111 protein-coding genes, 2 tRNA genes, 1 other RNA gene and 1 pseudogene (2 of these 115 only partly in view) are annotated in these 115,004 nt (G+C 45.9%); 34 read left to right on the forward strand and 81 right to left on the reverse strand.

The window, feature by feature from the left end; all coding sequences use genetic code 11:
- Positions 1–104: the 3' portion of a hypothetical protein gene (locus ICN26_RS09625; RefSeq protein WP_215354283.1), read on the forward strand. Its footprint begins 163 nt before the window's first position; only the last 104 of its 267 coding nucleotides appear in the window; the start codon falls outside the window, past its left edge; it ends in the stop codon at positions 102–104.
- Positions 105–199: 95 nt separating this feature from the next.
- Here the strand turns inward: ICN26_RS09625 and dnaB are convergent, their stop codons facing one another.
- The 6 genes from dnaB to ICN26_RS09655 all read right to left on the reverse strand — a co-directional run bounded on the left by dnaB (position 200) and on the right by ICN26_RS09655 (position 5,409).
- A complete protein-coding gene (dnaB, locus tag ICN26_RS09630) occupies positions 200–2,695 on the reverse strand; it encodes a replicative DNA helicase (RefSeq protein ID WP_369411826.1) in 2,496 nt (831 codons plus the stop codon).
- A 24-nt stretch (positions 2,696–2,719) separates the two neighbouring features.
- A complete protein-coding gene (rplI, locus tag ICN26_RS09635; protein WP_216268187.1) occupies positions 2,720–3,172 on the reverse strand; it encodes a 50S ribosomal protein L9 in 453 nt (150 codons plus the stop codon).
- Positions 3,173–3,185: 13 nt separating this feature from the next.
- Complete coding sequence (gene rpsR / locus ICN26_RS09640; RefSeq protein ID WP_011902267.1) at positions 3,186–3,458, reverse strand: 30S ribosomal protein S18; 273 nt, start codon at positions 3,456–3,458, stop codon at positions 3,186–3,188.
- A gap of 13 nt (positions 3,459–3,471) precedes the next feature.
- Positions 3,472–3,765, reverse strand: coding sequence for a primosomal replication protein N (gene priB / locus ICN26_RS09645; RefSeq protein ID WP_215354284.1), 294 nt, complete (start codon positions 3,763–3,765; stop codon positions 3,472–3,474).
- Between the two features lie 59 nt (positions 3,766–3,824).
- Complete coding sequence (gene rpsF, locus ICN26_RS09650; protein WP_046330543.1) at positions 3,825–4,199, reverse strand: 30S ribosomal protein S6; 375 nt, start codon at positions 4,197–4,199, stop codon at positions 3,825–3,827.
- 133 nt (positions 4,200–4,332) lie between these two features.
- Positions 4,333–5,409: an asparaginase gene (locus tag ICN26_RS09655; protein ID WP_216268188.1), complete on the reverse strand. Its 1,077-nt coding sequence runs from the start codon at positions 5,407–5,409 to the stop codon at positions 4,333–4,335.
- Between the two features lie 61 nt (positions 5,410–5,470).
- Here ICN26_RS09655 and lexA point away from each other — a divergent pair, with 61 nt between their 5' ends.
- Entirely contained in the window at positions 5,471–6,190 is a 720-nt protein-coding gene (gene lexA / locus ICN26_RS09660) for a transcriptional repressor LexA (RefSeq protein ID WP_216268189.1), read from the forward strand.
- A gap of 68 nt (positions 6,191–6,258) precedes the next feature.
- Here the strand turns inward: lexA and ICN26_RS09665 are convergent, their stop codons facing one another.
- The 5 genes from ICN26_RS09665 to uvrC form a co-directional block, all read right to left on the reverse strand.
- Positions 6,259–6,717 carry a hypothetical protein gene (locus ICN26_RS09665; RefSeq protein ID WP_216268190.1) on the reverse strand — a complete coding sequence of 153 codons (459 nt, stop codon included), beginning with the start codon at positions 6,715–6,717 and terminating at the stop codon, positions 6,259–6,261.
- A gap of 94 nt (positions 6,718–6,811) precedes the next feature.
- Positions 6,812–6,885, reverse strand: a tRNA-Cys gene (locus ICN26_RS09670).
- 50 nt (positions 6,886–6,935) lie between these two features.
- A tRNA-Gly gene (locus ICN26_RS09675) sits at positions 6,936–7,011 on the reverse strand.
- Positions 7,012–7,128: 117 nt separating this feature from the next.
- Positions 7,129–7,704, reverse strand: a complete 576-nt coding sequence (gene pgsA, locus ICN26_RS09680) for a CDP-diacylglycerol--glycerol-3-phosphate 3-phosphatidyltransferase (protein ID WP_216268191.1) — start codon at positions 7,702–7,704, stop codon at positions 7,129–7,131.
- Positions 7,705–7,740: 36 nt separating this feature from the next.
- Complete coding sequence (gene uvrC, locus ICN26_RS09685; RefSeq protein WP_216268192.1) at positions 7,741–9,681, reverse strand: excinuclease ABC subunit UvrC; 1,941 nt, start codon at positions 9,679–9,681, stop codon at positions 7,741–7,743.
- Between uvrC and earP the strand changes: the two genes are divergently transcribed.
- Together earP and efp are read left to right on the forward strand one after the other, a co-directional pair.
- Positions 9,680–10,759 carry an elongation factor P maturation arginine rhamnosyltransferase EarP gene (gene earP, locus ICN26_RS09690; protein ID WP_216268193.1) on the forward strand — a complete coding sequence of 360 codons (1,080 nt, stop codon included), beginning with the start codon at positions 9,680–9,682 and terminating at the stop codon, positions 10,757–10,759. The two genes, uvrC and earP, sit on opposite strands and share 2 nt — an antisense overlap.
- A gap of 87 nt (positions 10,760–10,846) precedes the next feature.
- Complete coding sequence (efp, locus tag ICN26_RS09695) at positions 10,847–11,407, forward strand: elongation factor P (protein ID WP_046330550.1); 561 nt, start codon at positions 10,847–10,849, stop codon at positions 11,405–11,407.
- A 49-nt stretch (positions 11,408–11,456) separates the two neighbouring features.
- Here the strand turns inward: efp and nagZ are convergent, their stop codons facing one another.
- The 17 genes from nagZ to ICN26_RS09780 all read right to left on the reverse strand — a co-directional run bounded on the left by nagZ (position 11,457) and on the right by ICN26_RS09780 (position 26,827).
- Positions 11,457–12,533, reverse strand: a complete 1,077-nt coding sequence (nagZ, locus tag ICN26_RS09700) for a beta-N-acetylhexosaminidase (RefSeq protein ID WP_216268194.1) — start codon at positions 12,531–12,533, stop codon at positions 11,457–11,459.
- 45 nt (positions 12,534–12,578) lie between these two features.
- On the reverse strand, positions 12,579–12,971 hold the full coding sequence (acpS, locus tag ICN26_RS09705) for a holo-ACP synthase (RefSeq protein WP_216268195.1): 393 nt from the start codon (positions 12,969–12,971) through the stop codon (positions 12,579–12,581).
- Between the two features lie 15 nt (positions 12,972–12,986).
- The gene (pdxJ, locus tag ICN26_RS09710) at positions 12,987–13,730 is read right to left on the reverse strand and encodes a pyridoxine 5'-phosphate synthase (RefSeq protein ID WP_216268196.1); all 744 of its coding nucleotides are present in this window, start codon (positions 13,728–13,730) and stop codon (positions 12,987–12,989) included.
- Positions 13,731–13,742: 12 nt separating this feature from the next.
- The gene (gene recO / locus ICN26_RS09715; protein WP_216268197.1) at positions 13,743–14,477 is read right to left on the reverse strand and encodes a DNA repair protein RecO; all 735 of its coding nucleotides are present in this window, start codon (positions 14,475–14,477) and stop codon (positions 13,743–13,745) included.
- Positions 14,478–14,483: 6 nt separating this feature from the next.
- Complete coding sequence (gene era, locus ICN26_RS09720; RefSeq protein ID WP_216860424.1) at positions 14,484–15,377, reverse strand: GTPase Era; 894 nt, start codon at positions 15,375–15,377, stop codon at positions 14,484–14,486.
- 44 nt (positions 15,378–15,421) lie between these two features.
- Entirely contained in the window at positions 15,422–16,213 is a 792-nt protein-coding gene (rnc, locus tag ICN26_RS09725) for a ribonuclease III (protein ID WP_216268199.1), read from the reverse strand.
- Between the two features lie 4 nt (positions 16,214–16,217).
- Entirely contained in the window at positions 16,218–17,024 is an 807-nt protein-coding gene (gene lepB, locus ICN26_RS09730; RefSeq protein WP_216268200.1) for a signal peptidase I, read from the reverse strand.
- Complete coding sequence (lepA, locus tag ICN26_RS09735) at positions 17,024–18,829, reverse strand: translation elongation factor 4 (RefSeq protein WP_216268463.1); 1,806 nt, start codon at positions 18,827–18,829, stop codon at positions 17,024–17,026. The genes lepB and lepA overlap by 1 nt, the downstream gene beginning before the upstream one ends.
- A 143-nt stretch (positions 18,830–18,972) precedes the next feature.
- Positions 18,973–20,421 (reverse strand): DegQ family serine endoprotease, encoded by a 1,449-nt coding sequence (locus tag ICN26_RS09740; protein WP_216268201.1) that lies wholly within the window; start codon positions 20,419–20,421, stop codon positions 18,973–18,975.
- Between the two features lie 71 nt (positions 20,422–20,492).
- Positions 20,493–21,740: a beta-ketoacyl-ACP synthase II gene (gene fabF, locus ICN26_RS09745; protein WP_216268202.1), complete on the reverse strand. Its 1,248-nt coding sequence runs from the start codon at positions 21,738–21,740 to the stop codon at positions 20,493–20,495.
- Positions 21,741–21,768: 28 nt separating this feature from the next.
- A complete protein-coding gene (gene acpP, locus ICN26_RS09750; protein WP_046330561.1) occupies positions 21,769–22,008 on the reverse strand; it encodes an acyl carrier protein in 240 nt (79 codons plus the stop codon).
- A gap of 102 nt (positions 22,009–22,110) precedes the next feature.
- Positions 22,111–22,854 carry a 3-oxoacyl-ACP reductase FabG gene (fabG, locus tag ICN26_RS09755; protein WP_216268203.1) on the reverse strand — a complete coding sequence of 248 codons (744 nt, stop codon included), beginning with the start codon at positions 22,852–22,854 and terminating at the stop codon, positions 22,111–22,113.
- Positions 22,855–22,905: 51 nt separating this feature from the next.
- Positions 22,906–23,841, reverse strand: a complete 936-nt coding sequence (fabD, locus tag ICN26_RS09760) for an ACP S-malonyltransferase (RefSeq protein ID WP_216268204.1) — start codon at positions 23,839–23,841, stop codon at positions 22,906–22,908.
- 39 nt (positions 23,842–23,880) lie between these two features.
- Positions 23,881–24,867, reverse strand: coding sequence for a beta-ketoacyl-ACP synthase III (locus ICN26_RS09765; RefSeq protein ID WP_216268205.1), 987 nt, complete (start codon positions 24,865–24,867; stop codon positions 23,881–23,883).
- A 2-nt stretch (positions 24,868–24,869) separates the two neighbouring features.
- The gene (plsX, locus tag ICN26_RS09770; RefSeq protein ID WP_216268206.1) at positions 24,870–25,880 is read right to left on the reverse strand and encodes a phosphate acyltransferase PlsX; all 1,011 of its coding nucleotides are present in this window, start codon (positions 25,878–25,880) and stop codon (positions 24,870–24,872) included.
- A gap of 83 nt (positions 25,881–25,963) precedes the next feature.
- Positions 25,964–26,143, reverse strand: coding sequence for a 50S ribosomal protein L32 (gene rpmF / locus ICN26_RS09775; RefSeq protein ID WP_011902241.1), 180 nt, complete (start codon positions 26,141–26,143; stop codon positions 25,964–25,966).
- 105 nt (positions 26,144–26,248) lie between these two features.
- Positions 26,249–26,827, reverse strand: a complete 579-nt coding sequence (locus tag ICN26_RS09780; RefSeq protein WP_216268207.1) for a YceD family protein — start codon at positions 26,825–26,827, stop codon at positions 26,249–26,251.
- A 43-nt stretch (positions 26,828–26,870) separates the two neighbouring features.
- On the opposite strand from ICN26_RS09780, the gene ICN26_RS09785 reads away from it, so the two are divergent.
- The gene (locus ICN26_RS09785) at positions 26,871–27,464 is read left to right on the forward strand and encodes a Maf family nucleotide pyrophosphatase (RefSeq protein ID WP_216268208.1); all 594 of its coding nucleotides are present in this window, start codon (positions 26,871–26,873) and stop codon (positions 27,462–27,464) included.
- Entirely contained in the window at positions 27,464–28,237 is a 774-nt protein-coding gene (locus ICN26_RS09790) for an SAM-dependent methyltransferase (protein WP_216268209.1), read from the forward strand. The genes ICN26_RS09785 and ICN26_RS09790 overlap by 1 nt, the downstream gene beginning before the upstream one ends.
- A 32-nt stretch (positions 28,238–28,269) precedes the next feature.
- Here ICN26_RS09790 and ICN26_RS09795 read toward each other — a convergent pair whose 3' ends face one another.
- From ICN26_RS09795 to ICN26_RS09805, 3 genes are read right to left on the reverse strand one after another with little or no spacing between them, the layout of a single operon-like run.
- Positions 28,270–29,229 carry a S49 family peptidase gene (locus tag ICN26_RS09795; RefSeq protein ID WP_216268210.1) on the reverse strand — a complete coding sequence of 320 codons (960 nt, stop codon included), beginning with the start codon at positions 29,227–29,229 and terminating at the stop codon, positions 28,270–28,272.
- Between the two features lie 22 nt (positions 29,230–29,251).
- A complete protein-coding gene (locus tag ICN26_RS09800) occupies positions 29,252–29,938 on the reverse strand; it encodes an HAD-IIIA family hydrolase (RefSeq protein ID WP_216268211.1) in 687 nt (228 codons plus the stop codon).
- On the reverse strand, positions 29,931–30,950 hold the full coding sequence (locus tag ICN26_RS09805; protein WP_216268212.1) for an RluA family pseudouridine synthase: 1,020 nt from the start codon (positions 30,948–30,950) through the stop codon (positions 29,931–29,933). Before ICN26_RS09805 ends, ICN26_RS09800 begins: the two co-directional genes overlap by 8 nt.
- A 460-nt stretch (positions 30,951–31,410) precedes the next feature.
- Between ICN26_RS09805 and ICN26_RS09810 the strand changes: the two genes are divergently transcribed.
- The 5 genes from ICN26_RS09810 to ICN26_RS09830 all read left to right on the forward strand — a co-directional run bounded on the left by ICN26_RS09810 (position 31,411) and on the right by ICN26_RS09830 (position 37,477).
- The gene (locus ICN26_RS09810; RefSeq protein WP_216268213.1) at positions 31,411–34,053 is read left to right on the forward strand and encodes an Rne/Rng family ribonuclease; all 2,643 of its coding nucleotides are present in this window, start codon (positions 31,411–31,413) and stop codon (positions 34,051–34,053) included.
- A gap of 82 nt (positions 34,054–34,135) precedes the next feature.
- Positions 34,136–35,248, forward strand: coding sequence for a GTP 3',8-cyclase MoaA (gene moaA / locus ICN26_RS09815; RefSeq protein WP_216268214.1), 1,113 nt, complete (start codon positions 34,136–34,138; stop codon positions 35,246–35,248).
- Positions 35,248–35,853: a molybdenum cofactor guanylyltransferase MobA gene (gene mobA, locus ICN26_RS09820; RefSeq protein WP_216268215.1), complete on the forward strand. Its 606-nt coding sequence runs from the start codon at positions 35,248–35,250 to the stop codon at positions 35,851–35,853. The genes moaA and mobA overlap by 1 nt, the downstream gene beginning before the upstream one ends.
- On the forward strand, positions 35,850–37,172 hold the full coding sequence (gene moeA, locus ICN26_RS09825) for a molybdopterin molybdotransferase MoeA (RefSeq protein WP_216268216.1): 1,323 nt from the start codon (positions 35,850–35,852) through the stop codon (positions 37,170–37,172). Before mobA ends, moeA begins: the two co-directional genes overlap by 4 nt.
- An 11-nt stretch (positions 37,173–37,183) precedes the next feature.
- On the forward strand, positions 37,184–37,477 hold the full coding sequence (locus ICN26_RS09830) for a hypothetical protein (RefSeq protein WP_015421612.1): 294 nt from the start codon (positions 37,184–37,186) through the stop codon (positions 37,475–37,477).
- A gap of 8 nt (positions 37,478–37,485) precedes the next feature.
- Here the strand turns inward: ICN26_RS09830 and ICN26_RS09835 are convergent, their stop codons facing one another.
- Complete coding sequence (locus ICN26_RS09835) at positions 37,486–38,472, reverse strand: 2-hydroxyacid dehydrogenase (RefSeq protein ID WP_216268217.1); 987 nt, start codon at positions 38,470–38,472, stop codon at positions 37,486–37,488.
- A gap of 244 nt (positions 38,473–38,716) precedes the next feature.
- Here ICN26_RS09835 and ICN26_RS09840 point away from each other — a divergent pair, with 244 nt between their 5' ends.
- The 3 genes from ICN26_RS09840 (at position 38,717) to ICN26_RS09850 (ending at position 42,481) form a co-directional block, all read left to right on the forward strand.
- The gene (locus ICN26_RS09840) at positions 38,717–39,832 is read left to right on the forward strand and encodes a TRAP transporter substrate-binding protein (protein ID WP_046330575.1); all 1,116 of its coding nucleotides are present in this window, start codon (positions 38,717–38,719) and stop codon (positions 39,830–39,832) included.
- A gap of 113 nt (positions 39,833–39,945) precedes the next feature.
- Positions 39,946–40,614 (forward strand): TRAP transporter small permease subunit, encoded by a 669-nt coding sequence (locus ICN26_RS09845; protein ID WP_046330576.1) that lies wholly within the window; start codon positions 39,946–39,948, stop codon positions 40,612–40,614.
- Positions 40,607–42,481, forward strand: a complete 1,875-nt coding sequence (locus ICN26_RS09850) for a TRAP transporter large permease (protein ID WP_216268218.1) — start codon at positions 40,607–40,609, stop codon at positions 42,479–42,481. The genes ICN26_RS09845 and ICN26_RS09850 overlap by 8 nt, the downstream gene beginning before the upstream one ends.
- A gap of 75 nt (positions 42,482–42,556) precedes the next feature.
- On the opposite strand, the gene ICN26_RS09855 is transcribed toward ICN26_RS09850, so the two are convergent.
- Both ICN26_RS09855 and ICN26_RS09860 read right to left on the reverse strand, forming a co-directional pair.
- Positions 42,557–43,180, reverse strand: a complete 624-nt coding sequence (locus tag ICN26_RS09855) for a hypothetical protein (RefSeq protein ID WP_216268219.1) — start codon at positions 43,178–43,180, stop codon at positions 42,557–42,559.
- A 15-nt stretch (positions 43,181–43,195) separates the two neighbouring features.
- The gene (locus ICN26_RS09860) at positions 43,196–44,110 is read right to left on the reverse strand and encodes a ketopantoate reductase family protein (RefSeq protein WP_216268220.1); all 915 of its coding nucleotides are present in this window, start codon (positions 44,108–44,110) and stop codon (positions 43,196–43,198) included.
- A 179-nt stretch (positions 44,111–44,289) separates the two neighbouring features.
- Here ICN26_RS09860 and fdxA point away from each other — a divergent pair, with 179 nt between their 5' ends.
- The 5 genes from fdxA to ICN26_RS09885 all read left to right on the forward strand — a co-directional run bounded on the left by fdxA (position 44,290) and on the right by ICN26_RS09885 (position 48,797).
- Complete coding sequence (fdxA, locus tag ICN26_RS09865) at positions 44,290–44,613, forward strand: ferredoxin FdxA (RefSeq protein ID WP_216268221.1); 324 nt, start codon at positions 44,290–44,292, stop codon at positions 44,611–44,613.
- A gap of 1 nt (position 44,614) precedes the next feature.
- Positions 44,615–45,658 (forward strand): NAD(P)/FAD-dependent oxidoreductase, encoded by a 1,044-nt coding sequence (locus ICN26_RS09870; protein WP_216268222.1) that lies wholly within the window; start codon positions 44,615–44,617, stop codon positions 45,656–45,658.
- 38 nt (positions 45,659–45,696) lie between these two features.
- On the forward strand, positions 45,697–46,491 hold the full coding sequence (locus ICN26_RS09875) for a thymidylate synthase (RefSeq protein ID WP_216268223.1): 795 nt from the start codon (positions 45,697–45,699) through the stop codon (positions 46,489–46,491).
- A 14-nt stretch (positions 46,492–46,505) separates the two neighbouring features.
- Positions 46,506–47,003, forward strand: coding sequence for a dihydrofolate reductase (locus ICN26_RS09880; protein WP_216268224.1), 498 nt, complete (start codon positions 46,506–46,508; stop codon positions 47,001–47,003).
- A gap of 87 nt (positions 47,004–47,090) precedes the next feature.
- Positions 47,091–48,797 (forward strand): amidohydrolase, encoded by a 1,707-nt coding sequence (locus ICN26_RS09885; protein WP_216268225.1) that lies wholly within the window; start codon positions 47,091–47,093, stop codon positions 48,795–48,797.
- 84 nt (positions 48,798–48,881) lie between these two features.
- On the opposite strand, the gene ICN26_RS09890 is transcribed toward ICN26_RS09885, so the two are convergent.
- The gene (locus ICN26_RS09890; RefSeq protein ID WP_216268226.1) at positions 48,882–49,964 is read right to left on the reverse strand and encodes a TRAP transporter substrate-binding protein; all 1,083 of its coding nucleotides are present in this window, start codon (positions 49,962–49,964) and stop codon (positions 48,882–48,884) included.
- A 68-nt stretch (positions 49,965–50,032) separates the two neighbouring features.
- The gene (gene pmbA, locus ICN26_RS09895) at positions 50,033–51,379 is read right to left on the reverse strand and encodes a metalloprotease PmbA (RefSeq protein ID WP_216268227.1); all 1,347 of its coding nucleotides are present in this window, start codon (positions 51,377–51,379) and stop codon (positions 50,033–50,035) included.
- Between the two features lie 26 nt (positions 51,380–51,405).
- On the opposite strand from pmbA, the gene mog reads away from it, so the two are divergent.
- Positions 51,406–52,029, forward strand: a complete 624-nt coding sequence (gene mog, locus ICN26_RS09900; protein WP_216268228.1) for a molybdopterin adenylyltransferase — start codon at positions 51,406–51,408, stop codon at positions 52,027–52,029.
- Between the two features lie 76 nt (positions 52,030–52,105).
- On the opposite strand, the gene orn is transcribed toward mog, so the two are convergent.
- Positions 52,106–52,693 (reverse strand): oligoribonuclease, encoded by a 588-nt coding sequence (gene orn / locus ICN26_RS09905; protein ID WP_216268229.1) that lies wholly within the window; start codon positions 52,691–52,693, stop codon positions 52,106–52,108.
- Between the two features lie 15 nt (positions 52,694–52,708).
- Here orn and ICN26_RS09910 point away from each other — a divergent pair, with 15 nt between their 5' ends.
- Together ICN26_RS09910 and rsgA are read left to right on the forward strand one after the other, a co-directional pair.
- Complete coding sequence (locus ICN26_RS09910; RefSeq protein ID WP_216268230.1) at positions 52,709–53,959, forward strand: M48 family metallopeptidase; 1,251 nt, start codon at positions 52,709–52,711, stop codon at positions 53,957–53,959.
- Positions 53,960–53,981: 22 nt separating this feature from the next.
- Positions 53,982–54,995: a ribosome small subunit-dependent GTPase A gene (rsgA, locus tag ICN26_RS09915; RefSeq protein ID WP_216268231.1), complete on the forward strand. Its 1,014-nt coding sequence runs from the start codon at positions 53,982–53,984 to the stop codon at positions 54,993–54,995.
- Here rsgA and ICN26_RS09920 read toward each other — a convergent pair.
- From ICN26_RS09920 to rpsP, 6 genes are all read right to left on the reverse strand, one after another.
- A complete protein-coding gene (locus ICN26_RS09920; protein ID WP_216268232.1) occupies positions 54,940–55,899 on the reverse strand; it encodes a CobD/CbiB family protein in 960 nt (319 codons plus the stop codon). The two genes, rsgA and ICN26_RS09920, sit on opposite strands and share 56 nt — an antisense overlap.
- Entirely contained in the window at positions 55,896–56,633 is a 738-nt protein-coding gene (locus tag ICN26_RS09925; RefSeq protein WP_216268233.1) for a CoA pyrophosphatase, read from the reverse strand. Before ICN26_RS09925 ends, ICN26_RS09920 begins: the two co-directional genes overlap by 4 nt.
- 66 nt (positions 56,634–56,699) lie before the next feature.
- Positions 56,700–57,098 (reverse strand): 50S ribosomal protein L19, encoded by a 399-nt coding sequence (gene rplS / locus ICN26_RS09930; RefSeq protein WP_216268234.1) that lies wholly within the window; start codon positions 57,096–57,098, stop codon positions 56,700–56,702.
- 126 nt (positions 57,099–57,224) lie between these two features.
- Positions 57,225–57,971, reverse strand: coding sequence for a tRNA (guanosine(37)-N1)-methyltransferase TrmD (gene trmD, locus ICN26_RS09935; RefSeq protein WP_216268464.1), 747 nt, complete (start codon positions 57,969–57,971; stop codon positions 57,225–57,227).
- A gap of 24 nt (positions 57,972–57,995) precedes the next feature.
- The gene (gene rimM / locus ICN26_RS09940) at positions 57,996–58,559 is read right to left on the reverse strand and encodes a ribosome maturation factor RimM (protein WP_216268235.1); all 564 of its coding nucleotides are present in this window, start codon (positions 58,557–58,559) and stop codon (positions 57,996–57,998) included.
- 93 nt (positions 58,560–58,652) lie between these two features.
- Positions 58,653–58,898 carry a 30S ribosomal protein S16 gene (gene rpsP / locus ICN26_RS09945; protein WP_011902362.1) on the reverse strand — a complete coding sequence of 82 codons (246 nt, stop codon included), beginning with the start codon at positions 58,896–58,898 and terminating at the stop codon, positions 58,653–58,655.
- Between the two features lie 252 nt (positions 58,899–59,150).
- On the opposite strand from rpsP, the gene ICN26_RS09950 reads away from it, so the two are divergent.
- Together ICN26_RS09950 and ICN26_RS09955 are read left to right on the forward strand one after the other, a co-directional pair.
- Positions 59,151–59,675: an META domain-containing protein gene (locus ICN26_RS09950; RefSeq protein ID WP_216860408.1), complete on the forward strand. Its 525-nt coding sequence runs from the start codon at positions 59,151–59,153 to the stop codon at positions 59,673–59,675.
- Positions 59,676–59,717: 42 nt separating this feature from the next.
- Positions 59,718–60,164 (forward strand): hypothetical protein, encoded by a 447-nt coding sequence (locus ICN26_RS09955; RefSeq protein WP_216268236.1) that lies wholly within the window; start codon positions 59,718–59,720, stop codon positions 60,162–60,164.
- Between the two features lie 55 nt (positions 60,165–60,219).
- Here ICN26_RS09955 and ICN26_RS09960 read toward each other — a convergent pair whose 3' ends face one another.
- The 5 genes from ICN26_RS09960 to ICN26_RS09980 are packed head-to-tail and all read right to left on the reverse strand — an operon-like array spanning position 60,220 to position 66,400.
- Positions 60,220–62,007: an acyl-CoA dehydrogenase gene (locus ICN26_RS09960; protein ID WP_216268237.1), complete on the reverse strand. Its 1,788-nt coding sequence runs from the start codon at positions 62,005–62,007 to the stop codon at positions 60,220–60,222.
- Positions 62,008–62,059: 52 nt separating this feature from the next.
- Positions 62,060–62,995 carry an electron transfer flavoprotein subunit alpha/FixB family protein gene (locus tag ICN26_RS09965; protein ID WP_216268238.1) on the reverse strand — a complete coding sequence of 312 codons (936 nt, stop codon included), beginning with the start codon at positions 62,993–62,995 and terminating at the stop codon, positions 62,060–62,062.
- A complete protein-coding gene (locus ICN26_RS09970; protein WP_216268239.1) occupies positions 62,996–63,745 on the reverse strand; it encodes an electron transfer flavoprotein subunit beta/FixA family protein in 750 nt (249 codons plus the stop codon). It lies immediately after the preceding gene.
- Between the two features lie 57 nt (positions 63,746–63,802).
- Positions 63,803–65,455 (reverse strand): acyl-CoA synthetase, encoded by a 1,653-nt coding sequence (locus ICN26_RS09975; protein WP_216268240.1) that lies wholly within the window; start codon positions 65,453–65,455, stop codon positions 63,803–63,805.
- 24 nt (positions 65,456–65,479) lie between these two features.
- Entirely contained in the window at positions 65,480–66,400 is a 921-nt protein-coding gene (locus tag ICN26_RS09980) for a histone deacetylase family protein (protein WP_216268241.1), read from the reverse strand.
- Positions 66,401–66,483: 83 nt separating this feature from the next.
- On the opposite strand from ICN26_RS09980, the gene ICN26_RS09985 reads away from it, so the two are divergent.
- Entirely contained in the window at positions 66,484–67,752 is a 1,269-nt protein-coding gene (locus ICN26_RS09985) for a lytic murein transglycosylase (RefSeq protein WP_216268242.1), read from the forward strand.
- 18 nt (positions 67,753–67,770) lie between these two features.
- On the opposite strand, the gene cysM is transcribed toward ICN26_RS09985, so the two are convergent.
- The 18 genes and pseudogenes from cysM to gyrA form a co-directional block, all read right to left on the reverse strand.
- Positions 67,771–68,682, reverse strand: coding sequence for a cysteine synthase CysM (cysM, locus tag ICN26_RS09990; protein ID WP_216268243.1), 912 nt, complete (start codon positions 68,680–68,682; stop codon positions 67,771–67,773).
- A 41-nt stretch (positions 68,683–68,723) separates the two neighbouring features.
- Positions 68,724–69,119 carry a ComEA family DNA-binding protein gene (locus tag ICN26_RS09995; protein ID WP_216268244.1) on the reverse strand — a complete coding sequence of 132 codons (396 nt, stop codon included), beginning with the start codon at positions 69,117–69,119 and terminating at the stop codon, positions 68,724–68,726.
- A 123-nt stretch (positions 69,120–69,242) separates the two neighbouring features.
- Positions 69,243–70,034, reverse strand: a complete 792-nt coding sequence (locus tag ICN26_RS10000; RefSeq protein ID WP_216268245.1) for a hypothetical protein — start codon at positions 70,032–70,034, stop codon at positions 69,243–69,245.
- Entirely contained in the window at positions 70,031–70,465 is a 435-nt protein-coding gene (locus ICN26_RS10005) for a hypothetical protein (RefSeq protein ID WP_216268246.1), read from the reverse strand. Before ICN26_RS10005 ends, ICN26_RS10000 begins: the two co-directional genes overlap by 4 nt.
- 51 nt (positions 70,466–70,516) lie before the next feature.
- Positions 70,517–73,687, reverse strand: a complete 3,171-nt coding sequence (locus ICN26_RS10010; RefSeq protein WP_216268247.1) for a CHAT domain-containing protein — start codon at positions 73,685–73,687, stop codon at positions 70,517–70,519.
- Between the two features lie 114 nt (positions 73,688–73,801).
- Complete coding sequence (gene rfaD, locus ICN26_RS10015) at positions 73,802–74,830, reverse strand: ADP-glyceromanno-heptose 6-epimerase (protein WP_216268248.1); 1,029 nt, start codon at positions 74,828–74,830, stop codon at positions 73,802–73,804.
- Complete coding sequence (gene rfaE1 / locus ICN26_RS10020; RefSeq protein WP_216268249.1) at positions 74,827–75,756, reverse strand: D-glycero-beta-D-manno-heptose-7-phosphate kinase; 930 nt, start codon at positions 75,754–75,756, stop codon at positions 74,827–74,829. The genes rfaD and rfaE1 overlap by 4 nt, the downstream gene beginning before the upstream one ends.
- Positions 75,757–75,795: 39 nt before the next feature.
- Positions 75,796–77,160, reverse strand: coding sequence for a UDP-glucose dehydrogenase family protein (locus ICN26_RS10025; RefSeq protein WP_216268250.1), 1,365 nt, complete (start codon positions 77,158–77,160; stop codon positions 75,796–75,798).
- A 46-nt stretch (positions 77,161–77,206) separates the two neighbouring features.
- Positions 77,207–78,418, reverse strand: a complete 1,212-nt coding sequence (gene lapB / locus ICN26_RS10030) for a lipopolysaccharide assembly protein LapB (RefSeq protein ID WP_216268251.1) — start codon at positions 78,416–78,418, stop codon at positions 77,207–77,209.
- 108 nt (positions 78,419–78,526) lie between these two features.
- Positions 78,527–78,823 (reverse strand): annotated as a pseudogene (locus tag ICN26_RS10035) (integration host factor subunit beta); the annotation flags it as partial.
- Between the two features lie 51 nt (positions 78,824–78,874).
- Positions 78,875–80,548 carry a 30S ribosomal protein S1 gene (gene rpsA / locus ICN26_RS10040; RefSeq protein WP_216268253.1) on the reverse strand — a complete coding sequence of 558 codons (1,674 nt, stop codon included), beginning with the start codon at positions 80,546–80,548 and terminating at the stop codon, positions 78,875–78,877.
- A 143-nt stretch (positions 80,549–80,691) separates the two neighbouring features.
- Positions 80,692–81,354, reverse strand: a complete 663-nt coding sequence (gene cmk, locus ICN26_RS10045) for a (d)CMP kinase (RefSeq protein ID WP_216268254.1) — start codon at positions 81,352–81,354, stop codon at positions 80,692–80,694.
- A 12-nt stretch (positions 81,355–81,366) separates the two neighbouring features.
- On the reverse strand, positions 81,367–82,695 hold the full coding sequence (aroA, locus tag ICN26_RS10050; RefSeq protein ID WP_439650733.1) for a 3-phosphoshikimate 1-carboxyvinyltransferase: 1,329 nt from the start codon (positions 82,693–82,695) through the stop codon (positions 81,367–81,369).
- A complete protein-coding gene (locus tag ICN26_RS10055; RefSeq protein ID WP_216268255.1) occupies positions 82,695–83,576 on the reverse strand; it encodes a prephenate dehydrogenase in 882 nt (293 codons plus the stop codon). Before ICN26_RS10055 ends, aroA begins: the two co-directional genes overlap by 1 nt.
- A gap of 32 nt (positions 83,577–83,608) precedes the next feature.
- Positions 83,609–84,739, reverse strand: a complete 1,131-nt coding sequence (gene hisC, locus ICN26_RS10060; RefSeq protein WP_216268256.1) for a histidinol-phosphate transaminase — start codon at positions 84,737–84,739, stop codon at positions 83,609–83,611.
- Positions 84,736–85,830 (reverse strand): prephenate dehydratase, encoded by a 1,095-nt coding sequence (gene pheA / locus ICN26_RS10065; RefSeq protein WP_216268257.1) that lies wholly within the window; start codon positions 85,828–85,830, stop codon positions 84,736–84,738. Before pheA ends, hisC begins: the two co-directional genes overlap by 4 nt.
- Positions 85,830–86,927 (reverse strand): 3-phosphoserine/phosphohydroxythreonine transaminase, encoded by a 1,098-nt coding sequence (serC, locus tag ICN26_RS10070; RefSeq protein ID WP_216268258.1) that lies wholly within the window; start codon positions 86,925–86,927, stop codon positions 85,830–85,832. The genes pheA and serC overlap by 1 nt, the downstream gene beginning before the upstream one ends.
- Positions 86,928–86,958: 31 nt before the next feature.
- Positions 86,959–89,661: a DNA gyrase subunit A gene (gene gyrA / locus ICN26_RS10075; protein ID WP_216268259.1), complete on the reverse strand. Its 2,703-nt coding sequence runs from the start codon at positions 89,659–89,661 to the stop codon at positions 86,959–86,961.
- Positions 89,662–89,820: 159 nt separating this feature from the next.
- On the opposite strand from gyrA, the gene ompA reads away from it, so the two are divergent.
- The 5 genes from ompA (at position 89,821) to ICN26_RS10100 (ending at position 93,712) form a co-directional block, all read left to right on the forward strand.
- Complete coding sequence (gene ompA, locus ICN26_RS10080; RefSeq protein WP_216268260.1) at positions 89,821–90,405, forward strand: outer membrane protein OmpA; 585 nt, start codon at positions 89,821–89,823, stop codon at positions 90,403–90,405.
- 100 nt (positions 90,406–90,505) lie between these two features.
- A complete protein-coding gene (ubiG, locus tag ICN26_RS10085) occupies positions 90,506–91,195 on the forward strand; it encodes a bifunctional 2-polyprenyl-6-hydroxyphenol methylase/3-demethylubiquinol 3-O-methyltransferase UbiG (protein ID WP_216268261.1) in 690 nt (229 codons plus the stop codon).
- Positions 91,192–91,869: an HAD family hydrolase gene (locus ICN26_RS10090; RefSeq protein ID WP_216268262.1), complete on the forward strand. Its 678-nt coding sequence runs from the start codon at positions 91,192–91,194 to the stop codon at positions 91,867–91,869. The genes ubiG and ICN26_RS10090 overlap by 4 nt, the downstream gene beginning before the upstream one ends.
- Before the next feature lie 69 nt (positions 91,870–91,938).
- Positions 91,939–92,297, forward strand: a transfer-messenger RNA (tmRNA) gene (gene ssrA, locus ICN26_RS10095).
- Between the two features lie 77 nt (positions 92,298–92,374).
- On the forward strand, positions 92,375–93,712 hold the full coding sequence (locus ICN26_RS10100) for a tyrosine-type recombinase/integrase (RefSeq protein WP_216268263.1): 1,338 nt from the start codon (positions 92,375–92,377) through the stop codon (positions 93,710–93,712).
- Positions 93,713–93,716: 4 nt separating this feature from the next.
- Here the strand turns inward: ICN26_RS10100 and ICN26_RS10105 are convergent, their stop codons facing one another.
- From ICN26_RS10105 to ICN26_RS10130, 6 genes are all read right to left on the reverse strand, one after another.
- A complete protein-coding gene (locus ICN26_RS10105; protein WP_216268264.1) occupies positions 93,717–94,520 on the reverse strand; it encodes a DUF5677 domain-containing protein in 804 nt (267 codons plus the stop codon).
- On the reverse strand, positions 94,520–95,239 hold the full coding sequence (locus ICN26_RS10110; RefSeq protein ID WP_216268265.1) for a hypothetical protein: 720 nt from the start codon (positions 95,237–95,239) through the stop codon (positions 94,520–94,522). Before ICN26_RS10110 ends, ICN26_RS10105 begins: the two co-directional genes overlap by 1 nt.
- A gap of 51 nt (positions 95,240–95,290) precedes the next feature.
- On the reverse strand, positions 95,291–95,632 hold the full coding sequence (locus ICN26_RS10115) for a M15 family metallopeptidase (protein ID WP_216268266.1): 342 nt from the start codon (positions 95,630–95,632) through the stop codon (positions 95,291–95,293).
- Between the two features lie 2 nt (positions 95,633–95,634).
- Positions 95,635–96,165 (reverse strand): hypothetical protein, encoded by a 531-nt coding sequence (locus ICN26_RS10120; RefSeq protein WP_216268267.1) that lies wholly within the window; start codon positions 96,163–96,165, stop codon positions 95,635–95,637.
- A 173-nt stretch (positions 96,166–96,338) separates the two neighbouring features.
- The gene (locus ICN26_RS10125; RefSeq protein ID WP_216268268.1) at positions 96,339–96,740 is read right to left on the reverse strand and encodes a hypothetical protein; all 402 of its coding nucleotides are present in this window, start codon (positions 96,738–96,740) and stop codon (positions 96,339–96,341) included.
- Positions 96,741–96,750: 10 nt separating this feature from the next.
- Positions 96,751–97,797, reverse strand: a complete 1,047-nt coding sequence (locus ICN26_RS10130) for a phage major capsid protein (protein ID WP_216268269.1) — start codon at positions 97,795–97,797, stop codon at positions 96,751–96,753.
- A 451-nt stretch (positions 97,798–98,248) separates the two neighbouring features.
- Between ICN26_RS10130 and ICN26_RS10135 the strand changes: the two genes are divergently transcribed.
- Both ICN26_RS10135 and ICN26_RS10140 read left to right on the forward strand, forming a co-directional pair.
- Positions 98,249–98,707 carry a mobile mystery protein A gene (locus tag ICN26_RS10135; RefSeq protein WP_216268270.1) on the forward strand — a complete coding sequence of 153 codons (459 nt, stop codon included), beginning with the start codon at positions 98,249–98,251 and terminating at the stop codon, positions 98,705–98,707.
- Positions 98,701–99,291 (forward strand): mobile mystery protein B, encoded by a 591-nt coding sequence (locus ICN26_RS10140; protein WP_216268271.1) that lies wholly within the window; start codon positions 98,701–98,703, stop codon positions 99,289–99,291. The genes ICN26_RS10135 and ICN26_RS10140 overlap by 7 nt, the downstream gene beginning before the upstream one ends.
- 2 nt (positions 99,292–99,293) lie before the next feature.
- On the opposite strand, the gene ICN26_RS10145 is transcribed toward ICN26_RS10140, so the two are convergent.
- The 6 genes from ICN26_RS10145 to ICN26_RS10170 are packed head-to-tail and all read right to left on the reverse strand — an operon-like array spanning position 99,294 to position 105,377.
- The gene (locus ICN26_RS10145) at positions 99,294–100,577 is read right to left on the reverse strand and encodes a hypothetical protein (protein ID WP_216268272.1); all 1,284 of its coding nucleotides are present in this window, start codon (positions 100,575–100,577) and stop codon (positions 99,294–99,296) included.
- Positions 100,552–102,498: a hypothetical protein gene (locus tag ICN26_RS10150; RefSeq protein WP_216268273.1), complete on the reverse strand. Its 1,947-nt coding sequence runs from the start codon at positions 102,496–102,498 to the stop codon at positions 100,552–100,554. The genes ICN26_RS10145 and ICN26_RS10150 overlap by 26 nt, the downstream gene beginning before the upstream one ends.
- Before the next feature lie 48 nt (positions 102,499–102,546).
- Positions 102,547–103,854, reverse strand: a complete 1,308-nt coding sequence (locus tag ICN26_RS10155; RefSeq protein WP_216268274.1) for a terminase large subunit domain-containing protein — start codon at positions 103,852–103,854, stop codon at positions 102,547–102,549.
- Between the two features lie 17 nt (positions 103,855–103,871).
- Complete coding sequence (locus ICN26_RS10160; RefSeq protein WP_216268275.1) at positions 103,872–104,276, reverse strand: hypothetical protein; 405 nt, start codon at positions 104,274–104,276, stop codon at positions 103,872–103,874.
- Positions 104,273–104,503, reverse strand: coding sequence for a hypothetical protein (locus tag ICN26_RS10165; RefSeq protein WP_216268276.1), 231 nt, complete (start codon positions 104,501–104,503; stop codon positions 104,273–104,275). Before ICN26_RS10165 ends, ICN26_RS10160 begins: the two co-directional genes overlap by 4 nt.
- Entirely contained in the window at positions 104,493–105,377 is an 885-nt protein-coding gene (locus ICN26_RS10170; protein ID WP_216268277.1) for a YdaU family protein, read from the reverse strand. The genes ICN26_RS10165 and ICN26_RS10170 overlap by 11 nt, the downstream gene beginning before the upstream one ends.
- A gap of 548 nt (positions 105,378–105,925) precedes the next feature.
- On the opposite strand from ICN26_RS10170, the gene ICN26_RS10175 reads away from it, so the two are divergent.
- Positions 105,926–106,126 carry a helix-turn-helix transcriptional regulator gene (locus ICN26_RS10175; RefSeq protein WP_216268278.1) on the forward strand — a complete coding sequence of 67 codons (201 nt, stop codon included), beginning with the start codon at positions 105,926–105,928 and terminating at the stop codon, positions 106,124–106,126.
- Positions 106,127–106,175: 49 nt separating this feature from the next.
- Here the strand turns inward: ICN26_RS10175 and ICN26_RS10180 are convergent, their stop codons facing one another.
- The 3 genes from ICN26_RS10180 to ICN26_RS10190 are packed head-to-tail and all read right to left on the reverse strand — an operon-like array spanning position 106,176 to position 114,342.
- On the reverse strand, positions 106,176–111,227 hold the full coding sequence (locus ICN26_RS10180; RefSeq protein WP_216268279.1) for an FtsK/SpoIIIE domain-containing protein: 5,052 nt from the start codon (positions 111,225–111,227) through the stop codon (positions 106,176–106,178).
- Positions 111,224–112,504, reverse strand: a complete 1,281-nt coding sequence (locus tag ICN26_RS10185) for a hypothetical protein (RefSeq protein WP_216268280.1) — start codon at positions 112,502–112,504, stop codon at positions 111,224–111,226. Before ICN26_RS10185 ends, ICN26_RS10180 begins: the two co-directional genes overlap by 4 nt.
- On the reverse strand, positions 112,504–114,342 hold the full coding sequence (locus ICN26_RS10190; RefSeq protein ID WP_216268281.1) for an ATP-binding protein: 1,839 nt from the start codon (positions 114,340–114,342) through the stop codon (positions 112,504–112,506). The genes ICN26_RS10185 and ICN26_RS10190 overlap by 1 nt, the downstream gene beginning before the upstream one ends.
- A gap of 257 nt (positions 114,343–114,599) precedes the next feature.
- Here ICN26_RS10190 and ICN26_RS10195 point away from each other — a divergent pair, with 257 nt between their 5' ends.
- On the forward strand, positions 114,600–115,004 hold the 5' portion of the coding sequence (locus ICN26_RS10195; protein WP_215297081.1) for a hypothetical protein. Its footprint extends 399 nt past the window's final position; only the first 405 of its 804 coding nucleotides appear in the window; it begins with the start codon at positions 114,600–114,602; its stop codon lies off the right edge, out of view.

Consider the following 115,004-nt stretch of genomic DNA (forward strand, 5'->3'; position numbering starts at 1 on the left):
CCAAACCCAATGATTGCGAAGCTAAAGCAGTCAGTAAGGATGGCAAGCCGCTTTATGGGGCTGCTAAAGCTGCATCTATTAAGAAGTGTGAAGGCGGAAACTGAATATCTGTCGCATCAAGTTAAAAAGCCTCGCATTGCGAGGCTTTTTTTATTCTGAGTTACTGTTTATATATCGCTACTTATTATTTTTATTTGAATTAGAACGGCTCGTACCCACCAGAGGAGTAGCCAACTGATCCCATCGCCAAGTTGTCGAACTTGGTATACGGACCTTGCCAGCTTAAACGCACAGTACCAATTGGTCCATTACGCTGCTTACCAATAATGATCTCTGCCATGCCTTTGTCTTGGGTTGTATCTGGGTGATACACCTCATCACGATAGATGAACATAATTAAGTCAGCATCCTGCTCGATCGCGCCTGACTCCCGCAAATCAGACATGATTGGGCGCTTGTTAGGACGTTGCTCAAGGCCACGATTTAACTGTGACAAGGCAACTACTGGGCACTGTAACTCTTTTGCTAGTGATTTAAGAGAGCGTGAGATTTCGGAGATCTCCGTTGCACGGTTCTCAGAACCAGAGCCACTCATCAACTGCAAGTAATCAATTACAACAAGGCCAAGTGTTCCGCCAAAGTTACGAGCAATACGTCGTGCACGCGCACGCAACTCTAAACTGGAAAGAGCGCCAGTCTCATCAATCAAAATTTGGGTATTACTCAAACGGGCAATGGCATCAGTAACACGTGGCCACTCGTCATCTTGCAGCTTTCCTGTACGCATCCGGCTTTGATCAACACGTCCCACAGAACCCAGTAAACGAGCTGCCAATTGCTCACCCGACATCTCCATTGAGAAAATAACGACTGGTAAACCTTCAGCCAATGCGACGTTCTCGGCGATATTGAGCGCAAATGCAGTATTGTGGGTCACCACGTAATCATTGGTTACATAGGTTCTATCTGGATGGCTAACTGAGATGCATTGGGCCGCAGCAACTCTAGATGGCTCAATACTCTTAAATGACAGTCTGCGTTGGCGATCCCAGCTCGCTCTGAGCCTTTCTTTCTTTTCAGGCAAAGTAAATGCTTGAAATCCAGGGCCAAAACTCATATTCAAAACATAAGCTAAACGACCCTGCTTTTTTTCACCCTTGTAGGTGTAGCTAGACTGTTTTTCTGCGATTGAACAAAAGCCGCCCAATGATCTAGCCAAAGTGGCAACGTCTTCTGATAATTGCTTGCTTGCAGTACAAAAACGAATGGAGCCCCACTTCTCAATCCAACCATCAGTATCCATCAAGCCCTGAAATAGGGCGAGACGGGAAGTCTTGTTGGCTTCAAGATAGGTAGCAGGAATATTTTTATCAAAACTTCTGCAGCCGAGAACGCCTAAATCTTGCAAGGCAGAGCGGAAGTAATTTGTTGGCACAGACTGACGTTGGCCATTAGCAGCGATTCTGGCTTTGGAGATCAATCTCCAGTCATATGCGTTGGCATGAACCAGCTCCATCTCATAGCCAGCTAGAGCATTCATGCGTTCAATAAGCTCGGGAGACTTAGTCGAGAACATCACGCAACCGTGAGATAAAGCCAAAGTCCCATCACCGAGTAATGCGCCCAAAACCCATGGGTTAATTGGTAATATATTTGAATGACCAAAATCACCTGAAACAGGATCTATCCACAGACGATTCTTGTATCGAACACAAGAAAGCATTTCTATTAAACGCGCAGTATTAATGACTTTGGGCGCATCCCAATCGCGATACATGACGCGCCATAGATGTTCATCGCAGCACTCAGCTTCACGACCATCTGAGAAAGTGACTTTGTAAATCTGCTTAATGCCTTGCGGATAGATGCCAGTCACCATGGAATGCTGACCATCCACAGAGGCAAGGCGATCGCCAAAACGTAAATCACCCATCAACTTCCAGCCATCAACTGTTTTTACTTTGGCATCAAGTGGCTGCGCTTTACCCATCGAAGGTCTACCAGCAACAATCACTAAGTCGCCTTTTTGCAAGCCGCTGGTTTGTTTATCTAGATCGATAAATCCAGTTGCAATACCAGTGATGTCACTACCACCTTGACGGTTATAGAGTTCATCAATACGCGCAACAACGGTTTTAAGTAATGGTTCGATCTCGAGATAGTCGGCTTTGCGACTACCCTCTTCACCAATTTGCAGAATGCGTGATTCCGCTTCATCCAAAAGTGTTCTTACTGAACGACCCTCTGGAACAAATGCGGAGTTAACGATGTTATCAGACACTTCGATGAGGCGACGTAGAATGCTGCGATCACGAACAATGTCGGCATAGCCTTTTATGTTCGCTGCACTTGGTGTGCTCTGCGCTAATGAATTGAGGTAATCAATACCAACTAAGTCGCCACCCTGCTCAGACTTAACAGCCTCATGAACAGTAATGACGTCAGCAGGATGATTGTCGCCAACTAAACGCTGAATGACCTTATAGATCAGAGCATGTTCAGGACGATAGAAATCTTTATCAGTTAGCACCCCGCCCAGGCGATCCCAGGCCGTGTTATCGATCAGTAGACCGCCGAGCAAAGATTGCTCGGCTTCTACAGAATGCGGCGGTACTTTTAAAGCCTGCAAAGCTGCATCCCCAGAACCCATCATGCCAGGATTTGACATAAGAGAGCGTGAGCGGGATTCAGCCATGAGGCTAGATTACAGATCTAAAACTTACGCTTGCTCGCCAACTACACGGATAGTAATGTCAGCCACTACATCGGTATGAACAGCTACCGCTACAGGGTGATCACCAACCATCTTTAACGGGCCAGTAGGCATACGTACAGAAGCTTTTTCGATTGCAAAGCCTTTGGCTTTCAAAGCATCAGCGATGTCATGGTTAGTTACAGAACCAAACAAACGACCGTCAACACCCGCTTTTTGACCGATTTCAAGAACCAAGTCCTTGAGCTTAGTGCCAACCGCTTGGGCAGCAGCCAATTTCTCAGCAGCCAATTTTTCCAACTCAGCGCGACGTACTGCAAAGTCAGCGATAGCTGTTTCAGTTGCACGACGAGCTTTGCGTTGTGGGATTAGGAAATTACGAGCGTAACCGTCTTTAACACGAACGATGTCACCGAGGTTGCCCAGGTTAATTACTTTTTCTAAAAGAATGATTTGCATTGAGGGCTCCCAATTATTTCTTGTGTTGATCGGAGAATGGCAACAAAGCCAAGTAACGAGCACGCTTGATAGCAGTGTCTAACTGACGCTGATATTTAGCTTTTGTGCCTGTCAAACGTGCAGGAGTAATCTTGGCGTTTTCGCCAATGAAGTCCTTCAAGGTATCTACGTCTTTATAGTCAATCTGCTCTACGCCAGCAACAGTGAAACGGCAATAACGCTTACGCTTGAACAATGGGTTCTGAGCTGGTTTCTTTTTGAAATCGGGTTTCTTTCCAAACGCCATGATGATTTCCTCTTTAATTTTTCAATTGAATATGGGTGATATGGAAAACAAGTCTTTGATTACGCAGAGTCTTGGGTGCTAAGAATCCTTCAAACACTGCCTTGGCTCCTAAATCCATTTGCTCTAAGCCCTTTTGTATGGGGCCGATTGCTATGGCTTCAACACTCATCTGAATTTTCCTAGCCACTCCTACCTCGTTTACTTCGCCGCTGTGTTCTAGCTGGCAATGCATCACCGGTATTCCTGCTGGTGTAAATCGAATTGCGTCTTTAGATACCAAGAATGCAGTTAGGGTGAAATGATTCAACGCCGCTCCGTCACTCTGATACGTTTTCTAGTCTGTGTATTCCTCTTCAAATTTCTAACTTAAACCGCTGCTACAGGAGCGTCGGATTGAGCTGATTTGCGCGCTTCTTCACGTTGCACTTCTTTCATCATGATGGAAGGCTCTGTTTCAGCTTTCTTCGTCTTGATGATGAGGTGACGCAAAACAGCATCGTTAAATTTGAATGCGTGCTCGAGCTCGTCCAGAGTTTTCTGGTCGCACTCAATATTCATACAAACGTAATGGGCTTTTGCAAGTTTGTCGATCATGTAAGCCATCTGACGACGACCCCAATCTTCCATGCGGTGAATTTTGCCGCCTGCAGCAGCTAATGTCGCTTTGTAGCGATCGATCATCGCAGGTACTTGCTCGCTTTGGTCCGGGTGGACGATAAAGACGATTTCATAATGACGCATCTAACACTCCTTAAGGATAAAATCACCTGAGCATCTTGCTAACTTCCGATGGTTTTAAAGTTAGCGCCAGTGTGACAAGGTAGTAACAAATTGTAGGTAAAACTAACTACACATATTTACAGCTTTTAAGTCCTCACCGAATTTCAGGTAAGTCCGCTATTCTAGCAAAAAAATCCTGCCAAGTCAGGGGTTTACCGGCTTTATTTGCCTGCTTTGCTGCATTAAGAGCCAATTGAAGTGCAATTCTGGCCCTAGGGGCAGTTAATGAGCCTGAAGCACGGCATCCAGGGGCATCTAACTCGGGAATGTTTGGCAAGGTAGAACCAGCACCTGTTCTAGTAGTTCTCACCAAAGCAATACCCTGGACCATCGCCCGGTCCAAAGGCTCGATCCAATCATCATGAAAGCCACCGTGCCCAGAACCAGCGAGAACAAATCCCTGAACGGAGCTACTTAGCCAATGGGTGATGGTTTCAGGGCGAGCACCCGCATGACTAGTCAAGATCTCAACCCAAGGCCACTCCCCCTCCTGGGGGATAGGCAAATCTTCGCTCCAAGCAGCTTGTACAGCTTTAACCCCAGATAACCAAGATGGGTTAATTAAGCCTACGGAACTGGATGGGGCATTTTGTAATGGCGCATTCAAAGCCGTAGCGTGGCGCTTCGCCAAATCCATTGCCATACATCCACGCCCGTCCATCACCGCATAAATGCCACCAGGACAGTTATCAATGGGTGTAGAAGCCCAGCGCAAGGCATCCAATAAATTGGAGGGTCCATCAGCTCCAGGTGCATTACTTGGGAGCATGGCCCCCGTCAGAATAACCCTCTTAGACTGAGTCTGCGCTAACTTTCCACACGTTATCTGCAGAAATAAGCCTGTCTCCTCAATCGTATCGGTGCCGTGGGTAATCACAACCCCTCTCACAGCAGAGTCCAGCAAAGCTTGACCTACAGCAAGTCCTAGACTAGTAAGGTGAGCATCAGTCAGATTGCGACTATTGACATTCGCTATCTGACGAGAAACCAGCTTAACCCCCTTAGGCACCACTGACTGAACCTGCGCCACTAAAGCATCAACCCCGACTTGACCAGCTTCATATTGAAGGGGGCTTGTTTCCGGATTGGGGGCAAGGCCTGCAATAGTGCCACCCATACCAAAAACCAGAATATGGGATGTATTTTCAGAAATATTGGGATTTAAACTCATGCCTCCATTATCCGCCTCCAAATTACTTGAATATTCAAATAGTGCTGTATACAATCCCAGTATGGATATAAATACAGTCGATTTTCTAGAGGAGCTGACTGCCCTCCCCAAACTCACCTCACGGCAAAGTGAGATTTTGGAATTGATTACCAAGGCCATCGAGGAAAGTGGTTCACCTCCTACTCGTGCTGAAATTGCAGCGCAACTGGGCTTCGCTTCTGCCAACGCTGCTGAAGAGCACTTACGCGCATTGGCAAAAAAAGGATACATCGAGCTAACGCCGGGAACATCCCGAGGCATTCGTATTCCGCAACGATTTAATCAGACACACAATCCTAATAAATACCGTCAGATGTCATTGCCCTCTGGCGCGCTTCAGCAACTCACACTGCCACTCATTGGTCGTGTTGCTGCAGGTTCTCCGATCATGGCTGTTGAGCACATTGAAAAACAAGTGCCAATTGATCCAAGCTTGTTTAGCAAAGGTGCTGATTACTTACTGAAGGTGGTTGGTATGAGTATGCGCGATGCTGGCATTCTGGATGGTGACTATCTTGCAATACGAAAAACTTCCGAGGTTCGTAACGGCGATATCGTAGTTGCGCGCTTAGATGATGAGGTCACAGTAAAACGTTGGAACCAAAAGAAAACTGCGGATGGTATGGTGATTGAATTACAAGCCGAGAATCCAGACTTCAAAAATATTTTGGTAGACAGGCGTCAACCCAACTTTGCAGTTGAAGGCCAAGCTGTTGGCCTCATTAGGGCTGGCGGACTATAAGCCCTGCCCTGTTAAGCCAAAAGCCTCGTTTAGAGGCCTTTTTCTATTGCTGATCGATGTAACTATTTTTATCTCTTAGTTGGCGCGACTACGTTTGCATTCTTTGGTGATGCGGTAATAGTGATGATCGTTTTTGGCCCAGTAAATGGACCTTCATTTAACTCTACGGTTGAGGTGCGATCACCCTTAGTGAAAACCAAAATACTGGTTTTTGATTTCACTGCACTCACGGTAGTCCAACCCGCTTTAGGGTATTCAGCTTGGAAGAATGCGTAAATATCCGTTGGGGTTTGCGCACCAGATAAAACTACGCGCCCAACCCAGTTATCACCACGACCAATGATTAAAGAATCTGAACCGATGATTTTGGATGCCGCAGGCAATGGCATATCACCTAAGAGTTGTGTCTGAATTTCTTGAACTTCACTAGGCGTACCTGTTGGAGAATCACCAGAAGATGCACATCCACCCAGCAGAGTGGATAAGACTAAGCAAAGCACACTAAGTTTTAGAGTTTGAAATGTCATTGTTTACCTTGATAGCCCAAAGTGATTAACGCATAAGAGCTTACAACATTTGTAAGCATCTTAGGCTACACGATTCATTCGTCAACTCAAATTCTGGAGGCGCGTGAGGGAATCGAACCCCCGTACGAAGCTTTGCAGGCTCCTGCCTAACCACTCGGCCAACGCGCCATACGCTTGAATCAAAAATGGGAAGCTTTTTTAGGGCTTCCCATCGAACTTGGAGCGGGAAAGGAGGTTCGAACTCCCGACCTATACCTTGGCAAGGTATCGCTCTACCAGCTGAGCTATTCCCGCATAACAGGGCAACAGTTTAGCAAACAATTTGAGAGAGCGCATTATTCACGAACCAGGCTATGTAGTAGCGAGGGTAACGTTTACACCAAGCCCTTATCAGCCATGGGTTTGTGGACATTACTTGGCTTTTTCAACTAGCTGAGGCAAAGCCTTTTTCATGTAATAGAACATTGACCAAAGTGTCAAAAAGGATGCAATCCAGATTAACCAAGTGCCCACTTGTGCGCAATTGAGCCAACCAAATATGGTGTCGTTCAACAATAAAAATGGGATCGCTATCAGTTGGGCTGTAGTCTTTAGCTTGCCGACCATATGCACAGCAACACTTTTCCCAGCACCTAAGAGCGCCATCCACTCCCTCAAGGCGGAGATGGTAATTTCACGGCCAATAATGATGAGGGCAACCCAAACCTGAACACGGTCCATGTTGAGGAGAACCAACAATGCAGCAGCAACAATTAATTTATCAGCTACTGGATCTAAGAATTGACCAAATGCCGACTCTTGTTTCATTTTGCGAGCGAGGAACCCATCCAACCAATCAGTCAGCGCAGCAAAAATAAAAATTACTGTAGCCGTGAGATTTTTTTCAAAGGGAGTAAGCCAGCCATTAGGTAAATAGAACACTGCGACGACAAGCGGGATTGCGGCAACGCGCAACCAGGTCAGGGCAATGGGTAAATTAAACGGCATAGCCTAAGCATAAACCAATGCGAGTGAGCTGGGTAATCAATGGAGTTGCTTATAGATTTGCTCGGCCAATGCCGTAGAAATTCCCTCAACACTGGAAAGCTCTTCGATGGTGGCATTAGAGACACCACGCAAACCTCCAAAACGGGCAAGTAATTTTTGACGACGTTTCGCTCCGATACCCTCAATCTCCTCTAGTTGCGAAACTGTTCTGGCTTTTGCTCGTTTGGAACGCATGCCAGTAATCGCAAAGCGGTGTGCCTCATCCCGGATTTGCGCTACCAATAACAAAGCCGCGCTATCAATGCCGAGTTCGAGCGATTTACGTCCATCCGCAAAAATAAGCGTCTCAAGACCTACCTTACGGCCTTCTCCTTTAGCAACACCAACAATCAACCCAAAATCCATACCAAATTCAGAAAGAACTTGTCTTGCCATCTCAACTTGACCCTTGCCACCGTCAATCAAAATGACTTGTGGCATCTTCTCGACAGGGAGTTCTTGGAAATTTGCATAACGGCGCTGTAGGACCTGACGCATTGCAGCGTAGTCATCACCCGGTGTAATGTCGTTAATATTAAAACGACGGTATTCACTAGACTGCATCGCATTTTTGGAATACACCACACAAGAAGCTTGTGTGGCCTCACCAGAAGTGTGGCTAATGTCAAAACACTCAATACGCAACTGCTCGAGACTTTCCAATTCCAAAGCCAAAACATCAGCTAGCGCTCGCGCTCTCGCTAGTTGTCCACCAGTCTCGACCAAACGCTTCGCTATCGCAATCTTGGCATTACCTTCAGCCATAGCCAGCCAATGTCGTCTCTGGCCTTGTGGCTGATGCAGGAAAGTAATGCGCTTACCGGCTTGTGCATTGAGTAAATCATGCAAGCCTTCTGGGGCTGATTGCTCGGAAATATCCTCAGTACTTTCTTCCGGCGCCGCAATATCATCCACCAACTTTCTCAATGGATGATTCAGAATCAATACAGGTGGAATTAAATTGGTAGTCGCCTCACCATCACCTGACTTCTCGTCTAGGTAATGCTGAGCGATAAAGGCTTCTAAAATTTCTGCGGGGGGTGGCAGCTCACCAGAGCTTGAACGTAAGCCCTTAGGGAAATATGCTCGATCACCCAAGTGGCGGCCACCGCGAATCATTGCCAAATTGACGCAAACCACGCCTTCCATTTGAGCTACAGCGATGACGTCAACATCACCCTCACCATCGGCAACAGTATCCATGGACTGCTGTTGCAAGACGCTAGAGAGATCTGTAATTCGATCTCTTAGTACTGCAGCCATTTCAAATTCCATGGAATCGCTATAGGCATGCATCTTTTTTTCAAGCTCAGAAAGCACACGACTGTGGTCGCCCTCTAAAAAACGAGTTGCCTGTGCTACGTCCTGCCCATACTGCTCGACACTCAGACGACCAACACAAGGTGCACTACAGCGATGAATTTGATGCAGTAAACAAGGGCGGCTACGGTTTTTGAATACAGAGTCTTCACAAGTTCTCAGACGAAAGACTTTTTGCAAAATCTGCACGCTATTGCGAACCGCCCATGAATTTGGAAACGGTCCAAAGTAATGATTGCGCTTATCCGTTTTTCCTCGATAGGATGCTAGGCGTGGAAACTGGTGCCCCGTCAACATCACATAGGGATAGGACTTATCATCTCGGAAGAGAATATTGAATGGAGGAGCTAACTCCTTAATCAAATTGTTCTCTAGAATTAAGGCTTCAGTTTCTGAGCGTGTTACTGTAGTTTCGTAGCGGGCAATTTTTCCCACCATCAGCTCTATCCGTGGTGAGAGCTGAGTTCGCTGGAAGTAACTAGATACCCGCTTTTTGAGATTGCGTGCTTTTCCGACATACAGAATATGCCCCGCCTCATCAAAGAAGCGATACACCCCCGGCAATCCGGGTAGCCGTTTAACATCCTGCTGAAGGGTTTCAAAAAGCGAATTACTCATGCGTTGGGATATTTTCTGTCAAATCGTAGACAACTATGGTGATGCCGGTGTTTGCTGGCGCCTAGCAAGAAGCTTAACAAGTCTTCACGGCCAAGACGTGCGCATTTTCTGTGACGATCTGCCAACCCTTAATTTACTCGCTTCTGGGGTTGCCCCAGAAAACAAGCGTCGTATCGATATCCAACCCTGGGAAGCAAGTTATAACAATTGCCGTCATCCAGTTGAGGCACCGGATGTGGTGATTGAGGCATTTGGTTGTGATCTACCAGAGCGTTACCTAGCGGGTTTACTGATTGCCCCCAAAAAACCCATCATCATTAATCTGGAGTATTTAACTGCAGAGCCCTGGATTGTGGACTTTCATCAGAAAGCATCCCCGCAGGCGCATGGTATTCCAAAATACTTTTTCTTTCCTGGATTCCAAACTAATGCAGGTGGTATTTTAATAGATCCAGTGCCTCAGGAATCATCACTAACCGAGCAATTCGTTCCTGAGAGTCTCAGGGCAAGCTGGAAGCTCTTGCGACCTAATGCAAAACGCATCAGCATCTTTTGCTATCCAGGTGTACCGCTCCTGAAATGGTTAGAGGATCTAGTAACATTAGATGAGAACTTCGACATTGTGTTGACTCACGGCCAACTTGAGCAATTGCAGTTCAGCTCTGGCCACCCTACCAAGGCGCTTGTCCTACCCAGCTCGATTCAGCTCATCTCAATTCCTTTTGTGTCTCAGGATGAATACGATTGGACACTCTCTCAATGCGACTTCAATATTGTTCGAGGTGAGGATTCTTTTGTCAGAGCGCAATTAGCGGGCAAACCTTTCATCTGGCATATTTACCCACAAGAAGATCGCGCGCACGAAACCAAGTTGGCTGCATTTTTAGATCTCTATCTTGCAGACGCATCACAAGAGCTTAAACACGCCGTCACTGCAGCAATGACTTGGGCAATGCCTAACAAGTGGCATCACTCCATTGATGACTGGAACACCCATTCCAAGGCCTGGCGAGCAGATTTATTAGAAAAACAAGCCGATGGTGGCCTAGCTGCCCGTCTAATGAGCTTTGTAGGCTGATCTTGGGCTAAAGATGCCTGCGGGCGGTTACAATCTTGTTTTTGATAAAAACCGCAGAAAAACAACTCTGCACCCAGGAATAGCAAGATGAAAACAGCACAAGAACTCCGCGTTGGTAACGTAGTCATGATTGGCACTGATGCCATGGTCGTTTTAAAAGCAGAATACAGCCGCTCAGGCCGCAACTCCTCTGTTGTAAAAATGAAATTCAAGAACTTGTTAACTGGTGCGCCTAACGAAGGCGTATTCAAAGCAGATGACAAGTTCGATGTGGTGATCCTGGATAAGAAAGATTGCACCTACTCTTACTTCGCAGACCCAATGTATGTATTTATGGATACTGAGTACAACCAATATGAAGTAGAAGCCGAATTCATGGGTGATGCATTGCATTACCTAGAAGAAAGTATGCCTTGCGAAGTAGTTTTCTACGAAGGTAAAGCACTCTCTGTAGCAATGCCAAACTCTTTGGTTCGTGAAATCATTTACACAGAGCCAGCAGTTAAAGGTGATACCAGCTCAGGCAAAGTGTTGAAGACTGCAAAATTGGCTACCGGCTATGAATTACAAGTGCCATTATTCTGTAACACCGGCGACAAGATCGAGATCGATACTCGTACTGGTGAATATCGTAGCCGCGCTAACTAATTAGATTGCTCGATCAGTAAAAGCCCGGTACGCCGGGCTTTTTTATTACCTAGGCAATGAGCTTGAACTGTCGGAGTAAGCCTTTAGCATGCTTGTATTGCGCTTCGCTTTGCAATTCATCCCAGGTAGGAGCTGCAGCGGTTGGCATTAAGCGATTTAATCGAGTTGCAGATTCAGCTTGTTTTGTTTTGGAAACTTTTAGCTGACTCAGCAATTGATCTGCGAGATCGGGGCGATTACATATCAACACTGCATCACATCCTGCCTCAAGCGCCATATCTGCACCCTTCACCACAGAGCCAGCAACACTGGCGCCCTCCATAGAAAGGTCATCGCTAAAGATCACACCTTGAAATCCCAATTCTTGACGCAAAATAGAATGTAACCAGACCTTAGAAAATCCTGCCGGGTTTTTATCTACTTGTGGGTAAATCACGTGAGCCGGCATTACCGCAGTCAAACTCAAATCCAACCACTCATAAGGCTTAGCATCATCATTCAGAATGTTCTGTAATGGACGCTCATCTACTGGAATGGCCACATGAGAATCTGCCTCTGCCCAGCCATGACCTGGAAAATGCTTTCCGCAATTCGCCATACCCGCAAGTCTTAAGCCTTCGTTCAAACTCTTAGCCAATGCAAACGTGATTTGTGGATCACGACTAAATGCACGATCGCCGATTACACCGCTGCGACCAAAGTCCAAATCCAGAACAGGAGTAAAACTAAAGTCTATACCGCAAGCCCTTAACTCGGCAGCCAGGATATATCCACAGGCAGTTGTAGCTGCCATAGCGATGGCAGCAGATTGAGCGCTATGGGTCGATTTATTTTCAGCTCCCCAGAGTTCGCCAAGCTTACGCATAGCAGGTAAATGGGTGAAGCCATCTGTTCTGCAGCGCTGTACACGTCCACCTTCATGATCAATCGAGATCAACACATCGGAACGGAGTTTTTTAATTTCCGAAGTCAGCTTTGTGAGTTGCTTGCGATTGGCAAAGTTTCTGCCAAATAAAATCACACCACCAGTGAGTGGGTGCAAGATACGGCGACGATCCTCCCCGTTTAACTCAAGACCAACAATATCTAAAGTAACGGGGCCTGGCTTCATAGTCGACTTAGTCATGTATTCCTCGAAATTTTTTAGTTTTATATACTTTTGAGAGTTGTTTTATTTTTGAACTACGATGACATGGGCAATGGCCATATCCTGCTCATCACTAACGGTGACCTGAGCTTCCCAGTTTTTTTCCTGCATAAATTGCGCAAGTGCTCCTAGGTACGAGATTACTGGTTTGCCGCTAGGCTCGTTCAATGTTTGGAGTGAACGCCAAGTCATTGGCATTCTCATACCCAAGCCAATGGCTTTGGAGAATGCTTCTTTTGCAGCAAAGCGCGTTGCCAAGAAAGCAATGCCCCGTTTGTGGTTTCTGGCTAAGCGATGTTTAAAAACCAACATCTCATCTGGCCCCAGGATCTTTTCTGCAAGGCGACCATTCGTACGATCGTAAGCAGCTTGTAGCCGCTTGATCTGCAAAATGTCTGTACCTATGCCAATGATCATTTGATATTAAATCTTTTAAGCTTTAGCCCTGCCCTGAACCATCAAAGCCTTCATATCCACGATTGCTTTTTGCCAACCCTTAAAGAGCGCTTCAGCAACAATGGCGTGCCCGATATTCAGCTCAGATAGCTCGGCAATGGCGGCAACTGGCATCACGTTGCCCTCATGTAAACCATGGCCTGCATTGACTCGTAAGCCAATGCTTTTTCCAAACTGGGCTGCCGTCCTGATGCGCTCGAGCTCTTGCTTCTGTTGATCACCAGCCAGATCTGCATAACGACCAGTATGTAATTCAACTACTGTGGCACCTACATCTTTAGCAGCTTGAATTTGCCGTTCTTCGGGATCAATGAAAAGTGAAACTCGTATGCCAGCAGCTTTTAATTGTGTAGTGGCTGCCTTTACTGCATCAAAGTGACCCACGACATCTAAGCCGCCTTCAGTAGTGACCTCTTCACGCTTTTCAGGAACAAGGCAAACATCCTGCGGCTGAACCTGACAGGCGATATCAATCATCTCAGGAGTAACAGCGCACTCAAGGTTCATACGCGTCTGAATCAAAGGGCGAAGCGCTATTAAATCTGCATCTTTAATATGGCGGCGATCTTCACGTAAATGCAAGGTAATTAAATCAGCGCCAGCCTCTTCGGCCAAGCGGGCAGCTTTTAGTGGGTCGGGGTAGACCGTACCACGTGCATTGCGTAGAGTAGCGACGTGATCGACATTAATGCCAAGTTCAAGGATATTGGAATTGCTCATATTTATAGATTACTAGATTTTCTTGAGATCAATCAAAATCTGGCGGGTAGTGAGTACTTGATCTTGAAGATGAAGCCCCAATAAGAAACGCATCAGCTGTTTACTCTCAGAAAGCGTTTCTTGATCAGAAAAGTCTCCCACTGCGATGGCAAGGAGGGATTTGCCACTCAAGACTGGCCAATGGCCTGGATCATCCACTTGTACAGGCCTGACACCACGCTCCGGCTGATAGACGTACTGTTCTTGTGAGACTGGAGCGCTGTGGGTTTCAACGCAGTAATCCAATGCTGCTGCATATCCGGTCTCTTGCAAGAGTGTTAACTCAAAGGGACGCAAAATTTCCTCTAAGCCCTTAGATTGAAACTCAAGATTAGATAAGGCAGAGATCGTATCAGTGTAATGGTCGTAGAGTATTTCATAGTCGTCTTCACGAGCCAGAAACTTGACTAACAACTCATTGAGATAGAAGCCGCAGAGTAATGCATCACCCACCAAAGAGGGTGTTCCACCAACCCACTCTGACTTCGTTAAAGTACGCAACTCAGACTGGCCACTCCAAGAAACCAATAGGGGTTGAAAACGCTGCAAGACTGGACGCAATACCGAATGTGGACGCTTAGCGCCTTTAGCGATCAGTGCCATGCGACCATACTGCCGAGTAAACACATCTAGAATTAAGCTAGTTTCCTTATAAGGAATGCTGTGCAATACAAAAGCGGGTTCGTCAGCAACACGAATGGAGGCCATGAATAATTACTCTAGTCCCTGCGCCCGTAATTCAGCACGATCATCTGCCCAACCACGCTTGACCTTAACCCAAGTTTCCAAAAAGACCTTGCCGTCAAAGAGTTTTTCCATATCAATACGGGCGTCGGTAGATATCTTCTTTAATCGCTCACCCTTGGCGCCAATAATCATCGCCTTGTGGCTATCGCGATCAACCAAAATCGTTGCCGCAATCCGGCGCATCTTGCCATCCATCTTGAACTGATCAATGACTACTGTGCTGGTGTAAGGCAACTCTTCACCAGTGAAGCGGAAAACTTTCTCACGCAGGATCTCAGCAGCCAAGAAGCGCTCACTGCGATCAGTGATGGTGTCGCCATCGTAGACTGCCGGCGCTTCAGGTAAATAACCTTCAAGTACATCCAATAATCTTTCAATATCGCCAGGACTTTTAGCGCTCATGGGTACGATTTCAGAGAACTCACACTTCTGGTCTTCATGACCACCTAATTCACACCAAGGCTGGCTCATTTCTTTCATGAAATTTAGTAAGGCCTGATCACGCTCAGAGGGAGTCTGAAAGCGGCTATTAAATAGGTCCAATTTGTTTAACACCAAGACAACCGGTAAGTCATCTGGCAGTAACTTCAAAACCTTTTTATCATCCTCGCCAAAGTAACCAGCCTCAACTACAAAGCAAGCCACATTCACATCTTGCAAAGCCGTCGTTACCGTACGATTTAGCGCCTTATTGAGGGTATTCATCAGACGAGTCTGAAAGCCCGGTGTATCGATAAAAATGAATTGCGCTTCTTCACGATTCTGAATACCTAAAATACGATGACGCGTAGTTTGCGCCTTACGCGAGGTAATGCTGATCTTCTGCCCAACCAACGCATTCAAGAGGGTCGATTTGCCCATATTGGGACGGCCAACAATGGCGATGGTGCCGCATCTAAACACGATTAGCCCTTCAGCTTAAGATTTAACTGTTCCTCAGTTACCACTTTTTTTGCTGCCTTCTTTTTGGCAGACCGAGTCTTTTTGGGCTTACCCAAGGCCTGCGGCAAAACCTTCAGTGCTGAGATGAGTGCTAGCTTTGCTGCCGCTTGCTCTGCCGCGCGTCGAGAAGCGCCTTCACCCTTCACGGCGACCTTAATGTTTGGTATTAAACACTCCACTTCAAACTGCTGATTGTGGGCTGCGCCACTAGTACCAGTGACGTTATAGGTAGGCAATGGCAATTGATAGCTTTGCAAACACTCCTGCAATAAAGTCTTATCGTCTTTACCCAATGTCTTAGGGTCAACGTTGGCTAGAATGATTGAGTAGAGTTTACGCAAACAAGTCTTGGCAGCATCAAACCCACCATCTAGAAATATGGCACCAGTCACCGCCTCAAGCGTGTCAGCCAGAATAGATGGGCGACGGAAACCGCCGCTCTTTAATTCTCCTTCACCTAAGCGCAGGTAGTCTGATAGAGATAGTGTTTGAGCAATCTCATAGAGCGCTTGTTGCTTGACCAAGTTAGCCCGTACACGAGAAAGATCACCTTCATCTAAATCTGAATAGCGCTCGTAAAGCATTTCGGCAACAACGCAATTGAGAATCGAGTCGCCAAGGAACTCAAGACGCTCATTATTTTTCTTGCTGTGGCTACGGTGTGTTAAAGCTTGATTAAGCAGCTCTAATTTTTTAAACGTGTAACCTAGTTGCGCTTGCAGCGGTGCAGTTTCAATGGCGGCGCGGGCGTTCATGATCTTATTCGAAGCCGCCAATACGACCCAGATTTCCGAGATTCAACCAAACAAAGAATGCTCTACCAACAATATTCTTATCTGGTACAAATCCCCAGTAACGAGAATCAGCACTGTTATCGCGGTTATCACCCATTGCAAAGTAATGTCCCGCAGGTACTTTGCAAGTGAGACCAGCATTGATATATTGGCAGTTTTCAAAGCCAGGAAAACGCTCTGCAGGGAACATACCGGCAGGGCGATCAGGATCATTCAAAATCTCATGCTTATTACCGCCTAAGTCTGCAGGGAAAGATTCTGCAAACCGCTTGGCGTAACGCATGTTTTCGGGATCTAGGTAATTCTCACCACCGCTGTATTGCAATGGCTGACCATTTACTGTTATGCGCTTGTCTTGATAAGTAATGGTGTCGCCTGGCAAAGCCACGACACGCTTGATGTAGTCAATAGATTCATCTCGGGGATAGCGAAATACGACGACATCTCCACGTTTCGGGGAGCCTAGCTCGACGACCTTCTGATTAATCACTGGCAGACGAATGCCGTAGGTAAATTTATTCACCAGAATAAAGTCGCCAATCTGCAGAGTCGGAATCATGGAGCCCGAAGGGATTTTGAAGGGTTCCACAATGAAAGAGCGCAATACAAATACTGCACAAATTACCGGAAAGAACCCAGCCGTGTATTCCAACCACAGTGGCATGCGATCGATGCCGGCCTCACGTCTTTGCGGAGCAAAGTAATAACGATCAGCAATCCAAGCAATGCCAGAGACCACTACCAAGATAAAGAGGATGAGGGCAAAGTTCATTAGTCGTCTACCTGCAAAATAGCTAAGAAGGCTTCTTGTGGAATCTCCACATTACCAACCTGCTTCATACGTTTCTTACCTTCTTTTTGCTTCTCTAATAATTTACGCTTACGAGAGATATCACCGCCATAGCATTTAGCCAATACGTTCTTACGAAGCGCCTTGACGTTTTCACGGGCAACGATGTTGCTACCAATTGCTGCCTGAATAGCTACATCAAACATTTGACGCGGAATAATGCCGCGCATCTTGGCAACCACTTCACGACCACGGTGCTGACTGTTGCTGCGGTGAACGATCACCGATAGAGCATCCACTCGCTCGCTATTAATGAGGATGTCAACCTTAACTACATCTGCGGGACGATATTCCTTGAACTCGTAATCCATGGATGCATAGCCACGAGAGATGGATTTCATTTTGTCGAAGAAATCCAAAACAATCTCCGCCATCGGTAACTCATAAGTGAGTTTCACTTGACGACCAAGATAATTCATATCCATCTGAATACCACGCTTACCAACGCACAGAGTAATAATCGCGCCCACATACTCTTGCGGCATATACAGGTTGACTGTCACGATCGGCTCAAGAATCGTATTAATCTTGCTAGCCTCGGGCATCTTTGATGGATTATCGACCGACAAGATGCTTCCATCTGATTGCTCTACTTGATACACCACCGTTGGCGCGGTTGTGATGAGGTTCATGCCGTACTGACGCTCTAAGCGCTCTTGCACGATCTCCATGTGGAGCAAACCCAAGAAGCCGCAACGGAATCCAAAACCAAGCGCTTGTGAAACCTCAGGCTCATACAAGAGTGAGGCGTCATTTAACTGCAACTTCTCTAAGGACTCGCGCAGTTGATCATATTCACTCGACTCAACTGGGTAAAGCCCAGCAAAAACCTGAGGCTTAACCTCTTTAAAACCGGGAAGTGGTGCCGTTGCAGGAATGCGGCCTTGCTGCCCTGGGGTATGCGTAACCGTATCACCAACCTTGGCAGCTTTTAACTCTTTAATGCCAGCAATCACAAAGCCCACCTGACCAGCAGACAGCTCTGGGCGATCCACAGACTTTGGACTAAAGACACCAACATGCTCTATTAGATGACTCGAGCCATTGGACATCAAGGTAATTTTTTCTTTTGGCTTTAGGGTGCCGTTAACGACACGCACCAACATCACCACACCGACATAGTTATCAAACCACGAATCGATAATCAATGCTTGCAATGGATCTGTCGCACTACCTTTTGGCGGGGGCACGCGAGCAATCATTTCCTCAATGACATCCTGCACGCCTAATCCCGTTTTAGCTGAACAGGTCACTGCTTCAGATGCATCAATACCAATAACATCTTCAATTTCTTGTTTAGCGCGCTCAGGATCAGCCTGTGGCAAATCAATCTTGTTGAGGACAGGTACTACTTCAACACCCAGCTCTAGAGCCATGTAGCAGTTAGCAACTGTTTGCGCTTCAACACCTTGACTGGCATCAACCACTAGCAATGCACCTTCGCATGCTGATAAGGAGCGACTAACCTCATAGGAGAAGTCGACGTGACCAGGTGTATCAATCAAATTGATGTTGTAGGTTTTGCCATCTTTGGATTTATAAGTTAGCGCTGCTGTTTGCGCCTTAATCGTGATACCACGCTCACGCTCAATATCCATCGAGTCCAGAACCTGCGCTTCCATTTCACGATCGGTAAGACCGCCACAGAGCTGAATAATGCGATCAGCAAGCGTTGATTTGCCGTGATCAATATGGGCGATGATAGAAAAATTGCGGATTAAATCCATAGCGTCTTGTGTAGTCTTCAAAAAACGCCTTGTCAGAACGCACCACGATGATGCGCTGCAAAAAGTCGTCTTAAAGTAATTGTAATGGGTGGCGCCAAATTAGCGCCAAACCCCCTTTTTCACCTTAAAAACAAGGTTTTGGCTTATTTTGGCTTTACCGGAATAATCAAGGTGCTATCAGCCCGACGAACAAAAACCGGAACCGACTTATTGGGATCCAAACCCTTCACAAGACCCTCAAACTGCTTCACCCCAGTGATATCGGCATCTGCAATTCGGATAATGACATCCCCGGGACGCACTCCTGAGCGCACTAAAGGGCCTTCCCCTAGGCCGGTAACCTCAACACCTCCGCGGATATTGAGCTCCTTTTTCTTGCTATCTGATGGCTCAGAAACTACTACCCCGAGAGAATTGGCATTTCCAGCCGATGAACCTGAGTTATCTGACTTTTTCACGGCAGCTTGACCTGCTTCGGTATCCACTACTGAGACCATCAAGTCCTTAGTTGAGCCTTTACGCCAAACCTGTACATTAGCACTGGTTCCTGGCTTGGTTTCCCCAACAGCTCTTGGCAGGTCAGTAGATTTGCCAATATCACGGCCATTAAAGCTCAGAATCACGTCTCCAGACTCAATGCCGCCCGCTGCCGCTGGACCACCTGGCTCGACATTGCGAACATAGGCTCCACGCGGTTTACCTAGACCTAGACTTTCTGCAATCTCTTTGGTCATCTCACCCAAAGCAACACCAATACGGCCACGAGTCATTTTTCCATTGGTACGTAGTTGCTCTGCAACACGCATCGCCTCATCTATCGGAATGGCAAAAGAAATACCCATATATCCGCCAGAGCGACTAAAGATTTGCGAATTAATACCAATCACTTGTCCAGCAGTATTCAATAAAGGGCCGCCAGAGTTACCGGGATTCACTGCTACGTCCGTCTGAATGAATGGCAAGTAGTCACCAGTATCACGACTCTTAGCAGACACGATGCCAGCAGTAACAGTATTTTCTAGGCCAAATGGGGAGCCAATTGCTAATACCCATTCACCCACCCGCACTCGAGAAGAGTCGCCTAGTGGCAATTTAGGCAAATCGCGCGCATCGATTTTGACAACCGCCATATCGGTTCGTTTATCCATACCCAATAACTTGGCTTTGTACTCACGCTTATCCGTCAAGGTGACGTAGATAGTATTCGCGCCCTCGACAACGTGGGCGTTAGTCAAAATTAAGCCATTGGATTCAATAATGAAGCCAGAACCTACGCCGCGATCCGCCTCTTGAGGTTTGCCAGAATTTGGTTGTGCTTGCTTAGGTCCGCCAGGTAATCCTGGAATAGGCACACCAAAGAAACGACGGAAGAACTCAGCCTGATCCTCAGGCATCCCTGGAATACCGCCTTGAGCTTGCTGCTGCATTACTTTTTCAGTAGTTCGGATATTCACCACAGCAGGACTAGCTCGCTCGACTAAGTCGGCAAAGTCAGGAATAGAAACACGCGGGCTTTGGGCGTGGGCCTGGGGGATGAGCGCAATTTGCCCCAAGCTAAAGATAGCTAAGAGCGCAATTAAATACTTTTTCATAGTGCTATAGACCTGCTTGGTAAAAACCAATAATTGAAGAAATAAGAGAAGGGAGCTACCCAATAAGGATATTAGGTCAGTTTGCCAAAAATCAAGGTACCGTTAGTACCCCCAAAGCCAAAGTTGTTTTTCACGGCATGGTCAATCTTCACATCCCGAGCAGTATTGGCGCAGTAGTCCAAATCACACTCTGGATCCTGATTGAAGATGTTGATTGTTGGTGGAGACTTCTGGTTATGTAGCGCCAGAATAGTAAAGACAGACTCTAAGCCACCAGCACCGCCTAAAAGGTGGCCAGTCATTGATTTGGTGGAGTTAATCAAAGTCTTCTTAGCGTGATCGCCAAGGGCAGCCTTGATTGCGCCGGTTTCATTCTTGTCACCTAAGGGTGTAGAGGTACCGTGTGCATTGATGTATTGAATTTGATCTGGGTTTAAACCGGCATCGCGCATGGCGTTGACCATACAGCGACGTGGACCATCCATATTTGGGGCGGTCATGTGATAAGCATCACCACTCATACCGAAACCTAAGAGCTCACAGTAGATTTTTGCACCACGTGCTTTAGCGTGCTCGTATTCTTCTAACACCACAACACCTGCGCCCTCACCCAGTACGAAACCATCACGGTCTTTGTCCCATGGGCGTGAAGCTGTTGCAGGATCATCGTTGCGAGTCGATAGTGCACGAGCTGAAGCGAAGCCGCCAACACCCAATGCAGAGATAGTAGATTCAGCTCCACCAGCAAGCATCACATCAGCATCACCATACTGAATTAAGCGTGCTGCCAAGCCAATGCTGTGTAAGCCGGTAGTGCAAGCTGTCACTGCGGCAACGTTTGGACCCTTTAGGCCAAACAAGATGCTCAGATGACCAGAAATCATATTAATGATGGAGCCTGGCACAAAGAATGGGGAGATGCGACGAGGACCGCGAGCTAACAATTCAGCGCCAGTCTCTTCAATCATCGGCAAACCACCAATGCCTGAACCAACCATGACGCCAATACGCTCAGCGTTCTCTTCAGTTACCTGTAAACCGCTATCGCGAATTGCTTGCGTACCAGCTGCGATACCGAAATGGATAAAGGTATCCATGTGGCGCGCCTCTTTGGCAGAAACATATTCTTCGACATTGAAATCTTTCACCTCACCAGCGAAATGGACGCTCAGCGGAGTGTGGTCAAACTTCGTGATAGTAGCAATGCCTGATTTACCCGCAAGCAAATTAGACCAAGCTACGTCAACCGAGTTACCAACAGGTGAAATCAGGCCTAAGCCGGTAACAACAACCCGGCGGCGGCCATTTGATGCTGACACAGTAATAGCTTTTAACTAAGCTAGGGAATTAACCCTGAGCTTTTGACTGAGCAAAATCGATAGCGAGCTGAACAGTAGTAATTTTTTCAGCCTCTTCATCCGGAATTTCAATCCCGAATTCATCTTCCAAAGCCATTACCAATTCAACAGTGTCAAGAGAGTCTGCGCCTAAGTCATTCACAAAAGAAGATTCATTCTTGATCTCTGCTTCTGCGACGCCCAATTGCTCAGCGACGATCTTCTTAACGCGTTGTTCGATGTTATCCATTAATTCCCCCAAGGGTTGTAAAAAAACGATGAAAAGAATTTTATCAGCTTGGCAGGCTAAATTAGTAAATCCGCCAAAAAATGATCAATTCCTGCTTTGTTATTAGGCTAAATAGAGCCCGCCATTGACATGCAAGGTATTTCCAGTGATGTATCCGGCGGCTGGAGAGGCTAAAAACGCCACTGCCTGAGCCACATCTTCTGGACTACCTAGACGTGCCAGAGGAATGTTCGCTTTTAGGGCATTTTGCTGCTCTTCACTTAAAGCACGGGTCATATCTGTGTCGATAAAGCCGGGGGCTACACAATTCACAGTGATGTTGCGGCTACCGATTTCGCGAGCCAAAGCGCGGGTCATGCCTGAAACACCGGATTTAGCAGCAGCATAATTAGCCTGCCCAGGGTTGCCCATATGACCAACAATCGAAGTGATATTAATAATGCGGCCGGCGCGCGCTTTCATCATGGGGCGCATTACAGCCTGCGATAAACGGAAAACCGCACTTAAATTGGTATCGATGACATCTGTCCACTCATCTGTTTTCATGCGCATTGCAAGGTTATCGCGAGTAATACCTGCGTTATTCACCAAAATACTGATACCGCCAAAATCTTTGACGATCAAATCGATAATGGCCTCGCAAGCCTTCGGATCGGTCACATTTAATACCTCGCCACGACCACCACTCGCTTGCAAACGGGTGTTGATTGCTTTGGCGCCATCCTCAGACGTGGCAGTGCCAATGACTTTGGCACCACATTTCACTAACTCATCCGCAATAGCCTGGCCAATACCGCGCGATGCGCCGGTCACTAGTGCAATTTGTCCGTTTAAGTCGAGATTCATATTTGTCTTCCGTCGTTTATTTCGTGTTTCTTCTATTGATGATTCGTATCTTTACTTTATGGCAGCCAAAGCTTCATTGAGGCTGAGCTCATCGAAGATGGGCAGCCCAACAACATTTTCATTGATTCGCTTAGTCAGCCCAGCCAATACCTTGCCGGGTCCGCATTCCACTACTTGAGTAATGCCCTGCTTAGCCATCGCATTAATAGTTTCTTGCCAACGCACAGGCTTGGCGGCTTGACGGACTAGAGCGTCTTTTATGGCTGCTGGATCATTCAATACATTGACATCAACGTTATTGACTACAGAGATAGTCGGCACCTTGAATTCAATATCCGCTAAGTAGCCTTTGAGTTTTTCAGAAGCAGGCTGTAGTAATGATGAATGAAATGGCGCTGATACTGGCAACGGCAGAGCGCGTTTTGCGCCAGCCGCTTTAAGCAATTCACAGGCCTTGCTTACTGCATCACTACCGCCAGCAATGACTACTTGTCCTGGAGCATTGAAATTCACGGCCTCCACTACACCACCAGAGGCTGCAGCAGCTTCGGCACAAACCGTCTTCACAATCGCATCATCCAAACCCAAGATTGCGGCCATACCGCCTGTGCCTACTGGCACAGCAGTTTGCATAGCTTGCGCACGAAAGCGCACTAAAGGCACAGCATCCTTAAAAGCGATTACACCTGCAGCAACTAAAGCAGAGTATTCACCTAAGCTATGGCCAGCCATCATCTTAGGAACGGCACCGCCAGAGGCCAACCAAGCGCGGTAGAACGCAATCGCTGCAGTCAACATTACAGGTTGCGTATTCGTTGTTAAGGACAATGCTTCAGCGGGACCTTCAGCAATGAGTTTTGCAACATCTTCACCTAAAGCTTCTGAAGCTTCCTGCAAAGTTGCGCGAACTTCAGGGCGATCAGAAATGGTGTTGAGCATCCCAACAGATTGGGAACCTTGGCCAGGGAATACAAATGCAAATGTCATAGGAATAATCGCTGAATAATGGTTATTGATATTTTTGCTTTAGTACTTAATGACTGCTGCGCCCCAAGCAAAGCCACCGCCCACACCCTCTAGTAAAAGATGTTGGCCACGTTGAATTTGACCAGAGCGAACGCCGACATCGAGCGCAAGCGGGATAGAAGCAGCAGAAGTATTGCCATGCTCATGGACGGTCACAATTACTTTATCCATTGACATGCCCATCTTGCGAGCCGTACTCTCCATAATGCGAATATTGGCTTGGTGTGGCACCAACCAATCGATTTGCTCTGATTTGAGATTGGCTTTTTCTAAAGCCTCATGGGCAACTTGCTCAAGTACTTTGACAGCCAACTTAAACACTGCTGGGCCATCCATTGTTAAGTAAGCGGTTCCCTCTACACCACCCTGCTTAGCGCGCCCTGGAACACAAAGGATATCGCGTTGACTACCATCCGCATGCAAGGCCGTAGCCAAAATACCTGGCTCGGTAGAAGCTTCTAATACAACTGCGCCAGCACCATCACCAAACAAAACAGAAGTAGTGCGATCTTGGAAATCCAAAATGCGGGAGAAAGTTTCTGCGCCGAGAACCAATACTTTTTTGTACGTGCCTATGCGAATAAATGCATCTGCAATAGCGAGAGCGTAAGTAAAGCCAGCACAGACCGCCTGGACATCAAATGCCGCGCAATTAGTATGAGCACCCAGTTTATCTTGCACTACGCAAGCTGTACTTGGGAAACCACCCAAGTGATCTGGTGTGGATGTTGCCAAAATGATCAAGTCAAGATCTTCAGATGTGCAGCCAGCCGCCTCTAATGCTGCTTGAGCTGCTTTGACTGCCAAGTCACTCGTGAGTTGATTTTCTGCAGCAAAGTGACGAGCGGAAATTCCACTTCTAGTCACAATCCATTCATCGCTAGTTTCAAGGCCAATCTTCGCCAAACGTTCCACAAGGTCTTGGTTACTTAAACGCTGCTCTGGAAGATAACTTCCAGTTCCAGCTATTCGTGAATAGATGCTCATGACTATTTTGTCTCCGCCGCAAAAGCTTGAGCGATCCGCTCCACCATGCGATTTTTTGCTGCTTCATATGCGCGCTCGAGCGCATAAGCAAATGCAAAGCGATCCGCTGAACCGTGGCTCTTAATTACGCAACCGCGTAAACCTAATAATACCGCCCCGTTATAGCGACGATGATCCACACGCTTGCGAACACGTAATAAAGGTACCATGGCACAGATTGCCATGAGTTTGGTTAGCCATGAATGATTAAATTCTTGTTTAATTAAGCCGCTCATCATCTTTGCCAAGCCTTCACTTGCCTTAAGGACAACGTTGCCTACAAAACCATCACACACCACGATATCCGTAGTGCCTTTAAAGATATCATTGCCTTCCACGTTGCCATAAAAGTTCAGCTTTGTTTGGCGCAGCAACTCACTGGTCTGCTTAACTACTTCATTGCCTTTAATCACCTCTTCACCAATGTTCAAAAGACCGATGGAAGGGTTTTGCGTACCATCGACTACTTGAACCATGACGTTAGCCATTTGTGCAAATTGCACTAAGTGCATAGGCTCACAGTCTGCGTTAGCGCCAAGATCGAGCATAGTGGTACCGCGCCCTTTTTCATTAGGGATTGCAGTAGCAATGGCCGGACGATCAACACCATCCAGCGTTTTAAGAATGTAGCGGGATATGGCCATCAAGGCACCAGTATTGCCCGAGGAAATAATCGCATCAGCTAGGCCTTCTTTCACCTGCTCGATGGCAACGCGCATGGAAGAATCTTTTTTACGACGCAATGCCACCTCAATAGGGTCATCCATCAAGACGACTTCGCTAGCGGAAATAATATGAATACGCTCCATTGGCGCTTTTGGGAATTGACTCAAGGCTTGCTTGATCACTTCAGGATCACCTACTAGGGCAATCTTTACATCAGCATGTTTTTCTAGAAAATCACAGCAAGCGGGGACAGTAACAACTACCCCATGATCTCCGCCCATGGCATCGATAGCAAGTGTGACGCTCATAAAATCAAGTATTGCTGCAAGTGGTTTTTTTAAAGAAAAAAGCGGCTTTTATTGGAGCCGCTTCTATCTTTTAGACTAAAGAATTAGTCGTTTTTTGTTTTAACAACTTTACGGCCACGGTAGTAGCCGTTTGGTGAAATGTGGTGGCGCAAATGAGCCTCACCAGTTGTGGCTTCAACAGCCGTAGCAGGTGCGGTCAAAAAATCGTGCGCACGGTGCATGCCACGTTTGGATGGGGATTTTTTATTCTGTTGGACGGCCATATTGAACTCCTAAGCAAGGCGACATTCTAGCATGTAAATTAAGATAAATGCCTCGTCAGTTGATAAAACGGGTTTGAAATGGCGCTCCAAATCAATGGGGTCAAATCAATTTTTCTTCATATTTTTCAATATGTTAAAGGGATTCTGGGGCTTTTCAGAGGTATCGGCAGCACCATCCACCTCGCCAAATGAAGAGGCATGCGGCTGGCAAGTGCCGTCTGGATGCTTTGGAATTAAGGGCATGGAAAGGAGGATTTCATCCTCAATGAGCCCTAGAAGGTCAAAGTGTTGACTTGCTACCAAAGGCTCTTGTTGATCATCCTCCATAGGAAAGGCGTCGGCCTCCTCCTCGGAAGTCACGATAACAAATCGACTCTCTTGAGCTAAATCTAGGCCGCAATCCTGCAAACAGCTCTGACAAACTAGGTGAATACGGCCTTTTACGGCTAATTTCAGAATTTGCTGGGGCTCAGAACCCGGAGAATTCGCAAAATGGGTCTCTACCTCCCAATGAAATCCATCCCCGGGCTCAACGCTAGAGGCTTCTTCAGCTACCCTCGGTAAGGCTTTAATCTCCAGAAATCCAGATCCTTGATAGGACTGTGGGGCACAAAAATCGATCCGACTCAAAGCCTTGGGATCGGCGGACAGCTCAACTTGAGGTAAAACTTGATTACGATTCATGACATCAGTCTAAATGAAGGCCTTAGCGAAAGTACAAGTAGTGATGAGTAATTCTGCAAAAAAACTAATTCTGGCATCTACCTCGGCCTATCGTCGGGAGCTCTTGGAGCGCTTACGCATCCCTTTTGATGTCATCTCCCCTCAGGTGGATGAAACCCCCCTTCCTGGTGAAAGCACCCTAGATTTAGCTTTGCGCTTAGCCAAAGCGAAAGCCGCCGCAGTTGCAAAAGATCACCCCCAGGCTTGGGTCATTGGCTCCGATCAAGTGGCCGATCTATGTGGAGCTGCCATTGGTAAGCCAGGAAACTTTGAACGTGCCATGGCGCAACTTCAACTGATGCGCGGTGCCACCGTGACTTTTCAAACGGCACTCTGCCTGATGCATGGCGATGTCGAAACAACTGTCAATATCCCTACGGAAGTACGCTTTCGAAAACTATCGGATGATGTTCTAGAGGCATATCTCCATGCCGAGGAGCCCTATGACTGTACCGGTAGTGCTAAGTCTGAAGGCCTAGGGATTTCACTCCTGGAATCCATCAAGAGCGATGACCCCACCGCCTTAATTGGCTTGCCATTAATTGCGCTGAGCGGCCTTTTGCGTGAAGCGGGTTTTGTTATTCCAGATAAAAAATAATGAGTTCAACACTAGGCACCCTCTTTTTGATTCCTAATACTTTGGGTGATGATGCTCGCGTGGAGCAATTGCCTTGGGTTTTACCAAGCGAAACTATTACACAAACTGCCAAGCTCACCCACTGGATTGTGGAGGATGCAAAAACAGCTCGAGCTTTTTTAAAAGCAGTCGATAGCGTTACGCCCTTAGCCTGCTCTATTCAAGAAATGCAGATGAGTGAGTGGCGTGGCGTTGCACGCAATGCTAAGTATGGTGATGCAGTAAAACCAATGGACTTACTTAAACCCCTCATTGCTGGAAAAGACATGGGTCTCATGTCAGAAGCTGGTGTTCCGGGGGTGGCGGATCCGGGTGCAGAGCTTGTACTAGCAGCGCATAAGCTGGGTGCCAAAGTAAAACCCTTGGTAGGTCCAAGCTCTATTTTGCTGGGCCTCATGGCTAGCGGATTGAATGGTCAGCGCTTTGCGTTTCAGGGTTATATTCCCCATAATGCCCAAGACCGCATCGCTCGACTGAAACAATTAGAAGTGGAATCAAGAAAATTACAGCAGACGCAAATTTGGATTGAAACACCATATCGCAATATTGCAATGCTGATGGCTTGTCTTAATACGCTGTCTCCGCAATCGATGCTTTGTATTGGAATGGATCTCAGTCTGCCAAGTGAAGCCATTACTACGCTCTCGATTACTGACTGGCGTAAGCGCTTTCCAAACGAAGCAGCCTGCGCCTCATTACAAAATAGGCCAGCAGTATTTCTATTGCTGGCCTAGGTGTTTTTTGTGACTTTGTTGATCTATCTTTTTTACTTTAGATCGGGTGTTTTAATTAAAGCCTTGCCTGCTGCAGCGCCAACTTCAGCGCCGAAACGCTTAGCAACACGCTCAGCAAAATTCTCTTTCATGGTGTAGTCCAGAATATCAGGTGCTTTAAAGATATCGCGCGCTACAGTTTCAACTGTTCCGTAGCCATCCACCAAACCAATTTTGATTGCTTGCTCGCCATTCCAAACGCGGCCCGAGAACATCTCTGGAGTTTCTTTTAGACGATCACCGCGACCTGCTTTCACGACTGCAATAAATTGCTGATGAATCTCCTCGATCATAGTTTTGATCATCTCTACTTGCCGTGGATTTTCTTTGGAGAATGGATCCATCATGCCCTTATTAGAGCCCGCCGTAATCATGCGACGAGTTACGCCCAACTTATCCATCAGACCAGTAAAACCAAAGCCTTCCATGATCACGCCAATGGATCCAACTAAGCTCGCCTTGTCCACCAAAATTTGGTCGCCTGCAACAGCTACGTAGTAACCGCCTGAGGCACAGATATCTTCTACTACGACATAAAACGGTTTACTTGGGTAGAGTTTGCGTAAGCGATGAATCTCGTCATTCATCATGCCGGCCTGAACTGGAGAGCCGCCAGGACTATTGATACGCAAGACTACCCCTGCACTATTTTCATTTTCAAAAGCAGCCGTAAGCGAAGAATTAATATCCAAAGCATTGGCCATTGAACTTGAAGAAATCTCCCCTTCCAGCGTGACTAAGGCGGTATGTTTTTCCGTACTCATACCGCGCCCTGGCAGATGAAAATCAAATACCGCCAGTATTACGCCGACAAAGACAAGAAGGGTGAGGATACGAAACACTGCTTTCCAGCGACGTGCCTTGCGAGTCTCTTTTAAATTCTCTAGCAGTAAATGCTCGAGCGCTTGACGCTCCCAATTTTGATTTGCGTTCTCAGATTGATTTTGATCCATCTTTTTAATCCTTAATTACTAACTAGTTTTTAACAGTGAGATTCTGACTGAGCCAGGCTGCCAACTGCGAGACATCATCCACATGCATCAGCGATGGCGCTTCTTTTAAAGTACTTGGAGGATGCGCACCGTACGTTACCGCTACAGCATCCACACCTGCATTGGCTGCCATATCTAAGTCATGGGTGGTGTCCCCAATCATCAGCATACGGCGCATCGGTACTTGCATCACATCTGAGAGCTCTAAGAGCATTCCGGGGTGAGGCTTCGAAAAAGATTCGTCTGCAGTGCGTGTTTCGTGGAACATCTGCTCCAACTGGTGATGTTTTAGAGAGCGATCCAATCCAACACGAGATTTGCCAGTGGCAACACCTAATAGATAACCATCCTCGCGCAGGCTTTGGAGTAATTCACGAATACCTGGAAATAAATCGAGCTCGTGATCTTTAGCTAGATAGTGAAATCGAAAGCGCTCCGTTAATTTAGGGAAATGCGCCGGCTCAATCCACGGCACTGCCCTTCTGAGTGAATCCTGAATACCCAAACCAATGACCGAGCTAGCCAAAGTGTCATCCGGCTCTTTGAAACCCAAATCGCGACAAGCTTGCTGAATACAGTCCACAATAGTTGGCGTGGAATCCATAATGGTTCCATCCCAGTCCCATACGATCAGGTCGTAGCGTCTATCGGGTTTTTGTTCTTCAGACATGAGTGGACGCTTCAAAAGTTTTCATCATTGCTGCAAATTCAGAGGGTAATGGGGACTCAATACGCATTTTCTCGCCAGTACGGGGATGAGTAAAGCCTGCTAAGTGGGCATGCAAATACAGGCGTTTGGATTTCAGAACCTTGTCTTGATCTTCAAAGCCGTATTTATCGTCACCCAAAATCGAGTGGCCTAATTTTTGAAGGTGTACGCGGATTTGATGAGTGCGCCCAGTTTTGAGCTGGGCCTCAGCTAGAGTGATCGCCACCTCCCCACGTCTCATCACTTTCGTGACCCGCAAAGCGGTATGACTTGGCAGACCATCTGGGTCAACACGAACGCGACGCTCGCCATTGGCTAATAGGTATTTATGTAATGCAAACTTCAGTTGCATCGTGCCTGCGCCCTGAGCAATTTCTCCATGGGCTAATAAATAGTAGCGTTTGTCGGTTTGCCCTTCCCGGATCTGGCGATGCAGTTCTACCAAAGCGCTACGCTTTTTAGCTAAGAGCAACACGCCTGATGTGTCTCGATCCAAACGGTGAACCAATTCCAAGAATTTGAGCTCAGGACGGGTAATACGCAGGGTTTCAATCACGCCAAGCGCAATTCCTGAACCCCCATGAACTGCCAAACCTGCGGGTTTATTTACTATTAATAGCGCTTCATCCTCAAACAAGATGGGCATTTTGTCGGAATACCCCTGCGCCCGAGACTTGGTTTGGGCAGTGTTGACTGCCGCCATTTGGGCTGGTTCTGCAATACGTACTGGCGGGACTCTGACCACATCCCCCTCAATTAAGCGCGTAGTCGGCTCAGCCCTTTTCTTATTCACTCGGACCTCGCCAGAGCGAATAATGCGATAAACGTGGCTTTTAGGAACACCTTTTGCCCAACGTAGTAGGTAGTTATCTAGTCGCTGGCCAGCCTCTTCTGGACCAATAGTCTGAAGATGAACGGCGGCTGGAGCACTGGTTTTGACCTGTAAGGGCTTGGAAATAGGTTCGGATTTCATGATTTATCTCTCTTGCCACCCCGACGGGGGTCGACAAGGGACTTAACAATACCCCATTGTCCTTCAACTTGTGCCGTATAATCAACGCTCTAGCCAATTTATTGGCCCGAGACAGACCTGATTCAGGTTTAGATCGTGGAGCTTGGAGTCGCCCTTAATAGACTCCCGGGGTTGCCCCTCCCCCGTTGTAATGAGGCGCAGGGTTGGTGTGCCGTATGCCGCGACCCGCGATTAGAAGACAGTTTTCAGGCGCGCGCCTGCATTGATGACCTAAAGGAGGTCTCTGCGGCGATCGTCAAGTGTGGCACCGGTTTAACAAGCTTGAACTTGGTGTACTAGGCAGTAAATGCCTGGATTTGTTTGATCCACACTCCAAAGCCGCCAATGGGCTATGCCCCAAGCGGTATCTAACTTGTCCCTAACGCAGCGCGCAACGACACATTCCCAATAGGAGAGTGTTATGAAACGCATGTTATTTAATGCAACTCAACAAGAAGAGTTGCGAGTTGCCATCGTCGATGGTCAAAAACTCATCGATATCGATATCGAAGCTGCCGGTCGTGAACAACGTAAAGGCAATATTTACAAAGGTGTTATTACTCGCATTGAGCCTTCGCTCGAAGCTTGCTTTGTAAATTACGGTGAAGAACGCCATGGCTTCCTGCCATTTAAAGAAGTTGCGCGTACCTACTTTAAAGAAGGTATTGACGTCCGTAATGCCTCCATTAAAGATGCCTTACGTGAAGGCCAAGAAATTATTGTTCAAGTAGAAAAAGAAGAGCGTGGCCAAAAAGGCGCTGCCCTGACCTCTTTCGTCTCCTTGGCAGGTCGCTATTTGGTATTAATGCCAAACAACCCACGTGGAGGTGGTGTTTCTCGTCGTATTGAAGGCGAAGACCGTCAAGAACTCCGTGAGGCAATGTCTCAATTAGAAGTACCGGATGGCATGAGCATCATTGCTCGTACCGCAGGTATTGGCCGCGATGCTACTGAATTGCAATGGGATTTAAGTTATCTCATGCAGTTATGGACAGCGATTGACGAAGCCGCTAAAGGTAATTCAGCACCACTATTGATTTACCTCGAATCGAGCTTAGTGATTCGTGCGATTCGCGATTACTTCCAACCAGATATTGGTGAGATCCTCATCGATACGGATGATATCTACGAGCAAGCTGCGGCATTTATGTCAGTGGTGATGCCAGATAACCTGCCAAGAGTGAAGCGTTACCAAGACGATGTTCCATTGTTCTCCCGCTTCCAAATTGAGCACCAAATTGAAACTGCGTACTCACGTACCGTGCCATTGCCTTCGGGTGGCGCAATTGTGATTGACCACACCGAAGCTTTAGTCTCAGTCGACGTCAACTCCGCACGTGCCACGCGCGGCTCTGATATTGAAGAGACTGCTACTCGCACCAACTTAGAGGCTGCCGATGAAATCGCCCGTCAAGCACGTTTACGTGACTTGGGTGGTTTGATAGTGATCGACTTCATTGACATGGAATCAAGTAAAGCACAGAAGGATGTGGAAAATCGCTTACGCGACGCTCTGCGTCATGACCGTGCCCGTGTACAGATGGGTAAGATCTCCAAATTTGGTTTGATGGAAATGTCACGCCAGCGTTTACGCCCTGCCCTCTCTGAAGGCAGCCACGTAACTTGCCCACGTTGTAATGGCACCGGCCATATCCGCGATACCGAATCTTCTGCATTGCAAGTCTTGCGCATCATCCAAGAAGAGGCAATGAAAGAAAACACTGCTGCTATTCATACGCAAGTTCCAGTTGAAGTGGCTGCATTCTTACTCAATGAGAAACGCGCTGAAGTTATCAAGATCGAGTCACGCTTCAAAGTGAACGTCTTAATGGTTCCTAACAAGCATTTAGAAACACCACATTACAAGCTTGAGCGTTTACGTCATGATGATCCACGTCTTGACGATCAAAAGGCCAGTTACGTGATGGCTGAAGAGGCAGCGCGTGAACTCGAAACGGATACCGCGGTAAGCCGCAAAGATGCAGATGTTAAAGTTCGCCCTGAAGCTGCTGTCAAAGGTATTACGCCAAATGCACCGGCTCCAGTAAGTCAGCCACGTCCTGCACGTACTGAAAAGATAACCGCAGAAACTGCTAGCACTGGTGGATTCTTCGGATTCATTAAGAACCTATTCTCTTCAGCACCTAAACCAGAAGCACAACCCGCTCCTAGCGCACCACGTGGTCGCAACCAAAACAATCGCAATGGCAATAACCGCAATCGTGGTCGTCGCGGCGAGCGTAACGATCGTGCTGAGCGTCAAGTTGAAGGTGCGGTAAGCACTGAAGGTGCAAATGCAACACGCGAGGCAGGTTCAGGTAGAGGTCGTCAAGATGGTCGCAACCGAAATGGCAATAGTAATAACCGCAACCAAAACAATCCAAAACCAGAAAATCAAGCTGCGATAACTCCAGCTACTGAAGCTGCTCCTGGAACTGATGCAACTCCAAGTGTAGATGGCGAAGAGCGTCGTGGTCGTGGTCGCAACCGTCGTGGTCGTGGTCGTGGTCAACGTGGCGAGCGCACTGAGTCCACTGGTGATGCAGCAATTGCTTCTGTTGTTTCAGAAGCAACTTCATTCACCGGTCCTCCAGTAGGAATGGCGGGAGCATCTGCTTCAATGCCGATTCAGAACATTGCCCAAAGCTTTGGACATACGACTGCGCCTGTAGCTTCTAACGAAGCGAAAGAGCGGGCACCACGTGCGCCTAGAGAACCAAGAGAACAACGTGCGCCGCGTCAAAGCAATCGTACTGATCACGCTGCTCCTGCGGCTACTCCAGTCACTGCATCAGCTCCAGCAATTGAAGTGATTGCTAAACCGATGCCTGAGCTCCCTAAGGTTGCCTTCCAGGCACTCGAAGAGACTCCATTGCACAGCGTAGTTCAGTCTGCTGGCATGGTGTGGGTTGCAACAGATACTGGCAAGCATCAAGAAGCACAATCGCAAATCAAAGCAGAGCCAGAAATTTTGCCAACAGGCAGAACTCCTAAAGCTCCTGTTAGCTTGCAAAATGGTCCGATGGTTTTAGTTGAAACCGGCGGCCAAGAAAAAACGGTTTAATCCAATTTCTCCAGACTGCTATTTATCCCACAAAGATATTTGGCAGTTTGGCAGAAACACGGTTTCATAGCCATAATTACGCATGGTTGAAAAAGTAATCCCCATACGTTTAGATGAAGGTAAAGGCCTTACGCCGTCCATACCAGGACAGCTCTTGGCTGCGAGCACCTCAACCAAAGATACCCGCGGACGCCCGCTACGAGATTTACGCATCTCCGTCACTGATCGCTGTAATTTCCGCTGCACCTATTGCATGCCTAAGGAAATCTTCGACAAAGACTACCCCTATCTCTCCCATAATGAATTGCTCAGCTTTGAAGAGATCACCCGCTTAACAACCGTCTTTGCCTCGCTAGGTGTTGAAAAAATTCGTCTCACTGGTGGCGAGCCTTTACTTCGTAAAAATCTCGAAGTACTGATTGAGATGCTGGCTAAGATTCACACTACGGCAGATCAACCGCTTGATCTCACCTTAACTACTAATGGCAGTATTTTGCGCAAAAAGGCGGCCGCATTAAAAGCGGCAGGCTTGCATCGCCTCACCATTAGCCTTGATGGCCTGAATGATGACATCTTCAAGAAAATGAATGATGTCGACTTTCCAGTTACGGATGTACTTGATGGAATTGCAGCAGCTCAAGAGGCGGGCTTTACCAATCTCAAAGTGAATATGGTGGTTAAGAAGGGAACGAACGACCAAGAAATTATTGGCATGGCCAAGCATTTCAAAGGTAGCGGTGTAACACTGCGCTTTATTGAATTTATGGATGTAGGTAGCTCTAACGGCTGGAATATGTCTCAGGTACTTCCCTCTCAAGAGGTCGCTAATCGGATTCATGCCGTCTTTCCAATAGAAGCTATTGAGGCTAACTATCCTGGTGAAGTGGCTCAACGCTGGCGCTATCTTGATGGCTCTGGTGAAATTGGCTTTATTTCTAGTGTCACACAAACTTTTTGTCACGAATGCACGCGTGCTCGCATCTCTACGGATGGTCAGCTGTATCTCTGCTTATTCGCAAATGAAGGCTTTGATTTCAAAACGCTATTGCGTTCTGGAAGAAGTGATTTAGAAATTGCTAATGCCATCATGTCGACATGGTCAGGACGTAATGATCACTACTCAGAGATTCGAGGATCTAACACCGCTGAATCGAATTCCGCTCGCAAAGTAGAGATGTCTTACATCGGCGGCTAATGATTACCTCAGAAGACATTACTGGACTCATCTTGGCGGGAGGCCGCGCCCAAAGAATGGGTGGCATTGATAAGGGCTTAATTCCCTTTCATAGCAAACCTCTAATTGAATCCGCCATCAGCCGACTCAAACCCCAAGTCAGTACTATTCTGATTAATGCTAACCGCAGTATTACTAAATATTCGCACTACGGCTATCCAGTACTCATGGATGAAACTCCGGATTTTTCTGGCCCACTAGCTGGCTTCTCAGTTGGACTGAAGCATTGCAAAACGCCCTACTTGCTGACATCGCCTTGCGACTCCCCTTTGCTGCCTACCGATCTTGCCGAAAAGATGGCACACCAATTGGAAAGTAATGATTTAGAGCTCGTTTTTGCCTCTTCAAAAGAAGATGACGGCAAGATTTGGTCGCAACCAGTTTTCTGTTTAATGAAAACTGATTTACAGGATTCTTTAGATGCCTTTTTAAGTAAAGGGGATTTGAAAATTGACCGCTGGTTTAAAGAATTACGTTCTGGCACTGTAGTTTTCGAAAACCCTCAAGCATTTGCCAATGTGAACACACCAGAAGAATTAGCTGCCTTAGAAAAGGTATCTTCATGACCGATTTAATCAAGCACTCCCCAAACAGCCCCATTCTCTTGACTGCCTCACTCCATGTGGATGAAGCACGTAAGGCTATCTCAGACCTAGTCAATGAATTACTTCTCGAGTCTCGCAAGCTGAATAATGCGAGTGATATTGAGTTAGTCACCTTGGATCAAGCGATTAATCGCATTTTGGCGGAAGATTTGCTGTCCCCGATTGATGTCCCTGCTGCCGATAACTCTGCCATGGATGGCTTCGCCTTTAATGGCGATTGCCTAGGAAATAGCGAAGCCATAGCTACCTTGAAGATTGTTGGTACAGCCTATGCTGGCAAGCCTTATGAAGGGCTTGTTGGCCCAGGTGAATGCCTCAAGATTATGACTGGCGCCCTCATGCCCAATGGCTGCGATACCGTCATTCCTCAGGAATTTACAGAATCCGCAAGTGAGTCAACCGTGGGTTTTAAACAAAATCAAGTGAAGCGTGGAGAGAACCGCCGCTTACGTGGCGAAGACTTGCAAAGAGATAAAGCCGCTATTGCAGCCGGTCGATTGTTGCGACCGTCAGATCTTGGTCTAGCTGCTTCGTTAGGTATTGCTAGTCTAAAGGTGCATCGCAAACTCAAAGTGGCTATTCTTTCCTCTGGAGATGAATTGCGCTCTCTTGGACAAGCTCTTGATACGGGCAGTATTTATGACAGTAATCGCTATAGCCTGACAGGCTTACTCAATCGACTCAATCTAGAAATTATTGACTGCGGCATTGTGCGTGATGATCCCGCCTCACTCAAAGCCGCCTTCGTAGATGCAGCCTCTAGAGCAGATGTTCTGATCTCTTCTGGCGGAGTCTCTGTTGGTGAGGCAGACTTTACCAAACAGATCATGCAAGAACTGGGTGACGTAGGCTTTTGGAAAATCGCCATGCGCCCAGGACGCCCCATGGCCTTTGGGATGCTCAAGTCAATTGATGGATCTAGCCGCAAGACCCTCTTCTTTGGTCTGCCTGGCAATCCCGTTGCAGTGATGGTGACCTTCTACCAATTTGTTCGCTCAGCTTTATTACAACTCAACGGCGCAAGCCAGACTGAGCAGCTAATGACCCAAGCGATTGCCGAGGCACCGATCCGGAAAAAACCGGGCCGAACAGAATTTCAGCGTGCCGTTATGGGGCGTGGACCTGATGGGAAGCCGACGGTCAAGTTAACCGGCAGCCAAGGTGCTGGAATTTTGCGATCGATGAGCGAGGCAAATTGCTTTGTAATCTTGTCTCATGAGCAAGGAAATGTAGCAGCCGGTGAATGGGTAGATGTGGCGCTTTTCGACGGACTGCTTTAAGATTGCACCTCATGAAACTCACCAAAAAAGAAATTGCCTTCGTAGATCCAATGCATACCGCCAAAACCCTGGTTTTGGTTTATCTCTGCTTCTCTGTACCGATTGTGTTGTTAGCCTTGTTTGTAGCCTTCATTCGTGACGGTGCCATTCCTGGGTTTACCGTTCTCTCTGCATTGATTCTGAATGCCCTACTTGGTTTTGCTTTACTGTGGATTGCTTGCAAGGTCTACAACTGGGTCGCAGGTAAATTTGGTGGCATTGAACTTGCTCTTCGTGAGCTCCCAGAAGAAATTGAAGCAGATTAAGTTTTCAGCTAGGCTTTAAATACCTCTGTATTAATTAAGCTTGGTGGCTTCTTCCCATTAAGCGCAGCTCGCAAATTCTCCACTGCAAGATCCACCATCGCTCTACGCGTTTTTTCTGTAGCACTAGCAATGTGCGGAGCCAACACAATATTGCTGCACTTGAGCAACTCTGGATGCACTTGAGGTTCACCCTCAAAAACATCTAAGCCCGCCGCGAAGATCTTGCCACTTTGCAATGCTTTTGCTAAAGCCTCATCATCCACAATACCGCCACGGGCAATATTGATTAGAGTAGCGGTGGGTTTCATCAGGGCAATTTCTGATGCGCCAATCGTATGATGATTTTGAGGTGTGTAAGGCAGAACAAGTACAACATGATCCGCGGTTCGAAGTAGCTCTTCTTTGGAGACATAACTCGCTCCACACGCTTTTTCATTTGCCTCAGATAAACGGCTTCGGTTGTGATAAATCACTTTCATTCCAAAACCGAGTGCACGCTTTGCAATGCCTTGACCAATACGACCCATGCCAATAATGCCAATGGTGCTGTGATGTAAATCCATCCCCAAGGGATTATTCACAATCGACCACTGATCCCATTTTCCCGCCCTCACCCAATGCTCGGATTCGGTAATTCGTCTGGCAGTTGCCATTAGTAAAGCAAAGCCAAAATCAGCAGTGGTGTCAGTAAGAACATCGGGAGTATTGGTAGCCATCACCCCCGATAAGCTCATCGCAGGAACATCAAAATTGTTATAGCCAACTGAAATATTCGCCGCTATTTTTAAATCTTTAGCATTCTGCAAAGCACTTGCATCTATTCGCTCGCTACCAGTTACCAATGCACCGACTACGTTTGACAGTTCTTTTTGTAACTCTGCTGGAGTAAATACTCGATCGGCCTGATTAGATCGAACCTGAAAGGATTTCTCCAGCTCCGCTAGTTGATCAGAAAAGATTGCTCTACTTACTAAGATCTTTGGTTTATTGCTCATTTATATCCTTTTGATCTGGCCATTTACCCAATGCCAAATATTTTTAGTCAGCTCAATGTTGAAGAATGGGACGAAATTTGATGCAATGCAACATAGATACCATGCTAGTTTCTATAAATTTTTAACTTATTAGACCAATATTAAGGGGAAACCCCCAATCTTACTTGCTCCAATTTTAAGAAACTTTGTTTAATATTGAACAGATAAGCAGTATTTTTATAATAAACGACCACAGGAGATTTAGATGTCAGAAACTAATAACACTAGCCCACGCCGTAAGTTTCTTAAAAGTGCTGCTGTAGGAACTGCCGGTGCAGCCGCAATGGGTTTCCCAATGATTTCAAGTGCGCAAACCGTGAACCTGCGCTTTCAGTCCACTTGGCCAGCTAAAGATATTTTCCACGAGTATGCGAATGATTACGCAACTAAGGTAAATGCCATGTCAGGTGGTCGACTGAAGATTGAGGTATTGCCTGCTGGTTCAGTAGTTAAAGCTTTTGATATGTTAGATGCTGTATCTAGCGGTACTTTAGACGGTGGCCATGGCGTTTTGGCTTACTGGTACGGTAAAAGTCCGGCATTAGCTCTGTGGGGATCAGGTCCAGCCTTTGGTATGGATGCCAATACTCTCCTATCTTGGAACCAATATGGTGGCGGTCAGCAATTGCTTAATGAAATCTACAACGACCTCAAACTCGATGTAGTCTCCTTCCCATATGGCCCAATGCCAACCCAGCCATTAGGTTGGTTTAAAAAGCCAATTGCAAAAGCAGACGACCTAAAGGGCTTGAAATATCGTACCGTTGGCCTCTCTATTGAGATCTTTACAGATATGGGCGCATCAGTTCAAGCTCTACCTGGCGGAGAAATCATTCCAGCAATGGACCGCGGTGTTTTAGATGCTGCTGAATTTAATAATGCTTCTTCAGACCGTCTCCTTGGATTCCCTGACGTATCTAAAGTCAATATGCTTCAAAGCTTCCATCAGAGCTCAGAGCAATTTGAAATTATCTTCAATAAGAAGAAATTCAACTCCTTACCTGCAGATCTCCAGGCAATTCTGTCATACGGAACCCAAGCAGCTTCTGCAGATATGTCATGGAAAGCAATTGATCGCTACTCCAAAGACTTTGTTGAACTACAAACCAAAGACAAGGTGAAGTTCTACGCTACACCGAAGTCTATTTTGGTGGCCCAATTGAATGCCTGGGATAAGATTATTGCGAAGAAAGCCTCTGAACTCCCAATGTTCAAGAAAGTGCTGGATTCACAAAAAGCCTTTGCTCAACGCGCAGTTCGCTGGGATTTGCTCACCAACGTCGATATGAAGATTGCCTACGACCACTACTTCAAGGGCTAATGAGGCAAATTTGCCTTTATAATTTACTGTGTGTATCTCAACCGGACGGTACCCCCGTCCGGTTTTTTTACATCTGCCCAAAGAAATAGATTAATGTTTTAGGAGAGTGGTTTATGGATAAATTCATGCTAAGAGTCGACGAGATCAGCACCTTCGTTGGCAAAGCTGCTGCTTGGCTAGTCGTCCTTTTGATGCTCATGGTCTTTACGGATGTTGTGAGACGCTATGCATTTAATTCCCCATCAGCATGGATTGGCGAGTTATCTGTCATGGCCTACGGGACTATGTTTATGTTATGCGGCGCCTATACCTTGGCACAAAATGGACACGTTCGAGGTGACTTCCTTTATGGATCGATGAAGCCCCGAACACAGGCAACTCTAGATTTGATTTTGTACATCGCTTTTTTCCTACCCGGAATTACTGCTTTGGTTTATGCCGGCTATACCTATGCTGCAGAATCTTGGCGCATTGGTGAGCACACCACCCAAATTGCAAATGGTCCCCCACTCTACCCTTTTAAGACCATCATTCCAGTTGCAGGAGCATTTGTACTGCTGCAAGGTTTTGTTGAGATTATGCGTTGCATTATTTGTATTAAATCCGGCGAATGGCCAGCACGCTTAAAAGATGCCGCAGAAATCGACGTAGTTGAACAGCAATTGGCTGCTTCTACTCACGTTGATGAAGAGGCCCGTCAACAAGCAATTAAAAATGCTAAATCCATCGATGAAGCAGCTCATCATCGCATTGGTCAAACTAAAGAGATAAATCATGAGTGATCCGATTCTTGGCTTAGCTATGCTCAGCTTGATTATTGTTGTAATCATGCTGGGCTTCCCAACCGCCTTTACCCTAATGGGTCTGGGCATGATGTTTGGTTTTGCAGCTTTTTACGATCCAGCGCAAAGCTGGACTGCAAATAAAGTATTTACTCTGATGGTACAAAGAACTTTCGGAGGTATGACGAATGATGTCCTCTTATCCATTCCGCTCTTTGTATTAATGGGATATGTGATGGAACGAGGGGCGCTGGTAGACAAGATGTTCTACAGCATCCAGCTAGCATTCCGTCGACTGCCAGCTTCTTTGGCTGTAGCCACTCTCATTGTTTGTACCTTTTGGGGCATTGCAAGCGGCCTCGTTGGTGCTGTTGTTGTTCTCATGGGTGTGATTGCCATGAAACCGATGCTAAATGCTGGTTACGATACGCGACTAGCGGCTGGTGTTATTACAGCTGGTGGCACCTTAGGTATTTTGATTCCGCCTTCGGTCATGATTATTGTTTATGCAGCAGTTGCTGGTCAATCTGTTGTCAAACTCTATGCTGCTGCCATGGTGCCAGGATTTTTCCTTGCCTTTTTGTATTTGGTTTACATCATTGGTTGGGCCTTAATCAATCCCAAAGTTGCGCCTAAGCTACCACCAGAACAACTCGTCGTTCCAATTCCGCCGACGATTCGTTTTCTGCGTGATAACTATGCCCACAATATGCTGGTTGCCTCATTTAAGGCGCTGTTCTCTCCAGCTAAATTGATGAATGCACCGGCTGATACAAGACTCTCTTTTGCAAAAATTTTCAAAAATGTGCTCGCAGCGCTTACCCCATTAGCCTTGGTTGCAGTCACCATGTGGGGAGTATGGTGGTATGTCATCATTCATCAGCAAAATGAAAGAGATGCGCTGAATGTTCCAGTGGTGACTGAGCTTGCTCAAGCTGCAACAAGCGTTGCGGAACCGGTTGAAGAAGGCCTAGTATCTCTTGATGCCACCTCCAATAACATCAAATCTAAAGAGCCCGAAGTAGATGCTCCATTGGTTGCCTTAGATGCTGCTGCTGGAGATGCTCCATCGGCAGATGCCGCTCCAGAGGCAGCTGTAGGGCCGCCAGAGAACTTCGAGCTGTATTTTGGCTTGACCTGTATCCTCTTCGGCCTATTACTCATTTATTACTACATTAAGTTAGATGAGGAGCAATTTGAGATTCTCAAGCTACTGATTGAATCTGTGATGCCATTAGGCGTTCTGACGCTCTTAGTACTGGCTGTCATCCTATTAGGCATTACTACCGCCACTGAATCTGCTGCAGTAGGTGCATTAGGTGCTTTCATACTGGCATTTCAAGCTGGCACCTTAAACTTTGAGCGCACCAAGCAAGCAGTTTTCTTGACAGCTAAAACAACATCGATGGTGTGCTGGCTGTTCGTAGGCTCAGCGCTCTTCTCTGCTGTATTTACTATTTTGGGCGGTCAAACACTCATTGAGAAATGGGTGCTGATGCTTGATCTAACGCCAATCCAATTTATGCTGCTCTCTCAAGCGATCATCTTCTTCCTAGGATGGCCTCTAGAGTGGACAGAAATTATTGTGATTTTCGTGCCGATCTTCTTGCCTTTGTTGGCTCACTTCAACATCGATCCACTCTTGTGGGGTACCTTGGTCTTTGTGAACTTGCAAGCGGCCTTCTTGTCACCACCCGTTGCGATGTCTGCCTTCTATCTCAAGGGAGTTTCGCCACCAGGCGTCACGCTCAACCAGATTTTCGCAGGCATGATGCCTTACATGTTTATCGTGATTGCATGCATGGCCTTTATGTATGTTTGGCCAGGCATGACATTGTGGCTACCGAAGTTCCTCTACGGAGGTTAATAAGACTGGGTAGTTTTGCTAAAAGAAAAAGCGCTCTTAAGGGAGCGCTTTTTTCTATCCCACACCAACCATACTTCAAGTCATCTGATTGAGTAGCTCACTATTCGTCTTACCCAAAGCAACCGTAAATAAACCTTGCCAGTAGTTGAATGATGCCAACTCCTCTTCATCTAACTCCATCTCAATAAAGGCAGGATGACGAATTAAAGAAAGCCAGATACGGCAAAACATCTTATCTTCAAGGCGCGAGGGTTTGCTAACAAAAGGGATTTCCTCTAGATTGGGAATAATGTCGTAAACCCCCTCTTGATTTACCATTTCTTGTCTATCCCTACTTAAGCGCATCATTTCGAGCATCACCCTACCAAGCTGATCATAGTGTCCTTGCCAGCAAATAGGGGTTGCTGCTATCTCTTTTGTTTTCTCTAGATACTTGCGTGCAAAATCGCTCCACGCGTAAGCCAAATCAAACTCAGTCTTTACCTTGGTATTTTGTAAGGCAGTAGGTAAGTTTGTTGATTTCATTAATTCCAGATTGCGGTCTCCCCCAAAGGTGTAATCAATGATCAATAATGGTTTTTCTGTTTTATCGATCTTCAGCCGATACTCTTCCATGGTCCGTTCTTTCTTAGTGGATTTAATTAATGACGATTCTTGAAGTGTAATCAATTCGGCTTCTCTATGAAAAAGTAAAGCCATAGGGAAATCCCCTGCTCAAATCCTTCCTTTGCTCTCTACCGCCATATGGGTATAAGCAATTTTTAATAGGGGGCAGTCTATTGAGCTCAAATTAGCAAAACTAATCAGATCGCCCAAGATATGCTCGTGCTCATCCCTCTTGCCTGCAAGCAAGTCCCTCAACATTGAAGCCGTGAAAGGCGACCCCTCCTTAACGAGAATATCTTTAGAGCTTGATTGCGTAGACCCATCAATTGGTCGCCCTTGGCTTGCAGCGATGGCGCAGCATTCAGCAAACATTTTCCCGCTGAGATCCTTGCCGTATCGAGTTGCTGCAATATCTCCAATCGAACCACGACAGATTGTTGTCATACCGGCGAGCGCTGCTAGGAAAGTCCATTTGTCCCATAGGGCTTGCTCAATATTTTCCTTATAAAAAGAATCAAAATCCGCCTTTTTGCATAAGGCAAACAATGCCTGGCACAACGCTTCTTGTCCCGGTGTTCTGGGACCAATCGTTAATGAATTTAACTCCGTCAATTGTTTGATAGCGCCTGATTCAGAAATGGTTGCGGCAATGTGGGCGACACCACCCATGACCCGCTCCCTACCAAATTGGCGATCTAGGGTATCAAGATGGGTAAAGCCATTTAAAAATGGGAGAATGACCCCTTTTGAGCTTGCTTTGATGATTGAACCAAGTGCATCCTTTAAATCGAAGGCTTTGCAAGCCAAAATAATCAGGTCATAAATAGGCTCTAATTGCTTGGCCAGAATCGTTTCTGGACGGATGGTAAAGCTCCCCCTAGGGGTCTCTACCGTCAAGCCTTGTTTCTGAATAAGCTGCTGGCGCTGCTCTCGCAGTAGATAGGTAATATCTGCGCCCGATTGATGTAGTTTGGCACCAAAAAAGCCGCCAATACCCCCAGCACCAACAATCAATATTTTCATGAAGAAACGCTTTTTTGTGACTTAGTACTCATAGAATATATCGAATCCACAAAAATTAACTAAAGAGGGTTAGCCTAATGGAAAAAATGAGGTTTGCTTAAAATATAGGCCATTTCAGCTAAAATGAATTTTTATAATCTGACAGTCCATTTATCCGGACCCCTTACCTGTAAACCATAATGACTTACGTTGTTACCGAAGCTTGTATCCGCTGCAAATACACTGATTGCGTTGATGTCTGCCCAGTCGATTGTTTTCGCGAAGGTCCTAACTTTTTAGTAATCGATCCAGATGAATGTATCGATTGCGCAGTCTGCGTACCAGAGTGTCCAGTCAATGCGATTTATGCGGAAGATGATGTACCTGGAGATCAACAGTCTTTCATCAAATTAAATGCTGACCTTTCCCCAGGATGGACATCTATCACCAAATCCAAATCAGCCCTTCCAGATGCGGATGAGTGGAAAGACGTTAAAAATAAAATTGATCAACTGGTAAAGTAAATTGCAGCACCCCATTGAAACCGATGCAGTCATTATTGGCGCCGGTCCGGTGGGGCTCTTCCAAGTCTTTGAGCTTGGTCTCTTAGAAATTAAAGCGCATGTCATTGACTCCCTACCTGAAGTGGGAGGTCAATGTATCGAGCTCTACCCAGATAAACCCATCTATGACATCCCGGCAATTCCGGTTTGCACTGGTCGTGAGCTAGTTAGTAATCTACTCAAACAAATTGAGCCATTCAAACCGCAGTTTCACTTAAATCAAGAGGTCTCTACCCTTGAGAAACAGGCTGATGGTCGTTTTCTGATTCGCACATCCCAAGATCAGCAATTTTTGAGTAGAGCGATTTTTATAGCTGCAGGTGTTGGTGCATTTCAACCGCGCACGCTCAACCTAAATGGCATTGAAGCTTTTGTCGATAAACAAGTTTTCTATCGCGTCAGAAATCCTGAGCAATTTATAGGCAAGCACATAGTGATTTGTGGTGGCGGAGATTCCGCGCTGGATTGGGTATTACATTTTGCCGATCAAGCTGCCAGTGTGACACTCATACATCGCCGAGATGAATTTAAAGCAGCCCCTCAGTCAGTTGCTAAGATGCGAGCTCTTTGTGCTGCCGGCAAGATGCAACTCATCATTGGACAAATTACGGGCATTGAATCGTCTAATGACAAACTTACTGAAATTGCCGTCACTAATATTGATGGCGAGGTTCAGATAATTGCATTAAATACACTCTTACTGTTTTATGGACTTTCCCCTAAATTAGGCCCTATCGCCGACTGGGGCTTAGATATCGACCGTAAGCAAATTGCTGTGGATACTGCCTGCTTTCAGACTAGCACTCCCGGCATATACGCCGTTGGGGATATTAATATCTACCCGGGCAAGAAAAAACTGATTTTGTCAGGCTTTCATGAATCAGCCTTGGCGGCCTTTGCAGCAGCCGCCTATCTGGCCCCAGAAAAGCAGATTCAACTCCAATACACCACCACATCCCCAAAGCTTCATAAGGCGCTTGGGGTAAGCCCATCGACATTCGAGTAAGCTCTTAACATCACTGAATTATTTGACTGAATAAACCTATGCGTCAATATCACAATCTCATGAAGGAAGTCCTTGAAAAAGGCGTCCAAAAATCCGATAGAACGGGTACTGGCACTATTTCTATCTTTGGCCATCAGATGCGCTTTAATCTGGCCGAAGGCTTTCCGATGGTGACGACGAAGAAGTTGCATCTCAAGTCCATTATTCTGGAATTACTCTGGTTCCTCAAAGGCAGTACTGACAACAACTGGCTTAAAGAGCGTGGTGTTTCCATTTGGAATGAATGGGCAGCTCCAGATGGTGACCTTGGCCCGATTTACGGCTATCAGTGGCGCTCATGGCCAGCACCGAATGGTGAGCATATTGACCAGATCGCTGAAGTGGTAGAAACCCTGAAAAAGAATCCAGACTCTCGTCGCATGATTGTTTCCGCTTGGAACGTGGCTGATATTCCTCGCATGGCTTTGGCGCCTTGTCACGCTTTCTTTCAGTTTTACGTTGCTGATGGCAAGCTATCTTGTCAACTCTATCAACGTAGTGCGGATATCTTCTTAGGTGTGCCCTTCAATATTGCTAGCTATGCCTTACTGACTCACATGATGGCGCAGCAGTGCAATTTAGAAGCTGGTGACTTTGTATGGACTGGTGGTGACTGTCATCTTTATAGCAATCATTTGGAGCAAGTCGATCTCCAGCTATCAAGAGACTTCTTTCCGCCACCTAAGCTCAATATTTTGCGCAAGCCAAACTCCATCTTTGATTACGAATTCGAAGATTTTGAAATCGCCGGCTATGAATCCCATCCCGCCATTAAAGCTCCTGTAGCTGTTTAAGAAATTAGATCCCCATGACCGTAGCTAAGCATCCCGCCATCTCCATGATTGTGGCTCGCTCACGTAATCGCGTGATTGGTAAAGACAATCAAATGCCCTGGAAGATTTCTGCTGATCTACAGTTCTTCAAAAAGGTAACAATGGGTCATCCTGTCATCATGGGTCGCAAGACTTGGGAGTCTATCGGCCGCCCTCTTCCGGGACGTCGCAATATTGTGGTGAGTCGCAATGCTGATCTCAAGTTGGCTGGTGCGGAGGTGGTCAACTCCCTTGATGCAGCACTTGCCGCTTTGAGTGAATTCCCCCGAGTATTTGTGATTGGTGGAGAGCAACTCTTTACTCAAGCCTTCCCCAAAGCAGATCGTCTTTTCATCACCGAAATTGATATCGATGTAGACGGTGGCGATACCTTCTTCGAAGTTCCCAATCCATCAGAATGGAAAGAAGTAGAGTGCACCCCCGCATCTGAAGGTGAAATTTTATTTAATTTCATTACGCTTGAGCGTAATTAGAAAAAGTTGCTAAGCATTCAAAACCATCATTCGCACTTCAGACTTCATCTATTTTTATTAATTCATTTTCAATATTAAGGTTAGCAAATGTACCTCTTAAGCCGCATTACTCTTGCATTAATCTGCCTACTTTCTGCAAGCCAAATAGCTAACGCCGCCGGGAATGCAGACACCATTTTTTATGGCGGGGATATTCTCACCATGAATAAATCCCAACCCTCAGCTGAGGCTGTAGCAGTTCAAAATGGGAAAATTCTCAAGGTTGGCTCTCTAGCTAAGCTCAAGACTGTTCAAGGGCAAGATACGAAGTTGATTAACTTGAATGGTCAGACCTTAATGCCCGGTTTAGTTGAGCCACATGTGCATATTATGGGGACGGCATTTTCAGAAGAGATTTTTCTCAATCTCTCCAACTTCACAATGCCCCATGACACCCTAGATAGTTTGGTAGCAAAGCTCACCGCCTATAGTAAAAACTTTAAAGATGGTGAATGGATTAATGCCTTTGGCGTTGACCCATCTAGAACAGAACCATTTATGTCTGAGTTAACTGCAGACATCTTGGACAAGGTATCGACAACTAAGCCCATTTTTGTTATGAATCAAAGTATGCATATTGCCTACGTGAATCATAAGGCTCTAGAAATGGCAGGGTTGAATGATTCCAGCTCAGATCCCAAGGGTGGTAAGTTACTGAAAGATAGCAAGGGGCGCTTAACTGGTGTAGTTTATGAAGCGCCTGCTTTTTATCTGTTCCTTGCTAAGATGGCCCCACCCACCCAAGAGGTGGTCGAGCAAGCGGTTGCTAAAGTTGGACAACGACTAGTAAGCAAGGGCGTCACTACTTCTGCAGAAATCACTGTTGGCGCTTACCTTGGCGTTGATAAGGAATATGCCTTATTTAATGCAATGACCCAAAGCGGCAAGCTTCCAGTTCGTGTGAGAGGTTATATGTATTCAAATGCATACCCAATCACAAACAATAAGTACAAGCCAGGGCAAGGTGATGACACCTTTAAATTAATCGGCGTCAAAATTGTGGCTGATGGCTCCAACCAAGGCTTGACTGGCGCAATGAGTAAGCCGTACGACTATCCAGCTGGAACAAGCAATACAGGCACCCTCAACTTTACCGAGCAAGAGCTATACGATCTTGCCAAACCAAGATTTGATCAGGGTTGGCAACTCTCTGTTCACTCAAATGGCGATAAGTCGATTGAGCAGACTTTGAATGTTTTTACGAAGTTAGTTACAAAACCAGCCGATGCTAAAACCAGATTAAGAATTGAGCACTTTACTGTACCAACTGAAGCGCAGATTGATAAAGCAGCAAAGCTAGGGGTAGTTCCTGGCTTTACGATTGGGCACACTGACTATTGGGGTGAGGCGTTTCACAATCACCTTATTGGGCCAGAAAGAGCGGATCGAATTGACCCTAGCGCAAGCTTAATTAAAAGAGGCATGCATTTTGCATACCATAGCGACTCCCCCGTCTCACCAATACATCCACTGAAGTACGCCTCCGAAGGTGCTGCTCGCTTATGGCAAGTCTCACCCCAAAAGGTACTGAATCCAAGTCAGAAGATTTCCATTAATCATGCTCTAAAAGCCGTCACGATTGATGCTGCCTATCAATTGAAAATGGACGACAAGATTGGATCGATTCAGGAGGGCAAATATGCTGACTTCGCTATCGTTAATCGAAATCCAATGAAAACGGATGCCTACAAAATTAGAGATATTGAAGTGAATGAAACCTGGGTTAATGGAAGACAGGTTTTTAAGAAGCAGTGAAGATTTTTACATCTCTCCTGATAAGAAAAGCCACCCTGGGGTGGCTTTCTTTATTTGGGGAACCCCACTCCCAGAGCCCAGAATTTACAGCTTCTTAGCAAAACTGTATTGGGAGAACGCTTGCTCAGCAACATTGAACCACTGAGCTTCCATGTTTCTAAACACACGATAATCTTCGAAGATTTTTTTGAATTGGGGATTCTTGGCGGACTCTTCGGCATAGGTTTCTTGGCTTGCTTTAAAGCAGGCATCCATTACAGTGGTATTGAACTTACGCAATACCGCGCCACCTTGGACTAAGCGCTGTAGGGCTGGTGGATTTAAGGCATCGTACTTAGCGCACATATCAACATGCGCCTCAAAGCAAGCAGCTTCCCATGCCGCCTGATATGAAGGTGGCAATGAATCCCACTGCTTCTTATTCACTAGGAATGAAAGCCCAGCCGCACCTTCCCAAAATGCAGGGTAGTAATAGTTTTTAGCCACTTTAGCTAAACCCAATTTCTCATCATCATATGGACCAACAAATTCAGCGGCATCAATCGTGCCTTTTTCTAGTGCTGAGTAAATTTCACCAGCAGGCAACTGTTGTGGCACCACACCTAACTTTGCAAGCACTTGCCCTGCAAAACCAGCAATACGGAATTTGAGTCCCTTGAGATCTTCTGGAGTTTTAATTTCCTTACGAAACCAACCGCCCATTTGAGTACCAGTTTGTCCGCCTAAGAAATTAACAATGTTGTAGCTGGCGTAGAGCTCGCGCATCAGCTTCATACCATTGCCATGCAACATCCATGCAGTTTGCTGGCGTGCTGTCATACCAAAAGGTGCCGCTGTATCAAAAATAAATGCGCTGTTCTTGCCTAGGTAGTAATAGCTGGCGGTATGGCCACACTCCACTGTACCGTTTTGAACAGCATCTAATACCTGTAGCGCTGGAACTACTTCACCAGCAGCAAATACTTTGACATTGAACTTACCATCTGTTGCTTTGCGCAAAGCGCTGGCAAATACTTCCGGGGTGCCAAATAAAGTATCTAAAGATTTAGGAAAGCTAGATACCAAACGCCAATTGAGCGTTGGCAAACTCTGTGCAATCGATGGTGCCGCCAATGCTGCTGCACCAGCGCCGATAGTGGCTTTCTTTAAAAAGGAACGTCTTTGCATCGTCTTCTCCTCCAAAATAGTTTTTATTATTAATGTTCTCTGTATTTTGATGATGTTGTTGTTTTACTTTACTTACCACCAATAGTCATTGATCCAATTAGGATGGAGCCTGTTTCTTTGGTGCCCCGAATCAGTGTGTCACTACCAATCATCTGAATATCCATCAACATATCTCGTAGGTTGCTGGCAATCGTAATACCTTCAACCGGATATTGAATCTCGCCATTCTGTACCCAGTAACCAAAGGCACCACGAGAGTAATCACCAGTGACGTAGTTCACGCCCTGCCCCATGAGTTCGGTAACTAGCAAACCCGTACCCATTGCTTGTAAGAGCGCTGGTAGTCCTCCCTTTGGTGTCTTGCGACTCTGCAATGTCAGATGATGTGAACCTCCCGCATTACCAGTAGTCTTCATTCCGAGTTTTCTGGCGGAATAAGTAGATAAGAAATAACCTTGCAAAATCCCTTTCTCAACCACGGTTCTCGCCGAAGTCTTCACACCTTCTTCATCAAAAGGTACGCTTCCTGTCATTGCCTTGAGGTGAGGATTTTCAAAGAGACTGACATGCTTTGGTAATACTTGCTTACCTAGGCTGTCCAATAGAAAACTAGAGCGACGATATAAAGCACCACCAGACACTGCTTGCACCAATCCGCCCAATAGGCCAGCAGCCAAGGGGGCTTCGAAAATGACTGGGCAACGGCGAGTTGTGAGCGATCTTGCCTTAAGGCGTGAAAGTGCACGCTCTGCTGCATATTTACCAATGGTAGCTGGATCAGCCAACTCCCCTGGAATACGTGAGCTGGAATACCAATCATCTCGTTGCATGAGTGACTTTTTGCCACCCTCATTTGCGATGGGTGCGCATGAAATATAGTGGCGTGAGAATGGATATCCGCCCATAAATCCGTGGCTGGTTCCCATCATAAAATGCGCATGATGAGCCGATACCGAAGCACCGTCGCTATTTTTAATTTGCTTACTGACTGCAAAGGCGGCACCTTCTGCAGTGCGCGCAATATCGATTGCCGTTGCCGAATCCAAATCCCATGGATGAAACAAATCAAGATCTAGAGGATGTTTTTCGAGCAGTTCTTTTTCAGCAGGGCCAGCGCACAGATCTTCCGCCGTATGTTGGGCAATATGGTACGCAGCCTCGACGGTTGCCTTTAAAGAATCCCTGGAGAAATCACTGGTACTAGCATTACCTCGACGATGGCCTAAAAATACTGTTACGCCAACTTGCTTGTCTAAGCTTTGCTCAATCGTCTCGACCTCGCCTTTGCGAACGGTAACCGAGAGACCTTGGCCTTCAGAAACTTCAGCCACGGCATCTGAGGCACCCCGTCTTTTGGCTTCTGTGAGCATGAAATCGATGATTTCTTGAAACTGATTTGATGAGTGTGTAAACATGCCCTAATAATAGCTAGAATAGAAACATGAAGCATACCGAAGCTTGGAAAAGATCCTCTCCCAACGAAATCAAAATTGGCCTAATATCGATCTCCGATAGAGCTAGTAAGGGCGTTTATACCGATGAGGGCATTCCTGCCCTGCAATTGTGGCTACAGACCGCCATTAGCACCCCCTGTGTCTTTCATGAGCGTCTGATCGCGGATGAGCGGGAGGTTATTACCGAAACGATCGTAGAGCTGACTGATGACCTCGGTTGCGATTTAGTCCTCACTACAGGCGGCACAGGCCCCTCCAGAAGAGATGTCACCCCTGAGGCCACAATTGATGCTGGAACCCGGGAAATGCCCGGATTTGGCGAGCAAATGCGTCAAATTAGCCTGCGCTTTGTACCTACGGCGATTTTGTCACGCCAAACTGCCGTTCTTCGAGAAATTGAGGGGCACACTGCCCTAGTCATCAACCTGCCAGGTCAACCCAAATCCATCAAAGAAACTCTTGAAGGTTTGAAGGATGCCGAGGGTAGATCTATTGCTCCAGGCATCTTTGCCGCCGTCCCCTACTGTATCGACCTGATCGGCGGCCCCTATATCGAGACCGATGAAAGCATCGTCAAAGCCTTTAGGCCCAAGAGCGCAATCAAGAAATAGGCCGCCAATCATTTTGGGGAAAGCAAAAGGGTCTATTACTAGACCCTTTTTTCATTACTCATTTTTGAATAATGAATTACTCCGGCAAAGGCACGATAAACTTTTCTCGGTAGTACTTGAGTTCTTCAATAGACTCCTCAATATCAGCCAAGGCGGTGTGCGCCTGCTTTTTAGTGAAACCCTTCACCAATTCAGGATGCCAACGTTTACACAGCTCCTTGAGCGTAGAAACGTCAATATTTCGATAATGAAAGAACGCTTCTAGTTTTGGCATGTACTTCGCCATAAAGCGTCTATCCTGACCAATCGTATTGCCACACATTGGCGCAATACCGGGCTTAATATATTTTTTCAAAAAGGCAATACATTCAGCTTCAGCAGTAGCCTCATCCGTTGTTGAGGCCTTGACCTTGTCAATGAGGCCAGAGCGGCCGTGAGTGCCCTTATTCCAGGCATCCATCGCATCCAATAAGGCATCTTCCTGGCGGATCACCCAAACAGGAGCAGTAGCGATTGTATTGAGGTGTGCATCGGTCACAATCACAGCAATTTCTAAAATACGCTCTTTTTCAGGATCTAGGCCTGACATCTCCATATCCACCCAAATCAGGTGCTCATTGGCTGGCGCCGCCTTTGGTGCTGGAGTACTTGTTTTTTCACTCATATCTATAATCATCTCATGACATTCACAATTATTTTTCTAATCGCCTTCATCGCCAGCTTTGGTCTACGCCACTGGTTATCCCAACGCCAAATTCGGCACGTCGCTATCAACCGCGATATGGTGCCTGCTGAGTTTGCATCTCAGATCTCTTTGGCCGAACATCAAAAGGCTGCCGACTATACGATCGCCAAATTGCGCCTAGGTATTTTAGAGAATGGCGTCAGTGCCATTATCTTGATCGGCTTCACGCTCTTGGGTGGTTTGCAGATTTTAAATCTATCGCTTTTGCAGCTATTGGGTGAGGGCATTGCTCAGCAAATGGCCCTGCTGATATCCATCGTCTTAATCTCCGGAATTCTGGATCTGCCTTTCTCTTGGTACAAACAGTTTTACTTAGAAGAGCGCTTTGGTTTTAATCGCATGAACGGCAAACTCTTTTTTAGCGATATGTTCAAGGGCTTAGGTGTTGGTGGCGCAATTGGCGTTCCACTTCTCTGGGTTATTCTCAGTCTGATGGCTCAAGCAGGTGACTTTTGGTGGCTGTGGGCTTGGGGTGTACTCACTGTATTTAGTCTATTGATGCAGTGGATATTTCCGACCTTCATCGCACCGATCTTTAATAAGTTTCAAGCGCTAGAAGAGGGGCCGCTAAAGACGCAAATCGAAGCCTTACTAAGCCGCTGTGATTTTGCCAGCCAAGGTCTGTTCGTCATGGATGGTAGCAAGCGCAGTGCGCACGGTAATGCATTTTTTGCAGGTATGGGCAAAGCCAAGCGTATTGTCTTTTTTGATACCTTGATTGAGAAGCTCAATCCCGGCGAAGTAGAGGCTATCCTGGCGCATGAACTTGGTCACTACAAGTGCAACCATATCCGCAAGCGTTTACTAGTCTCCTTTGCCATGAGCTTTCTGACGTTTGCACTCTTGGGATGGATCAGCACCCAGCCATGGTTCTACAACGATCTGGGTGTGATGCCCAGCCTGAATGGCTATAACGGTGGTTTGGCTTTAGCACTCTTTATGCTCGTTGCACCAGTATTTAGCTTTTTCCTGACGCCGCTGTCTAGCTTAGCATCGCGCAAACATGAATATGAGGCAGATGGTTTTGCTGCAGACAAATCTTCTGCAAGTGATTTAATTTCTGCTTTAGTTAAGCTCTATCAAGACAATGCGTCAACCCTAACGCCAGATCCGATCTATACGACTTTTTATAGTTCGCATCCACCTGCTCCATTACGTATTGCCAATCTCAAGCGATTTAACTAGGTAATTTGGAATTGTTTAATTAATGGAACAATTTCATGCGCTGCTTACTGCCTCCTATGGAAGACATTATTTAGCGCAGCGTTTAGTCAAAGATGAGCGCGGAAATGAATCTCCTGCCGGTGAATTAATTCAAGTCAGCACTCCAGCAAAGCAGCATATTGGCGCTGTGGGTGACCGCATGTTGTTGGAAATGACTTCGGTTGATCAAGCCCGAATTATTCGCATCGAACCACGAGAAAATTTACTCTATCGATCCGATGCCTTTAAAAGTAAACTCATTGCCTCTAATGTTGATCAGATATTAGTCGTACTAGCTACGCAACCGGCTTTCTCCCCCGATCTTTTGGGAAGAGCTGTTGTTGCCGCAGAGACCAATCAAATTGGTTTGCATATCTTACTGAACAAGTGCGACCTCAAGGACAACTTGGAACATGCTCGCAAGATTATTGCGCCTTATGCTCGTATGGGCTACCCAGTTACTGAGGTATCAGCCAAATTTGATCAAGCCTCTATCGAAGCATTGCGCCCTGCCATTTGCGGCAAAGTATCTGTGTTCGTGGGTCAATCTGGCATGGGCAAATCTAGCCTACTCAATGCCTGGGTTCCTAATGCAGCAGCGATTACTCAAGAGTATTCTGTTCGCTTAGATACTGGTAAACACACCACAACCGCTTGCCGCTACTTTGAGCTACCAGAGGCTTGGGGGCGTGATCCTAGTGGCAAATTGGGTGCTTTAATCGATTCCCCAGGCTTTCAGGAGTTTGGCTTGGCACACATGTCGGTTAGTGAGCTAGAGCATGCTTTTAGGGAGTTTCATGAGCTACTAGGCAAGTGTCGCTTTCATAACTGTGCGCACCAATCAGAGCCAGATTGCGCAATACGAGAAGCTGTCGACAAAAATGAAATAGCACCAGAAAGACTGGCGCTATTTAGGCAATTGCGTTCCGACTCAAAAACCGCCGATACACAAATTCAGGGCATTAGCCAAGCCAAAGAGCGATGGTCAGCATTAGCAATAAAGCCATCCAAGCGATGACTAAACGCCACACCAAACCAACGGCGGAACGCATGGTGCGCTCATTTGGCTCCAGACCCACTTCGTAAAAAACAGGCTCGCCAGCTTCGGCCATACGCAAAGCTTCATCGCTATCAGGCTCGCTCATGGGCTCACCCAGGCGAACACCTAAGGCGCCACTTCCAGATGCCAAGATTACTGCTGACACAGAGTCAGACCATTTGCCAGTCAGGTGACGCCATGCATAGACGGCACCTTCAAAGTTACCCACAATCGCAAAGCCCATTGCAGTGATGCGTGCAGGCACCCAATCTAATACGTAAAAGAAATGGCGTGCTGATTCACTCAAGTTAAAGTCGCCTTTTTCTGACCAGCGCTGAGCAGCAGTATCAGCTAATCGATACAACACTACGCCTGCGGGACCCATTGGCATTAAGAACCAGAACAGCACACCAAATACATGATGGTGTGAACCAATAATGGCACGCTCTAGTGCAAGTGAAATCACTTCAGTCTCGGTGAGCTCAGAAGCATCTAATTCAGGGCCATACCACTGCGCCAGTGCTAAACGAGCTGCAGGCAAATCATGGTTTGCAATAGCCTCATGCACTAGTGTGAAAGAGTGGCTAAATTGGCGAAAGCCAAAAAATAGATAGGCAATCAACACGTTCCATAGGAATCCCAGAATTGGGAATGTCACCATAAAGACTACATACAGCACGAAGACTAGGAATGTGGGCAGAATGAACGCCACCAAGCAGGCCATGCGCGCACCTACCGGACTTGCACCTTGTTCGGTCTTGCCACCGAATTCACCAGCAACCCAATCAAGCCAGCGAGCGCTCATGCGCGCGATCCAATGGCTCGAGGTTACTGGGCGATATTGCTCAGCAATGAGGGCGAAGAGGATAGAAAAGAAAGTCATACTTTTAATAAATGATAAAGGTTACGTAACATTCCAGCTGTAGCACCCCAGATAAAACGATTCTCATAGGGCATTGAATAAAAACGACGGCTACCCTGATCACTCTCCCAGACCCGCACTTGATGATTTGCGGGATCCATCAAAAAATGTAAAGGCACTTCAAAAACATCTGCCACTTCAAATGTATCTAAAGCATATTCTGCCTGAGGTTTTACTAAGCCCACCACCGGCGTCACACTATAGCCTGAAACCGTTAAATATTGAGGTAAATGACCAATGATCTCAACCCCCTGGGGATTCAAACCGATTTCCTCTTCACTTTCTCGTAAAGCGGTGTGATTGGGATCAAAATCACATGGATCCATCCGCCCACCTGGGAAACTAATTTGACCAGCATGGTCATGCAAATGATCGGTTCTTTGGGTTAATAGTACGGAGAGTCCATCCCCCTTCAGAAGTAAAGGGATTAACACGGCTGCCCGGGTCACTTTTCCAGCAGCCTCACGCTTGGAGATAATATCTGCAGCGATGACATGCCGATTCTCATCAGTAATCTCTGGCTGCCAAACAGGGGGGCTCTGAAAGCGATGCTTTAGGCTGGATGGGTCCAAATGATGGGCAATCACTTTGGGCTGATCCGTACAAACCTCATAAATTGGAATCGCCTGCGCATCAAAATTCAATGGCGTAGCAATACTCAATTTTGGCTCTTGGGGTTTGAGATTCTTTGGCATCTTTTTTTATTTTAGGGCAATAAAAAAGGCAGCCTAGGCCGCCTTCTTTTTGGATTAAAGCAAACCTTATTCCGCTGCTGTATCAGCAACTGCCTTGACTTTGCGAGCAGGAAGTTTTTCTTTAATACGTGCAGACTTACCTGAACGATCACGCAAGTAGTACAACTTCGCGCGACGTACATCACCGCGACGCTTCACTTCAATGCTAGCGATCAATGGTGAGTAAGTTTGGAATGTACGCTCTACACCTTCGCCAGATGAAATCTTGCGAACGATAAAGCTAGAATTCAGTCCGCGATTGCGCTTAGCAATCACAACGCCTTCAAAGGCCTGGGTACGCTTACGAGTACCTTCAACTACGTTTACACCAACAACGACTGTGTCGCCAGGAGCGAAAGCAGGAAGCACTTTGTTAACACTTAAGCGAGCAATTTCTTCTTGCTCAATTTTTTCGATCAAATTCATTATTAATCCTTAAACATCTTGTCAGCGTTTAATCCCGAGACTTTCATCAACGGACCAGACAGAGGATGTAGTTAAAACCATTTCACTAAATCAAAACACAAACACTTCATTCAAAACCATAATTACTTACAGCGTTCGAAGAAATTGCTCATCTTCTTTACTTAGCAACCCATTAGCTCTTGCTGATTTAATTAAATCAGGTCTGAGCCTTAGCGTCAGCTCTAAAGACTTTTGCCGACGCCAATCCGCTATTTTAGCGTGATGTCCGCCTAAAAGCACGTCTGGAACAGATAAATTTTCATATATTTCAGGGCGGGTGTAGTGCGGATAGTCCAAAAGACCATTGATAAAGCTATCCTGAACAGCAGATTCGCCATCCCCTAGAGCGCCTGGAATGAGGCGAATGACCGCATCCATCATGGTCATAGCGGGCAATTCCCCGCCAGAAACTACAAAATCACCCATTGAAAGCTGTAAATCCACGTTTCGATCAATGAACCGCTGGTCAACCGCCTCATATCGACCGCAAATAAAAGTTAAATTGCCATAGTTCAGAATGTCTGTCGCCATTTTCTGAGAAAAGACCTCTCCTTGTGGGGCAAGAAGACAGATTGGGCCAGAAACGACATTTTGAGAGTGGTGAGCCGCTTTAACAGCAGATATCGTATCTTCCAAAGGCTTTACCATCATGACCATGCCAGGGCCACCACCATATGCTCGATCATCCACAGTCTTACGAGGGTCAGAGCAATAATCTCGAGGATTCCAAAGATGGATATTGGCAAGACCTTGTTCGCAGGCACGTCCAGTGATACCCCGCTGCGTTAAAGCAGAGAACATTTCAGGGAATAAGGTGAGTACATCAAAGCGCATATGGGAGATCAATGACTTTTCTGATTACCAGTCGGGTTGCCAGTCTAGGGTAATCAGTCTATTGGGCAAGTCAACATTTTGCACCGCTTCTTTTACAAAAGGTACTAACTGTTTTACTGTTTTGGTTTGCTCATCTCCAAGTGCAATGATTCCATGAGCGCCGTTATCGTTAACTTCAATCACCTCACCCAGACTCTCTCCCTGGAGATTAATTGCCTTACAACCGATTAGGTCAACCCAGTAATAACTATCGCCATCCGTCTTGGGAAATACCTCACGCGCAACTAAGATGCGAGCGCCCTTTAAGGCTTCGGCCTGATTGCGGTCAGAAATACCATCCAAGGCAATCACTACAGTACCGCTATGCATCTTAGCCTGCTTCACTTTATATAAAGTTAATGAGGCTTGTTCATGAGATGCAGCAACACCAGCACTCCGACGCGGAATGAGGGATAACCAAAGTTCTTTGCTAGATAAGAGAGCCACTGGATCTAAAGAATGAGGGCGAACCTTAATCTGACCCTGTAAGCCTTGAGCGTCTTGGACTGCACCGAGCTCAATCAAATCATTGAGGGAGGGTGTATTCATGTTGAAGCCACCTCAAATCCCCAAATATCACTACCAGTAAATTCTGCTACCAAAGACTTCATCGAAAAGAGAAAGTCTTTGGATTTGAAGGCTTTAAACCGCAGGATTGTTTTTGATTAAACGAACTACAGTTGGAGAGATCTGCGCGCCAACACCAGTCCAATAGGTCAAACGATCTTGAGCAATACGCATTGCTTGCTCTGTCGCTGCTGCCTGTGGATTGAAGTAACCAATACGCTCGATAAAGTTCGAGTCGCGACGATTGCGCTTGTCTGTAGCCACGATGCTATAAAAAGGGCGCTTCTTTGAACCGCCGCGTGCCAGTCGAATGACGACCATACTTATTCCTTAAAATCTAAAATGAAAACAGGTTGATTACAACCCAATGAAATTACTACAAAATCTTGGGCTCCAACTAAAGCGCAAATTAACGAAACAAATGCACGGTATAGCGGAAAACCTCATATTCTAGACGAAAACCCCTACTTGATCCACCTATTTAAGCGAACGCCCCTTGAGCTTCACCAGTAGAATGGTATCCAGTGAATTATAAAATTATTATTAAAAACAATAGCTTACAGAAATTTTGTCATGAGAATAGCCATTTTTAGACCAGCCAAAGGCCCTATAGAGCGCTTTTTTCACATCCTTTCTTTCCTCAGTTTAGGTTTTTTGACGGCCTGCGCTAATGTCATCCCACCCTGCACCGCCAAAACCAGCCCTCCGAGCAGTGAGTTTCGCAACACCAAATGGGAGCTTGTTCGATGGAATCTCGCACCGAACAGCAAAGGAGAGGTGCGTGCCCGACAAATTCCTCAGGGTGACAATAGCAACCCTATCCAAATCATCTTTGACGCCAACGGTGAGAGGATCAGTGGATCTACCGGCTGCAATCGCTTTACTGCGCGCATTACCGAAGATGCCAGAGGCTTTACGCTAGATCAAATCGCTAGTACAAAAATGGCCTGCGCACCCCAACGCATGGAATTAGAAAATGATTTCCTTTACGAATTAAATGATTACCGCTCGATTGTGCGTAACGGCGACCAACTCCTGATGATTGGCGCGGATCGCGAAGTTTTAAGTTTCATGCAAAAAAATAATTCATCGAAATAAAAAATGGTTCGCCATTGCAATAACTCATCACTGAAAGTCTGAATGAAAAAATACAAACTCCTGTTCTGCTCCCTTGGAATATTTTTTCCCGGAACTGGCCTGAACTGTTTTTATTTACAAGGATTGAAATCCTTCTGGGGCTGGGCACAACTATTCTCTTTTATCGGCGGAATCGCTGGTTGGTTAATTCTTAAAGATACGCAATTCCACTCTGCGCCGGGTTGGGTACTCATCACTTTCGGCTTCATCACCCTTGAAGCCAGTTGGTTAACTACTATCACTTATGGCTTACGTGCTGATGAAAAGTGGGATGCTCAATTTAATCCAGGTTTAGAGCCTAGCAGAGCAACTCAGTCTGGTTGGCCAGTCGTACTAACTGTCATCTTTTCTTTGGTCTTAGGTGCTGGTGTGATGATGACCTTCTTGGCAATTGCATTTGAACAATTTTTCATCTCCCAACTTCAGGAAGCAAGAAAGCTATCCCAGTAATGAGGATAGCTTTTAAATGGGCAACTATTGATAGGCAACAATAGTTATTTAAAGCTTAAAACTGCTCCGCTGTCAGCGCATTAGTAGATTGTCCACTCTCTAAGATCGAGGTGGCGAGAGCTTGAGATTGTGGCAATAGATTTTCTGCAAAGAATCGTGCAGTAGAAATCTTGGCATCATAGAAATTCGGGTCTCCTGCACACAACTCTTGTGCAGCCAATAAAGCACGTGCCATTTGCCACGCTCCCAATACCAAGCCACATAATCTCAAGTACGCAAAACTACCTGCATATACTGCCTTGATGTCTGTTTTAGCATTCGCCACAATGTAATCTACCGAAGCATCAAACGCTTCTCGCGCTGAAGTTAACTGCTTCAATACCGCCTTTGCATCTGCGCTGCCGCTACTTGCTAAATCTTTTTCAGTTTGCTGGACTCTCTCCGAGAACAGCTTCGCAGTTGCACCACCATCACGCACTGTTTTTCTACCAATTAAATCATTTGCCTGAATAGCTGTAGTGCCTTCATAGATGGTCAGGATACGAGCATCACGATAATGTTGTGCTGCGCCCGTCTCCTCAATAAAGCCCATACCACCGTGTACTTGAATGCCCAAACTCGCAACATCGATCGATATCTCAGTTGAAAAGCCTTTCACAATCGGTACCAAGAATTCATATACCGCTTGATTCTGCTTGCGAGCTATTTCATCAGGGGATGCATGTTGCGCATCATAAGCAGCTGCCGCGTAATACGCTAAGGCTCTAGATGCCTCAATATAGCCGCGCATAGTCATCAACATCCGCTTCACGTCAGGCTGATGAATAATTGCTACAGGGCCTGGGGAGCCAGCTAGATCACGACTCTGAACTCGGTCTTTAGCGTACTGCACTGCTTTTTGATATGCTCGCTCTGCAACTGCAATACCCTGCATACCGACCGCAAAGCGGGCAGCATTCATCATGACGAACATGTATTCCAAGCCACGATTTTCTTCGCCTACCAGGTAGCCAGTTGCGCCACCGTGATCGCCAAACTGTAAGACTGCAGTTGGGCTGGCCTTAATGCCCAGCTTGTGCTCAATCGAGACGCAGTGCACATCATTACGCTCACGAAGCGAGCCATCTGTATTTACTAAAAACTTCGGTACTACAAATAAGGAAATACCTTTCACGCCTTCTGGTGCATCTGGCATTCTAGCCAGCACGAGATGAACGATATTTTTCGCCATGTCGTGCTCACCATAGGTGATGTAGATCTTGGTGCCAAAAATTTTATATGTGCCAGCGGCTTCAGGTACAGCGCGAGAACGCACCATCGATAGGTCGGAGCCTGCCTGAGGCTCTGTGAGGCACATGGAACCAGTCCATTCCCCAGAAATCATCTTGGGCACATAGCGCTCTTGCAACTCAGGACTTGCTGCAGTCAATAAAGCCTCAATCGCACCATCAGTCAGCATGGGGCACAAAGCAAAAGACAGGCTAGCCGAATGAACCATCTCAAAGCATGCCGTGGCAATAAGCTTTGGTAAACCTTGACCACCAAAATCTACGGGGTGCACAACACCCTGCCAACCTGCTGCACCAAATTGCTCAAAAGCCTCTTTAAAGCCTGGGGTAGTAGTGACCACACCATTCTTTAGTGAGCTAGGATTTTGATCGCTAGGCCAATTGAGAGGCGCTACAACATCTTGATTAAATTTAGCAGACTCTTCCAAAATCGCCGAGGCTAAATCTACATCAGCGCCGGCCTCAGCATAAGAAGGATAGGAAACAACTTCAGATAGCCCCGCTAGTTCGTTCATCACAAATAGCATATCTTTTACTGGGGCTACATAAGGCATAGGTGTTCCTATAGATCGGGGTGAAGGCAGTTAAAGAGGCCTCTTCAATGCCTTAAGCAAGTAAGTTAGTTAATTCGGGGACGGCGGTATTAAGGTCTGCAACTAAACCATAATCAGCAACACTAAAGATTGGCGCCTCAGGATCTTTATTAATCGCTACGATCACCTTAGAGTCCTTCATGCCCGCTAAATGCTGAATCGCACCAGAGATACCGACGGCAACATATAGCTGCGGAGCCACGATCTTACCGGTCTGACCTACTTGATAATCGTTTGGAACATAACCCGCATCGACTGCAGCGCGTGAGGCACCCAGAGCAGCACCGAGCTTATCGGCCAAGGGCGCAATAATTTCTTGATACTTCTCACCAGAACCTAAACCACGACCACCAGACACGATTATTTTTGCAGCAGTCAGTTCAGGACGATCTGATTTCGTGAGTTCACGGCCCACAAAAGAAGAACTACTGGAGAACTCGGTAGCAGCTTGCTTTTCTACTGCAGCGGATCCACCACTTGCGGCAACAGGATCAAAACCGGTTGTGCGAACCGTAATGACCTTAACTGGGTCAGCAGATTGCACGGTAGCAATCGCATTGCCCGCATAAATTGGGCGCTCAAAGGTATCGGGTGAGACAACCTTGGTGACATCTGATAATTGCGCTACATCTAACTTAGCAGCAACGCGTGGCAAGACATTCTTACCATTGGCAGTTGCTGGTGCCAGAATATGACTATAGCTATTAGCAATAGATAAAATTTGAGCGGCCAAGGGTTCGGCGAGCTGATCTGCTAAAGATGCTGCATCTACCTGAATGACCTTACGCACTCCTGCAATTTTTGTTGCAGCAGAAGTAGCGGCATCGACACCACTACCGGCTACCAACACGTCTACCTCCGGGGAGCACTGCAAAGCAGCTGCTACCGCATTGAGCGTAGCTGCCTTTAAGGATTGATTGTCGTGTTCAGCAATAACGAGTGCGGCCATTTAAATCACCTTCGCTTCATTTTTAAGTTTATCTACTAAAGCTGCCACATCAGCCACCATCACTCCAGCAGAGCGCTTTGGTGGCTCCTCTACTTTGAGAGTATTGAGGCGTGGAGCAATGTCAAGACCAAGTTCTTCTGGCTTCACAATTTCCAAGGTCTTCTTTTTGGCTTTCATGATATTTGGCAAAGTCACATAACGTGGCTCATTCAAACGCAAGTCAGTAGTAATGACTGCAGGCAAAGTAATCGCAATTGTTTCCAAGCCGCCATCTACCTCACGAGTCACATTCGCTTTACCATCAGCAACTACTACTTTGGAGGCAAAAGTTGCTTGTGGAATATCCATTAAGCTTGCTAGCATCTGCCCCGTCTGATTGCTATCGTCATCAATCGCCTGCTTACCCAAGATGATAATCTGCGCTTGCTCTTTCTCAGAAAGCGCTTTAAGAATTTTTGCCACAGCTAGGGGTTGTAATTCAGTATCGGTCTCTACCAAGATCGCGCGATCTGCGCCAATTGCTAAGGCAGTACGCAAGGTTTCTTGACATTGAGTGGGGCCAGCAGAAACCACAACTATCTCAGTAGCAACACCAGCCTCTTTTAATCGAACCGCTTCTTCTACTGCGATCTCATCAAATGGATTCATACTCATTTTGACGTTTGCTAGATCGACACCGGAGTTGTCTGATTTGACCCGAATTTTGACGTTGTAATCAACAACCCGCTTTACCGCCACTAAGATTTTCATGCTGGATCTCTATTTTTGAGTAACTTCTCTATTTTATCCGCCTAGCTCCAATTAGAGCTAGACATCGATTGCTGAAGCCGAACCCGCCTGTTTGCGAAGTTCAAACTTCTGAATCTTGCCAGTAGAAGTCTTGGGTAGCTCACAAAACACAATGGCTCTTGGCACCTTATAACCAGCAAGATGCTGCTTGCAATGCGCAATGATCTCAGCTGGCGTGACTTCTATTCCCGGCTTAATTTCCAGGAAGGCACAAGGCGTCTCCCCCCACTTAGGGTCTGGCTTTGCGACTACTGCTGCAGCCATGACAGCTGGGTGGCGATAAAGAACATCTTCAAGCTCTACAGAGGAGATGTTTTCTCCACCGGAGATGATGATGTCTTTACTACGGTCCTTCATCTTCACATAGCCATCGGGATTCATCACCGCCAAATCACCCGAATGAAACCAGCCACCCTCAAAAGCCTCTTTGCTTGCCTTCTCATTTTTAAGGTAGCCCTTCATGGCAATATTACCCTTAAACATAATCTCGCCCATAGTCTCACCATCAGCAGGAACAGGTTCGAGAGTTTCGGGATTCAGAACGGCAATCGCTTGTTGCAAGTGATAGCGAACACCTTGGCGAGCATTAAGTCGAGCCCTCTCACCAATGTCAAGATCATTCCATTCATCCTGCTTGACGCATACCGCTGCCGGTCCGTAGGTCTCCGTTAATCCATAGACATGCGTTAAATCAAACCCCAGATTTTCCATCCCTTCAATAATGGATGCAGGAGGTGCAGCGCCAGCGATTAAGCCCTTTACGCCTACTGGCACACCTTCTTTTAATTCGTCCGGGGCATTAACCAATAGGTTGTGCACAATTGGAGCGGCGCAGTAATGAGTGACACCATGATCTTTAATAGCGGCAAATATATGTTGCGCATCCACGCGACGTAAACATACATTAATGCCAGCGCGCGCCGCTACCGTCCATGGAAAGCACCAGCCATTACAGTGGAACATTGGGAGCGTCCAGAGGTAGGTAGGGTGTTTACTGATATCCCAGTCCAAAATATTCGAGATGGCATTGATCGCTGCGCCGCGATGGTGATAAACCACTCCCTTTGGATTACCGGTAGTGCCTGAGGTGTAGTTCAAACAAATGGCCTGCCATTCGTCTGCAGGGACTTGCCAGTCGAATTGAGGATCGCCTTCAGATAAAAGCTTTTCATAAGTGAGTTTGCCGAGCTTTTCACCAGGGACATCAAACTCTTTTTCCTCGACATTAATCACTAAAAACTCACGACCGCTTTCTTTCTTGACTATCTCAAGGGCTTTTTTCATCACCCCCGAAAACTCGGGATCTATGATTACGACTTTTGCTTCACCATGATTAAGCATAAAAGCAATTGACTCAGGATCAAGACGCGTATTTAAAGCATTCAATACCGCACCAGACATCGGAATTCCGAAATGCACCTCAACCATTGGTGGTGTATTTGGCAGCATGACCGCTACCGTATCACCTAAGCCAATGCCATGCTTTTGCAAGGCGCTTGCTAAGCGTCGGCAACGCTCATAAGTCTGACTCCAGGTCTGACGTAATTTGCCGTGAATGATTGCCAAGCGATCTGGATACACTTCGGCAGTTCGCTCAAGAAATAATAACGGGGTAATCGGAGTGAAGTTTGCAGGATTACGTTCTAAACCCTGCTCAAAAATATTAGCCATGCGTTCCCTGGAATCTAACTTCAATTAAATATCAGCAAGTGCTTTGACGTGCGCAACCACGCTACGACCCAAAGCAGAAAGGTTGTAACCACCCTCTAGGCAGCTGACGATACGGCCTTGGGCGTATTGGTTGGCGACGCCTTTTAACTGCTTAGTAATCCAAGCATAATCATCTTCTACTAAACCCATCTGACCCAAGTCATCTTCACGGTGAGCATCAAAACCCGCAGAAATAATGATGAGCTCAGGTTCAAAATCCCGAAGACGTGGTAGCCATTGCTCTTCCACTATTGAGCGCACCACATCACCACGCGTAGATGCTGGAAGCGGTACATTCACCATGTTGCTTGCTCTATCTAAGCCGCTGTAGGGATAAAACGGATGCTGGAAGAAACTACACATAAGTACATTAGGATCATTAAAAAAAGCCGCTTCTGTCCCATTACCGTGATGCACATCAAAATCGATGATGGCCACCCGTTCAATGTCATATGTTTCCATTGCATATCGCGCTGCTACGGCAACGTTATCAAAAACACAAAATCCCATTGAGCGGGTTGGCTCTGCATGATGTCCCGGAGGTCGAACCGCACAAAACACATTTTCCACCTCACCCTTCATCACCGCATCAACACCCGCAATAGCGGCGCCGGCTGCACGTAGCGCAGCGCTCCAAGTATGGGGGTTCATAATGGTGTCACCATCAAGCATGAAGTAACCGCTCGCTGGTGAGCGCTCTTTAACAAAGGCAATGTGATCTGGGGTATGAACCAACTCTAGCTGCTCTTCAGTTGCCAAGGGGGCATCTAGATGCTGCAGAAAGCGATCGATGCCACTCCGAATTAACTGATCATTGATTGCCTGAATGCGCTCCGGACACTCGGGATGATGGCTACCCATCTCATGTTTTAGAAAATCGGGGTGAGTTATGTATCCTGTTGTCATTACTAGAAATCCTCAATAGCAAAACTGTAGTTTTTACAATCTAATTAAACCTGCCAACTCTTCAAAAATCCATCCTCATATCCATGAATTTTCGTGTTTCCTATCTTGCTTCAACACTGTTAGTAGTGCTACTACTTGGCGCCTGCACTAGCGCCCCTATTCAGCAAGCTAGTCCTACAGAAGCTATCGTAAACCAGTCTGAGGATGCGGCAACAGAAGCCCGTTTTAGCGAAAACCTGAATCAGTTAATCGTTCATATTGCCCAAAGCCAGGGAATTCCTCAAGCCAGCCTTGAATCAGGCTTCATAGATGCTAAAACAATTCCGTCCATACGCAAATTGGTATTACCCCCGTCGGGCAACTTCAAAAAGAATTGGGTGGCCTATCGCAAGCGCTTTATTGAGCCAGTTCGCCTGAAGGCTGGCAAGGCTTTTTGGGAGCAAAATCAAGCATTCCTGAGTCAAGTTGAGCAAGAAACTGGCGTTCCATCTGAAGTTATTGTGTCCATTATTGGAATTGAAACCATCTATGGCCGTCAAACTGGAAATTTTCGAGTCAAGGATGTACTTTCTACGCTAGCCTTCAGCTATCCCGACACCCCCAATAAGGCGAGTAGAGGGCAACTATTTAAAGATCAGCTTCAAGAACTCATCCTCATGTGCTGGACTGAGAGCGGTGGAAGCCTCCCTGCGATGAATGGCAGCCAAGGGTTGAACTCGGCACGTTTTAATGCCTGCCTTAACCAAAACAGCTCCTATGCAGGTGCCATTGGTTTACCGCAATTTATGCCTGGCAGTATCCGTAACTTTGCAGTGGATGGAGATGGAGATGGACGCATTGACCTTAAGCAAAGTCCCAAAGACGCCATTGCCAGCGTTGCCAACTTTATGAAAAAGCATGGCTGGCAGCCCGGTATGCCGATCTATTTCCCTATACAAGAAGCAGCGATCGGCGATGCAAGACTCCTGGCTGATGGTGAGCCTCAACTGAAATACACTATTCAAGAACTCATCACAAAAGGCATTCTCACCAATGAGCAAGGTGACCTTCAGTCTGGTGGTGTTGAGCCACAAAGCAAGGCTCTCATTGTTGACCTTCCTTATCCCGATAAAGATGATAACGATCAGGTGCGCTATGTGGTTGGCTTAAATAATTTCCTGACGATTGTGCAATACAACCGCAGTTACTTTTATGCACAGAGTGTTGCAGAGTTTGCAGAGGCCTTGGGTTACAAGAATCAAAGTGTAGTGCCGGTCAGAACACCTAAAGCAAAGTCTGAAGCAAAGGGGAGTGAATCAGCTAAATCGAAGTCCAAGAAAACTGCCAATAAGAAAAAGCAGAAGCAGACTTAATGCTGAAGTTTAAATGTCTTACGCTGGAAAAACCCCAGTAGATAGATAGCGATCACCACGGTCGCAAACGATAAAGACAATCGTAGCGTTTTCAACCTGGCGAGCAATTCGCAAGGCAACCACTAAAGCACCGCCAGCAGAAATGCCGCAGAAGATACCCTCTTCAGCCGCAAGTCGACGAGCCATCTCTTCAGCATCTGCTTGGCTTACATACTCAATACGATCAACCTTATCGCCCTGGTAAATCTTAGGCAGGTACTCTGGAGCCCATTTACGAATACCTGGAATCTGCGAACCCTCTTCGGGTTGAGCGCCAATAATCTGGATATTGGGATTCATGGTTTTTAAATAAGTAGAGACTCCGGTAATGGTTCCAGTAGTGCCCATCGATGAAACGAAGTGCGTCACATGGCCATCGGTATCGCGCCAGATTTCTGGTCCAGTTGTTTCGATATGAGCACGTGGATTATCCAGATTCGCAAATTGATCCAATAATCTGCCACGGCCTTCCTTCTGCAATTGTGATGCATAGTCACGCGCAAATTCCATGCCACCAGAAGCTGCTGTCAGAATGAGTTCTGCTCCATAGGCAGCCATACTTTGACGGCGTTCAATGCTCTGGTTTTCAGGCATTACCAAGACCATCTTGTAGCCCAACATTGCGGCAGTCATCGCTAAAGCAATCCCAGTGTTGCCGCTGGTAGCTTCAATCAGAGTATCGCCAGGTTTAATTTCGCCACGCTCTTGTGCACGTAGGATCATCGACAGCGCAGGTCGGTCTTTTACCGACCCCGCTGGATTATTACCCTCCAACTTTCCTAAGATCAGATTATTTTTGGAATCGTTTTCAGCACCCGGAATGCGTTGCAAACGAACCAGGGGTGTATTCCCCACGGTCTGTGAAATAGTTAAGTAAGAAGGTGTGTTCATGAAACCATTTTAGCCATAAGCCAGGCTAGACGTAAAAGGGTTTAATTTCGGCGATTTGGCGTCGCACGCTCTGGATTAGAGCGAGAGTTGCCTTGATTGCGCGAACCGCGTCTACTAGTGCCGGAACCCTCCTTGGTGGTCCGACCGTTCGGCTCACGAAAAGAACTTGGCGCCTCAATAGTTAAGCCGTTATCCACCATTTTTTCCACAGATTTCATACCAATACCTCGAACCCGTTTTTGCAGGTCATTGGCATCCTGAAAATGCCCTCCATCTAAACGTTCGGCAATGATTGTTTTTGCCTTAGATGGTCCAATTCCTTTGATACTTTCTAATTCAGACTGGGTTGCCGTATTGACATTGATTGGTGAGGCGGCAGCTAAACCTGAGACAGCTACAAATACTGAAAATACTAAAGACTTTAATAATTGATTCATTTAATCTCCATCAGTTAACAAAAAATCCACCTACACAAAGTGCAAGTGGATTAGATATAACGAATGAGGCTTTCGACTGTTGACCAAATTACGCGGAGGACAACTAAATCAGGAAATACTTACTTAACCAATGATGCCCTTTAGGCCAGTATAAATCGATACAGCAGTGGTCCCAAGCGCAACAATAGTTCCACCGTATTCCTGTAACTTCTTCATCAGACCATGCAAACTCGATGGCGAAATTTGCCCCTCACCCAGGCCTGTAACAACCGCTTTAAGAAAGGGATTGATCGATGCTTTTCGTAAATGTCTTTGTTTGCTCGCGTAAGCGACCCCACCGAGAAGCATCCCTGTTAAGAAACTAAAGGCGATACTTGCGGAATACTCCAAAACCTCCCGCCATTCAAATGTATTTTGAGGCCAAATTGGAGACCCATCCACTAAAGAAGTCATCCAGCTCATGCCAATGACAGAAGCAATTGCTAAAAATACTACTCCCATAAACCAGGGAAATAATTTGCGAGTGGCGCTTTTAAATAAGAAATATCCAAAAGGTAAAGGCAGGATGATCGAGATCAATCTTAAGTACAGGGGCTTAGTGTCGTAAACAATTGAGATCAATCCATGTGCAGCCAATAGGAGTGCAAGAGGAATGCCGATATATATAACAATGTCCAGCATCGATAATGCAAGGCCTCTTGGCTCAACCTGTTGTTGCACTTGTTCATCTAACAATAATTGCAATTCTGCAATGCGATGCTCATAGGCATCTTGATTCGGAATCTCCTCAAGGCGTCTCTCGAGCTCTGCTACCTTGGCCATCATGGGCTTGAACAGATAAAGATCACGAGTACAGACCTTACAGACTGATGCCTCTTCAGCAACTTCAGAGAGGCAGTATGGGCAATTCATCATTTAACGACTAGAGTGAAAACGGTATTTGTCTCTCGACCATCAGTATCTTTTACCGTTACGCGGATCATGTGAGAGCCGGAAGGTACATCTGCTTTTGAAAAATCAATACCCGATGCGCTAATAGAATTTTTTAATCTTGGCGTTAAATCCACAAAGGGGGATTTCATATAAACGACCTTGACTGAAGATGGATCAATCTTGCCTTCACCGCGCGCTTCAAAGTTGACCTTGAAATCAAGTGGCGAGCTAATTGGAGTATCAGCCTCCGGAGAAACTAGCTTCACTGATGGACCCCGTGAAATCCCACGCGTAGCCAACGCTCCAGACGCTGCTGGTAAAGCAGCCTCTTTTGCACTAATTAAAGGTGCTGCACTGACCCATGAAGTTGCGATCATGAGACTAGTTAAAAATAAGATTTGAGTAAGCTTCATCATCATTCCAAAATAAAAAAATTAGTTAAAAGTGATTTGATGGATATTAAATCAATCCCCAACCACTGCGAAAGGTGCCCAAAATAAGGGGTGCGCATAAGAGTATTTCATCGTATTACCCTCTTTCATACCGCCTTGGTCGACTTGATTAAGCATTGCTTGTCGCAAAGCTTCTGATTTTGTAAGCCCTTGGTTTTGCTGCTGACGTTTAAATAAGTCTGTCATCAACTGGCGGGAGGCTAGTGAATCTACAGGCCAATTAGAAACCAACAAAGCTTTAGCCCCAGCAAAAAAGAATGCTCTACCCAGGCCGGATACCGCTTCAGATCCCGATCCCTCACCGGCAGCTGTATTACATGCTGACAACACCACCCAATCGGCATCTAACTTAAGGGCAAGAACCTTATCCATAGTTAGTAAACCATCATCTTGGTCTCCTGTCACTTCGGGAGATGACAAGGCAAGCGCTGGCTGAGTGAGCCCATTAAGCTCTCCGGGTACCAAGCCATGGGTTGAAAACATAACTACCTTACGGTCAGATAAGTCCATGGAGGTTACCTGCTTTACGCTAGCCTGCTTATGTAAAAAGATATCGCCTGGTTGGGCCCCAACCACTTTTCCAATTTCCTCAATCTCCAAGCTGGTGTCAGGTAAACGCGGAAGTAACGCTAACTCTGCAGAACTTACACCCATAGTCTTTGGCGCACTTCTCAATTTCAAAGGTATTCCTCGTGTAGCCAACTGCGTGCTAATACTTTTTTGGGCACTTTTTTCTTGAGCGCCGCTAAAGTAAGGATCGCCGAAACCAATAAAATTCTTTCGATTAGGATTACCCTCTGGCAGACTACGGAGTGCCGTTAATGCCGTTACAGAGGGTACCTGAGCCACTGCAATATCTCTTGTAAGCCATGGGACAGATTTATATCCAGCAAATGCAATCGCCCCACCCTTAGAGGGCTGAGTGGTGGGTTGAGTTACCAATAGCGATATTGGTAACTGGCCAAGCTCGGCATGAGGCACAACCAACATGACTTTTTTGCCCTTGAAGCCTGGCTCCACCGGAGCCAGAATCTCTTGATAAAGTTTGTAAGCCAATGCGACATCAAAAGGAGGAATCTCGTCGATTGTTGATACACCAGGGTCAAGGGCCTTACGCAGTTGAGCGACTTGTTTTGCCATTTGCTTTCGACCAATCGCCAATTGGGAAAATTGTGGGGCTCCTTGTTTACTTATTGCCCACACATACCCAACATTTTCCGCAAAATACCAAGAGACTAGAACTTCATCAGATTTTAAAAGGCGTTGAGTCCGCTCAATTGATGCAGGCTTTGGCTCAACTAGCTCGGCATATTCAGGAAATTTTTTCTCGATTTCTTTTTTAAGGGATTCGCGCTGAGATTTAAACACTTCAATATCGGTACGAATTTTTGCTTGCACTGCAGGTAACTGTTGGTCTGGCGAAGCTGAGCGCAGTCCAGTCAATAGCTCTGAGAGTGTATTAATTCGTCTTTGTAAATCCTGCTCCTGCCTTGCAAGGCTTGCTAGCTGAGGGTCTTTAATGCTAGCTCGAGCAGCACTGGCGGTAAGCGCCCTCTGAACTCCACTACCCCTTGCAATGTCGGCAATCTGGAAAGCCTGTGCCGCAGCTAATGGAGCTTGACCAGGGTCAGTTTTAGCAGTGTATGCTAAAGACGCCAAGTAACTCTCCAAAAGAAATGTCATTCGTTGTTGCTGCTTAATGCTCGTTGTGTCATTCTCAGCATCGTTTCGCGCTTGATCAATCAAGATGGGAATGGATGTCTTATAAGCAGAATCTGCCTCTATCCATTTATTTTCGGCCTGCAAACTTGCAGCTTCAAATGCCTTTAACATTGCTAAGCGTGGTGAATTTTTATCAGAGGATGTCTCAAGCTTTTTAAGCATCTCGCTGGTCATTTCGAGGGCTTGACTAGACTTCCCGGTCTTGAGCATTGCCAATACCCAATCCAAGTCCCCAAACCGATAACTTTTTGCCATCTCAGGGTCAGATTTAATTGCAGAAGCCATTTCTTCAAAAACTTGATTTGCCTCTGCATACTTACCATCTGCTACTAAAGCAGTGCCCAGCGATCTCTGCGTTGAAGCAAGTGTACTGTTTGCACCTGATGCTCCAGCTGCCTTAATAGTAGTTAATGCAGCCCTTGATAAAAGAACGGCTTCAGCATACCTTCCCTGCTCATTCACAATGACAGCAAGACTTCTAAGACCGCGCGCCACCTCAATTGAATTAGAGCCAAAGCTTGAAAGAGAAAGAGTAATAGATTTTCGAGCGTAGAACTCAGCATCAACTAATTTTCGCTGTCTCAACAAGACATTAGCTAAATTTAACTCTCTATTTGAAATTTGAGTTACATAAACTCGGGGGTTATTTGATGAATCAGCAGTAGATCGAGTTTCCTCTCCCACTACATCCACTTTATTGGCACTATTCTTTACTTTCTCATACTGAGTCTCCAGCAAATGAAGTGTTTTTCTCAGCGATCTCTCACTCTCTAGCCATTGGCCTTGCCCGGAAAAGTAGATACCACGAGCACTCTCGTATCCAGACTCCCAGAATGGTCCATTTGTAGAATAACCGCGTGATCTTCTTAAAATATTTAGAGAGCTCTCTGTTGCATCAAGAGATTTTTTCGCAGCTTCAAAATTTCCGGAGTTAACGTAATATGTAGTCAATAGCCTTCCCATAGTCACTTGGATGCCAATTGAATTCGGAACAGAAGATAACTGATAGGCTTGAGCTTTTTGAATTTGAGCTATGGCTGTAGACTGCTTCCCAACAGAATTTTCAAGCGTGCTTAAATTAATTAAATCACTCAGATGCATTCTTGGGTTGGTAGAAGGGTACTTATTGACTGCTATATCCATAGCTTTTAATGCTTCAACTGTATTACCAAGATCTTCGAATGCTGCTGCACGCCTTGTATAAAAATGATTCAATACTTCGTTGTCCTGCGATGAAGGCGATGGTGTTGCTACTACTTTTTTTGCACGCTCAACTATCTCTAAATCTGGCTTAGTTTGCTCTACTAACTTGAGAATATCTTTAATATCTCTTGGTGGTGCCTTGATATTTTGTACATCAACGTCAAGCTCATCCTTATTAGGCACAGGAAAAGCTATGGATGGCACCAATAAAATACCTGCAAATAGAATAAGTGCGGAAAAAAATGAGAGTTTACGCATAGGAACTATCTTAGTTTTTATAAGTAATATGGTAGCTCAAAAACTTAAGGAGAAGATGTGCTCTCAGCTTGGTAGTTAGACTTAAGGACTACAAAATAAGTCTTTATTTCTTGATCAATTGTTTGCCAATGGGCTTGCCAAGAAATCTACATTAGCCGATAACCAGGCAATATAACGACTGACACCCTGCTCCACATTGAGGAAGGGTTCTGAGTATCCAGCTGCGCGCAGCTTGGTTAAATCTGCTTGCGTAAAGCACTGGTACTTACCTTTGAGTGCATCTGGGAATGGGATGTACTCAATCGCTTTTTCTTTGACCAACTCTTCTAGGCTAGCAGGATTGGCATTATCAATTTTGCGCATTGCATTAGCAACTGCATGAGCAACATCATTAAATGGTTGCGCACGGCCACTGCCGAGATTAAAGATACCGCTGATTTCTGGATGGTCTAAGAAATAGAGATTTACTTTCACTACATCTTCTACTGATACAAAATCACGACTTTGTTCACCAGCAGCATAACCACCATATTCACCAAAAAGCTTTACCTTGCCATTAGCTTTGTACTGGTGATACTGGTGGAATGCTACTGAAGCCATGCGACCCTTGTGTGACTCACGAGGACCATAGACGTTAAAATATCTAAAGCCAACTACTTGCGCAGCATTAGCTTTTTCAGCAAACCGCTTACGCATCACTTGATCAAATAGGAACTTGGAGTAGCCATAAATATTTAATGGCTTCTCATGCTCGCGACTCTCTATAAATACATCAGAGCCACCATAGGTTGCCGCAGAGGAGGCATAAAGTAATTGCACTTTTTGTTCTGTGCAGATATCGAGCAAATCCATGGTGTAACGGAAATTATTCGCCATCATGAAGATGCCATCAGTTTCCATCGTATCGGAGCATGCTCCTTCATGGAACACCGCCCTCACCTTGCCAAAGCGACCGCTTCTAAATGCCTGCAGAAACTCGTCTTTATCTAGGTAATCAATGATGTCTAGATCTGCTAGATTGCGATACTTATCAGCGGGACGTAAATCATCGACCGCAATAATATTTTTCTCGCCTCGCGCATTGAGCGCCTGAACAATATTGGCGCCAATAAAACCAGCCGCGCCGGTCACGATAATGGTCATTGCAATTCCTCAGAAGTAACGGTAGCTGTACCCAGCTTACCAACCACAATACCACCAGCCCGATTAGCTAAAGCCATCGCTCTTTCGAGTGGCCAGCCAGCAGCTAATGCTACTGCTAACGTGCCTATAACAGTATCACCCGCACCTGACACATCAAATACTTCGCGCGCCTGCGCTTTAACGTGACTAACGCCTGCCTCAGTGAATAAGCTCATACCCTCTTCTGAGCGGGTCAGCAATAAGGCTTCAAGGTTTAATGACTTTCTGAGATCTTGTGCTCTCTTGGTGAGATCTTCTTCACTAGTCCATTGACCCACGACTTGGCGGAGCTCGCTACGGTTTGGAGTAAGTACAGTGGCGCCACGATATTTAGCATAGTCATCACCTTTAGGGTCAACGAGAATCATTTTCTTTTGAGCACGCGCCTGCTCAATCATCAAGGCTACCTGACCTAGGGCGCCTTTACCGTAGTCAGACAAAATGACTACATCAGCATCGCCTACGAGCTTTTCATAGCGCTCTAACTTATGAGCGAGTGCTGACTCGCTAGGAGCCTCTTCAAAGTCCAAACGTATCAACTGCTGCTGTCTTGCGATAACTCGTAACTTCACAGTTGTTGGCACTTTGCCATCAACTTCTAATTGACTATCAACGCCACTGGATTTCAGGAGATCAGTAACGCGTCGTCCTGGCTCATCATCGCCGATTACACCCAAGATCGTTGTTTTAGCACCAAGAGCTGCAACGTTACGAGCCACGTTGGCAGCGCCACCTAAACGCTCATCAACCTTGCCTACTTGAACAACTGGTACTGGCGCCTCAGGAGAAATCCGATTCGTATCACCAAACCAATAGCGATCAAGCATGACGTCACCCACTACCAACAAGCGGGCTTTAGAAAATTGTTCTCGGTTAGCTTTTTCCACGATGTAACTAATCTCTCTTATGGATTTCTGTACTTGTTATTAATTATGACGACCAATACCCTGGTACTCAATGCCTAATTCTTGCATAGCTTGGGGCTCATATAGATTGCGGCCATCAAAGATAATGGGGTTCTTCAGCTTGGCTTTCAGAAGATCAAAATCAGGGCTGCGGAATACTTTCCACTCCGTCACGATCACTAAGGCATCCGCATCTTGGGTTGCTGCCAACGGGTCATCAACCAAACTTACTTGTTTGAGACCTTCTGGGTTACCTTTAAAGTCTAATTCGAGGCAATGCTGGGCTTCGGGCATAGCTACTGGGTCATGAGCTACTACTTGGGCGCCCCGCTTAACGAGCTCAGTAATGATCACCCGGCTAGGTGCTTCACGCATATCGTCAGTATTGGGCTTAAATGCCAAGCCCCACATAGCAAACTTCTTGCCAGCTAGATTCTTGCCAAAACGTTTTTCAATCTTTTCTACTAGGATGTATTTTTGAGCTTCGTTCACCGCTTCGACAGCATCTAAGATCTTGAGATCACGTCCATGCTCAATAGCAGTCTTTGAAAGGGCAGAAACGTCTTTTGGAAAGCAAGATCCGCCATATCCAGTACCGGAGTACAAAAAGCCATAACCAATACGGGAGTCTGAACCAATACCCTGGCGAACTGCTTCAATATCAGCACCCACTAAGTCAGCCAGATTGGCTAACTCATTCATAAAAGAGATGCGGGTAGCTAGCATTGCATTAGCGGCATATTTAGTCAGCTCAGCACTTTTTACATCCATGTAATAAGTGCGCTCATGGTGGCGATTAAATGGGGCATAGAGTTTGCGCATTTGCTCTTTAGCACGCAGACCTGCTGGGGTATTTTGCGTACCGATCACAATTCGATCTGGGCGCATGAAGTCTTCTACGGCTGCGCCTTCTTTGAGGAACTCCGGGTTAGAAACTACTGAACAAAGCTCTGGTGAGAGACCTCTTTTATTGAGCTCTTCGGTAATGGCAGCTGACACCTTATCAGCAGTTCCCACCGGCACAGTCGACTTATCGACGATAACTTTAGGAGTGCTCATATGACCACCAATGTTGCGAGCGGCTGCTACAACGTACTGCAAATCAGCAGAGCCATCTTCATCAGGAGGGGTGCCTACAGCAATAAATTGAATATCGCCATGGGCAACCGAGGCAGCAATGTCAGTAGAAAACTGTAAGCGGCCAGCAGCGCGATTGCGCTCAATCATCTCTTTTAAGCCTGGCTCATAAATAGGCACGCCACCAGAATTGAGAATCTCAATCTTTTTAGGATCTACGTCAACACAAAAAACGTTATTACCCTGCTCTGCTAAGCAAGCGCCGGTAACAAGTCCAACATATCCACTTCCAATGATGGTAACTTTCAAGATTGCTCCAAATAATTCAGTATTTAATTAGTAATTGCCACTCAGATTACATCGAAGGGCCGCTAGGAACAGCCCCCTCACTGCGTCTTGGGGAGTATGCCTCCCAATGATTACAACCTGGGCACTGCCAGTAAAAACGTCTCGCACGGAAACCACAGTTACCACAGGTATAGCGAGCCAAACTGGTTGTACGCTGCTTTAATAAACTCAATGTTGCCTGTAAATCAGAAACTCGCTCTGGGGTGCCATTACTCTCAGCTAATGCCAAACGTGTTTGCGCCAATTTTGAGAGGGCACTCAAACTTGGTGAATGCTGCATCACCTCTACTAGCATCACCTCAGTAGCTTGTGGCCCACGAATTTGGGTCATATGTTTTTGCACAATATCGAGCAACTCACCAGAGGCTTGGGTTTTGAGTAGCTCACAAAGCGCGCTCAATCCTAAATCCGCCTTATCAATCGCTGCGTGCGCAGCCATCCAACGATCCGCCAGTAAGTGCATGTAGGCAGGATGCATTTTAGCGATCACAGCCCAAACCTCGATTGCCTGGGCTGGGCGATCCATGGCTATAAAATAATCACCCTGCAGAATAAGTGCGCGTGCGTGATGCGGAACCGCTTGCAATGCCGACTGAACAGACTGCTCAACCGCCGGCAAATCTTTACGACGCAATGCTTCTTGACCCAGCTCACAATGAAAATGTGCGATCTCGGTGTGATGTGATTTTCCTTGTAAAGCTTCCAGCTCACTTGCAGCAATAATGGCTTTTTTCCAATCACGCTCAATTTGGTACATCTCCAGCAAACTCTCTTTTGCTGGAGCAGCAAACTTGCCTTCACCCACGCGATTTAATGATGCTTCAGCGCGATCTAACAGACCAGCACGTAGAAAATCGCGACCTAATTCATAGGCAGCATGGTCTCGATCACGCGGCTTTAAGTCATCGCGATTAGCTAGATGCTGGTGAACTCGAATTGCACGCTCAGTTTCGCCACGGCGACGGAATAAATTACCTAAAGCAAAGTGAAGGTCGATTGTTTCAGGATCAAGCTGAGCGATCTTAACCAAAGTTTCAATTGCCTGATCAGGCTGCTCATTTAATAAGAGACTCAAGCCTTTAAAGGTTGAGCGCTGCTGACGCATCCGCTCAAGCTCATCCATGCGATTTTCAAGGCGCAAATCCCAGCGGCTAGCTAACCAACCAATGCCAAACATGACTGGTATTAATAACAACCAAGAGGTAGCGATCTGAATCATACTATGCAGAACTTAAATAAAAAAATGGTCCGAATGGACCACTGGATATGCACTATGTGACTAGGCACCAGAACCCTCTTTAGGGTTCACCTGCTTCAGAGGCTTGTAATCAACACGCTCACGTAATTCTTTACCTGGCTTGAAATGGGGCACACGCTTTTCTGGGATCAATACTTTCTCACCAGATTTTGGGTTACGACCAGTGCGCGCAGGACGGTGGTGCAATACGAAGCTACCAACACCGCGCAACTCAATCCGCTTGCCTTCGGCCAAAGCGTGAGTCATGGTATCCAGTAAAGTTTTTACAGCCAGCTCTACATCTCTTGGTAGCAGCTGGGGAAACTGTTCCGCCAAACTCTCCACGAGCTCGGAACGAGTAATTGCGTGTTGCTCTTGATCTGACATATCTATCAATAAAAAACCGCCGCTCTCCTAATGGAAAGCGGCGATATTGATTTAGCCTTGATTGTCCATTTTTGCTTTTAACAAAGCGCCCAAATTGGTTGTGCCAGACTGCGCATCACCTTGGAGCTTGCTCATAGCATCTTGTTGGTCAGAGCTGTCTTTAGCTTTGATTGAAAGATTGATTGCACGTGACTTGCGATCAATATTAATGATCATTGCAGTTACGCTATCGCCTTCTTTCAATACATTGCGTGCATCTTCAACACGATCTGTTGAGATCTCAGAAGCACGTAAGTAAGCTTCAACTTCATCAGCCAAGTGAATGGTTGCACCCTTAGCATCAACAGCCTTCACAGTACCAGTTACAAGGCTACCCTTGTCGCTTACGGATGTGTAGTTATTGAATGGGTCACCAGACAACTGCTTGATACCAAGAGAGATGCGCTCTTTCTCAACATCAATAGCCAATACAGTAGCTTCAACTTCATCGCCTTTTTTGTATTTCTTAACAGCTTCTTCGCCTGGCTCATTCCAAGAAATATCTGAAAGGTGAACCAAACCGTCGATACCGCCAGGCAAACCAATGAACACACCAAAGTCAGTAATAGACTTGATTGCGCCAGTCAACTTGTCGCCTTTTTGTTGGCCACGTGAGAACTCTTCCCATGGATTTGCTTTGCACTGCTTGATGCCCAAGCTGATACGACGCTTGTCTTCATCAATATCCAGAACCATGACCTCAACTTCGGTTCCCAATGCAGTAGCTTTGCTTGGAGCAACGTTCTTGTTAGTCCAGTCCATCTCAGAAACGTGCACCAAACCTTCGATACCAGATTCGATTTCTACGAACGCGCCGTAATCAGTCAGGTTGGTTACTTTACCGAATAAACGGGTATTAGGTGGGTAACGACGTGCGATACCAACCCATGGATCATCGCCAAGTTGTTTCACGCCAAGTGAAACACGATTCTTCTCTTGATCGAATTTCAAAATCTTCGCAGTAACTTCTTGACCAACAGTCAACATCTCGCTTGGGTGACGCACACGACGCCATGCCAAATCGGTAATATGCAAGAGGCCATCGATACCACCGAGGTCAACGAACGCGCCGTAATCAGTAATGTTTTTCACGATACCTTGAACAATGCTACCTTCTTTGAGGTTGGACATCAACTTCGCGCGCTCTTCACCTTGGCTAGCTTCAACCACTGCACGACGTGACAACACGACGTTGTTACGCTTACGGTCAAGCTTGATAACCTTGAACTCCATCGTCTTACCTTCGTAAGGGCTGGTGTCCTTGATTGGGCGTGTATCAACGAGTGATCCAGGCAAGAATGCGCGGATACCGTTAACCATCACTGTCAAGCCGCCTTTAACCTTACCGGTAACAGTACCAGTAACGATCTCAGCTTGCTCAAGCGCTTTTTCCAAGTTCATCCATGATGCCAAGCGTTTCGCTTTATCACGGGAAAGGATTGTGTCGCCATAGCCGTTCTCTAGAGCGTCAATAGCAACAGAAACGAAATCGCCAGGAGCTACTTCAATCTCGCCAGCGTCGTTATGGAATTCTTCAACAGGAATAAACGCTTCGGATTTCAATCCAGCATTAACAACGACGAAGTTATGGTCGATGCGAAGTACTTCAGCCGAAATAACTTGGCCGGTCTTCATATTCGATCGGGTTAATGATTCTTCAAATAGTTCTGCAAATGATTCAGACATTTATATATTCACTTTGTGCCGCCAGAAGGCCTGACGGGTTAGGTTAAAAAAGCCCTAAGAAACACGCTAAATTAGATAATCGCGTTGTAGAGTTTCTTAAGACGCCAAAACAACTTCTACTGCTTTTTACTGCCCACCTAAAACTAAGCGGTTTTTGATTGATACCAATCTAAAACCGTCTTAACTGCTTGATCTATCGATAATTCCGATGTTTCTAGCACTTTGGCGCCGTCTGCAACTAGCAAAGGAGCGGCACCTCGACTGCTGTCTCTGGCATCGCGCTCTTGCAAATCATGCAACAAGTCCTCTAGTTTAGCAGAAATTCCCTTAGCTATCAATTGCTTATACCGACGTTCAGCCCTAGCCTGGGCTGTCGCAGTTAGGAAAATCTTCAAAACAGCATCGGGAAATATCACGCTTGCCATGTCGCGACCATCAGCAACTAGGCCAGGAGCCTGCCTAAAACCATGCTGAACACCTACTAAGGCCTGCCTGACTTCTGGGTGCACCGCTATTGCAGAAGCACGCAAACCAATACTTTCTGTACGAATGGCATCCGTCACATCTTCAGAATTGAGCAAAATTCGACCATTTTTGAACGAAATCGCCAGTTTTTTGGCCAAAATACCCAGTTCTAGCCCATTTTGAGGATTAACGGACGCCTTTTGACTACCCAAGGCAACCAGTCGATATAGCGCCCCACTATCCAGATAATGAAAGCCCAACTTTTCAGCCACTAAGGAGGCCACAGTCCCTTTGCCAGAGGCTGTAGGTCCATCAATTGCAATAACTGGCGGCAAATTCATTAAAAAGGACTTTTAGGAGACGATCTTTGCAAATTCAGCAAAGTAAGTGGGGAAGGTTTTGGCAACGCAATTAGGGTCATTGATCTGGAGAGCATTGGGGCCAAAAGCAGCTAATGAGAAGCACATAGCCATGCGATGGTCATCATAAGTATCAATACCCTCGCTAGGAGACTTCCAGTCAGAAACAGACGGCGGCGCTTGGACTACGATGTAATCAGCACCCTCTTCGACAATGGCGCCCACCTTTTTTAATTCTTTAGCCATTGCCGCAATACGATCAGTTTCCTTCACGCGCCAGCTCGCAATATTGTTTAAGCGAGTGGGACCTTCAGAAAATAAAGCAGCAACAGCCAAGGTCATCGCCGCATCCGGAATCTCTGTGCAATCGATCGTGATGCCATTGAGCTTGCCATTGGCATTCTTAACGCCGGCAACTTCAATCCAATCCTCACCAAACGAAATCTTCGCACCCATTAAAGCGAGCGCATCAGCAAAAGCAACATCACCCTGAATACTTTCACTTCCAACACCTAAAACACGCACTGGTCCACCACTAATCGCGCCAAGCGCCAAAAGGTAAGAAGCAGAAGATGCATCACCCTCCACAGAAAGGGCTCCAGGGCTTTGATATACCGCATCAGAAGTCTTAGCGGGAATTACAAACGACTGGGCATCTGGACAAGCCACTTTGACGCCAAAGCGCGCCATCAGCTTAAGCGTGATATCGATATAAGGACGAGAAATCAATTCGCCAATCACCTCAATCCTGACAGGCTCTTTCGCAACTAAAGGCAGGGCCATCAACAAGGCGGTCAGAAATTGGCTAGAAACATCGCCGCGCACCTTCACCACATCTTGAATTGCAATATCAGCAGCAAGAATCTTGATCGGCGGATAACCTTCTTGTAATTCATAATTAATCTTCGCGCTCACTTGGCGCAGACCATCCACTAAATCTCGAATGGGTCTTTCATGCATACGAGGCACGCCAGATAAACGATAGTGACCGCCTTGCATTGCCAGAGCCGCTGTTAGCGGACGAATTGCCGTACCAGCATTACCCATAAAGAGATCTGCGTTTTGCACTGGGAACTTACCACCACAACCTTCAACCACGCAGACATTGTCAGCTAGATCGATTACCGATAAACCCAGCTGGCGAAGCGCATTACGCATCACCTGGGTATCGTCAGCATCTAGTAGATTTTTGAGGGTTGTTGTGCCTGAAGATAGGGCAGCCAATAACAGGGCGCGATTTGAAATACTTTTTGATCCAGGTAAGACAATCGAGCCTTGTGCTCGCTTAAATGGTCCAATGTTGATATCCGGCAATCCGCTCATCAAAGCACATCCAAATCTTGGCGTGCTTTGCTGGCCTTATTAAATAACTTCTCTAAGCCCAAACCATCATTCTCAGCAATCAATTTACGCATGTGGCTCACAATGAGCAAATATTGATCCAGCTCCTTGAGAACTGCGGTGCGATTACCTAGACAAATATCACGCCACATCTCTGGGCTCGAAGCTGCAATACGCGTGAAATCTTTAAAGCCTGCGCCCACATGACTGAGCTTTTGATCGGCATCTTCTGAGTTCACAACACTGGCCATTAATGCATAAGACAAGAGATGCGGCAAATGAGAGACTGCTGCATAGATCGCATCATGCTGGACACAAGAAATCTTTTTCACCACGGAACCTACAGACTGCCAAAAGCCCTCAATTAAATCGGTATCTTGTGACGAGTTTTCTTGCAGCGGGCAAAGAATTGTTTGCTTGCCCTCAAAGAGATCTGCTTTAGCAGCGCTAGCGCCATGCTGCGCACCACCTGCAATCGGATGCGCCGGCACAAACTGACAAGCTTTCTTACCCAAGACTTCCTTGGCAGCCAAAATCACATCGCCTTTAGTGCTGCCAGCATCTGTAATCATTGTCCTAGGTTCGAGATGAGGTTCGATGGTTTCAAAGGCTGTGCGCATCTGCGCTACTGGCATGCACAACACAATCACGTCAGATTGTTTTACTGCTTCTACTAAGTCGACTACAGCATCAATTGCACCCATCTTAAGGGCTTGATCTAGATTTTGGGCACTTCGACCGACGCCTAAGACCTTGTTGACTACGCCTGCTTTTTTTAATGCTAGACCTAAGGAGGCGCCAATTAGACCAACGCCAACAATCGCGACGGTACCGTAATTACTAGATGGGTTAATGATGGCCATTGGCTTATTAAATTTGTCTAATTCGCGTTGAATTACTGCTGCGCCAAAATATCTTTAAGGGCATCAATAAAAGCTGCGTTCTCTTCAGGTAAACCAATGGAAATACGTAACCATTGCGGCAAACCGTAATTGCCAACTGGTCGAACAATAATGCCACGCTTAAGCAACTCTAAATTAATGCGAGCACCAGCGCCATCATCATCACCCACTCTCACCAGCACAAAGTTTCCAGCTGACGGGAGATAAGTTAAGCCAAGTACATCAAATGCTTGCGTCAGTTGAGCTAAACCAGCACGATTCAATTCAAAGCCTTGCTGCAAGAAAGCAGAATCTTGGAACGCTGCGATCGCCGCAGCTTGTGCAAGACTATTCACATTAAATGGCTGACGAATACGGTTGAGCAAATCAGTCAAAGCAGGCTGCGCTACGCCATAGCCAATACGTAGACCTGCTAAGCCGTAAGCCTTTGAGAAGCTACGCGACAAAATCATATTGGGGAAGCGCTTCACCCATGCAATAGCGTCATAGCGCTGCTCCGGGGCAAGGTACTCGTTATAAGCCTCATCCAATACGACCACCACATGAGCAGGTACAGCCATTAAGAAATCTTCGATCTCTTTAGCACTTAAGTAGCTGCCGGTCGGATTATTTGGATTAGCTACAAACACCAACTTAGCTTTATCACTTGAGGCTTTAACAGCTTGCAGCATGGCGGGCAGGTCATGTCCATACATTGCAGTTGCAGCTACTTCAATCGCCTTAGCCCCAACAGCTTGTGTCGCCAATGGATAAACCGCAAAGGCATGTTTAGAGAAAATCACCTCATCGCCAGCTTGAGCTACTGCGCGAGCAGCTAACTCCAAAATGTCGTTACTGCCATTGCCCAAGGTTATCCAATCTGCTGGAACGCCTAAACGCGCTGACAAAACATTCTTTAATTCAAAACCATTCGAATCTGGATAGCGACCTAAGTCACTCGCAGCCTTGAGCATCGCATCTTGCGCGGACTTTGGCATACCCAATGGATTCTCATTGGATGCGAGCTTCACAATCTTATTTTCATCAAGACCGTACTCACGTGCGACTTCACTGATAGGTCGCCCGCCAACATAGGGTGCGATTGCGTGGATATGCTTTAAACCGATATTGGATTTTGATGTCATGCTGAATGAGGATATGAGCCGAGATTTTTATAAAAAGCAGCTGTCGTTTTTAATTCTTCCAAGGCTTTAGCTACTTTTGCATCTTCAGCATGCCCCGCTACATCAATATAGAAGTGGTACTCCCAAGTTCCCTTGCGAGCAGGACGAGACTCAAAGCGATTCATGGAAACGCCATGCTTGGCCAAAGGCTCCAATAAACGATGCACGGCACCTGGTTGGTTATCTACTGATAGCACTAGAGATGTTTGATCTTTACCGGTAGGCTGACACGCATAAGTCCCAACTACAACAAAACGGGTACGGTTGTGTGGATCATCCTGAATCTGCGCAGCCACAGCCTGCAATCCATAAGCTTCTTGCGCAGGGTCTCCAGCAATTGCTGCCAAGCTGGGGTCCAGAGAGGCCATACGCGCTGCCTCAGCGTTGCTACTGACTGCCTGGCGCTTCAATTGAGGCGCATGCACACTCAACCATTGCTGACATTGCGCTAAAGCTTGGGCGTGAGCGCAAACCGTGGTGACGCCATCTAAGTTACCGCTCTTAGTTAGCAGATGGTGACGAATAGGTAGCACCACTTCACCGCTAATCCGCATCGGTGAATCTAGAAGCAAGTCCAAGGTTCTTGAAATCGCACCCTCACTAGAATTTTCTACAGGCACAACACCAAACTGCGCCGCGCCCTTCTCTACCGCTTTAAATACTTCATCCAAACTATTGCAAGGAAGACCGGCAATCGAGTGGCCAAAATAGGTTTGAGCCGCTTGCTCTGAAAATGTTCCTACTGGTCCGAGATAGGCAATCGTCTGACGAGCCTCTAAGGCACGGCAAGCCGACATCACCTCACGCCAAATTGCCGCAATACCATCAGGTAACAAGGGGCCCTTGCTGAGCTCTTGTAGGCGCGCAACAACTTGACGCTCACGCTCAGGCCTAAACACTGGTGATGAAAATCCACCTTTAATGTGACCAACCTCTTGAGCAGCTTTTGCACGCTGCGATAACAAATATAAAATCTGCGCATCCAATGCATCAATTTTGTCGCGGATTGGCGCTAGGCGCTGTTCTTCTGTACTCTGGTCTTTGGAGCTCATTAGGCACGCCTTTCAAAGTCACGCATAAATTCAACCAAGGCCTTGACGCCCTCTAGTGGCATCGCGTTGTAAATACTAGCGCGCATACCGCCTGCCGCCTTATGGCCGCGCAAGGCAACTAAGCCTGCTGCATTAGATTGCTCGAGGAACTGGGCGTTTAAATTCTCATCCTTCAGGAAGAAGGTGACATTCATTCTGGAGCGATATTCCTTGGTAACGCGATTCTCATACAAACTACTCTGATCTACGAAGTTGTAGAGCAAGTCTGCTTTTTCTTGATTGCGTTTCTCAATCGCTTTTACACCGCCCTGCTTGAGTAACCACTTAAAGCCTAGTCCAGCCATATAAATCGAGAAAGTAGGTGGCGTATTCAACATGGAATCAGTAACTGCCTGTTTAGACCAATCCCAAATCGATGGCGTAATTTTCATACTGTGCCCCATCAAGTCTTTGCGTACGATCACAATAGTTACACCGGATGGGCCAATATTTTTTTGTGCGCCACCAAACCAGACGCCGCACTTTGTGATGTCGATTTCTCTAGAAAGGATATTGCTAGAAATATCAGCAACTAAGAGCTTGCCATCGACATCAGGTGCATCTGGAAACTCTACGCCACCAATGGTTTCGTTCGCACAGTAATGAACGTAAGCAGCATCATCTGATAGTTGCCAAGTAGATCTCGCAGGAATCGTATTGAATTTTTCAGCCGCAGAAGATGCTGCTAAATGAGCAACACCATACTTGTCTGCCTCTTTATACGACTTTTCCGACCAAACGCCAGTTACTAAAAAATCTGCCTTTGGTCCATTCTTGGCTAAAGGCATCAGGTTCATGGGGATGGCAGCATTCTGACCTAATCCACCACCTTGAAGCATCAATATTTCATAGGAATCCGGGATGTCCATGAGGGTGCGTAAGTCTTGCAATACTTCCTCATACAAGGCCATGAACTCTTTGCCTCGATGACTCACTTCCATGACGCTTGCACCCAAGCCCTGCCAATTCAACATCTCTGCAGCAGCCTGCTTCAATACCTCTTCAGGCAAGGTAGCCGGCCCCGCAGCGAAATTGAAAATGCGGCGGTCAAACGTCATGATGAGTTAATTAACCTTAAATGAATGCCAATTAGGCATCACCAGATTCATCAGGAGTGGAATCTGACGCTGGATCGCCGTCTTCACCATCTTCAAGATCACTCTCATCATCAGAATCGCTTTCAGCAATTCGCTGCAAGCCAGACAAACGCGTACCTTCATCAACGTTGATCAAAGTGACGCCTTGTGTTGCGCGCCCCATCTCACGAATCTCTGAAACACGAGTGCGCACCAAAATACCGCCAGTAGTAATCAACATAATTTGATCTTCTGGAGATACCAAAGCAGCGGCAACTACTTTTCCGTTTCGCTCAGTTGTTTGAATCGCAATCATGCCTTTGGTGCCACGACCATGACGAGTGTATTCACCAATCGGAGTGCGCTTACCAAAACCATTTTCTGTTGCAGTTAGTACGCTACTCGGAATTGCGAGTCCATTCGCATCAACGACAGCCACTTCAGCGCCTTCAGCAGCTTCGGCTGGGGCAACCAACATAGCAATTACTTGATGACCTTCACCTAAGTTCATGCCGCGCACACCGCGTGCAGTACGACCCATTGGACGCACATCGTTCTCATCAAAGCGCACTGCTTTACCAGCATCAGAGAACAACATCACATCATGCTGACCATCCGTAATTGCTGCACCAACCAAGAAGTCGTTTTCATTTAAGTCGACAGCAATAATTCCGGCCTTACGTGGATTAGAGAAGTCAGACAAACGCGTCTTCTTCACTGTACCCAAGCTCGTTGCCATAAAGACGTAATGATCATCTTGATATCCCTTAATCGGGAGAATCACAGTGATTTTTTCGCCTTCAATCAAGGGGAACATGTTGACGATTGGCTTGCCGCGTGAGTTACGGCTTCCTTGTGGAACTTCCCACACTTTGAGCCAGTACATACGCCCACGATCAGAGAAGCACAGGATGATGTCATGTGTATTGGCAACGAAGAGTGTCTCAATCCAATCTTCATTTTTAGTGGCTGCAGCTTGTTTGCCACGACCACCTCGTTTTTGCGCACGGTATTCACTGAGAGGCTGACTCTTCATGTAGCCGGTGTTCGAGAGTGTGACCACCATATCTTGCGGAGTGATCAGATCTTCTGTGAACAACTCGGTTGCATTCATCTCGATAAATGAACGACGGCCAGAGTCACCACCAGCAATACCAAACTCAGCTTGCACCTCTTTTAACTCAGACTCAATGACTTGAGTGACACGCTCTGGCTTAGCAAGTAAGTCAAGCAAATCCGAAATCTCTGCCATCACATCTTTGTACTCATTCACAATCTTGTCTTGCTCAAGGCCAGTCAAGCGTTGCAAACGCATCTGCAAAATTTCTTGTGCTTGACTATCAGACAAACGATAGAGCCCAGTTGTTTGCATACCGTATTCAGGCAACAAACCTTCGGGACGGTAAGCATTGCGACCGCCTGGAGTATCCGTCTCGGCGCGCGCTAACATCTCGCGCACCATAGAAGAGTCCCAAGCCTTGCTCATTAATTCTTGCTTAGCAACTACTGGGTTAGCTGCAGCTTTAATGATGGCAATAAATTCATCAATATTTGCCAAGGCAACTGCCAAGCCTTCTAAGACATGGCCACGCTCGCGTGCTTTGCGTAATTCAAAAATCGTACGACGTGTCACTACTTCCCGACGGTGTTGCAAGAAGTACTCCAGCATTTGCTTCAGATTCAACAGGCGTGGCTGGTTATCCACCAGGGCCACCATGTTCATACCGAAGTTGTCTTGCAGTTGAGTGCTCTTGTATAAATTATTAAGAACCACTTCAGGTACTTCACCGCGCTTAAGCTCGATGACTACGCGCATACCTGACTTATCAGACTCATCACGCAGATCAGAAATACCTTCAACTTTTTTCTCATTCACCAACTCAGCAATGCGCTCGAGTAAGTTCTTTTTATTTACCTGGTAAGGCAACTCATCAACAATAATCGCCTGACGAGCGCCCTTATCGAGATCTTCAAAGTGGGTCTTGGCGCGCATCACCACTCGGCCACGTCCAGTGCGATAGCCCTCACGAACCCCTTGAACACCATAAATGATGCCGGCGGTCGGGAAATCTGGCGCCGGAATGATCTCAATGAGCTCGTCAATCGTACATTCTGGGTTGTGCAATACGTGTAAACAGGCAGTCACCACCTCATCCAAGTTATGGGGAGGGATATTAGTCGCCATACCCACAGCAATACCTGAACTGCCGTTAATCAACAAATTAGGCACTTTTGCAGGAAGAATCAGGGGCTCTTTCTCGCTACCGTCGTAATTTGGCCCAAAATCCACGGTTTCCTTGTCCAAATCGGCCAATAACTCATGGGCAATCTTACGAAGGCGGATCTCGGTATAGCGCATTGCAGCAGCGTTATCACCGTCTACGGAGCCAAAGTTACCCTGCCCGTCAACCAGCATATAGCGCAGAGAGAAGTCCTGAGCCATGCGAACAATAGTGTCATACACCGCAGAATCGCCATGTGGATGGTATTTACCGATCACATCGCCAACTATACGGGCAGATTTTTTGTAAGCGCGGTTCCAATCGTTGTTTAATTCATACATCGCGAATAAGACCCGGCGATGAACCGGTTTGAGGCCGTCACGTACGTCTGGCAGGGCTCTGCCGACAATGACGCTCATTGCGTAGTCCAAATAGGACCGCCGCATTTCGTCTTCTAGGGATATTGGTAGTGTTTCTTTAGCGGCTTGTTCCATTTAGAAATAATATCATTTTGATGACTGATAGCCCCTATGCTAATATTCTGTCAGTTTGTACGAAATTGAGATGTGTCGCTTTGCGGTTTCTGCTTCAAAGTAGGGCGAATTACATTTAAGTTTGACTTTAATTAAAAAAGAGATTTTTGAGGACTAAAAATGAACAAAACCCTAAAACTGGTATTTGCTGGCGTAATCACTGTTGCTGCGACTACTACTTCCGCTCAAAACGTTGACAATTGGGTCAACTCAACTGGTTTATCCTGGAAAAACGGCGACGGCACATTGTGCTGGCGTGACGCTAGCTGGACACCTGCCACTGCAGCAAAGGGTTGCGATGGTTTCTTGGCTCCTAAAGCTGCTGCTGCTAAACCAAGCGTTACACAGAGCAAGATCACTTTGCAAGCTGACACACTCTATGACTTCGATAAAGCAACATTGAAGGCAGAAGGTCAAGCAACTTTAGACAAAATCGCTAGAGATTTAAGCAAAATCAAATTAGAAGTAGTTATTGCTGTTGGTAACACTGATAGCGTTGGTACTGATGCTTACAACATGGCCCTAGGTCAGCGTCGTGCGCAGTCAGTTAAAGCTTACTTAGTAAGCAAGGGTGTTGACGGTAGCCGTATTTACACAGAATCAAAAGGCAAGAGCAATCCAGTTGCAAGCAATGCAACTGCTGAAGGCCGCGCTAAGAACCGCCGCACCGACATCGAAGTTGTTGGTACAGCTGCAGTTAAGTAATTCTTCTTACTTGTAAAAAAGCCCGGTTCTGCCGGGCTTTTTTATTTCCGCTATATTCGTAATTCATTTATCTCAACGCGCTTCCCGCGCTTTTACTCCTATGAACGTCGATCAATCTGAAATCGCTAAATTTAGCGCCCTAGCCCATCGCTGGTGGGATCCCCAAAGCGAATTCAAGCCTTTGCATGCCATTAATCCCCTGCGCCTGAATTGGATCAAGTCTTTTGTTGATCTCCAGGGCAAGAAGGTGTTGGATGTTGGTTGTGGCGGCGGAATTCTGGCAGAGTCGATTGCGCAGTCAGGCGCCGATACCTGCGGTATCGACCTATCCGAAAAAGCTCTTAAAGTCGCTGAGTTACATGCACTAGAGGTAGGCGCCACCCTCAAATACCGCTCTATTTCAGCTGAGGCACTAGCTGAGGAAGAGCCGGGTCAGTATGACGTTGTGACCTGCATGGAGATGCTAGAACATGTTCCAGACCCAGCCTCTGTGGTTCAAGCTTGCGCAAATCTCTGCAAGCCAGGCGGCACCCTCTTTTTTAGCACTCTGAACCGCAACCCCAAGTCCTACTTATTTGCCATTATTGGCGCTGAATACATCTTGCGACTACTACCCAAGGGGACCCACGAATATGCCAAATTCATCAAGCCCTCCGAATTAGTTACATTTACCCGTCACGCCAGATTAGAAATGCTCGGCATGAAGGGGATGACATACAACCCCATCACGCAAGTCTACAAATTAGGGGAAGATGTTGATGTGAACTACATGATTGCGGTGCGTAAATGAGTAGCGGGTTAGTAAGCCCTTACAAGGGTATCTTTTTTGATCTTGACGGCACCCTTGCTGACACAGCTCCAGACCTTGTCGCAGCAGCTAACCAGCTCCTCATCGCGCGCAATCTTCCACCCATGCAATATGAGGTTTTACGCCCTCGTGCCTCTGCAGGGGCACGGGGACTAATTAAAGGGGCATTTGGGATTGATACCGATCACCCCGATTTCATTCCACTTCGAGATGAGTTCTTCTCAAACTATGAAAAAGCATTGTTAGTTAACAGCGTCATTTTTGATGGGGTTGATCACTTGCTAGATCAATTGGATGGCGCAAAGCTACCCTGGGGCATTGTTACCAATAAAAGCGAGCGCTTTACCAATCCCTTAACTGAGTTAATGGGCCTGCGCCAAAGAGCAGTATCAACAGTTTGTGGTGACACCACCCCCCATTCAAAACCCCATCCTGAGCCTATCTTGCATGCAGCCAGACTCGCCAACATTGACCCGACCAAATCAATATATGTAGGCGATGACATCAGAGACATCGTGGCAGGCAAAGCGGCTGGCATGAAGACGATCGCAGCAGCCTATGGCTATTGTGGCTGTGAGGAGCCCCCAGAGGCCTGGGGCGCAGATTATCTCGTGCACCACCCAAAAGAATTGCTGGAAATCATCTTCCCACAGTAGGGAGATAAAAAGATAACAAGCAATTTAGGGGCAAGCGCCTTAAAATAGAGCTTCCAATGCATGAACTCCGGGGTCGACATGGTTTCGACGTGGATTACAAAGCATCAAGGGCATACCGAGGACCCGTTATCTCGTAAATCAATGGGAATGTAATAACTGCAAACGACGAACGTTTCGCACTAGCCGCTTAATTGCGGTTGCCCCTGAACTGATTCTCTCTTGGGTCAGCTAGCGCAAGCTAGATCAGGGTCATTTACAAGAGATAAGATCATTTCATGTCACGGGGAATGATTCGAAAACTAAGTGAATCGCCAGCGTGGAACATGTCAGTCTGTGACTAGCTAGCTAAATTAAATGATATGACTAAGTATGTAGAACTTGTTGTAGAGGATTTGCGGACGCGGGTTCGATTCCCGCCGACTCCACCATTTTGAAGTATGTAACAGTCCAACGCCACCCACCAGGGTGGCGTTTTTCTTTATAGATAAAGGCCCGCAAGGCCATCATGGTCTTTCTAAATCCAGCTCTAGCCAAAACCTCTGGGGGTATTATTGGGGGTATTCAAGCAAAATCGAACTGGATAAAAAACATGGTTGGGGGTACGTCTGGAAAGCTTACGGATAAAGGGATTAAAAGTTTTATCGCTCGCAAAGTTATTGGCAGCAAGCTTGCAGATGGACAAGGCCTTTATCTACTTATCACTCGTGCCAAAACTGCTTCATGGCGAATTAAATATCGCATCGAAGGCAAAGAAAAAAGTTACACCATCGGCACCTATCCTCAGAGCAGTTTGGCTCAGGCAAGACTTGAGCTAAAGGAAGTTAAAGCCTCGTTGAATAAGGGCCGCGATCCCGTAGTTGCTAGGCGCATAACGATGGCCCAGGCGGCGGCCCATTCTGAGAGTACTTTCAGGGCTGTGGCTGAGGAATGGTTCGCCATGAAAGAGAAGGAATGGAGTCTGACCCACCATACCAAGTCTAAAAGGGCGTTTGAGCGGGATATTTATAAAGCCTTGGGTGAACTTCCCATTGAAAGCATCACCCCTTCTGTCATCGCTAAGGCTATTGAAACAATCAATAAGCGAGATGTTCTGGAAACCGCCACAAGAATTTTGCAGCATCTCAATGGCGTCTTTCGTTATGCGCAAGCAAAAGGCTTATGTGAAATTAATTCTGCCGCGCCCGTAAAAGAAATTCTTCCTAGAAAGAAAATAAATGGTCGCATGCCCGCATTACTGGATTGGAATTCTTTAGGTGCCCTCTTACGTGCAGCAGAAGCTGCACGTCTTTCGCCATCAGTTAGGGCGGCTCATCGTCTTCTTGCATTTAGTGCAACACGTATTAGCAATGTTGTGCAAGCAGAATGGAAAGAGTTTGATCTTGATGCAGATATTCCGATCTGGGTAATACCTCGCGCCAAGATGAAAGATCACACACGTGTTGGCGATCATCGAATTCCCCTAGGCCCACAAATTACTGCTGAGTTGAAACAATGGGGAAAACTTTTTGGAAGAAAAGGTTATGTATTTCCATCGCCGACAGGCAATCAATTCATTAGTCGTGAGAGTCTAGAGAAAGCTTATCGGGTAACACTCAATATGTCAGGAAAGCATGCCCCGCATGGCTGGCGCAGCGCCTTCTCTACCCTAGCCAGAGACAATGGGTTTGAGCAAGATGTTGTTGAGCTAGCACTCGATCATGCTCATGGAAATGAGGTTATGCGCGCCTATGATCGTGGCGAACGATTTACGCAAAGAGTTGGTTTATACAAATGGTGGGGCGAGAAACTAACTCAAGCTCAGAATGGTGCTGAGGTTATTGAGTTAACTAAAAAAGTTGCTTAAAAGATTAGGCCTCGTCAGGTTGAATGGCCGCCTCTTCCAAGAAATTATTCCACCACTCTAAGGGCATTAAACCATCTAATTCAATCTTAAATGCATCAATAAATGACTGATAAGTCTTATGGACGTATTTACAAGACCTGTACATATAATCTGGATCGATATCTATTTCGACTAATTCAGGTATTAGGTGCGCCCTATGAAGTGGATTCTCACAATGTCTACTGTTATATATCGAGATATGCGACCACATACTGTGAGCGGCCTGCGTAAAAGGTTTATAAGCAAAGTTGTATAAATCCTCGCAGCCAGCTTCTTTAGACATTGTCCGAGCATTCAAATCCCCCCAATGACCCAAGTTAACCTCAACAAGCCAATCGTGTCGTTGCTGGTTAATCCAAGTAGCCTTTGCCTCAATTAATTTCTCAATTAAATCTCGATCCGGTAGATCTGGATTATCTTCAAGTCTTTTTTTATGATGCTCTAAATTAAGTTTTTCTTCACCGAGGCTATGGAGTATAAATTTTCGAGAGCGTGCTGCTAGATCACATAAAGTCCAAGCTAAGGTAATTTGCAGATCAGTTTGAGCCCTAAGAAAAAGTGGTGCGGCATGACCATTCCAAGTATCGGGTGATCTTGCTAATTGCATTGAAAGAGTTACTTGCCTAGATAAAAGTCCTCCCACGACAGAAAAAGAATCAAGCTCTAGAGGGTTAATCGAAACCTTTGACCAAAGATCATTAAAGCTAGACCTTAAATAATCTTCATACGCAATAACAAATTCATGCAACTTCAACTTCTTATTAGACATTAGATACACCCCTCAAAGCCATATGAAGCTATCCAAAATGACTCAACCCATTTATTACCTATTTCCTCTGAAATATGAATAGAGGCACCAGCATTTAATGACGCCCGAACGAAGGATGCGGCCAGCCTACCCTCACTTGACTCCGGATCGGTATAAATCTTATTCAAATCTGGCCTCCCAACATCCATACGCATCACCAATTTCCCCGTTGCCATCATTGAAGCTAATGCTGCAGTTTGGACTTTCATTGCGTGAAATGAATTGCGGTCAAGCAAATTGACAACGTCCTTCATTAATCGATTAATTGCATCTGAGCGACTCACATCCTCTTGCTTAGAAAAAATGAAGGCTAAAGGGTAGTTATCAAATAGATAATTTTGGTAGTCTAAATACCTAGAAATAATCGAGGTATATTTATTGCAGCCAGAATGCTCTTTTATTTTTTGCTTTTGAAGCTCTGTCAGTGCCTGGAAATTACTAAGAAAAGCCAAAGGCTTAATTATGTCCGGATAAATTACCTTATCGCACTCAATAATAAATTCCACCATTAAGTTAACAGCGTCCTTAGCATCTAGCGCGCTGAATAAGCCAGATATCCAAATCAGTTCGGGAATTTTAGAGTCTCTAAATGAGGTTTCAACCAAATTTGGTAGAAGCATCAATGGGGGAATAAGTTTTTTTCCCTCCCTTTTATAACCATCTAATACCTGTTTAGTCATAGAAATAAGATTTCAGGGGTTTGTTTGAATATTTTTTACTATCTTTACAGTCTATACCCTCCTCTCAAAATGTGGCACATCGACAAATCCTTTGAAATTACCACCCCATCGATTCTTAGGGCTTAGGCTTTCCCAGTATTCGCCAACCGTACGGATGAGCTCTTTATCCCAAACTAGCTTTCCATTCCAGAAAAAATTCAGGTCTATAGCGCATCGTCTCAAATGATTGCTATTCATGGTCTTAGATCTACCGCTCTTAAAGTAGATCTCCTGCTGCTCAGGAGACCTCCAAAGCTCACCACCTGTAATGACCCAACCTTCTGCTGTTGCAAACTGAATAAGACGACTTACATCGATCAAGAATGCAGCTTGCTCCGCAACCAAGCCACTCATTCTTACTGTTCCTTGTTCCTTGGGCCATGCATGCGCATCTCAAAGATCTTCTCTACTGATCTTCCGCCAAAGTAAGCCAGCATGACTAACTGCCCCCACTCACCTAGGAGCTTTACATAAGCCTCGTTAATGTCGATGCCCATAGCTGAAAGTAATGCAAACAGTAGATAGGCCGTCAGAATGTAGACCAGCGTTCCCGGTCTAATGTTCTTCGATAGCTTGGAATCGCTACCCATATCGGATTGCCACCGGTGTGTAGCGTTCTCTTGTGAAGCTCGATGCATCTCAGCTAGAAGCTTTGATTCTTCTATTTCTAACTCCTTTTGCTTAAGGGTGTATTGCAACAGAAGCTGTTCTTGCTCGATCTCAAGTTGCTTGAGCTTGATGAGATCTTCCTGACTGGGGTTGTCCGGAATGCGCGCCCCAATCTTGCTCTCAATGAACTCCTTACCTTTAGCTTGAACCGCGCCCGCAAGCAGACCAAGGCCGTTGACGGCCAAGGTTTGCACTAGAGAGGTGATGATTGGAAGCATGTAATAAGTTCTTTTCTTGATGCTTGTATTTAGAAGTCCACCGCCCCACTACCGCCTAGGCTTTTAATTGGTGTTGGCAGTGGGGCGCAGTTACGCGCGCCCACACACCATGGTTACTTCAACACCCGCAGCCGCACCCAAACACCTGCCGCTAGCGGTGATCCTTCCTGCTACTAGCGTTTCTTGGCTCCTTTGGTTTCCACCTCCACTTCTGGAGTCTTTTCTATTTGAGGCTCTTGAGAGGAAGTTTTTTCAGACATCAGACCTTCTACGATCTCCATTAGGCGATCACCATCATCTTCACCAAAGACTTTGGCTACGACTTCATGACCGTACTTGGCACAGAGACGGTCGTACTCCTGCTCTGGAGTAATAGTGGTTTTTGATGGGCGCTCGAATACCGTGACGTTTTCGCGCCCAAAGAGGTTGCGAAGGATGTTGGTCTCATAAGGCGGTACATACACATGGATAGTTGTGAAGGCATCCCTGCGCACTACCGCTTCCACCTCTTTAATTTGGAAGTCGCTGTGAATGAGCTCTTTTGTATTCATTGTGTTATTCACGCTGTTATTCATTCATACCCCCTTATTGAATCGCCAATACCGCATGGGCATTAGCACGTGAGATGGATAAAGCGCACCGTAGGTTCACCATGGCGTACATCGCCAAGGTATCGTGCGGACGGATTGGGGCAACGATGTCGAGGTCATCATCACGCAGCTTCATAAAGCGGGTGTTGAGGAAATAGCAGCGCTTACTCCACTCCACTGTGCGATTGGCCATGGCATCAAGCTCATCAAACTGGGGATCCCAGATGATTTCGACACCTTTAAAGGCAAGGCCTGTGTTTACTCCAGCACCTACGCCAGCATCGATGTACTTGGTCTCACCAGATCCAGCAATATGGGTCACTGTGACTTGCTTGCGATAGGTATCAATGAACTTACCACCAGCGATGATGAAATCAGGGCTACCTCCATGCTTAATACATTGGCGCCATGCAGTTTCCATCTCCCCCACTAAGTTACCTGGCGCGGTTGAAGTGATGTCTTTAACTGCGTAGTTACGCCAGTAACTTGCCTTGGCTCGATCGATACCACCTACGGTACCAGCATCTGGTGCTAGGCTGACTAGGCTATCCAAGCCAACTACCGCATCTGCGCCATGCGAGCCGTCGCGGTGAAGCTCTAGGTCTAACTTATTGAGAAAGCCTTCTCTAAGAACTTCTAATTGTTCGTCAAGCAAGTTAATGAGTTGTACGCGCTCGTTGTATTCCAATTGGAAGCCACGCGCCCCACCCTCACGTACTTTGATGCCATTACTAAAGAGTCGGTCATAGTCGATGTACAGGCCATCAACTGCTCTACGCCAAGGAAAAGAGGCTTGCTCAGTCGTATTGCGTTTATTGAACTTGACCGTCTCCTCTCCAAATGCCCAGGTGAAGTTACTTCCATGTTCCTTGCGAATGTTCTCAACAACGTTTTGCTTGGCACCTAATAGGCTCTTGCGCCCTTGCATCAATTTCTTGAGAAAAGGCCTCTCTACTGCTATTTGATCTACTGGAAGATTGCGCAAGTATTCATCTAAGGAGACCTTAGCTAACTCTTGCAAGTCTGTATTTGAAATTGGCATATGCCACCCCTATCTATGTTTATGAATTAGTTAGATTCATCCTGATTGATAGGGCGTGAAACTATCCATTGCTACGCTGCTAGGCGCGACTCTAGCGATAACGCGTGAGATGAATCAGTAGCTAGAGCTATTAACTCTTGCTACGTGTATTGATTATTGGGGCTGCACAAGCTTGGCTTGAATATTTCTGGGGTTTTTGTTGTTCGCGAGTTGTCTTTATGCCCAATGTGTCATTGCGCCACCTTGGGCATAAAAGAGCATTTCTTTGGTCGTGCCCATCAAGGGTTCGCAAGCCACCCCTTTGGGGTGCCCTTGACGGAATGACGTTGTTATTTAGCCTAAAACCCCTTCTTCTTATAGCTATTTGATACCTATGGGTATCAATTTATTGTATTAATTCATACCTATAGGTTACAATTAGATATATTAATTAATACCTATAGGTATAAATATGAACAAGAAATTCGCCAACTTACAACTCCATCAAATGGATTTGGCCCTGACTAAGTTAAGAAATACTCGCCCCCCAAACCGCCCGGGCAATGGCTGGGTAAAGGCTATTCGTGAATCTTTGGGTATGTCAGCCTCTGCATTGGCTCGCAAGCTCGGTGTTACGCCTGCCAGTATTACCAAGCTCGAAAAGGCTGAGGCTGATGAAAAGATCACCTTAGCAAGCCTGCGTAAATTGGCTAGCGCCTTAGATTGCGAGTTGCAATACACCCTAGTGCCACGCAAATCTTTAGAAGAAATCTTGGAAGAACGCGCTATTACGGTTGCGCGTGAAAGACTGCGCCCCATTTCTCATTCAATGAGTCTTGAGGATCAGTCGGTAGACAAGTCCGCCAGTGAAAAGCAACTGCAACTACTAGCAAAAGAGATTCTGGATGGTCCTAGAAGGAATCTATGGTGATGCATTTTGAGTATGCGCCAGGAGCCACTCCGATTGATCCGGATGAGGCTCTTGGTCTCATCCCCATACATATTAGGACTCAAGCCGAGTTAAATGCTTGGGAAGAGTTAAATATTGTCGAAGGCGCAGATTGGATCGCGCGTCAAAAGATTATTCAAGGTTTGAATGAGGGCTTGGTGCGTGAATTGCATAGTCGTATGTTTAATCAAACTTGGCAGTGGGCTGGCACATTCAGGAAGAGTGCCAAGAGTATCGGCATTGATTGGACTCAGATTGCCGTTGCCCTCAAGAATCTTTTAGATAACACTGCCTATCAAATTGAAAACAAGGCGATGCCCATTGATGAGATTGTTGTGCGCTTTCATCATCAGCTAGTGTTGATCCATGCGTTTCCAAATGGCAATGGTCGTCATGCACGTTTGATAGCAGATGCTCTCATTGTCAGCCTGGGTGGTAAAAGGTTTTCTTGGGGCGGGAACACTTCAATTACCACCCCAGGCACTACACGCCAAAACTACTTATCAGCTCTACGCGCCGCAGATAAGGGCGATATCGCGCCCTTAATGCTATTTGCTAGGCAATAAAACTAAATCCCCATATTGCCTAGATGCTGGGCAATCCGATCCATTGGCTCTTCGGAGCTCGCTACTGGCGCTCCTAGAGTAGCCGTTCTCGCCCGAATAGGTTGAGGTTTATAGCTTATAGGCTTTACCTTAGACCAGTCTTTTGGCTGAAGATCAATCGCGTTATAGATTGCATCTATCGTAGGCCACCATTGCGAAACTTGATTGTTCTGTACGAAGATATTCATATAGAAGGGATCTTGCATGTACTTTAGAAATAGCTGTGACTTATCCAAATAATCCACCTCACCATGACGCGTAGAGAGATAGTTCAAGATCTCTTTCTTGGCTTCATCAATAACGCTCCAGCGATCATTCTTTAAGTAGTTAGCCTCACTCTTTTCGCGCCATTTTTCTCTCTTGTTTCGATCAACCGAGGTCATGATGCTGCCTACCAGCTCACCCTCAATCTCATAGCCATGAAGCTTATCGAGGAGATCTTCAACTCTTGACTTGAGAGAATCATTTTCTTTTGCAAGCTCACGATTGGTATTGATAATCTTCTGGTATCGATTTTCACTGCGATTAGATTGCATAACTTCCTGGGGCTGATCTTCAGAAGCTTGTTCAGTTGAATAAAGAACTCTTTCAATTAATTCTTTACCACTCTCAACCTGAATGGGGGCCTGTAGCTCAGACTCAACTGTAAGGACGGCAGGCGGCGGCAATAGCTCACTGATATCGCGCGCTATCAGTGGCTCTGATTCTGGCTTAGCTTCAAATGAAGAGATCTCAGCTGGTATTTGCACCTCACCTTTGACTGGAGCAAATATCGGCTCCTGCACTTCCTCAAATTCATCTGAGCTATCTGCCTCTTGAGCGGTTGCGTCTTTGCCTAAGTCATCCAATAAGGCGGCAGACTGACTCTTACGCCTAGCTTCATCTTGTTGCTGAGCAGCAGCTCTCTCAGCATTTCTTCTCTCAAGGTCTTGCTGTCTTTCTAATCTGGCCGCTTCTTTATCTGCAACTGCTTTCAGTCTTGCAACTTCATCTTGGGCAGCTTTCTCATCAGCCTTTCTTCGCTTTTCTTCATCTGCAAGCTGCCGAGCTCTTGATTGCTCAGCTATTTCGAGCGCACGCTCTTCTTTTGCCTTTTGACGCCGAGCAACAGATTCAGCTGCGTTCTTTTCTTCCGCTTCTTTTCTTAAGCGCTCTTCCTCTCTTTTTGCTTCACGGTTTTGCACCCTCTGAATGGAGCCCCCATTAGTTAATACTCCAGAGTTAAAGTTTTTCACTTCTTGTGTCATCTACTGTCTCCTCTTTTAAATGTTGATGTTTACTTTGCTTATCAGCGCCCATTTCCCATAGCCGATGCATTGAGATTTCATGTGGAAAATCTACGAATCCATCGGCTTGTTTTGCAACGTTGGGCATAAATAGATTTGAATCGATGCGATCGTCATATCGCAAGAGAGTCTCGCGTAGGAGACTACGGATATGTTCGTAATCCATCCCTCTTGCTTGTAGGTTTTGCATTTGGATAGACAGGCTGGTAACCATTGGTAGAACTTTGAGCCAACCTTCTTTTTCCTCTATGCCATCAGGGGCTCCGGTAGTGCCTGCCCTAATACGCAGGTCAACCATGTCAAAGATTCGCTCTTTGCTGAGCTCTGGCCAATCGTAGGTTTTCTCTTTGCTTATGGTGAGCTTGCCATCGACCATGGTTGTTTTAGTGATTGGCGCGCCCATATAGCGCTCTACCTGCTCTTTGGTCAGTTCTTGTAAGAGGACTTGTGCGCTGTATTGCGCTATCTCTTGCAACCAATCCTCTATCTGGTCTTTGAATTCAAATACGCGCCCTGATAAGGCTCTTTGCAGAATGTTCGCCTCGGTGGCTGTCTTAGGTCTTACTATGGTAGACCTTGCTGCATCTTGTAGACCGGTGACTTGCTCCCAGTCATATCGCACTGCACTGGTGTCATACACGATCGGATCTATCTTTGGGTGACCCCTAGGAATAATGACTTGGTTAAGTGGCTTGCCTTCAGTATCAACAATAGTGATCTCACCAAATCGAGAATCCGAGTGTTTCTTAATTGTCTTTTCATTAATGTCGGCAGATGCCACCCATCCCGGAATGCAGAGATCTCGATGCTGATTGAATCGATCCCTGGCTTCGTTGTGTTCATCCTGTAAACGCTCCGTTAGATCTACTAGGCTAGGCCCCACAAACTGCCCATCGACTACCTGATAAGGCAATAAGAAGAACGGGTACCAGCGCTCACCCGCTCTTGATGGCGAATATGGTTCACGTAACCACTCCGTTGCACCCTCCACCATTGTGTATACACGCTGCGTAGTTCTATCCCAGATTTCTAAAACAGCAATTTGCTGGTCGTCTGTAACTGGTCCTACTTCTAGTTGCATTGAGGCTAAGCGCTTGGCCTTCTTGTGTGAGGGTTCGCTTTGGCCTGCTTGGTAGATCTTAGCGTTGGCGAGATTCTTTTTATATAAAGCCTCAGCCTGAGCGCGCTTCATGGGGATAACTTGGCACATCCAATCAGCGTCGGTGTAATCCCAAAACTCGCAGACAGATGGATCAATCAGAAGGTTTTCTGTAAGGACTCTATCGATCACTAGACCCTCAGCAGACCAGACTTCTGATTGCTCATGTATGCCTAGCAATTGCTCTTCTAGTTCAATCTCTTTTTCTTCATAGTGTTTTTTCTGACTGCCATCTTCTAGATCTTGCTTAAGATCTCTAATCGCCAATCTATTTTCTTGTTGGTCGTTAATACGTCCCTGAATATAGGCATCCTCGTCTATATCTCTTTGGTACATTACCTTTAAGATTCCGAAACTGCAGGTAAGAGCCGCTCTTACTGTGGACTTAGCTCGATTCTTTAGTTGGGCATGCTCCAAGGCCCTATTGGTAACCTTCTCTAGGGTATTGCAAAAGAGTTTGATGTCCGCGCCCGAATGAGCTGGGGCTATTGAGATCTCTGGGTTACGAGCATAGACGTTAGGCAATACAGCAGAGATCGTTCCATGGATGAGATTTGCTCTAAGGCTATAGAACTCCTTGCCAGTAGGATCTGCATTCCAATTGAATCCAGAGACGGTATTGCGGTTGTGCTTTACCCGCTTATGAAAAGTCGCCCAATGATTGCGCGCATGTTTAATGCGGGCATTCCATTTTTGTTGAAGAGCTTTAGATTCTTGGGCCACACCCTATTTATAAATTCAGGGGCAATAGCTTAAGAATTTATTTTGGATTTATTCTGCAACCCTTCGTGCCCTCATGATTCCATACCTTGTTGCATCCCAAGCATGATCTTCGGCATCGGTATCCACATCTTCAGGATTTAATGAGTCCGGCGGCAATTGTGGGATTGTTCTAAGCCAGTGTTTACAAGTACTGAAAACTTTAAGTCTGCCCTCCGCCAATAGGCGAATGATTTCTTGGGCTCCGTTTACTCTGCTTCTGGGTGCGTTATAGGCTTCGGTCCATTTGACCCCTTTATCTCTGAAGATTTGACCTATGGATCGCTCTGCTCCAATCTTTGAAAAGATGGATGGATCAGCTAAGTTCATGCGATATTCATATCCAAGGCGTTGGTCGTGAACTTCTATCTTCTTGATCTTCTCGGCTACTACCGTTGCATCTTCCCTGGTACCGGTGTTTTCTTTATCTCCATATCCATAGAGTTCTCGCCAGAGGTAATAGACTCCATCATTGGATAAGGCAAACCAATAGACGGCATAAGGTCTAGCATAGCCCCAGTCCATTGAGCGCCATACTTTCCATGTTGGTGGTATTGCGAAGGGTTCTACAACGTGTTTAGAGGGCTGCCATACGCCTTCCAAGAAACTTCCCACGTGGATATCCCAATCACCTTCTAACCAGGCTCTGCGCCTGTTTGGATCGCTTAGTGACTCTAGGCTCATCAGGTAGTTGGGGTCGTTTTTTAGGAGATGGGTGTTCTCATAAATCGTCGAGTGAATTCTCACTCTGGGTAATGCGCCCTCTTGCCTGATAATTTGCCCAGCCGGTATTGCCCCAATCTGAAATCTTTCCTTAACCGATGCATGCCCCACTCCAAACGGATTACAAGTAGCTCGTACCATTCTTGGCATTCCAGGATAAGAGGACCTACAGGTGGAATGCATGGCTTCATAGAAAGAAAGATTACGCCAGTTGGTTAGCTCCTCGAACCCTAGCCATGGGTATTCATGCCCGTGGTAGTTCCAGTAGTCATCCTCATTCGCTCCATAGCGAAAGTACAGCATCTCTCCTGTTGGCCATTTCCAGACATAGTCAGATTCATTGAACTTGGCACCCGGGAAGATTTGATAGAACCAGCGCTTACTCTTGGCCACCACGTCAGCCAATTGCGGATAGGTTAGACGGAATAAGGTACCTCGCCAATGATCACCAAAACCTCTACCTACATGCTGGGCATAGCTCATTAGCAAGGTATCAGTCTTGCCCCCTCCCCTAGTTCCCTCCAGCAATACCTCGTAGACAGGACAAGTCAGAAACAAAGTCTGACTACCGGGCAATGGCGCCCAAATAGTTTTCATGACTTACGTTTATTGCACTAATGCTTGGGCTGGGCGGATCTTTCCCAATCCTCAACACTCATAGCACTTGGCACGACTAACACGCCACTTTGTAAGGGCACGCCATCCTTACCAGTATGTTCAATAGCAGATAGTCGTGGATGAACATAAGGTGCAGCATGCCTTCCAACGGTGGCTGCCATATTAAGGAGCTTGATTCTCGCTTCGCTTGCCAACTCTTTATCGCCAAGATCTTGTTCACTAACGTTGCCGGCCTCCTCATAAAGTTGGTGCATTACCTTCATCATGACTTCCAAGGGCGTGATTCCTTGGGTTGCAACAGCTTCGGCTATCTGACGGGTTCGTTTAGTTAAGCTGCCAGTCTTTCGACCCGCCCCAGCCCTTGCGCCTCCCTTTGATTTCTTTTGATTGTTTTCAATCATAGTTTTTTGATCATCGTCAGCAGGTGGGGTTGAAGTGCTACTGAATCACCTATCGGATCCTCAAACTCGACGATGATTCTTTGGAATAAGTCATGTCGGCTTTGGGCACCGCGATGCTTAACGACCGTACCTACACGCCCACTAGGCGTCTTAACAATGGACCCAATAGGAAAGTCTTCCATATCAGGGCGATGAACAACTCCAGCTAAGGTTTGGTTAACCAGCATTCGCCATCTCCTTACGCTTACGTAACTCAATAAGAATTCTTGCCTTGAATGATTCATAGCTTTCTGAACCTTGGGCTCTCATATCAAGCTCTCGCCCTTTAGCATCTATGCCTTCATTGGTTTTCCACCAGGCATCCTCTGAGCTTTCTTGGCCTTGAAACTTTTTTCGCATTCCTTTGAGAATTGCTAGAACTAGCCCCGGGTTGATGGGGGTAGAACTTGAAGCCTTTTTTCTCATTTCTTTTGCCTGGGTTATCGCCTCCCGAATTTCTTCCTCTGCAGCCATGAGCTTTGCAATTTCCCCAATCTTTTCATCCTTAGGGGTGATGCTCACTCCATGAACAGAAAAGACATTGGCAATCTTCTGCCTTGTCTCAAGATCATCGTTCGGACATTTTTCTTTTTCACCCCCATTGTTTTGTTTTCTTGGAGTATGGAGATTGGTGACTGGTGTTTGGTGTATGGTGTTTGGTGAGCATTGCGTTGGCAATGCGTTCGCATTGCGATTGCATGCTGAATTTGACGTACAGTCAGACAGTATTTGCTCTGCGGGAGATGTCTGCCACCTCCATTCAGCGCTCCGCCTAGCCTTGGATTGCCGGTCTTTAAAGCGAGCTATCTCATGGTCACAGCGCTCTTGTCGCCAGCCATCGTCTGTGAGGGTAAAAAACTCATTAAGGACTGAGACAACTGCATTTTTTTCCTCTTTTGATCTGGCATTGATTAATCTCTGGACCGTCTTCATATCGATTGGCAGCGGCTTTTCCGTGGCGTAATACTTCCGAATGAGACGGCTATAGGTTGAGTCCTCAATAAAAGTCAGATGCGCAGTAGCTTCTGAATAATCCCCAATGTGATGCTCGTAGTAGTTCATCTAAAACAGTCTCCGTGTAGTTCTTTTTTCTTGCTAACGATTTTTCGCAAGAGATGAATCTAACAATCGGAAAGCGTATCGTCAAACGTGTTTTTTATGAATTTATTTTGAATTTATTTATTTACTTATTCTCTGTAATCCATCTTTAAGAAATTTGGGTTATTTATTTTTTCCTCTTGAAGTGTTAATTGATCTATGTGTGTCCACTGCTCTACTCATGCCATCAGAAAATACTGACAAGGCTGTAGCCCTTTACTGGATTAGCTTGTAGCATTTATGTGAATAAATATTTTTTTGTAGTCAAAAATTAATATGCGTCTTCAAAGTGGGTATTGACATTTGATTGACCACCAAAATTTCATTGACTACATTGCATCTCAGTAGCACACATATTGATATATAACAAAACTAGATGGAGAACAATTTGATGGTAGCAATTCGGCTTTACAGTTTGTACCGTTCATACGGTTACACGAAGATGAGTTCAGCAAAAATGGCTTTGCAGGTTTATCGGAAAAATATGAAGCGCGCCCGTCAAGGAGGTCGTCATGAGTAATTCAAACTCAGAAGTCACCTTAATGCGAATTCCACAGATTTTGGAGGTAATGCCAATTTCTAAATCTAAGTTTTGGCTAATGGTTCAGAAAGGCGAGTTTCCTAAGCCGATCAAAATTGGAAGGTCCTCTTTTTGGACTATTGACCAAGTACAGGGTTTTATTAAGGGCAGAGTCAATCAACAGGATATCTAGAAAGCATGATTGGCCCATTGGGCCAATCATGCCCGAAATGAATCTGATATTAGATGGTAAATTTATTCAAGATCTCTTCAGCATCAGCCTTGGAGACTAAGGCGCACTGCACACGAGTTGATGTGCTTCCAAGCTTAAGATATGAGTCACCCTTACCATTAAGCATTTCAGCACCAGACTCATCCATAATTACTCGACTTTCAGTTGCGCTCTTTACTCTTAGAGCTAGCTGCGCAGGTAAATTCGAACGCAAAACTGTGCTGATAACTTCTACACTTGGCTTTTGAGTAGCGATAACTACATGAATGCCAGCTGCCCTTGCCTTTTGTGCCAGACGCTTAAGTTCAGACTCAATTTCTTTTTTCATAGCAGGCTCGGATGTTAAATCTGCATACTCATCAAGAACTACAACCCACCAAGGCATCCTTTTTTCGGCAGCAACTTTACTATTAAACTCAGAAATTGTTCTAGTTTTTTCTTCACGCATCTTTTCATATCTTGCTTGCATTTCAATGACCGCATGCTTCAAAAGTTCAAGTGCCTCAGCATCGCCCCAGCCTATCTCTCCCAGTAAATGAGGGGTTCTAGCAAAGTCCTGAAGCTCGGTGCCCTTAGGATCGACAAGAAGCAAACGAAGTTCATCGGCAGAATAAGCCCTTACTAACCCATATAAAAGTACGTTTAATGCTTCCGACTTACCGCTACCAGTAGTCCCACCAACTAAAATATGCGGTGACAAAGTATCGGAGAAGTTGATGGAAATAACATCACCGTACCTATCCTCACCCAATGGGGCCTCTAAAGTAGAACCAGGGCGACTCCATCGACCCCACATTTGACTTGCATCCACGAAATATCTTTGCGAAGGCAATTTTGGAACGTCAATATTTACGTAACCTCTATCTATTGAGAACATTATTTCTTGGTCCTGCTCTAAACGTAGCTTTAACTTTAGAACCTGACTTTTATCCATCAATTTCTTTGGATCTGTAGCCCCTTTAGGCATGACTTTGAAAAGAATCGAGGCTGGCCCCTCAACAAATGGTATGTCTTCGACAGGCGCAGGCATTACATCTATGCCTTGCTCTGAATAACAGTCGAGAATTACTTGATACATGTCCCTCAACTGTTCTGATGAGAGCCTTTTCTTAGCGGCACTAGGAGCAATAGGGTTGGCTGACTTCGCAGATGGTGTATCCGGAGTGTTCAATACAATAGCCCCCTCATTTTCAAGCTTAACCTTCGGCTGATTAACCTCCTCTTGTTTACCCTCCACAGGCGACAATGGAGTTACTGTTGAAGCTATATCAGGAGTTGCTGATATTCGATTCAAAATCAGAGGAATTATGTTTGAACTACATGACTTGACTACTTCAACATCGCCCTGTGTCTCTCGGGACACTTCCTTGCCAATGTCATCCCACATACATATTGAGTAGAGGCCCTTAATCGAGCGTAGTGTAAACAAACCCTTTCTAAATTTATCTCTAATATTTGGTGGAAAGACTTGGAAATCCCCGTCTAAGTCAAATCCAGAGATCTGAATCATGCTCTGATCGGCTGTTTCAACTGCGGAAATAATCTGCTCCCTCCACAGCGAGGAATCAATACGGTCTGAATTTACAAGGATATCTTGCAAAAATTTTATTGTTTCGGATGCTTGCAAGACGCCATGAATATCATACGCTTGCCGTAATTTCCCCTCTATCACCTCAATATCAAGGATCAGATCATCCCCCTCAAGCTCGAAGAGGAAGTTAGCGATATCAGCCCGTACCTCAGTTGGACCACCAAACCAATTCTGGTGCTCATCAAGAGAGATGGATGCAAATATGTTCTTATTCAAAGAATTCTTGCGCACCTGTTCAAGCTTGGATAGAGATCTTGCAACCATCAAACCTATTACTTCCTCTGTAACCCTAGATACGCCCATAGCTTTGAGCGCCAATTTCGGGGCAAAGCGCCTTGTTTCGCTATAAATCATTTTCGAAACTTCTTCTAAGGTTGTGCCGTGCTTAATCAAAGTTGACTTATCAGAGATTAGACGATTCAGCTTTCTGTTTAAACGAGAAACAATTAATTCTTTTCCAGAACTCGCGGAAACAATTAAAGTAAAGTTATTTGAACTTCCTACACCCTCTTCCACACTCAGAATATCTGGGGATATCTCCAGTGCCTCTATTTGTTGTCTAGAAATATGACGCTCAAGGGTGATAACCCAATGGCAGACTGCGTGGAGTTCCGTAAATAGCTTCGCGGATTCTTCGAAATTGACTCTCAACTCGAGAAAATCAGTATTTTCCGGCTGCGCTGGTGCAATTGGCCTTAATCTCTGGGAGCGTACAACATGAGTAGACCAGGTTTCAAGCATTACATCAGGCTCATCTGGTCTCATCAGTATGGAGATTGCACCACCTGATACGCCACCTTTTAAATGGGTGGGGCGGTCCATAAGTGGTCTAAAGGCACCACCGAAAGAAACGGGCGATTCAGTATTATTCTGAACGGTAACCTTCTCATTAAGGAGATGAGTAACTATAGCCAAATCAAATTTGACATCAGCCAAACTTTCCTTAAGTGAAAAATTCTCTGTGTAATCAATAAAGCTTAATTCACATGAAGGGAAAAGGCTAGCGCCCGAGGTCATTCTATCCTCGTTGTGAAGGACATCGAAGAATTTAGAAATTTCAGGCCATGTAGATCTCTTTGAGATTACAGTTAGATCAACCCTAGCATCCCTCCAATCAAGTGTTCGGAATGTACTGATAAGCTCTGCTGGAAACTTGTTTGCATATGGTGCAACCAAAAGAATTGATAAGCCGTCTTTTTTATAGGGATGAGCTTCCAAATACGAAGTAATTTGCCTCGCGATTCTTTTTGTAGAGTGTGCATCTAGTGTTACGCCAGCTATTTCATTGTTTCTGGGGGTAAATTCCTCATACCATGCCTGCTCTCCTGAAGAAAACAAGATCTCCCCAACCTTATTTGAGCTAATTGCGGGAGCCTGGTTAGGACTAAGGTTTCTTAGCCAATCTAGATAAAAACTTGGATTTCTTTTGGAAAGCTCTTTTTCTCCAGATAAAACCGCCCCAACCAATCTTTCACACTCGCTTAAATATTTTGAAATCCAACGAAGACGAATTGGGTGAGTGGGTAACATCAATTTATTTCTACCCCCAAAATTAATGAAATCCATGTCCATTAGCTGAGTTACAGCTGGCAGCCTCGCCCCATCTGGCACAAGCGCCGTCCTGGACTCCTCAAAAATTGGCATCCACTCATCAAGATATTCATCGATCAACTCGGAATGAAATCCTCGAACTCTTAGTTTAGAAAAAAAGTTTTTTCTTATTGGGAGGAATTTATTGGTAAAGGTATGCTCTCGATAGATTGAATCAGAAACAATCAATGAGATTGGTAGTATCCGCTTAGAAAAATCAGACATCACAGAATTTAAAGGCTTGTCCTCGGGCAAATTCAAGCCCGATGGGATTTCAGCATAGCTACTTTCTGGGGCACATACAAGCAACCACAAAAAAGATAAGTACTCAAGGTTATCAACTGAAGGAAACCATTCTTTCTTACCAATGCTATTTGCTACGTTTCCAGATGAATCGAGAAGATCAAATACCAAAGGTATAGGCTCCCACACTAGCTCGGGTGCATCATCCTCATCATCAGCCGTTTCCAATTCTGTAAATTTTGGAACGTCAATTGCGCCAATCAATTCAGGGTCAATTTTTAACCCAACACTAAACGCATCGGGGATACATTTAGCTTCAGCCGCTCTTAATGTTTCACCGAAAATAAAAGCAAAAAGCTTTATTGCAAGGTTTTCTTTATTGGCTTTATTTGCAAGCCTTAGTTGAAGAGTATACGCCTCTCCCTCTATCGACCCCTCCCTAAGAAGATCAATAACTTCGACAAATTCTAAAATGGGATTAAAAAATTGTTGGGCTCGTGGATTTGCAAGTTGCTCGATAAGTTTTTTAGTTGGTCGATTAAGTAAATAAAGTAAGGGCTCCTGGCCCTCGCTTGGCTCAAGCTCCAAAAAGCGACGTGCCTCATCCTCAAGCCTCTTGTTTAAGCCATCTATTACATTCGCATTTAATAGCTCTTGCACCCTCGAGCTATCAACAGCAGATATTTCCGTTAATACTCTATCTCCTAGCGGCAACCCACTCATGTCAAGGGAAAATAATTGCTCAAATACATAAAATGGAATTTGCGTACGAGAATTAGGAGTTTGAGTTGAAATGAATTCAGAACATAAATCACGATATGCTAGGTTTTCAGAGTGGCTAAATAAATTTCCTGCATCATCTTTAAATTCAAATGTTTCTACCTTCACCAACAATAGTTCTGCATCAATATCTCCAGACCCAGAATCCAAGTCTGCATAGTTGCGGTTCTGTATCAATCTTTTCTTTGTTTTCTTTTCATCCTGAAATAAATAAAAATCTGGGAAGCAATCTAACGCAACCAGATCAGCACCAACAAGCTCATTTATTTGCTGCTCCGATAAGGCGCCACCTGACTTAAGATAACTTTCAAGAGCCTTAAGGATGAATTTGGTAAAACGACGTACCGAAATATCATCCAGATAACCCAGGATCTGGAGAATTCTTGTTTTTAGTAATTGAGGGGCTTGTCCTTCGCGACCCAAAACCATCCAACAGTTATTGACCAACGCTTCAGACACAACAAAATCATCGAAATCCGCGTGAAAATCAAAACTTCCATCAAGAAAATTACTATCCTGAAGTGTAAAAATGTTTTGGAGGCCTTGCTCGTCACTCTGAACGCGAGTTTCAATATATACAAGCCCAGTAGGATTATTGTTCCGGTAATAGGTAATTGATTTTTTTGGCTCTGCAAGATATTGAGAGTTAATTTGACCCCTTACATTCTCAGCAATTACCAGAGAGACCTTTTCCAGGCCATTTGGCCGCAGCTCCTTATCCCAAATTTCAATAAATTCAAGAACCTCAACTTCTGTAAAGTTCTTGATTCTGAAGCACTTATGCTCGCCTAAATTTTCCTGAGATAGCTGCTTAATTACAATTTGGTATGCAGTTAAAGCTATTGCCTTACTAATCATTTTTCTGACCCCAAGCCGACCATTTTGGTGGCATCTGAATAAACCCTCAACATTCCAACCGCCTTCACTTGATCAGCCAATTTTCGTTCGTTCTCTTCAAAAATAGATGCATCAAGAACGTTTAAAAGACCTGCTTCACTAGCTGATCTTCTGCCGATAACAAATGAACATTTTTTGTACAGCCAGTCATATACAAAATCTTCAAATGGCATTTCTGAATTTGAATGAACAGCCACCAAAGCAAGAGTCTCGATACAATTCAACCCAAAAGTAAAGTGTCTTCTACCTGTTAGGGCATTGATCAACTTCATATTTGCAGCTGTAGAGGCAAAAAAACCTTTGATTTTCTGTGACTGAGCAGACGTGATATCACGCCCAGCTCTGAAATAGGTTATTCCATCTGCTATCTGCTTTAAATAATCCTTGAGTGATTTCTGGGATGCTCTACGTAATTGTTGATTGGTTCCAGCACAGTCAATAATGAAATATGAATTATTTTCTACAGCAATACGTGTTCTTTTATTCCCTACAATGATGAGCCAAATGCCGGTCCAATTAACAATAGCTTTAATTTTAGAAACAGCTGGAATAGACTTATGGCTCAATATATTGAATACGCCATCTCTAAATAAATCCTCAAGCTCGTCGTTGAAAACATTTCGAGATTTGCTTTCTACCTCATCGCTCACAGGCGCCTTATCGAATGAGCCGTGCTTTCTCAAAGTTCTCGACAAATTCTCTAAAGGGGAGTCTTCCTTATTATCAAAAAGCTCTGAGATACCATTACGAATTGAATTTAGGCGCTCCTGATTTGGATCAAAACGCAACACATTGAATATGTATGCTCCTGCACCTCTGTAGTATTGTCGTTCTAGTATTACATTACTGGTGTTTTCACCTCGAAACCTAGCATCCCAGTGAACCAGTGATTTGGTATAAGGGAAAAAATGTGCGCCCTTCCAGGTTGGCTTCTTAGTACCAGCCTTTTGTTCTAGCTCGAGGCATGATAGAAGCTTTCTGATGGATTCTTCGCTATGTTTATCTGCAAGGACATTTGTCTTGGATTCTTGCGGCAAAGACTCATCATGCACCAATCGCCTTGCGAAGTCGTGGGCATATCTTTTTAATTTAATATCTGGGGATGATGGAAGAATGCCCTCTTCTACGCCAAGCAAAAAACTAAACAGCTCTAGACCTGGGTATGCTCCAGCGCTATCTGCGTATAAAACACCGCCAAACATCTCAATTGATAAATCTGGGGCCTTAATTGCGGTCATTATTTACCCCCATTGACTTGAATAATGTCTTCATCAAGTGAGACTGAGAAGATTTGGCCTGCTATAAATAAATTAATTTGACCATCCTCAGATCTGCCCTTTTCTGCAATTCTTGCTAGGAAGTTTCTTATCCTCTGTAAATCGTGCGAATAGAACTCTTCAGCAACATATCCCGTTCCAGCCTTGAGTACACATTCAAAAGCCATCAAATCCAACACCAAATCATCATATGATCCACTGCCACCCTCAAAGCGCACAATAATATGTCGATCAATCCAGTTCACCGAAGAAACAAGCGAATGATCCACTTGGTCAGACCCAAGACTCCATCCATCACGCATTGGAATCATCTGAATTTGATTTGATGGTATTTGTCTTGAAATAATTGCTGCATCAGAAGTTGCCCTACCAAAAGCAGGATCCACGAGATATAGAAAGTTAGCACGTAACGCCAGTCTTACGCCCTGGATCATATGAAGGCCTGCCAAAAGTTGACCTTTATATTGGATAGTTTTTTGACTGGTTAAATTTCCATTCAAAATTTCGCTAAAAACATCCCCAAACTTAAAGCCTAGCCTCTCCAGCAATGTTCCATGTGAGGCATCATCATCAAAAAACGCTCTTCTTCGCAAGGCTGTAATAACCTTTCCGATTTGCTCAGCCTCCTGGTTTCTTTCTTTTTTATTTGTTGGGTTTGTATTAATTTCATCAATTCCATTTGCGGCATCAATGTTTTTATAACGTCCGTCAAGAAGCAGTCTGAAATTTAAATCGAGTTCATTGTGTTCAAAAACATTTGCCTCGTTAAGCAATCTATCATCAACTTCTCGAATTGCTCTTCTGCCTGGATCTAGCTTTAAAAGATTGCCTAAGACGGGTATACCTTTTACAAGTCTATCAAGCGGTATAGTGCTTGGCCTCGAAAAAATTAAATTATAGAAAGCGTACTCATGCTGCCAGCCATCAGTTTTATTTGTTCTACATTTTTCGTGAACATTCTCGCAAACCAAGCCACCAGTTAACAAATATGCTACCGACATCAATGCTTCACGTACCGTAACAACTCCGCCCAATCTCTCCACTGTTGCAAATAGCTCTTCCAATCTGTTTAATCGAGAACTACCTAACCCGCTTGCAGACTCGCTTAGTAAATTTCTATTTTTATAGATAGGGCATCTTGCCTGATTGGAGCAACTACCGCATGATTTATTCCACTTACCCCCATCCTCAGCCCATTTTTTAATTGCACTGCCTAAGATGCTTCGATCCTCAGAATCGGATCCTGCTATTGATTGGAAATTTAAATTAATAATATGTAATTGCCCATCTAGCGTACACAAACCTGTATCGAAAGACCCTGCAAATACTTTCTCTATTTTTTCTGAGATACCACCTTTTTCTCCGCGCGATATTACCGCGCGCAAACGTCCTTCATTTGCACAAATTACAGTAATAGAATCGTCATCTAGGGCAATTTCGCTTATAAATTTTTTTGCCTCGGATATTTCAAGCTCAGAAAAATCTTTATGTATTTTTAGAGGGGGTTTATTTTTTTCTTTTTCTTCGCCAGTAATTTTTACCGTTCCATCGCATGAATTACGCAACAATTCGCGAGCTTTTGCGGGTGAATATTCAAAATATTTCTCCAATAAACGCCTGCATAAATGAGTTTTTCCGTGCCCAGCATCCCCCGTCAAAACTATTAACTTTGCACCCGATTCAACCGCTTTCAACAGATAATCTAGAGCCTTAGTTTCGATGTCCAGTGCATCTGCATCCTTTTGATACTCCTCATATATCTGATCGTGTGCAGGGGTGAATGGCAAATGCCGATTCATTCTGGTTACATGAGAATTTATTTTTTGTTCAAGCACGGAATATCGACCTTATAAATTTTTTAGATTTTCATCTTTTTAGGGCTATGAATATGATTTATATACCTAAATTAAGAAATTCAATATTAATTTTACTATTCATAAGGATCGCCTAATGAGCTATTAAACATGGGATTTCCAGAGTTTCATACAAAAATGTCAAATACACTTTGAGTTCTGTAGAATTTGTTAACAAACCTAGAGGATTCAGAGGAAATTAAATGAACGGTGGCGAAATTGCTGAAAAAAAATTTATCGCTACCTTGGGCTGCCTTATAGGCCAAAGGCTTCAACTATTGCCAGCACAAAGCCCTCCGATCACAATTAAAACGCTTGAAACCCCCTTTAAGCAATCACTACGGCCAGTTGGAGTATTCCCAGCCTCAACTACGCCACAGGTGATTGAGCAGCTTACTGAAAGTGGACTAGTCACCTTTTGTAAGAACCATTCTATTGGTAAGGCTGGACCTTATTCAAAAGCAGATGTTTTTATTAATGGGGTTGGCTATTCGCTGAAATATACAAACTCTAGTCCACCAGCCTTAATCAACCACACTAGACGTACTGGCTGGGAATTTGCAGCACAGCACACTGGGGCAAGCATAGCCCAGCTGGATATCCTAATA

Origin of the sequence: Polynucleobacter hallstattensis, assembly GCF_018881835.1 — a bacterium.
Taxonomy (GTDB): Bacteria; Pseudomonadota; Gammaproteobacteria; order Burkholderiales; family Burkholderiaceae; genus Polynucleobacter; species Polynucleobacter hallstattensis.

What these genes read in the sequence shown, in the direction of transcription:
- dnaB (WP_369411826.1), bottom strand. Translation starts at nt 2,695, where the DNA reads ATGGCTGAATCCCGCTCACGCTCTCTTATGTCAAATCCTGGCATGATG.
- rplI (WP_216268187.1), bottom strand. Translation starts at nt 3,172, where the DNA reads ATGCAAATCATTCTTTTAGAAAAAGTAATTAACCTGGGCAACCTCGGT.
- rpsR (WP_011902267.1), bottom strand. Translation starts at nt 3,458, where the DNA reads ATGGCGTTTGGAAAGAAACCCGATTTCAAAAAGAAACCAGCTCAGAAC.
- rpsF (WP_046330543.1), bottom strand. Translation starts at nt 4,199, where the DNA reads ATGCGTCATTATGAAATCGTCTTTATCGTCCACCCGGACCAAAGCGAG.
- ICN26_RS09655 (WP_216268188.1), bottom strand. Translation starts at nt 5,409, where the DNA reads ATGAGTTTAAATCCCAATATTTCTGAAAATACATCCCATATTCTGGTT.
- lexA (WP_216268189.1), top strand. Translation starts at nt 5,471, where the DNA reads ATGGATATAAATACAGTCGATTTTCTAGAGGAGCTGACTGCCCTCCCC.
- ICN26_RS09665 (WP_216268190.1), bottom strand. Translation starts at nt 6,717, where the DNA reads ATGACATTTCAAACTCTAAAACTTAGTGTGCTTTGCTTAGTCTTATCC.
- pgsA (WP_216268191.1), bottom strand. Translation starts at nt 7,704, where the DNA reads ATGCCGTTTAATTTACCCATTGCCCTGACCTGGTTGCGCGTTGCCGCA.
- earP (WP_216268193.1), top strand. Translation starts at nt 9,680, where the DNA reads ATGCGTTGGGATATTTTCTGTCAAATCGTAGACAACTATGGTGATGCC.
- uvrC (WP_216268192.1), bottom strand. Translation starts at nt 9,681, where the DNA reads ATGAGTAATTCGCTTTTTGAAACCCTTCAGCAGGATGTTAAACGGCTA.
- efp (WP_046330550.1), top strand. Translation starts at nt 10,847, where the DNA reads ATGAAAACAGCACAAGAACTCCGCGTTGGTAACGTAGTCATGATTGGC.
- nagZ (WP_216268194.1), bottom strand. Translation starts at nt 12,533, where the DNA reads ATGACTAAGTCGACTATGAAGCCAGGCCCCGTTACTTTAGATATTGTT.
- acpS (WP_216268195.1), bottom strand. Translation starts at nt 12,971, where the DNA reads ATGATCATTGGCATAGGTACAGACATTTTGCAGATCAAGCGGCTACAA.
- pdxJ (WP_216268196.1), bottom strand. Translation starts at nt 13,730, where the DNA reads ATGAGCAATTCCAATATCCTTGAACTTGGCATTAATGTCGATCACGTC.
- recO (WP_216268197.1), bottom strand. Translation starts at nt 14,477, where the DNA reads ATGGCCTCCATTCGTGTTGCTGACGAACCCGCTTTTGTATTGCACAGC.
- era (WP_216860424.1), bottom strand. Translation starts at nt 15,377, where the DNA reads ATGGGCAAATCGACCCTCTTGAATGCGTTGGTTGGGCAGAAGATCAGC.
- rnc (WP_216268199.1), bottom strand. Translation starts at nt 16,213, where the DNA reads ATGAACGCCCGCGCCGCCATTGAAACTGCACCGCTGCAAGCGCAACTA.
- lepB (WP_216268200.1), bottom strand. Translation starts at nt 17,024, where the DNA reads ATGAACTTTGCCCTCATCCTCTTTATCTTGGTAGTGGTCTCTGGCATT.
- lepA (WP_216268463.1), bottom strand. Translation starts at nt 18,829, where the DNA reads ATGGATTTAATCCGCAATTTTTCTATCATCGCCCATATTGATCACGGC.
- ICN26_RS09740 (WP_216268201.1), bottom strand. Translation starts at nt 20,421, where the DNA reads ATGAAAAAGTATTTAATTGCGCTCTTAGCTATCTTTAGCTTGGGGCAA.
- acpP (WP_046330561.1), bottom strand. Translation starts at nt 22,008, where the DNA reads ATGGATAACATCGAACAACGCGTTAAGAAGATCGTCGCTGAGCAATTG.
- fabG (WP_216268203.1), bottom strand. Translation starts at nt 22,854, where the DNA reads ATGAATCTCGACTTAAACGGACAAATTGCACTAGTGACCGGCGCATCG.
- fabD (WP_216268204.1), bottom strand. Translation starts at nt 23,841, where the DNA reads ATGACATTTGCATTTGTATTCCCTGGCCAAGGTTCCCAATCTGTTGGG.
- ICN26_RS09765 (WP_216268205.1), bottom strand. Translation starts at nt 24,867, where the DNA reads ATGAGCATCTATTCACGAATAGCTGGAACTGGAAGTTATCTTCCAGAG.
- plsX (WP_216268206.1), bottom strand. Translation starts at nt 25,880, where the DNA reads ATGAGCGTCACACTTGCTATCGATGCCATGGGCGGAGATCATGGGGTA.
- rpmF (WP_011902241.1), bottom strand. Translation starts at nt 26,143, where the DNA reads ATGGCCGTCCAACAGAATAAAAAATCCCCATCCAAACGTGGCATGCAC.
- ICN26_RS09780 (WP_216268207.1), bottom strand. Translation starts at nt 26,827, where the DNA reads ATGAATCGTAATCAAGTTTTACCTCAAGTTGAGCTGTCCGCCGATCCC.
- ICN26_RS09785 (WP_216268208.1), top strand. Translation starts at nt 26,871, where the DNA reads ATGAGTAATTCTGCAAAAAAACTAATTCTGGCATCTACCTCGGCCTAT.
- ICN26_RS09790 (WP_216268209.1), top strand. Translation starts at nt 27,464, where the DNA reads ATGAGTTCAACACTAGGCACCCTCTTTTTGATTCCTAATACTTTGGGT.
- ICN26_RS09795 (WP_216268210.1), bottom strand. Translation starts at nt 29,229, where the DNA reads ATGGATCAAAATCAATCTGAGAACGCAAATCAAAATTGGGAGCGTCAA.
- ICN26_RS09800 (WP_216268211.1), bottom strand. Translation starts at nt 29,938, where the DNA reads ATGTCTGAAGAACAAAAACCCGATAGACGCTACGACCTGATCGTATGG.
- ICN26_RS09805 (WP_216268212.1), bottom strand. Translation starts at nt 30,950, where the DNA reads ATGAAATCCGAACCTATTTCCAAGCCCTTACAGGTCAAAACCAGTGCT.
- ICN26_RS09810 (WP_216268213.1), top strand. Translation starts at nt 31,411, where the DNA reads ATGAAACGCATGTTATTTAATGCAACTCAACAAGAAGAGTTGCGAGTT.
- moaA (WP_216268214.1), top strand. Translation starts at nt 34,136, where the DNA reads ATGGTTGAAAAAGTAATCCCCATACGTTTAGATGAAGGTAAAGGCCTT.
- mobA (WP_216268215.1), top strand. Translation starts at nt 35,248, where the DNA reads ATGATTACCTCAGAAGACATTACTGGACTCATCTTGGCGGGAGGCCGC.
- moeA (WP_216268216.1), top strand. Translation starts at nt 35,850, where the DNA reads ATGACCGATTTAATCAAGCACTCCCCAAACAGCCCCATTCTCTTGACT.
- ICN26_RS09830 (WP_015421612.1), top strand. Translation starts at nt 37,184, where the DNA reads ATGAAACTCACCAAAAAAGAAATTGCCTTCGTAGATCCAATGCATACC.
- ICN26_RS09835 (WP_216268217.1), bottom strand. Translation starts at nt 38,472, where the DNA reads ATGAGCAATAAACCAAAGATCTTAGTAAGTAGAGCAATCTTTTCTGAT.
- ICN26_RS09840 (WP_046330575.1), top strand. Translation starts at nt 38,717, where the DNA reads ATGTCAGAAACTAATAACACTAGCCCACGCCGTAAGTTTCTTAAAAGT.
- ICN26_RS09845 (WP_046330576.1), top strand. Translation starts at nt 39,946, where the DNA reads ATGGATAAATTCATGCTAAGAGTCGACGAGATCAGCACCTTCGTTGGC.
- ICN26_RS09850 (WP_216268218.1), top strand. Translation starts at nt 40,607, where the DNA reads ATGAGTGATCCGATTCTTGGCTTAGCTATGCTCAGCTTGATTATTGTT.
- ICN26_RS09855 (WP_216268219.1), bottom strand. Translation starts at nt 43,180, where the DNA reads ATGGCTTTACTTTTTCATAGAGAAGCCGAATTGATTACACTTCAAGAA.
- ICN26_RS09860 (WP_216268220.1), bottom strand. Translation starts at nt 44,110, where the DNA reads ATGAAAATATTGATTGTTGGTGCTGGGGGTATTGGCGGCTTTTTTGGT.
- fdxA (WP_216268221.1), top strand. Translation starts at nt 44,290, where the DNA reads ATGACTTACGTTGTTACCGAAGCTTGTATCCGCTGCAAATACACTGAT.
- ICN26_RS09875 (WP_216268223.1), top strand. Translation starts at nt 45,697, where the DNA reads ATGCGTCAATATCACAATCTCATGAAGGAAGTCCTTGAAAAAGGCGTC.
- ICN26_RS09880 (WP_216268224.1), top strand. Translation starts at nt 46,506, where the DNA reads ATGACCGTAGCTAAGCATCCCGCCATCTCCATGATTGTGGCTCGCTCA.
- ICN26_RS09885 (WP_216268225.1), top strand. Translation starts at nt 47,091, where the DNA reads ATGTACCTCTTAAGCCGCATTACTCTTGCATTAATCTGCCTACTTTCT.
- ICN26_RS09890 (WP_216268226.1), bottom strand. Translation starts at nt 49,964, where the DNA reads ATGCAAAGACGTTCCTTTTTAAAGAAAGCCACTATCGGCGCTGGTGCA.
- pmbA (WP_216268227.1), bottom strand. Translation starts at nt 51,379, where the DNA reads ATGTTTACACACTCATCAAATCAGTTTCAAGAAATCATCGATTTCATG.
- mog (WP_216268228.1), top strand. Translation starts at nt 51,406, where the DNA reads ATGAAGCATACCGAAGCTTGGAAAAGATCCTCTCCCAACGAAATCAAA.
- orn (WP_216268229.1), bottom strand. Translation starts at nt 52,693, where the DNA reads ATGAGTGAAAAAACAAGTACTCCAGCACCAAAGGCGGCGCCAGCCAAT.
- ICN26_RS09910 (WP_216268230.1), top strand. Translation starts at nt 52,709, where the DNA reads ATGACATTCACAATTATTTTTCTAATCGCCTTCATCGCCAGCTTTGGT.
- rsgA (WP_216268231.1), top strand. Translation starts at nt 53,982, where the DNA reads ATGGAACAATTTCATGCGCTGCTTACTGCCTCCTATGGAAGACATTAT.
- ICN26_RS09920 (WP_216268232.1), bottom strand. Translation starts at nt 55,899, where the DNA reads ATGACTTTCTTTTCTATCCTCTTCGCCCTCATTGCTGAGCAATATCGC.
- ICN26_RS09925 (WP_216268233.1), bottom strand. Translation starts at nt 56,633, where the DNA reads ATGCCAAAGAATCTCAAACCCCAAGAGCCAAAATTGAGTATTGCTACG.
- rplS (WP_216268234.1), bottom strand. Translation starts at nt 57,098, where the DNA reads ATGAATTTGATCGAAAAAATTGAGCAAGAAGAAATTGCTCGCTTAAGT.
- trmD (WP_216268464.1), bottom strand. Translation starts at nt 57,971, where the DNA reads ATGCGCTTTGATGTACTCACCTTATTCCCTGAAATGTTCTCTGCTTTA.
- rimM (WP_216268235.1), bottom strand. Translation starts at nt 58,559, where the DNA reads ATGAATACACCCTCCCTCAATGATTTGATTGAGCTCGGTGCAGTCCAA.
- rpsP (WP_011902362.1), bottom strand. Translation starts at nt 58,898, where the DNA reads ATGGTCGTCATTCGACTGGCACGCGGCGGTTCAAAGAAGCGCCCTTTT.
- ICN26_RS09950 (WP_216860408.1), top strand. Translation starts at nt 59,151, where the DNA reads ATGAGAATAGCCATTTTTAGACCAGCCAAAGGCCCTATAGAGCGCTTT.
- ICN26_RS09955 (WP_216268236.1), top strand. Translation starts at nt 59,718, where the DNA reads ATGAAAAAATACAAACTCCTGTTCTGCTCCCTTGGAATATTTTTTCCC.
- ICN26_RS09960 (WP_216268237.1), bottom strand. Translation starts at nt 62,007, where the DNA reads ATGCCTTATGTAGCCCCAGTAAAAGATATGCTATTTGTGATGAACGAA.
- ICN26_RS09965 (WP_216268238.1), bottom strand. Translation starts at nt 62,995, where the DNA reads ATGGCCGCACTCGTTATTGCTGAACACGACAATCAATCCTTAAAGGCA.
- ICN26_RS09970 (WP_216268239.1), bottom strand. Translation starts at nt 63,745, where the DNA reads ATGAAAATCTTAGTGGCGGTAAAGCGGGTTGTTGATTACAACGTCAAA.
- ICN26_RS09975 (WP_216268240.1), bottom strand. Translation starts at nt 65,455, where the DNA reads ATGGCTAATATTTTTGAGCAGGGTTTAGAACGTAATCCTGCAAACTTC.
- ICN26_RS09980 (WP_216268241.1), bottom strand. Translation starts at nt 66,400, where the DNA reads ATGACAACAGGATACATAACTCACCCCGATTTTCTAAAACATGAGATG.
- ICN26_RS09985 (WP_216268242.1), top strand. Translation starts at nt 66,484, where the DNA reads ATGAATTTTCGTGTTTCCTATCTTGCTTCAACACTGTTAGTAGTGCTA.
- cysM (WP_216268243.1), bottom strand. Translation starts at nt 68,682, where the DNA reads ATGAACACACCTTCTTACTTAACTATTTCACAGACCGTGGGGAATACA.
- ICN26_RS09995 (WP_216268244.1), bottom strand. Translation starts at nt 69,119, where the DNA reads ATGAATCAATTATTAAAGTCTTTAGTATTTTCAGTATTTGTAGCTGTC.
- ICN26_RS10000 (WP_216268245.1), bottom strand. Translation starts at nt 70,034, where the DNA reads ATGATGAATTGCCCATACTGCCTCTCTGAAGTTGCTGAAGAGGCATCA.
- ICN26_RS10005 (WP_216268246.1), bottom strand. Translation starts at nt 70,465, where the DNA reads ATGAAGCTTACTCAAATCTTATTTTTAACTAGTCTCATGATCGCAACT.
- ICN26_RS10010 (WP_216268247.1), bottom strand. Translation starts at nt 73,687, where the DNA reads ATGCGTAAACTCTCATTTTTTTCCGCACTTATTCTATTTGCAGGTATT.
- rfaD (WP_216268248.1), bottom strand. Translation starts at nt 74,830, where the DNA reads ATGACCATTATCGTGACCGGCGCGGCTGGTTTTATTGGCGCCAATATT.
- lapB (WP_216268251.1), bottom strand. Translation starts at nt 78,418, where the DNA reads ATGATTCAGATCGCTACCTCTTGGTTGTTATTAATACCAGTCATGTTT.
- rpsA (WP_216268253.1), bottom strand. Translation starts at nt 80,548, where the DNA reads ATGTCTGAATCATTTGCAGAACTATTTGAAGAATCATTAACCCGATCG.
- cmk (WP_216268254.1), bottom strand. Translation starts at nt 81,354, where the DNA reads ATGAATTTGCCGCCAGTTATTGCAATTGATGGACCTACAGCCTCTGGC.
- aroA (WP_439650733.1), bottom strand. Translation starts at nt 82,695, where the DNA reads ATGAGCGGATTGCCGGATATCAACATTGGACCATTTAAGCGAGCACAA.
- ICN26_RS10055 (WP_216268255.1), bottom strand. Translation starts at nt 83,576, where the DNA reads ATGGCCATCATTAACCCATCTAGTAATTACGGTACCGTCGCGATTGTT.
- hisC (WP_216268256.1), bottom strand. Translation starts at nt 84,739, where the DNA reads ATGACATCAAAATCCAATATCGGTTTAAAGCATATCCACGCAATCGCA.
- pheA (WP_216268257.1), bottom strand. Translation starts at nt 85,830, where the DNA reads ATGAGCTCCAAAGACCAGAGTACAGAAGAACAGCGCCTAGCGCCAATC.
- serC (WP_216268258.1), bottom strand. Translation starts at nt 86,927, where the DNA reads ATGACGTTTGACCGCCGCATTTTCAATTTCGCTGCGGGGCCGGCTACC.
- gyrA (WP_216268259.1), bottom strand. Translation starts at nt 89,661, where the DNA reads ATGGAACAAGCCGCTAAAGAAACACTACCAATATCCCTAGAAGACGAA.
- ompA (WP_216268260.1), top strand. Translation starts at nt 89,821, where the DNA reads ATGAACAAAACCCTAAAACTGGTATTTGCTGGCGTAATCACTGTTGCT.
- ubiG (WP_216268261.1), top strand. Translation starts at nt 90,506, where the DNA reads ATGAACGTCGATCAATCTGAAATCGCTAAATTTAGCGCCCTAGCCCAT.
- ICN26_RS10090 (WP_216268262.1), top strand. Translation starts at nt 91,192, where the DNA reads ATGAGTAGCGGGTTAGTAAGCCCTTACAAGGGTATCTTTTTTGATCTT.
- ICN26_RS10100 (WP_216268263.1), top strand. Translation starts at nt 92,375, where the DNA reads ATGGTCTTTCTAAATCCAGCTCTAGCCAAAACCTCTGGGGGTATTATT.
- ICN26_RS10105 (WP_216268264.1), bottom strand. Translation starts at nt 94,520, where the DNA reads ATGTCTAATAAGAAGTTGAAGTTGCATGAATTTGTTATTGCGTATGAA.
- ICN26_RS10110 (WP_216268265.1), bottom strand. Translation starts at nt 95,239, where the DNA reads ATGACTAAACAGGTATTAGATGGTTATAAAAGGGAGGGAAAAAAACTT.
- ICN26_RS10115 (WP_216268266.1), bottom strand. Translation starts at nt 95,632, where the DNA reads ATGAGTGGCTTGGTTGCGGAGCAAGCTGCATTCTTGATCGATGTAAGT.
- ICN26_RS10120 (WP_216268267.1), bottom strand. Translation starts at nt 96,165, where the DNA reads ATGCTTCCAATCATCACCTCTCTAGTGCAAACCTTGGCCGTCAACGGC.
- ICN26_RS10125 (WP_216268268.1), bottom strand. Translation starts at nt 96,740, where the DNA reads ATGAATAACAGCGTGAATAACACAATGAATACAAAAGAGCTCATTCAC.
- ICN26_RS10130 (WP_216268269.1), bottom strand. Translation starts at nt 97,797, where the DNA reads ATGCCAATTTCAAATACAGACTTGCAAGAGTTAGCTAAGGTCTCCTTA.
- ICN26_RS10135 (WP_216268270.1), top strand. Translation starts at nt 98,249, where the DNA reads ATGAACAAGAAATTCGCCAACTTACAACTCCATCAAATGGATTTGGCC.
- ICN26_RS10140 (WP_216268271.1), top strand. Translation starts at nt 98,701, where the DNA reads ATGGTGATGCATTTTGAGTATGCGCCAGGAGCCACTCCGATTGATCCG.
- ICN26_RS10145 (WP_216268272.1), bottom strand. Translation starts at nt 100,577, where the DNA reads ATGACACAAGAAGTGAAAAACTTTAACTCTGGAGTATTAACTAATGGG.
- ICN26_RS10155 (WP_216268274.1), bottom strand. Translation starts at nt 103,854, where the DNA reads ATGAAAACTATTTGGGCGCCATTGCCCGGTAGTCAGACTTTGTTTCTG.
- ICN26_RS10160 (WP_216268275.1), bottom strand. Translation starts at nt 104,276, where the DNA reads ATGATTGAAAACAATCAAAAGAAATCAAAGGGAGGCGCAAGGGCTGGG.
- ICN26_RS10165 (WP_216268276.1), bottom strand. Translation starts at nt 104,503, where the DNA reads ATGCTGGTTAACCAAACCTTAGCTGGAGTTGTTCATCGCCCTGATATG.
- ICN26_RS10170 (WP_216268277.1), bottom strand. Translation starts at nt 105,377, where the DNA reads ATGAACTACTACGAGCATCACATTGGGGATTATTCAGAAGCTACTGCG.
- ICN26_RS10175 (WP_216268278.1), top strand. Translation starts at nt 105,926, where the DNA reads ATGAGTAATTCAAACTCAGAAGTCACCTTAATGCGAATTCCACAGATT.
- ICN26_RS10180 (WP_216268279.1), bottom strand. Translation starts at nt 111,227, where the DNA reads ATGATTAGTAAGGCAATAGCTTTAACTGCATACCAAATTGTAATTAAG.
- ICN26_RS10185 (WP_216268280.1), bottom strand. Translation starts at nt 112,504, where the DNA reads ATGACCGCAATTAAGGCCCCAGATTTATCAATTGAGATGTTTGGCGGT.
- ICN26_RS10190 (WP_216268281.1), bottom strand. Translation starts at nt 114,342, where the DNA reads ATGAATCGGCATTTGCCATTCACCCCTGCACACGATCAGATATATGAG.